Genomic DNA, 115,343 nt, shown 5'->3' with positions numbered 1-115,343 from the left:
GGTCCACGACCCGCCATCTGCCGCTGACCGTCAGCGGACTGAGGGCGAGCCTCACCGGGCCGTCCCTCGACGTCGGCGGGCTGCCGGACGAGGTGACGCTGGAACCGGGCGCGTCCCGGACCTTCGAGGTGCGGCTCCGCGGACGGCTGACGGCGAGCGCCCTGCCGTACCGGCGGACCGAGCACCGCGATGCGACGCTGCACCTGAGGGGCCGGGTCGGTTCGTCCTGGGAGCGGCCCCTTGCTCCGGACGTCGAGCTGGACGTACCGGGTGCGATGCGGGTCGGGCAGAAGGCGGTGCCGCTGCGGGCCACGGTGGGGTCGGCGGTCCTCCTGCCCGCGCTGGTGACCGCGGTCCTGCTGCTGGGGCTGGTCGCCTGGCTGTGGTGGCGGCGGATCAACCGGCCGCTGCTGCGCGGTGAGTTGCTGCTCGCGGCGGCCTTCGGCGAGGAGCAGCCGGACCGCGTCGGGCTGGACGGGCGCCGGGTGGCGCTCCGGCCGTCGTCGGTGGGCGGACGCGGGCGGGTGCAGGGCAGGCTCCGGTCCACCGAGCAGGGGCCGCGGATCGACCTGCGCATCCGCTACACGCCCGACGGTTCCACCGCCCGGGAGAGCCGGGCCACCTGCCGTCCCGGAGGCAGTGTCGTGGTCGGCGGAGTGTCCTTCACCCACCTGCCGGAGCCGGCGCCCGCCCCGGCCGAAGGACTGCCGCGATGACCGGCACCGTCCTGAACGTGGCGGCCACCAGGGTCGGCACCGAGGCGCTCGGACCCGGCGTGCGGTCCGCGCTGTGGGTCCAGGGCTGCCCCTTCCGCTGCGCCGGGTGCATGGCGACGGACTGGATCCCCTTCCGGCCCGCCCGCCGGGCCGGGCCCCGGGAGCTGGCCGAGGAACTGCTGGCCGATCCCGGGGTGGGCGGACTGACCTTCTCGGGCGGCGAGCCGATGGCGCAGGCCGCCGGGCTCGCCGAAGTGGCCCGGCTGGCCCGGGAGATGCGGGACGTGTCCGTGATCTGCTTCACCGGCTACCGGCTGGAGCGGCTGCGGACCCGGCCGCCCTCCCCGGGCGTCGCCGGACTCCTCGGCGAGATCGACGTGTTGATCGACGGGCCGTACGTGGCCGCGCTGGACGACGGGCGCGGGCTGCGCGGCAGCTCCAACCAGCGGGTCCATCACCTCACCGGACGGCACGCGGACGGCGACTACGACTTCGCGGACCGGCCGCGAACCGCCGAGATCGCCGTCACCGGCCCGGAGGCACTGCTCATCGGGGTGCCTCCGAAAGGGCTGCTCGCCGCCTTCGACAGCGCGGTCGACACCGTCCGCGCCCGCGTGGACGCACCCGTCTTCCCCATCAGCGAGGCCGTACGCACGGCCACCGGAGAACAGGAACACGATGAGCGGTAGGAAGCGCATCCAGGTCGACGAGTCCGAGTGGTCCCGCCTCCAGCGCCAGGCCCGGCAGCTGAGGAAGGTGCAGCGCGAGATCCCGCAGTTGATCGACGCCGTGCGCCGGCAGACGAGCGCCGACCTCGACCGGACCTTCGCCCGGGTCGAGCGGAGGCAGGCACAGCACGAGGCGCTGGTCGGCCGGCTCAGCGATCGGACACGGCAGCTGGAGGCCGACACCACGCGGCGGCTGAAGCAGCAGGCCGCCGAGCTGCGCGGGGAACTGGCCGCCTGCGCCGGGCAGATCCGGGAGGAGACCCGGCAGCGGCTGGCCGAGCAGCAGGATCGGGTGCGCCGGGAGATCGCGTCCGAACGCGCCGAGCGCCGGGCCGAGACGGACCGACTGTCCGCACGGATCGATGTCATCGACCAGGACCGGGCCCAGGCCGGGCGGCTGGTGCAGACCTGGCTGTCCGATGCCAGGGCGATGACGGAGGCGATCACCGGGGCCGGACTGCACGAGCGGTACGCGCCCGGCGAGCTGGACCGGCTGACGGCCCGGCTGGCCACGGCGGAGCAGAGCGCGACGCAGGGCAGGTTCGACGCGGCGCTCGCGGTGGCGCAGGAGACGTACCACTCGCTGAGCGAACTGCGGGCGGAGACCGAGCAGCGGGAACTGGAGCGCTGCACGGCCCGGATGGCGGCGATCGACGCCCTGGCCACCGTGGAGAAGGAGATCGAGGGCAGCCTGAGCCGGCCGGTGCTCGATCCTGACGGAGTGCCGGTGGAAGGCTGCGCGGTGGACGTCGACTACTGGTCCGAGGGCGGACTCGGCCGGCTGCGGGAGGAGACCGCGAACGGGCTGGCCCGCGCGCGTGACGACCGGACCGGCACCGACGAGCTGCGCCTGCTCCTGGCGCAGGAGGCACCCCGGCTGGAGGACGCGCTCGGCGACACCGTGGAGCGGGCGTGCCTGCGGCAGCTGGCCTCGCAGACCCGGGTGAACCTGGCGGACGCCGTGGTGCAGGCTCTGGGCCGGAACGCCTACTACGAATTCGTCGACGGCGAGTACCAGGGGGCGGACCCCCGCGGCACCTACTACGCCAAGCTCGTCCACGAGAACGGCAACGAGATCGTGCTGGACATCTCGCAGACCGGGCCCGACTCCGGCCGGCACGTGGTGCGGGTGCTGTCGTACGACCACGACATCACCGCGGAGGCGCAGCTCCAGGAACGGGCCGAGGCGATCGGCCGGGCCCTGGCGGACGAGGGCCACCCGGTGTCGGGGGCGCCCGCGTCCGAGCCGGGGGCACCGGACCGGAAGCTGCTCGACATCCAGGGCCAGCGGAGGGGTTCGGCGCTTCCCGCGGAGGGCGGCTCATGAAGGAGGAGCCGCCCGGTGCTCCCGGGCCGTCGGTGGAACGGTTCGACGGAGCGGTCCTGCACGGCGGCGAGCCGTTCACCATCCTCTACGGCCCGGGAGTGAGCGACGTCTTCGTCGACACCGCCTACCAGGTGTGCACGCTGGAACAGGTGCTGTGGCGGCTGCTCCGCGCCGAGGGCTACGAGCGCATCGTGTTCGCCTCGACCGACCATCCGGTGTACTTCCGGGACTCCGCCTCGCGCGACCTGGGCCGCAGGGGCGCCACCGTGCGGCAGAGCTCACCGACGGGCCCCCGCACCATGCGCACCCCGGGCATGAGCGGGCCGATGGGCAATCTCCTGGTGACGAGGACGCGCGCACCCGCCGAGGAGCGGGGCCCGGCGGGTGCGCCACCGCCGGCGTCGGGGGTGAGCGACCCCTTCGCGGTGATGACCCTGACCGGCTATCTCCAGCAGCACGGGCCCCGGACCGCCGTCGTCGTCCCCCATGCCGAGAACTATCTGCGCTACAACCAGGCACCCAGGGCCCTGGCCGGCGCGATGGCCAACCGGGCCAGGCACCACGACAACGGCAATCTGTGGGTGCTGGTCTTCGGGCAGGACACCCTGGAGGACACGGCGCAGTACGTGGAGGGGTGCCGCGGCTACCCGCCCCTGGAGACGTTCGTACGCGAGCAGGCCGGGCGGTCCGGCCCCGGGCGGTCCGGTGCCGTCAGGATCGACTATCCGCATGCGGCCGAGACGGAGCGCCTGATCCATACGGTGCGGCTCGGCTCGGGGCTGCGGATCGGCGACTGGCGGGAACTGGACACGATCGTCAGAGCGATGGCGACACATCCCGACAAGGCCCGTTCCTGGAAGGCGTGGCTGGAGCGGTTGGCGATGGCTCCGGGCGGCGCGCTGACGGTGGCGGCGGTGCGCGAGAAGGGCGCGAGCGTCTCCGCGGCGGACCACCGCAGCCCCTGGGAGCGGCTGGCGGCCATGCCCGGTCTCGACGCCGTCCGGGCGCACTTCGGGCAGCTGCGGGATTCGGTCGAGACGATGGACGCGCTACGGGCCGAAGGCCGCGCGACGGCGGTCGAACCGCCGTCCCTGCACCTGATGTTCAGCGGCAATCCGGGCACCGGGAAGACCACCGTGGCCCGGCTGGTCGGCGAGCTCTACCGCGACCTGGGGATGCTGAGACGGGGCCATGTCGTCGAGACGAGGACATCGGACCTGGTGGCCGGCTACGTCGGCCAGACGGCGGAGTTGACCAATGCGACCATCGACCGGGCGCTGGAAGGCGTGCTGTTCATCGACGAGGCCTACGGGCTGAGCGACCAGCGCGAGGGATTCGGCGGCGAGGCCATTCAGACACTGGTCGCCCGCATGGAGAACGACCGCGGCCGACTGGTCGTGATCCTCGCCGGGTACCCGGACAAGATGGAGCAGTTCCTGGAGGCCAACGACGGCCTGCGGAGCAGGCTCACCGTTCTCGGCTTCCCCGACTACCCGCCGGACACCCTGCATGCCATCGCACTGCGCCGGCTGGTCGAACGCGGCGCGAAGCCCTCGGCCGAGACCGAGGGCCAGTTGCGGGAGATCGTCCTCGGGATGCACCGCACCCGGGACGAGTCCTTCGGCAATGCCCGCGACATGCGCACCCTCGCCGACAGCGTCTTCGAGCGGTGGGCCGGCCGGGTGCGCGGCCGGCTGACGGAACCGGTCGGCCCCGCGGACGTACCCGAGCACTACCGCGACTTCCTGCCGCGGCCCGCGCCGGATCCCGCGGAACTGCTGGCGGAACTCGACAGGTACGTGGGGCTCGGGCCGGTCCGGGAGACGCTGACGGACCTGGTCAAACGGCTGCGGCTGCGGCAGGCCAGGGGCCAGGCCGGGTTCGCCCCGCCGCATCTGCTGTTCACCGGGCCGCCCGGGACCGGCAAGACCACGGTGGCCCGGCTGGTCGGGAGGATTTTCCGCGATCTGGGCCTGCTGCGCAAAGGGCATGTGGTGGAGGCCGGACGCGCCACCCTGGTCGGCGAGTACCAGGGACACACCGCACCGCTGGTGCGCAAGGCCGTCCAGGAGGCGCTGGACGGTGTGCTGTTCATCGACGAGGCCTACAGCCTCGTCAGCGATGCCCGGTACGGGGGGTTCGGGAAGGAGGCGATCGACACCCTGGTCCCGGAGATGGAGAACCGGCGGGGCCGCCTGGTGGTGATCGCCGCCAGCTACCCGCGGGAGATGGACACCTTCCTCGCCGCCAACCCGGGACTGGGCTCCCGCTTCACCACCCGCGTCCCCTTCCCCCACTACGACACGGACGACCTGGTGGAGATCCTGCGCCGGATGGCGGCCGAGGAGAACTGCACCCTGGCCGAGGGGGTACGGGAGCGGGCCGGGGCCTGGCTCGAAGGGACCCGGCTGACCCACCCCGCCGAGTTCGGCAACGCCCGCACCGTCCGCAAACTGCTGGAACTCATGGAGGCGCGGATGGCGGACCGCTATGCCCGTGGGAGCACCGGGGACGCGGCACCCTCGGAGTACGTGCCCGAGGACGTGCCCGCCCCGCCCGTCGCCTGACGGTCACGTCACCGCGACCAGGGGACCGGGAACCGCCCCTGCACGTCCTGCGCTTCGCGTTCGGCGACCACCCGGCGGAGCACCTCGTCGGCGGCGCGCAGGCGGCGCTCCATGTCGACGGTCGCGGCCTCCACGTCGGCGAGCGAGAGGTGCTGCTGCGGGGTGGCGGTGCCGCCGGGAGCGCCCTGGGGCTCACCGAGCGCGTGTGCCAGATCCCGGTCGGCCGCCGCGTATCTCCGCAGCGAGGCGAGCTGCGCGCCGTGAGCCTCCTGGATCTGCGCCCACCGCGTTTCGTACGCGGCGAGTGCGGCGGCCCCCTCGCTGTGCTCGCGCTCCGCGGCGGCCAGTTCGCCCTGCGCGGCGGCGGCCCGTTCGAGGATCTGTCGCGTCCGCGGGGCCAGTACGGCGAGCTGGTCCTCGGAGAGGCGTACCAGATCGTCGCCGCCGGTACGCAGCGCCTCCTCGACCCCGGTGTCCCGGCCGCGCAGCGCGGCCAGCCGGCCCGTGATGATCTCCTGCTGCTCCTGGAGAGCGTCCAGGTTGAGCACCAGCTGCTCCTGGTGGCGCAGTTCGTCGACCTGGCGACGCAGCGACTCATGCTCGGCGAGCCGGTTGCGCAGTGCCTCTTCGGAGGCGCGCAGTTTCTCCAGGGCGGCACGTTCCTCCGCGACCCGTTCGGTCAGCTCGGCGAACTGTCGCACCAGGTCCTCGGCGTCGCCGGCCACCCGGTCCCCGGGCGCCGCCGCGGCGAGCAGTCCGGGGAGCAGTCCGGCGAGCGGGCGGCTCTCCTCCAGCGCGTCGTCCAGGGCGAACAGCGCACCGAGCGCGTGGGCGCCGCCCGCGCCGTCGTCCACCTGCTCCAGCGCCGCCACGGCCCGACAGAAGGCCTGGCCGAGCTCCAGGAGCGCGGATTCGGCGTCCGGCCCCTCGCGTCGGGCATCGTTCACGACGATCTCCGTCCTCCCCGGGTGGGCCGACTCGGCGGAGCCGACGTGGAGCCGCCCCGCCGGACCATCTTCGCATCCCCGGGTCCACGCCGACCGGTTGTTCCGGCCTTTGCGATCAGACGGCCGGACGGCACCGGTGACGGCTCAACCCCCCTGACGTCAGGGTGACTTCGCGCCAGGGGCGCTGCCCTTCCCGGGCCCGGAGGGCAGCTGCCCGCACGTCGGGGCGGCCGGTCGCCCGCCGGGGCCGGAACAGATTCCTCGGCGCCGCGCCCGCCGCGTCACTCCCCGTCGCGCAGCCGGTTCGCCAGGGAGGCCAGCGGCTCGGCCTCCTCGGTGTGGCCCAGGGCGGTCAGGCGGGAGACCGCCGCGTCGAGCCGATTGAGGGCGGGGGCGGGACGTTCCAGGTAGATGCCCTCCACGGCACCGGCGAGACGGACGCACTCGGCCCACTCGCCGGCGTGCTCCTCCTCCGGTCCCGGCTCGCCGAGCAGGGCAAGGGCCTTCTCCAGGGCGGCCAGGGCGGCATCGGGCTCACCGGCGTAGGCATTGACCCGCCCGTGTTCGTAGGCCAGGGCGGTCTCCAGGGAACGGCCGCGGGCCCGGTACTCGGCGGCGCGGGCCTCGTCGGCGATCCGGCCGGCGGCGGCGAGGTGGGCGAGGGCGTCGGCCAGTCCGTCGGAGCCCTGCTGCTGGGCCTGGAGGCGGGCGAGTTCGCGCAGGCAGTTGCTGAGCTGCTCGTAGCGCGGGGCCCGCGCATGGGCGGCGAGTGCCTGGTCCACGACCTCGCGGGCCCGGTCGAACTCGCCGGACTCACCGAGGAGTACGGCCGTCTCCGCGGCGATCATGGCGTGGCTCCCCGGGTCGTCGTCCCAGCCCGCCGACTCGGCCGCGAGGGCGACGAACTCCGTCGCGGCGGCCTTCAGGTCCTCCCCCGCGTGCAGCGCGCGGGCGCGGGTCAGGCGCAGCTGAGCGAGGAGCCGGTCGTCCAGCTCTCCGGCGGCGACGTCCGGTTCGGCCAGGAGGGAGTCGAGCAGGGCGATGCAGTCCTCGACGCGGCCCAGGTCGAGGCAGAGCTGGGCCGCGTTGCTGTACGTGCAGAACGCGCCCGTCCGGCTGCCGCCGCGCAGGTCCAGCTCCGCCGAGCGCGTCAGGTGCCGCAGCGCCTCGTCGGGGCGGCCGAGGTGCATGCAGGCCTCGGCCAGATCACCGTGGAGACGGGCGGCGTCGACCACGCCGGCCGGCCAGTCGGCGGCCAGTCGCAGGCCCTCGGCCAGGTCCGCGTGCGCGGCCTGCGCGTCCTGGAGTCCGATCTGGAGCCGGCCGCGCAGTCCGAGCGTACGGGGCAGGTGCCAGGCGGGACCGTGCTCCTTCAGCCGGCCGAGGAGGCCGTCGATCCCGGTGACCGCGGCGGGCAGGTCGCCGGAGAGGGCGTACGTGCCGGCCCGCAGCAGCAGGGCGCCGGAGATCTGCCCGACGAGGTCGTGCCGGGTGGCGAACGCGTGCAGCAGGTCCACCTCGGCGAAGACCGGCGCGACGTGCTCCTCGCTCCCCGACGTCTGCAGGCGCATGCCGAGCGCGGTCGCCCGCAGCCGCAACAGGCGGGCCTCCTGGTACGGGGCGAGGCCGGACGTCTCCTCGTGCAGGCGGACCACGGACGCGTGGGCGGCGGTCAGCGCGGCGGCCTTCGCCTCGGCCCCGTCGGCACCCTCGCCCTCCGCGGGGATCTCGGCGGTGGCGAACAGGGCGCAGGCGCGGGCGATCACCGCGTCACCCGGCACTCCGGCGTCGTCGTACAGACCCGCGGCCTCCTCGTGGAGAGCGGCGGCATCGGCGAACTCGTCCTTCTCTCCCGCCCGGGTCGCCTCGTCGGTCAGCAGATCCGCGCGCAGCCGCACGAGCGGGCCCACGGCCGGGTCGTCGGGGTGGGTGTAGTCGCGGGCGGTGACGAGCGTGCGCAGCCGCGCCCAGCAGGCCTGTGCGCCCGGGTGCCCCTGCTCGTCCAACTCCCGGGCATGGCTGATGAGTTCGGGCAGCGACTCCGGGACGGCGGCGGCCGCACGGGCGGCGGGCGCGGCAACCGGGGCGGCCGGGGTCACGTCGTCGAGGCCGCGGGTGCGCAGGGTCAGTTCCAGCGCGTCCAGGAGCGGGGCACGGTCGAGGCGTGCCCTGCGGCGGTCGGTGTGGGCCGTGGTTCCGTTGCGGGCGTCGAAGCGGGCGGCGAGGTCGTCGGCGCGACTGCGCACCTCGGCGCGCAGTCCGGCCACCGTCCAGGTGCGGCCCGCGTATCCGGCGGCGGGCAGTTCGCCGTGGCCGAGGTGGTCGACGCGCTGGAGGAGGACCTCCACGCCGGTGAGGAAGTCGGACAGGTCCAGCGGCGAATCCACCTCGTCGAACAGGCTCCGGTTCTCGGCGAGCAGTTCCAGGCCACGTGCCTCGTTGCCGGTCAGCGCGCAGAACTCCAGGTGCCGGCCGACCTCCCGGGACATCGAGGGGTTGCGGCGGCAGCCGCGGTAGCCGGCGAGGTGCAGCTCGCGGGCCCGGTCGATACGGCCGGTGCGCAGCAGGGGCAGCAGCGCGTGCGAGACGGAGCGGGCCGGCTCCTCCTGGCAGGACTCCTTCCCGGCCAGGACGGGCTCCCAGGCGCCCAGCGCCCGCTCGTCGTCGCCCGCCGCGAGGTGGTGCAGGGCGAGCTCGCCGATCTCGCAGGCCTCGCAGTCGCTGAGCCGGGTCCGGGGGCGGGCCGCCCACAGCTCGTAGGCGAGGGTGGTGTCCTCGCCGACGTGGACGGCGAGCTGGAACGCCCGTCCGTAGTACGGCTGGAGGCCCAGGCCGGCCTTCTCGTACCGGTCGCGCATCTCCGTCAGCCACTGGCGCAGGCTGGCCAGCGGTATCTCGGGCAGCTCGCACAGGGCGCCGGCCACCCACTTGAACCGCCAGAACAAGGTGTGGCGCCGCCGCTCGTCGAAGACGTCGGGCTGCTCGTCGAACAGGGTGAGCAGACGGGCGAAGACGACGGGCGACTTCCGGGGTTCGGAGCCGTAGGTGTACGCCTCGTGGAGCTCGAAGAGCGCGTCGACGAGCGGAGCGGGCTCCGCGAACTGCTCGGCCGCGTCCACGAGTTCCTCGGCGGTGACGGTGCGGGGGCGGCCGTAGGGACGCCGGTCGTTCTCCTGGAGCGCCTGGTACAGCTCGTCGGTGGTCTGGGGTGCGGTCGGCATCGTCAGCTGTCCTTGCGGAGGGCGTGGGCGAGAAGGTCGAGGAAGGAGCGGTTGATGAGGCTCGACTCGGAGGGCCTGAGCGGGCGCCGGGACAGCATCGCGGCCTGCCCGTAGAGGGCTTCGGCGCTGGTACGGGCCAGCTCGGGCTCGTCGATGGCGACGGCGGCGCGGACCAGCGGGTTGAGCTGGTTGAGGATCAGCTGGGCGCGCGGGGCCTCCTGGTGCAGAGCGCCGAGGATGTCGCCCCACAGACCGCCCTCCTGCTCACGGGCGAGCTGGGAGCGGGTGCGCTCGTGCCGGGCCTCGCGGCTGTCGACGAGGAGGGCGGGGGCGGAGGCGGGCTGGAAGGTACGCAGCGCGACATCGCAGTCGAAGACGGCGAGGGCGTCGCGGGCCAGGGCGAGGTAGGCCATGGCGGCCAGTTCCGTCTCCCGGTCGACGGGGTCGAGATGGGCGGTGAGGGTCGCCGGGTCGAGGTCGGCGACGCTGACCTCGGGCCTGATCTCGGGGAGCCGGTGGACCAGTTCACGGTCGTATGTGTAGCCGCCGTTGACGACGCCGAGCCCGGCGGCCGAGGCTATCGCCGCGACCTGCCGGAACTCCTCCACGCTCGACGTCACGAGCACGGTGCGGTGGGTGCGCGCGAACTCGTCGAGGGTGGCGTGCCCGTCGGTGGTCTCGAACGGCAGCCAGGGCAGCAGCATCCGCAGGATCTCGTCGTCGTGCACCGCCAGCGACTTCACGGCCAGGTGGTGGGCCTGGAGGAAGCGGGCGAGCAGGTCCGGATCGCTGGCGGCGGCTCGGGCGATCCACGCACGCAGCCGCTCGGCGAGGGCCTCGCGAACGGCGGCGAGCGTGTCGTCCTCGTACAGGGACTCGCGGGACGCCGTCGGGCGCAGGCTCTCGGCGTCGACGACGCAGCGGACGAAGAACGCCCACTCGGGCAGGATCTCCTCGGCCTGTTCGGACAGCAGCATGCCCTTGACGTGCACGCGATGGCCGTGGCGGCGCCCGGTCGGCACCGCCTCGGGCAGCACGCACGCGATGCCCTTCAGGCCCACGGCCGGCAGGTCCAGCTCGATGGTGTCCAGCGGTGTGAACCCGAAGACCTCCTCGCCGTACGCGGCCAGCGCACGGGAACGGGCTCCCGGGGTGGGGTACGTACGTGCCCAGGGCGCGGGCTCGGGGTTGACGGATGCGCCCGGACCACCCGTGCCGTCGTCGAAGGTCACCGGGTGGCGCAGCAGGGAGCCGAAGTGCCGGGCCAGCGCGTGCACCCGCGCCGGCCGGGTCCACTCGCCCGTGTCGGCGCGCGGCGTCAGCGTGACGGTGGTACCGGGCCGGGGGCGGGCGGATGCGGGCAGGGTGCGGACGGCGTAGCTGCCGTCGCCGCGCCCCCGCCACTCCACGGCGGGTGCGTCGGGGGTGCGGGCGGAGCGGCTCAGGACGTGGATCTCGTCCGCGACCAGGAAGCAGGAGAGCAGGCCGATTCCGAACTGGCCGATGAAGTCGCCGCGTTGCTCGGCGATCCTTTCGGCGCGCTTGCTGCTGCGGCCGATCGTGGCGAGGAAGGTGTGCACGTCGGCCTCGGTGAGACCGACGCCGTCGTCCTCGACGCGTACCACCGCACCGTCGGCGTACAGGCGGATACCGAAGGCGTCGGCAGGGGCGTCCGGTTCGAGGCCGTGCCGGGCGGTCAGCGCGTCCACCGCGTTCTGCAGAAGTTCGCGCAGGTAGACGCGGGGGCTGGAGTAGAGGTGGTGGGAGAGGAGATCGACGAGGCCGCGCAGATCCACCTGGAAGGTGCGATCGGCGCCGGCCGGGGTCGCTGCGGTGTCGGGCAGAGTCATCGGCAGTCCGGAGTGGGAGGGGCGACGGGTGGCTGGAGGGACCGGGACCGGCGTGGCTCAGACGCGGCGGTGCCGGCGGGCGAACTGCTTCTCGGGCTCCGCGAAATAGGCCCAGGGCCAGCTGGTGTAGGCGCCGTCGAGCGCCTGGAAGACGCGCCGGACCGTGTGGCGCTCGTCGGCCAGCGACAGGGCCATGGCGAAGATGTTGAAGTCGTGCTGCCAGCCCGGCCGCCGCGCGTAGGCGGGGTGGAGGATGCTGTGGTCGGCCGCGCTGCGCAACTCGGCCTGGATCTCGGGAGTTCTGAGGCAGTTCGCCCGGTCCGACTCGACCCACTCCTCGATGTGCGCCATGGCGATCACGCAGCCGATCCGGTGCCCCTGCGGGGCGCGGACGAACGCGTCGCGGGCGAACGCCAGGGACTGCCCCGGCTCGCCGCCCCACCGGGGCTGCAACTGCGACAGCCATTCGATGTGGGTGTCCAGGTCCAGCGGTTCTCGGCGCAGGGCGGCGTCGAGCCGGGTCTCGTTGACGGTGGGGCCCAGCGACATGCCACGGCCGGAGGCGAGGAGATGGCGCCACGGCGTGACCCATTCCGGCCGCAGCTCGGCGGCCTCCAACAACTGCTCCTCGGCGATCCGGAGCCGCTCGTGGAAGACCCGCCACTGCTCCTGCGTGACGTTCGCGGCACGCTCGGCGGTGCGCGCCTCCCAGCCCCAGCTGACGTGGCGCGTTCCGGATATCAGCAGGGCCGTCGCCCGGTGCTCCTCGTCCTCCTCGGCGGCGCGGCCGATCCAGTCCTGCACACCGTCCAAGGTGGCCAGCTCACCGAGGACTTGGTGGTCACGACCGAGGTCGAAGGGGACCAGCGCCGCCTTGACCGCCTCCCAGTCGCCCGCGTCGGCCGCCTCCACCAGCGCGAGCACCCGCGCGTCCCCGAGCGCGCGCAGCGTGTACATCCCGTTCTTCCGCCTGCGCGGGACGGGAAGGGCGTGCGGATCCGCCGCCGGTCTCTCCTCGCCCCTGCCGAACAGCTTGCCGAACATGCCGCGCCCTCCCCTGGTCCCGGGTGATCGTGGGGTGCAGCATAAGCGGGCCCACCGACATCACTTCCACAGGGTATTCACGGGTGCTTCACGATTCCGGCCACCCGAATTCCCGCCCACGCCCGAGCTGCCACGAGCCCTGGCGGCCCGGCCCCGTGGACGAGCGGACCGCGGACGAGTGGACTGAGAACGAGTGGACCGCGGACGAGCGGGCCGCGGACGACACCACAGCCCTGCGGATGAAAACGTCGACCGACGATCGATTCCGGACCTGCGCATGGCGATGCGCGGATCACGCGTGACCGATTGCCCCGGAGCCCAAGGTCACCACAACAAAGAACCCCAGGTCACGGCGAGTGAGTCCTGGGGTTCCTTGGAGCCGCCTTCGGGATTCGAACCCGAGACCTACGCATTACGAGTGCGTTGCTCTGGCCAACTGAGCTAAGGCGGCATGCCCTGTCGCACTATGGTGCGATCAGCAGCGTCGCCAAGTCTACACAGTTTCCAGGGGTGCTCCGTACCAGCCTCACTTCGGGCCGTTTCCGCAGGTCAGCGGCGAGACGGGGTGGTCAGGAGCACATCTTGCCCTTGGCCGGCGGGGTGCCTTCCAGGAGGTAGGTGTTGATCGCCGTGTCGATGCAGTCGCTGCCGCGGCCGTACGCCGTGTGGCCGTCGCCCCGGTAGGTGAGAAGGGTGCCGGAGGAGAGCTGGCCGGCCAGGGACCGGGCCCACTTGTACGGGGTGGCCGGGTCGCGGGTCGTGCCGACCACGACGATCGGGTCCGCGCCCTTCGCCTCGATGCGGTGGGGGGTACCGGTGGCCGGGACCGGCCAGTAGGCGCAGTTCAGGGCGGTCCAGGCAAAGGCCCTGCCGAAGACCGGGGACGCCTTCTCGAAGGCGGGGACGGCCCGGGTGACGGCCTTGGCGTCGGCGAAGGCGGGCGGCTGGTCCAGGCAGTTCACGGCGGCGTTGGCGAACATGAGATTGGCGTACGTGCCGTTCGGCCGGCGTTCGTAGTAGCTGTCCGACAGGGCGAGCAGGCCGGAGCCGTCGCCCTTCTGGGCGGCGGCGAGGGCCTCGCGGAGCTGCGGCCAGGCCGACTCGTCGTACATGGCGGCGATGACCCCCGTGGTGCCCAGGGACTCGGTGAGCCTGCGGGAGTCACCGGTGGCGATCGGCCGGGCGTCGAGGTCGGCGAAGAGCCGCTTCAGCCGGGTGGCGGCATCGGCGGTCGAAGTGGTGCCGAGCGGGCAGTCCTTCTTCTTCACGCAGTCGGCGGCGAAGGCCTGGAACGCGGTCTCGAAGCCCGCGGTCTGCTCGCGGTTCAGGTCGACGGCGTCGAGCGACGGGTCCATCGCGCCGTCGAGGACCAGCCGGCCGACCCGGGCGGGGAAGAGTCCGGCGTACGTCGCACCGAGGTAGGTGCCGTACGACGCCCCGACGTAGTGCAGCTTCTCGTCGCCGAGCAGGGATCGCAGGATGTCCATGTCCCGGGCGGTCTCGACGGTGGAGACATGGGGCAGGATCTCGCCGGAGCGCTTCTCGCAGCCGCCCGCGAACTGCTTGAACGCGCCGCTCAGCCCGGTGACCTCGCCGGCGTCGTCCGGGGTCTGGTCGACCTGGGTGTAGGAGTCCATCTGCGGACCGGTGAGGCATACGACGGGCTCGCTGCGGGCCACCCCGCGCGGGTCGACGGCGACCATGTCGTAGCGGGCCCGGACCTGGGCCGGGTAGCCGACGGCCGCGTAGCCCTGGAGGAACTCGATGGCCGAGCCGCCGGGGCCGCCCGGGTTCACCAGGAGGGAGCCGATCCGCTTGCCGGGTCCGGTGGCCTTCTTGCGGGAGACGGCCAGTTCGATTTCGCCGCTGTCCGGTTTCTTGTAGTCCAGTGGTGCCTTCATCGTTGTGCACTGGAACCCCTCGACGCCGCAGTCCCGCCACTTCAGTTGCTGCGCGTAGTACGACGTGAGCTCGGCGGGGACGGACGGCGCGGGCGAAGCGGATGATGCGGACGGCGAGCTGCTCGTCGAACTGCCGCTGGTGCAGCCGGAGATGAGAAGGCCGGCCGTGCCGAGCGCGGTGGCGAGAATGCGGAGCGAGCGCCTGGTGTCCATCCCCGGAGCGTAGTGGCCTGGTGACGGTTCGCCCGATTCGCTCCTCGTACGGGTGAATGAGCGATCGTGAATGAGCGATCGTGAACGGGCCGGGGGCGGATAAGCGGGTGCGGGTGGCCGGCCGGAAACGGGTGGTGTCAGCCCGCTCGCAGCGCCATCGTCATCGCCTCCACCGCGAGCAGCGGCGCGACATTGCGGTCCAGCGCCCGGCGGCAGGCGGTCACCGCCTCTATCCGGCGCAGGGTGCGCTCGGGCGTGGAGGAGCGGGCGATGCGGTCGAGGGCGTCCTGGACGTCCCCGTTGGCGATGGCGATCCGCGAGCCCAGCTGGATGGCCAGTACGTCACGGTAGAAGCCGGTCAGGTCGGTGAGCGCGAGATCGAGGCTGTCGCGCTGCGTACGCGTCTTGCGGCGCTTCTGCCTGTCCTCCAACTCCTTCATCACCCCTGCGGTACCGCGCGGCAGCCGTCCCCCGGCGGCGGCGCCGAGTGCGGCCTTCATCTCTTCCGTCTCCTTGACGTCGACCTCCTCGGAGACCTGCTTGGCGTCATCGGTGGCGGTGTCGATCAGCTCCTGGGCGGCCTTGAGGCAGCCCCCGATGTCCTCGACCCGCAACGGGAGTTTGAGCACGGCGGCGCGGCGCGAGCGGGCCCGCTCGTCGGTCGCGAGGCGGCGGGCCCTGCCGATGTGGCCCTGAGTGGCTCGGGCGGCGGACGCGGCCCGCTCCGGGTCGATGCCGTCCCGCCTGATCAGGACGTCGGCGACCGCGTCGACCGGGGGCGTGCGCAGCGTGAGGTGGCGGCACCGGGAGCGGATGGTGGGCAGCACGTCTTCGAGGGAGGGCGCGCAGAGCAGCCACACCGTCCGGGGCGCGGGCTCCTCGACCGCCTTCAGCAGTACGTTCCCCGCGCCTTCGGTGAGCCGGTCGGCGTCCTCCAGGACGATGACCTGCCAGCGGCCGACGGCCGGGGAGAGCTGGGCGCGGCGGACCAGCTCGCGGGTCTCCTTCACACCGATGGAGAGCAGATCGGTCCGGACCACTTCCACGTCGGCGTGTGTGCCGATGAGGCTGGTGTGGCAGCCGTCGCAGAAGCCGCAGCCGGGTGCGCCACCCAGGGCGCGGTCGGGGCTGGTGCACTGGAGGGCGGCGGCGAAGGCACGGGCGGCGGTGGAGCGGCCGGAGCCCGGCGGTCCCGTGAACAGCCAGGCGTGGGTCATCTTCGACCCCGGCGGGACCGACTCTCCCGCGGAGTGGGCGGTGACCAGCGCATCGGCGTCCCGGGCGGCGGCGCCGAGCTGCTCCTGCACCCGGTCCTGGCCGACCAGGTCGTCCCATACGGTCATGGGTCACCGCCCTTCCGGTGGTGTGCGCGCTGCGCGGCCCTCGTGCGGTGCCGCCGCGCAGCTCTGATGTCGCTGCTTGTCGATCCGGCTTCCCCGATCCGACACCCATTGTGGGGGACGGGTCTGACAATCCCGGCAACAAGGCGGTCCGGCGGCTGCCGGGCGGGCGGTCCCGGCCCGGCAGCCGTCACGGATCAGCGACGCGGGCGACGTCCCCGGCCCGAGCGGCCCGAGTCCCCGTCGTCGTGCTGGTCGCGGTGATCGCCCAGCAGCTCGTCCGCCAGCGTCGGCAGATCGTCCAGCGGGGTCTCCTCGGCCCAGTCGGGACGAGGACGGCGGGCGGGGCGCTCCTGACGCTCCTGGACCGGCCGCGAGGCACCCGCGTGCGGATCGTCGATCTGCGGAAGCTCACGGGTGCGCTCGTTCTCGCTCTCCGGCACGGAGCCCGACGGGCGCTCGTCGCGGAAGATGCCACGCGGAATCCGGTCCGCCGGATTCGTCGCACGAACGTCCCGGACACCCCGGGCGTCCCGCACCGGCGGAAGAACCGCCGTCTCGTCCGCCGCACCGGGCCGTTCCGACCGGTCCTGGATCTTGGGGATCATCGCCGTCTCGGCCTCGTCGCAGGACGTGGGCGAACTGTCCGGCGCGGGCACCTGCTGCGTCACGTCGTTCGGATCGACGATCGGCGTCGGCACCGTGATCTCGTTCTCCGGTACGGACGCGGCGGCGGCGGCCTCCGCACGGGCCTTCTCCGCCGCGGCGGCGGCCTCGGCCTCCGCCCGCCTGCGGGCCTCCTCGGCCCGCAGCAGCGCCTCTTCGGCCTTGCGCTGCTTCTCCAGCCGCAGGGCCTCGGCCTCCCTGCGCAGCCGCGCCTCCTCCTCGGCCTGCCTGCGCAGCCTGGCCTGCTCGGCCTCACGGGCCGCTTCCTCGGCCTCGCGCCGGACCCGCTCCTCCTCGGCCACCCGGCGGGCTTCCTCGGCCCGCCTGCGGGCCTCCTCCGCCTGGCGTTCGGCCTCGCGCCGGCGTGCTTCCTCCAGCTCGCGGGCCTTGCGCTCCTCCTCCTCGGCACGGAGCTTGGCGAGCTGTTCCTGCCGCTCACGCTCCAGCCGCTCCTCCTCGGCCTTGCGGGCCGCCTCTTCCTCGGCCTTGCGCCTGGCCTCCTCCTCGGCGGCCTTGCGCGCCTCCTCCTGGGCCTTGATCTCGGCCTCGGAGAGCGGAAGGAGCTGGTCGAGCCGGTGACGTACGACCGTGGTGATCGACTCCGGGTCCTGGCCCGCGTCCACGACCAGGTAGCGGGTCGGGTCGGCCGCGGCCAGCGTCAGGAAGCCGGACCGCACCCGGGCGTGGAACTCCGGCGGCTCGGACTCCAGCCGGTCGGGGGCCTCGGTGAACCGTTCCCGCGCGGTCTGCGGATCGACGTCCAGCAACACCGTCAGATGCGGTACGAGCCCGCTCGTCGCCCAGCGCGAGATCCGGGCGATCTCGGTCGGGGAGAGGTCGCGGCCCGCGCCCTGGTAGGCGACGGACGAGTCGATGTAGCGGTCGGAGATGACGATCGCACCGCGCTCCAGCGCCGGGCGGACGACCGAGTCGACGTGCTCGGCGCGGTCGGCGGCGTACAGCAGCGCCTCGGCCCGGTTGGACAGGCCGGCCGACGAGACGTCGAGCAGGATCGAGCGCAGCCGCTTGCCGACCGGCGTCGCGCCCGGCTCGCGGGTGACGACGACCTCGTGGCCCTTGGCGCGGATCCACTCGGCGAGCGCCTCGACCTGGGTGGACTTGCCCGCGCCGTCGCCACCCTCCAGGGCGATGAAGAAACCGGTCGCGGCGGGGGCGACGGCCGGGTCGCCGCCGCGCAGCGCCTCCCGCAGATCTCGGCGCAGCGGCACTCCGGAGCGGTCGTCCGTCTTGGCGAGGACGATCACGGCGACCGGCAGCAGCAGCGCGCCGATCAGCATCAGGGCGAAGGCCGCTCCACCGTGCGCGAAGACGAAGTCGCCCGAGACCAGCCGGTGGGCGCCGATCGCGGCGGCCAGCAGCGGGCCGGCGAGCGCGCCGAGCGCGATGAGGACCCGTACGACGGCCTGGAGGTGCTCGGTGGTCCTGGCCCGGCGGAACTCCTCGGTCTCCTGGTCGACCAGGACATGACCGGTGTGGGCGGCGACGCCCGCGGCGTATCCGGCGAGCACCGCGATCATCAGCACGGTCGCCGTGTCCGGCACGAGACCCATGGCGAGCAGCGCGATGCCGGTGACGGCGGTGGCCAGGGCGAGCAGCCGGCGCCGCGACAGGGTGGGCAGCACCTTCTCCGCGGTCCGGATGCCGACGCCCGTGCCACCGGTCAGGGCGAGGATCAGCAGCGCGAACGTGGCGGGTCCGCCGCCCAGGTCGGCGGCGTGCAGCACCGAGGCCGCGGCGGCTGCGGCGATGGCCCCGGCGACCGCGGCCGATGCGCCGACGATCAGCGGGACGGCCCCGGTGCGGCCCCGGTCGGGTCCGCTGCCGGTCGACGGCCGCCGCAGACCCTCCAGCGGCGAGCGCGGGCGGGGGGTCTGCGTACCGGGCAGTTCCAGGAAGTACAGGGTGGAGATCGACGCCGAGAAGAGTCCGGCCGCGACGTACGAGCCGAGGGCCGCCTGGTGGATCGAGAACCACTCCAGGCCCGAGCCCAGCACGTTGCCGACGAGGGTGGCGATCAGCAGGACGACCGCCGCGGCCGGGATCGCGGCGAAGTCGGTACGGAGGGAGAGCCGGCGCAGTGCGTCGAGGTGGTCGGGCAGCGGGCGTACCGCGGCGCCCTCGGGGGGCGGGGCGGGCAGCAGCGCGGGGGCGGCGCCGTCCTTGGCGACCGTCCACAGGCGTTCGGCCGCGCCGACGACGAAGACGGTGATGAGGATCATCATGAGTGCCTTGTCGGGCATCCAGTCGATCCACAGCGGTGCGACGACCAGCAGCGCGAGCCGCAGCCCGTCCGTCCCGATCATCAGCCACCGCCGGTCCAGCGGTCCGCCGGGCGCGGTGAGCGTCGTCAGCGGCCCGAGGAGTACGGCTCCGAAGAGCAGGGTGGCAAGGATCCGGGCACCGAACACCGCGGCGACGGCAAAGGCCGCCCCTCGGTACCCGGCTCCGAATGAGCCCTCGAGGACCGCCGCTTGCAGCGACATCAGCACCAGCACGAGAAGGGCGAGTGCATCGCCGGTACTGCCGACGAGCTGCGCGCTCCACAACCGCTTCAGCGGGGGAACACGCAACAGGGCTCGTACGGCGCGCTCGCGTGAGTCTGCGGCAAGTGTGTCGGAGGTGGGGCTCACGACCGTTGGCTGCTCGGCTCGCGTCATCCGCCCAGCCTATCCGGAGCGATGGGGTCCCCGGAGGCCCCGTCCGAACATATGGGCGCCGGAGCCGTTCCGGCCCTTCCGGCCCCACCCGGCGTCCCCGGCATTTCCAGCCCCTCCGGCGGAACAGCCGGACCCTCCGGCGCTTGAGGAGCGGGGTCCGGGGCGGAGCCCGGTCACGGGGGAAGGGGCGGGTGGGGGAACAGGCCCGCCGCAGGCGCCCACCGCCGCACCGGTCCACCTTCCCGGCACTCCTCGGCCCTCCCCCGCACGCCCCGGCCCGCCGGGCCACGCAAACGCCGGAGGGGGCTGGAACAGCCAGCCCCCTCCGGCGTGCTCGACGCGTACCGCTCAGTCCTCCACGGACGCCGCAGCCGTCTTCTTCGCGGCAGTCTTCTTGGCGGCAGTCTTCTTCGCGGCCGTCGTCTTCTTCGCCGCGGTCTTCTTGGCCGTCGCCGCCGTCGTCTTCTTGGCAGCGGTCTTCTTCGTGGTCGCCGCGCTCTTCTTGGCCGGGGCCTTCTTCGCCGTCTTCTTCTTGGCGGGCCCCTTGGCGCGCTTCTCGGCGAGCAGCTCGTAGCCGCGCTCCGGCGTGATGTCCTCGACGCTGTCGCCGGTGCGCAGCGTCGCGTTCGTCTCGCCGTCGGTGACGTACGCGCCGAAGCGACCGTCCTTGACCACGACCGGAGCCCCGCTCACCGGGTCCGTGCCCAGCTCCTTCAGCGGCGGCTTGGCAGCCGCCCGGCCGCGCTGCTTGGGCTGGGCGTAGATCGCGAGGGCCTCTTCGAGCGTGATGTCGAACAGCTGGTCCTCGGAGGTGAGCGAACGCGAGTCCGTGCCCTTCTTCAGGTACGGGCCGTAGCGGCCGTTCTGCGCGGTGATCTCGACGCCCTCGGCGTCCTCACCGACGACGCGCGGCAGCGACATCAGCTTGAGCGCGTCGGCCAGCGTCACCGTGTCCAGGGCCATGGACTTGAAGAGCGAGGCGGTCCGCGGCTTCACCGCGTTCTTGCCGGTCTTCGGGGTGCCCTCGGGCAGCACCTCGGTGACGTACGGGCCGTAGCGCCCGTCCTTGGCGATGATCTGGTGGCCGGTGATCGGGTCCGCGCCGAGCTCGAAGTCGCCGCTCGGCTTGGCGAGCAGCTCCTCCGCGTACTCCACGGACAGCTCGTCGGGCGCCAGGTCCTCCGGCACGTCCGCGCGCTGGTGGCCCTCGGCGTCCTTCTCACCGCGCTCGATGTACGGGCCGTAGCGGCCGACCCGGAGCTTGATGTCGTTGCCGACGGGGAAGGAGGAGATCTCCCGCGCGTCGATCGCACCGAGGTCGGTGACGAGTTCCTTCAGACCGCCGAGGTGGTCGCCGTCGCCGTTGCCCGCGTCGGAGGCCGCCCCCGCGCCGGCCGTGTCGCCGGCGCCCGCACCGAAGTAGAAGCGCTTCAGCCACGGCACGGACTGGGCCTCACCGCGCGCGATGCGGTCGAGGTCGTCCTCCATCTTCGCGGTGAAGTCGTAGTCGACGAGCCGGCCGAAGTGCTTCTCCAGCAGGTTGACCACGGCGAAGGAGAGGAACGACGGGACGAGCGCCGTGCCCTTCTTGAAGACGTAGCCGCGGTCCAGGATCGTGCCGATGATCGACGCGTACGTCGACGGGCGGCCGATCTCGCGCTCTTCGAGCTCCTTGACCAGCGAGGCCTCGGTGTAGCGGGCCGGCGGCTTGGTGGCGTGGCCGTCGACCGAGATCTCCTCGGCGGACAGCGCGTCGCCCTCGGCGACCTGCGGGAGGCGCCGCTCGCGGTCGTCGAGCTCGGCGTTCGGGTCGTCGGCGCCCTCGACGTACGCCTTCATGAAGCCGTGGAAGGTGATGGTCTTGCCGGACGCGGAGAACTCGGCGTCCCGGCCGTCGCTCGCCCGGCCACCGATCTTGACGGTGACGGAGTTGCCGACCGCGTCCTTCATCTGGGAGGCGACGGTCCGCTTCCAGATCAGCTCGTAGAGCCGGAACTGGTCGCCGCTCAGGCCGGTCTCGGCGGGGGTGCGGAAGCGGTCGCCGGAGGGGCGGATCGCCTCGTGCGCCTCCTGCGCGTTCTTGACCTTCCCGGCGTACGTGCGCGGCTTGTCCGGCAGGTAGTCGGCGCCGTAGAGCTGGGTGACCTGCGCACGGGCCGCGGCGACCGCGGTGTCCGAGAGGGTCGTGGAGTCGGTACGCATATAGGTGATGAAGCCGTTCTCGTACAGCTTCTGCGCGACCTGCATGGTGGCCTTGGCCCCGAAGCCCAGCTTCCGGCTCGCCTCCTGCTGGAGGGTCGTCGTACGGAACGGGGCGTACGGGGAGCGGCGGTACGGCTTCGACTCGACGGACCGTACGGCGAACGTGGCGTCGGCGAGCGCGGCGGCCAGGGCGCGGGCGTTCGTCTCGTCCAGGTGCAGCACCTGGCCGGAGCCGGACTTCAGCTGCCCGTCCGGACCGAAGTCGCGGCCCTGGGCGATGCGGCGGCCGTCGACCGCGCTCAGCCGGGCGGCGAGGGTCGACGGGTCGGAGGCGTCACCGGGACGGCCGGTGGCGAAGGTGCCGGTGAGGTCCCAGTACTCGGCGGAGCGGAAGGCGATGCGCTCGCGCTCCCGCTCGACGACGAGACGGGTCGCCACGGACTGGACACGGCCGGCCGACAGGCGCGGCATGACCTTCTTCCACAGGACCGGCGAGACCTCGTAGCCGTAGAGGCGGTCGAGGATGCGGCGGGTCTCCTGGGCGTCGACCATGCGCTGGTTGAGCTCGCGCGGGTTGGCGACGGCGGCCCGGATCGCGTCCTTGGTGATCTCGTGGAACACCATCCGGTGGACCGGGACCTTGGGCTTCAGGACTTCCTGCAGGTGCCACGCGATGGCTTCGCCCTCGCGGTCCTCATCGGTGGCGAGGAAGAGTTCGTCGGACTCGGCCAGCAGCTGCTTGAGCTTCCTGACCTGCGCCTTCTTGTCCGCGTTGACGACATAGACGGGCTGGAAGTCATGCTCGACGTCGACGCCGAGCCGACGGACCTCGCCGGTGTACTCGTCCGGAACCTCTGCGGCGCCGTTCGGCAGGTCGCGGATGTGCCCGACGCTCGCCTCGACGACGTATCCGGGGCCGAGGTAGCCCTTGATCGTCTTCGCCTTGGCAGGCGACTCGACGATGACGAGTCGGCGGCCGCCCTGTGCGGTCTCGCTGGTCGGGGACAACTTCGCTCTTCTCTCCGGTCGACGCTCGGTGGGCATCCGGGCAGCGCGATGACGCTGCCGACGGTGCTGTCGCTGCGGAGTGTGACGGTACAACCCGCCCCCGTGTCAAACGGCAAAAGCCCGCAACGGCCACTCGAACGGTAACCCGACTTCCGCCATTCCTGCCGCCCGGACCGTCCGGTCCGCCCTGTGCGCGGTCGCTGCCTGCGGGTTTTCCGGGTGCTGTTGCGGCACTGCGGGCGTCGGCGGCGGGGCGCGTACGGTCCGGGCGTGTTCCCCGCCACTGCCCGCCGTGCCCTGCGGGTTCCCGGCCGGGGCCGGTGAGGAGTGGACCGGACCGGTGGGAAGTGGATCAGATACGGGTGAAGCACCACACACCGAGGACGAGAAAAAGTACGCCGAACACAGTGGCGAGAGTGGCGGAGGCGACGGGGCTCACACCGTGCGCCACCGGCGCGCGGTGCAGCACACGCGCCCCCGTCCACAGCAGCAGCGCGGCGCCGAACAGCGCGAAGGCCGCTCCGGCGAAGACCGCAGGTCCGCTCTCCATGCCCGTACGCCTCCCTGTCGCCGCCCGGCCGGGGCGTGCGCCCCCTCCGGTCAAAAGGAGGCTGCCACCCCAGGGCGTCGACGATGCGAACCCCGGGTGAATGGCCGGAATCACCCGCTTCCGCCCCGCGGACGCGGGAGCACCATCCGGAATCCGCGCCCGAGCACCATCCGGAATCCGCGGACGCCGTGACGCACCGGCGGCGGCAAGCCCGAAGCCGCTGATGGCGAGGCCCTTCCTCACGTACGGCGGTGAGCGCCCGAACAGGAACGGAGCCCGGGAAGCCCGGCCCCGCCACCGGACCAACCGGGCCGGGACGAGGCGGGCGGGGGCGCGACTCGGCGGGACGGCGACGGGACGCAGTGGGCGGCAGCGGGACGCAGTGGGCGGAGCGGGGCGGGGCGATCAGCCCGCCGGATGAACCGGATCCAGGAAGCCCTCCTCGACCAGCAGCCGGATCGCCTGCGGGGTCCGGTCACGCAGCAGCACCGGGTCCTCGTTCATCAACTGGGCGATCGCGTCGAGGATCCGGCCCGCGGGCAGCGTCCCGTCGCACACGCCCGCGAAGCCGGCGCCGACGGCGTCGACCTTCGTCGCGCGCCGCATGCCCCGGTTCTGACGGAGCACCACGTGCTCCGGGTCCTCCGCGCCCGGCAGGCCGACCTGCTCCTGCACGACCTCGGCGGCCAGGGTGAAATGCCCGGCCAGAAGCGCCGCGTCGTCCTGCTCGCGGAGGTAGTCCTGACGGGCGAAGTGGGCCTCGACGGCCGGTCCGAGCGGCTGCTCCACCGCGTGCGGCCACTCCTCGATGACGACGGACGGATTGCCGGCGGCGGCTGCGGCGGACTTGCGCAGGGTGATCCAGCCGAAGCCGACGCCCTTGGTCTTGCGGGCCTCGAACTCGTCCAGCCAGGCGTCGTACCGCGCGGCGTACTCGGCGGGGTCCGTACGGTGGTCGCCGCTGTCGCGCAGCCACAGCTCCGCGTACTGCGTGACGTCCTGGACCTCGCGCTGCACGATCCAGGCGTCGCAGCCGTGCGGGACCCAGGAACTCAGCCGGTTCTGCCACTCCTCGCCCTCGACGTGCTGCCAGTTGGCGAGGAAGTGGGCGTATCCGCCCTCGTTCAGCCGGTCGCCCGTCTGCTGCACCAGGGTCCGGCACAGGTCGTCGCCGCCCATGCCGCCGTCGCGGTAGGTGAGGCGGGCGCCGGGGGAGATGACGAACGGGGGGTTGGAGACGATCAGGTCGTACGTCTCGGCGCCGACCGGTTCGTACAGCGAGCCCTGGTGCAGCTCGGCCGGGGCCGCGCCGGACAGCGCGAGCGTCAGCCGGGTGAAGTCCAGCGCGCGCGGGTTGAGGTCGGTGGCCGTGACCCGGGTGGCGTGCTGCGAGGCGTGCAGCGCCTGGATGCCGGAGCCCGTGCCGATGTCGAGCGCGGAGGCGACAGGCGTACGGACGGTGATCCCGGCGAGCGTGGTGGACGCCCCGCCGACGCCCAGGACCACGCCCTCCTCGCGCGAACCGATGCCGCCCGCGCCACCGACCGCACAGCCCAGGTCGGAGACGATGCACCAGTCCTGCCCCTCGGGCCCGCTGTACGGCCGGACGTCGACCGTGGCCCGCACCTCGTCGCCGACGTGGGTCACCCAGCCGTCCTCGACGCACTCGGCCAGCGGGAGCGCGGCACGGGCCCGCTCGTACGGAACGGGGTGCTGGAGCAGGAAGAGCCGCACCAGCGTGTCGAGCGGGGAGTCGCCCCGGGTGGCGCGCAGCGCCGGGACCGTCTCGCTGCGGGCGAGCGCGGCGTAGGCGGGCGCGCCGAGCAGGTCGAGGAGCCCGTCGGCGGTGAAGGCGGCGGCAAGCAGGGCTTCGCGGAGCCGGGGCGAACGGTCGGGCACGGGGAGACTGGTCGTACTCACCCACCCATTGTGGCCGCTCCCACTGACAACGGCAGCGGCCCGGCGCCCATCGGGGCAGCCGGGCCGTCCCCGCAACCCGTCATCGGCGCGGCAGATCATCGGGGCGACCGGTCATCGGCACAGCAGGCCACCGGTGTGGCAGGTCATCGGCGCGACCGTGCCTCCGGCGCGACCGACCGCGCGTCACGACAACCGCTGCTGCCGCCCGGTCACGCCTTCTTGCTGGGCGAGGCGGCCGGCGACGTGGCCCCGGACGGCGCCGTGTCGGCCTTCGGCGGCACCGAGGCCGTCGGCTTCTGGCAGCCCTTCTGCTTCGCCATCGCGGTGCCGACCTCGCCGGACTGAAGCTTCTTCAGCGCCTCGTCACCACTGGTGCTGATCTTGTTCAGCTCGTCCGCGATGCCCTTGAGCCCATCGGCGAACTTCGCCTGGTCCTTCGTCTCCAGGGCGTCGACCTTCTTCTGCAGGTTCGCGTACGCCGCGGAGGACGCGTCGAGCTCCTTCACGGCCTCCTTCTGCGTGGTCTCGCCGCTGTCGACCGGCGGCGGCCCGGCGGAGTCGACTGCCGCGCCCAGTGCCTTGTACGCCTGCGAGATCTGCTGGAAGGCGGCCGAGTCTGTCTTCTGGACGTCGGCGGGCTTGCTGTTGTCCGCGGTCTGCTGCTGGATGGCGGCGTTGGCGTTCGCGATCTTCTGGAGCTGGGGCTGGACCTGGTCGCAGACCTTCTTGGCCCAGCCGTTCACCTTGTCGCTGTTGTCGTCGCTGCTGCAGCCCGACAGCGTAAGTACCAGTACCGCGCCGCCGGACAGCGTGGCCGCAAGCTTCTTGTTCACCGGATCGGTCCCTTCCAAGGCTCTCGGCCCCGGAACTTACACGGCGGGCGCCCTCCGTCCGGGTGCCGGGCGTCCGATGAGTGGCCTTTTGTAGCCATTTGCACCAAGGGAAATGAGGGAGATACAACTCACCCACACAGCCCTCGAAGCTCAGGAACACACGCACGAACAAGCACACGAACGGCTTACAGATCAGGCATACAGATCAGGTGTACGGATCGGGCACACAGATCAGTGACAGGCCGACGACGGACCGGCATGGCGGCCGAGATGCGACCGGGCGGACGGAGCATCAGAATGCCCCGCCCGCCCGCTCATTGAGCCGGGGTCGGTCATGTCTCACCGATCCACCCCGGCCGCGGGCTCACGAAACGGCTGCCTGGCCGGACGACTTGGCCGGCCTGTCGCCTCCTCCGTCCCCGTCCCCGTCCCCGTCACCGGGATCCTCTCCGTCACCCACGGCGATCCCACGCCGCTTGGAGACATAGACCGCGCCGACGATGACCGCGACGGCGAGCACCGCCACCACCGCGCGCACGCCGGCGCTCGCGTCCTGCCCGTAGCTGAACTGCACCACCGCCGGGGCGATGAGCAGGGCGACCAGGTTCATCACCTTGAGCAGGGGGTTGATCGCCGGCCCTGCCGTGTCCTTGAACGGGTCTCCGACCGTGTCGCCGATGACGGTCGCGGCATGGGCCTCGCTGCCCTTGCCACCGTAGTGACCGTCCTCGACGAGCTTCTTGGCGTTGTCCCACGCACCACCGGAGTTGGCGAGGAAGACCGCCATCAGGGTGCCGGTTCCGATGGCGCCCGCGAGATAGGAACCGAGTGCTCCGACACCGAGCGTGAAGCCGACGGCGATGGGCGCCAGGACGGCCAGCAGGCCGGGCGTGGCGAGCTCGCGCAGGGCGTCCTTGGTGCAGATGTCGACGACGCGACCGTACTCCGGCTTCTCGCTGTAATCCATGATCCCGGGGTGCTCGCGGAACTGCCGCCGCACCTCGTAGACCACGGCCCCGGCCGACCGCGACACCGCGTTGATCGCAAGACCGGAGAAGAGGAAGACGACCGCGGCGCCGAGGATCAGGCCCACCAGGTTGTTGGGCTGCGAGATGTCCAGACTGAGCGTCATCTCCCCGGCCCTGGCCCCCACGCCGTCGACCGCCGTGGCAATCGCGTCGCGGTACGAACCGAAGAGCGCCGACGCCGCCAGGACGGCGGTGGCGATGGCGATGCCCTTGGTGATGGCCTTGGTGGTGTTGCCGACGGCGTCCAGGTCGGTGAGGACCTGCGCGCCGGCGCCCGTGACGTCACCGGACATCTCGGCGATGCCCTGGGCGTTGTCCGAGACCGGGCCGAAGGTGTCCATGGCGACGATGACACCGACGGTGGTGAGCAGCCCGGTCCCCGCCAGGGCCACCGCGAAGAGCGCCAGCATGATCGACGTACCGCCGAGCAGGAACGCCCCGTAGACGCCCAGGCCGATCAGCAGCGCCGTGTAGGCGGCGGACTCCAGACCGATGGAGATACCGGCGAGTACGACAGTGGCCGGGCCGGTCAGCGAGGACTTGCCGATGTCCTTGACGGGGCGCCGGCTGGTCTCGGTGAAGTAGCCGGTCAGCTGCTGGATCAGAGCGGCCAGCACGATGCCGATGGCGACGGCGACCAGGGCGAAGATCCGCGGGTCGCCGCCGTGCGAGGTGATGGCGCTGTCGGTGACACCGTCCAGATCGGCGTACGAGGACGGCAGGTAGACGAAGACGCCCACGGCCACCAGCACCAGCGAGATGACCGCGGAGATGAAGAATCCGCGGTTGATGGCGGTCATTCCGCTGCGGTCTGCGCGCCGCGGGGCGACCGCGAAGATGCCGATCATCGCGGTGACCACGCCGATCGCCGGAACGATCAGCGGGAAGGCCAGTCCGGAGTCACCGAAGGCTGCCTTGCCGAGGATGAGCGCGGCGACGAGCGTCACGGCGTACGACTCGAAGAGGTCGGCCGCCATTCCGGCGCAGTCACCGACGTTGTCGCCCACGTTGTCGGCGATGGTGGCCGCGTTGCGCGGATCGTCCTCCGGGATGCCCTGTTCGACCTTGCCGACGAGGTCGGCGCCGACGTCCGCCGCCTTGGTGAAGATGCCACCGCCGACCCTCATGAACATGGCGATCAGTGCGGCACCGAGGCCGAAGCCCTCCAGCACCTTCGGGGCATCGGCGGCATAGACGAGCACGACACAGGACGCGCCGAGCAGGCCGAGGCCCACGGTGATCATGCCGACCACGCCGCCGGTACGAAATGCGATCTTCATCGCCTTGTGCGAAACGGCGGTGAGATCCTTTTCCGGCTCGCCTTCCGCGGGAGTCGCCTCACGCGCAGCAGCGGCCACACGGACATTACTGCGTACCGCAAGCCGCATCCCGATGTATCCGGTGGCCGCCGAGAAAAGCGCACCCACCAGGAAGAACAACGAACGGCCCGCGCGCTGTGACCAGTTGTCGGCCGGTAGCAGCAGAAGCAGGAAGAAGACCACGACGGCGAAGATGCCGACGGTGCGCAGCTGCCGGGCCAGATAGGCATTCGCGCCTTCCTGGACGGCGGCCGCGATCTCCTTCATGCGGTCGGTGCCCTCGCCGGCCGCCAGCACCTGGCGCACCAGCAGTCTGGCGACGACCAGGGCGGCGACTGCGACGACCGCGACGACGATCACGATGACGCGATTGTCATCGGTGAGAACCGCGGCCGCCAGAGAAGTGGATCGGCCGGAAGGTGCGGAAAATGCGGAATCTTGCGCCGGTCCTGCCAGTGGGGTGTTGAAGAACTCCGCCATACGTCCTCCTTGACGCTCAGCGCTCAAGACGTGGACGGATTGTAGGGAGCGGGAGCTGATCAAAACAGTGCGCCGTAAATGTAATTGACCTTCACCAGCCGATCGGTAAATGATCGCACTCCCGGACAGACCCGAATGCAGTAATGGGGCAGGCACATTTTCCGTAGATCATTGATCACGCATAAATGATCACGCACAAATGAAAAAGGCCCCGCTGAGCAGGGCCTCAAAAGACGGATCAAGAAATGGATCGGGGAAGGGATTCGGCCGGACCGGGGCAGGCCGGCCGCCCATGGCGCCTGTGGCGCCTCAGGGGAGCAGGGGCGGCATCGTCAGGGCTGCACCGTCATGGGCGTCTTCGGCCAGCTCATGCGGATCACTCCGCCGTTGGCTCCCGATCTGACTTCCACATCATCGACAAGGCCACTGATGACCGCGAGACCCATCTCGTCCTCGCCACCGGCGTCACTCTCGTGATCCGGTTCATCGAGCCCCGCGCCGGGCGTGGCGCCGCGTGTCGCGGAGGCTCCGACGGGTCCGCCGAGAGCGGGATCGTCCCCCGGTCCGGGCACCTCGTCGCCGACCTCGACGGAGAAGGACTTCTCCTCCTCGTTCAGGACGACGGAGACGGGGGCGGTGATGCCATGGCTGCGATGCAGCCCGACTGCGCGACTGCAGGCCTCACCGACAGCGAGTCTGACCTCGTCGAGCACGGCTTCGTCGACCCCTGCCCGGCGCGCCACGGCGGCTGCCACGAGGCGGGCCGTCCTGACGTGTTCGGGCTGGGCGCTGAAGCGGAGTTCAACGGTGGTCATGCGATCCCCCTCAGACGTACGGGCGTGCATCCCAGGGTCCCGGGCGCGCTGCCCGCTGTCCCTGCTCTTCTTCTTTTGTTCTGGTCTCTTCCGGTCTTCTTCCGGAACCGACGGCTTTTCTGCCCGAACCGATGGCTTCGTCGGCCCCGACTGTTCGTTGGTCGTGTCGTCGGCCACCGGACATCCGACCGGAGCCGACGTACGGCCGACCGACGCACAGCCGGCCGAGACAGAGCCGCCGACCTGCCGACAGGCCTCCGTCCGGCAGCCGGGCCACTCACGAGCGGCCGATCACCGGACGCCCGGCCGACGGAAGACCGAACGACGGACGACCGAACGACGGATCACCGGCCGACTGGCCCGCATCCCGTCGAACACCGTCCGGTCCGATCGAACACCGTTCGGTCGGATTGTCCGGCCGTTCGGGGCGCCGGTCACCCGGCTACCCGATCCTCCGGTCGCCCGGCCGGTCGACTGTCCGACCGGCCGATCGGTCCGCCTCATGGCAATCCGCCATGAGGCACGCCCACGTCGCACCGGCCGCCTGGCGGGCAGCTGGTGCGCCGGCTGGGTGCCGAACCGGCCTTCGGCCGATCCGCATGGCGGACCGACCCGGGCCGACTGTCAGTCGGTGGCCGCAACGGCCTCGTCGACCGTGGTGTGAATCGGGAACACCTTGGTCAGACCAGTGATCCGGAAGATCTTGAGAATGCGCTCCTGGTTGCAGACCAGACGCAGCGAGCCCTCATGGGCCCGGACACGCTTCAGGCCACCCACGAGCACGCCGAGGCCGGTGGAGTCGAGGAAGTCGACGCCTTCCATGTCGACAACCAGGTGGTAGCTGCCGTCATTCACCAACTCGACCAACTGCTCGCGCAGCTTGGGCGCGGTATACACATCAATCTCGCCACCGACCTCGACGACCGTACGGTCGCCACCAGGGCCGGACACATTGCGAGTCGACAAGGACAGGTCCACGGATCCTCCAGCACCTTGCTATCGAGCGGTCGCCCCTCGGTCTCCCCGGCGGAGCCAGGGAACGGATCGCCAGCCGCGATGGCATTCAATCACTTACCAGCAGCCATGCACGACGCCTTGGGACCATTGTCCGTCACGCCAGTGACACACTCGGTCCCGATGGCCAAGAATCACCGCCCCAGTCGACCACCCGGGAACAGCGACCCCAGACCCTCTCCCGCCATGGTCCTCGACCGGCTCGCCGCAGTGGCGGGCCGGTCCGCGCGCATCACTCATACGGAGCACTTGCCCCCGCGTGCGGGAACCCATGCCATCTGGCCCGATCGCATCCGGCCGGAAGTCGTCGCTGCGATCCACCAGGCCGGAATCGATCACCCGTGGGCGCACCAGGCGGCCGCCGCCGAGCACGCCCTGGACGGCGAATCCGTGGTCATCGCCACCGGCACGGCGTCCGGAAAGTCGCTCGCCTACCTCGCCCCGGTCCTCAGCGCCCTGCTCGACGGCTCCGAGGCCCCGAACGGCCGGGGCGCCACCGCCCTGTACCTGGCCCCCACCAAGGCCCTGGCCGCCGATCAGAGGCGTGCCGTGAAGCAGCTCGCGGCACCGCTCGGCAACGCCATCAGGCCCGCGGTCTACGACGGCGACACTCCGGTCGAGGAACGCGAATGGGTGCGTCAGTACGCCAACTATGTCCTGACCAACCCCGACATGCTGCACCGCGGAATACTCCCGTCCCACCCCCGCTGGTCCTCCTTCCTGCGCGCCCTGCGCTTCGTCGTCATCGACGAGTGCCACACCTACCGCGGTGTCTTCGGCTCCCACGTCGCCCAGGTGATACGCCGTCTACGGCGCCTGTGCGCCCGTTACGGCGCCTATCCGGTCTTCCTCCTCGCCTCCGCCACCGCGGCGGACCCCTCGGTCGCGGCCGGCCGCCTCACCGGCCTCCCGGTCAAGGAGGTCGCCGACGACGCCTCGCCCCGCGGCGAGCTGGTCTTCGCGCTGTGGGAGCCGCCCCTGACCGACCTGCACGGCGAGAAGGGCGCCCCTGTCCGACGCACCGCCACCGCCGAGACCGCCGACCTCCTCACCGATCTCACCGTCCAGGGCGTCCGCTCGGTCGCCTTCGTACGCTCCCGGCGCGGCGCCGAGCTGATCTCCGTCATCGCGAAGGAGCGCCTCGCCGAGGTGGACCGCTCGCTGCCGGCCCGGGTCGCCGCCTACCGCGGGGGCTACCTCCCCGAGGAACGCCGCGCCCTGGAGCGCGCCCTGCACTCCGGGCAACTGCTCGGACTGGCCGCCACCACGGCCCTCGAACTCGGCATCGACGTCTCCGGCCTCGATGCCGTCGTCATCGCCGGCTACCCCGGCACCAGGGCGTCGCTGTGGCAGCAGGCGGGCCGCGCCGGGCGCTCCGGGGAGGGCGCCCTGGCCATCCTGGTGGCCCGCGACGACCCGCTGGACACCTTCCTCGTCCACCATCCCGAGGCGCTGTTCCAGCAGCCTGTGGAGTCGACCGTCCTCGACCCTGACAATCCGTACGTCCTCGCCCCCCATCTGTGCGCCGCCGCGGCGGAGCTCCCCCTCACCGAGCCGGACCTGGAGCTCTTCGGCCCGGCCGTGGCCGAACTGCTGCCGCAGCTGGAGGCCGCGAAACTGCTCCGCAAACGGGCATCGGGCTGGCACTGGACCCGCCGCGAGCGCGCCGCCGACCTCACCGACATCCGCGGCGAGGGCGGCCGCCCCGTCCAGATCGTCGAGGAGGGCACCGGCCGGCTGCTGGGCACCGTCGACGAATCGGCCGCGCACACCGCCGTCCACGAGGGCGCCGTCCACCTCCACCAGGGCCGCACCTACCTGGTCCGGAAGCTGGACCTGGAGGATTCGGTGGCCCTGGTCGAGGAGGCCGGCCCGCCGTACTCGACCACCGCACGCGACACCACCTCCATCGCCGTCCTGGAGACCGACACCGAGATCCCGTGGGGTGACGGGCGGCTCTGTTACGGCTCCGTGGAGGTCACCAGCCAGGTCGTCTCCTTCCTGCGTCGCAAACTGATCACCGGCGAGGTCCTCGGCGAGACCAAACTGGACCTGCCGCCCCGCACGCTGCGCACCCGCGCCGTCTGGTGGACGGTCACCGAGGACCAGCTCGACGCCGCCCGCATCAACCCGGAGATCCTGGGCGGCGCCCTGCACGCAGCGGAGCACGCGTCGATCGGGATGCTGCCGCTCTTCGCCACCTGCGACCGGTGGGACATCGGCGGCGTCTCCGTGCCCCTGCACCCGGACACCCTGCTGCCCACGGTCTTCGTGTACGACGGCCACCCGGGCGGTGCCGGATTCGCCGAGCGGGCCTTCCACACCGCCCGTACGTGGCTGACCGCGACCCGCCAGGCGATCGCGTCCTGCGAATGCGATGCGGGCTGCCCGTCCTGCGTCCAGTCCCCCAAGTGCGGCAACGGCAACGAGCCACTGCACAAACGCGGTGCCGTACGCCTCCTCACCGAACTCCTGCGATCCGCACCTCCGGACCCGGGGAAGCCAGTCGCTGCGGAGCCACCGGAGGCGGAGACGAGCCCTGCGGAGCCGTTGGAGGCGGAGGTGGCGCGGCCGGAGCCGAGCCCTGCGGAGCCGATGGTGCCGGAGGAGGCTGGGTCGGAGGCGGCGGCCCGGGAGAGCCGGGAGCAGCCGCCGGAGGGCCGGCCCTCGACCTGACCGCCGGTGCGTACGGCCCGAAACTCACCCGGGCCGTCACATCGGCGATCTCCCCGCGCACCGCACACCGGACCACCACGGCTCCCTGTGCCGCGGCCACCTTCCCGGCGGCCCCACACGCCGCCCCAGGGCCTTGCAGGGCCCGGTCGGCCGCGGCCAGGGCCGCCAGGTCCGCCGCACCGCCCGCCCGGTGCCGGACGGCCACCACCTGCCCGAGGGCCAGCACGACCGCGAACACCGCGCACAGCGTGACCGTGGTCATCGCCACCCACACCGTGGCCAGGCCCCTGTCCCCGTCCGCCGACTCCCTGCTCCTGCGCAGCCGCACAAGGGCAACACCACGCAGCCGTGCAAGGACAGCGGCACGCAGCCGCGCATGGGCAGTGGCACGCAGCCATGCGAGGGCGGCTGCACGTCCCGTCTCGACCGTCCGGACCGTCCGGGTCATTGCGTCCCCCCTACCGTGTCCTCGGCCAGTGCCGCCGCCTCCGCGTGAAGCGTCAGTGCCAGCGGGCCCGGCCCCGGCATCGACGCCGCCACCCGTACCCGCCACAGCTCCCCGGCCCGCTCCATCGCGATTTCGGCCCCGTCGGGTGCCGCCGAACGGGCGGCCTCCAGCACCTGCGCCTCCGGCTCCGAACGGGCCGCCGCCCTCGCCCCGGCCCTCGCCGCGTCCACGCACCGGATCTGGGCGGAGGCGGCCATCAGCGCCCAGACCAACGCCAGGGCGAACACCACCAGCGCCGGAATCGCCATGGCCGCTTCCGCAGTCACCGCGCCCCGATCCCTTCGGGCCCCGGCTCGCCCGCCCCCGATACGCGAACGCCCTCCGGCGAGCGCCCCGGGGCCGCTCTCAGAACTTCGCATCGAGCGCGTCCTTCAACAGCGACTGCAGTGCGGACATGACCGGCTGGCTGGTGACCACCTTGTAGAGCACCGCCGCGAACGCACAGGCGGCGATCGTCCCCACCGCATATTCGGATGTCGTCATTCCGCTGTCCGACCGGACTCGGCATGCCATGCCGCGCACCCAGTTCTTGATTCGCCGCACCATTTCAACCCCCGTGGAATTCTTAATTCATACTGAATGGATTTTTACTCATACTTTTCGGTCATCCGGTGTGAAGCAGCCCGGTCGCCAGACCGATCACCACCGGCGCCACCCCGACCGCCAGGAAAGCGGGCAGAAAGCAGAGTCCGACGGGGGCGGTCATCGCCACGCCTGCCCGCTGGGCGCGCGCCACGGCCGCACTCGCACGCTCGGCCCGCATAGCCTCGGCCAGCCGAGCCACCGGCTCCGCCGCCGGAGCTCCGGTCGACCCCGCCCGGTCCAGACAGCGGGCCAGCGCACCTGCACCCGGTATCTCCCCGAACCGCCCCCAGGCCTCCCCAGGTTCACCACCGAGACGGATCTCCGCGGCCGTCCGCGCCAGGCGCACGCCGACCGGCCCGCCGAGCGACTCCCCCACCGCCTCGGCAGCCTCCCGGGGCCCGGCCCCGGCGGAGATGCAGGCCGCCAACAGGTCGGCCGCCAGCGGGAGCTGGCGTGCGGCCTCCGCCATCTGCGCGGGCCCTGCCCCCAATTCGCGTCCGCCTCGGGCCCGTTGCCACCGCCAGGCGCCGTACGCTCCCACGAGCCCCGCCACGCACCCAGGCAGGCCGCCGATCAGGACCCAGCCCGCCGCCACAGCGCCCAGTGGCGCGATCCACTCCTTCGTCCGGGCGCCGAATGCCGCGTGCCCCCGCCCGCGCCGACCCTTCGGCGAGCCGACCGCCAGCAGCACCGCGCCCCGGCGGCGCACTGTCCGCCTCCGTCGCAGTCCTGCCAGCACAAGGGCCGGACAAGCGACCGCGCTCAGCACCGCGCACACCGCCGCCACCCGGTGGACGGCTTCGCCGGTGACCGCGCTCATGCCGCCTCCCCCGCCCGTACGATCCGGCCGGCCCAGTAGAGCCCGGCCGCCTCAAGCACTCCGCCCGTCGCCAGACAGACGAGCCCGGCCGGAGTGTGCAACAGCACCCTCAGCGGATCGGCCCCGAGCGCCGCCCCCAGCCCCAGACCCAGCACCGGAAGCAGTGCCAGCACGGCCACCGTCGACCAGGCGCCCGCCAGTTGGGCCCGTAATTCCTCCCGTCTGCGCAGCTCGGCCCGCAACGCGCCCTCCAGGCGGTCCAGCCCCGCCGCGAGCCCGGCCCCACCGTCGGCCGCCACCCGCCAGCAGGCCGCCACCCCGGCGAGACCGTCCAGACCCGGCTCCCGTGCCGCCTGCCCGAGCGCCCCCGGCACATCACCACCGAATCGCGCCGCGGCAGACACACCGGCCTCCGCCGCCCCCATCACCCCGGTGCCGCGGACGGCGACGAGCAACGCCTGACCCGGTTCGTGTCCGGCCCGCAGCTCACCCACGACCGCGCCGCACAGCGCCACCACCCCGGCCGCCCGGCGCTCCCGCTCCTTGCCCCGGGCCCGCCTCCGCAGCCACCGCCGTACCAGCGGCACCGCCACAGCACCGGCCAGCAGCGGCAACACCGACTCCCCCAGCACTGCGACGACCAACGCCACCGGAAGGCAGAGCCACTCCCGCCGCTCTCCCGACCACTCCCGTGCCCGCGCCCCGGTCCGCTCCCAGCACGCACGCAGCGGCGACCGAACCGCCCCGTCGGCGAAGAGCACCCGGGCCCTCCGCCGCCCGTGGTCCTGCGCCGCCATCAGCCAGGCCGCCGCCCCGACGCACAGGACCACCGCACAGCCCGCGCCCGCCGACAGCCCCGTCGGCGCACCTCCGGTCACGGCGCACCCCCGATCAGCGACCGCAGCCGCCCCCAGCCCCGCTCCCGCCCGAACCCATCGGTGCCCCAGCGCAGCGCGGGCACGGTCACCACGAGCCCCGCCGCGTCCCGCTCCAGAACCTGCACCTCGGCGATCCGCCGCTGTCCGGCCCGGTCCCGCACGAGATGGACCACCACCGACAGCGCGGCCGCCAGCTGGCTGTGCAGCGCCGTCCGGTCCAGTCCCGCCGCCGTCCCCAGTGCCTCCAGACGGGCCGGTACGTGCTCGGCCGCATTGGCGTGAACCGTCCCGCAGCCGCCTTCGTGGCCGGTGTTCAGAGCGGCCAGGAGTTCGGTGACCTCGGCACCTCGCACCTCCCCGACCACCAGCCGGTCGGGCCGCATCCGCAGCGCCTGCCGCACCAGGTCCCGGAGCGTCACCCGGCCCGCCCCCTCCTGGTTGGCGGGGCGCGACTCCAGGCGCACCACATGGGGATGGTCCGGCCGCAGCTCCGCCGAGTCCTCCGCGAGCACGATTCGCTCCCGCTCCCCGACCGCGCCCAGCAGACTCGACAGAAGAGTCGTCTTCCCGGCCCCCGTCCCTCCACTGATCAGATACGAGACCCGGGCCTCCACCAGGGCCCGCAGCACCCGGTCACCGCCCGGCGGCACCGTCCCGGCCGCGACCAGCTCCGTCAGCGAGAAGGCCCTGGGCCGCACCACCCGCAGCGACAGGCACGTCGAGCCGACGGACACCGGCGGCAACACGGCATGCATACGGGTGCCGTCCGGCAGCCTCGCGTCCACCCAGGGGCGGGCGTCGTCCAGCCGTCGCCCCGCCACGGCGGCCAGCCGCTGCGCCAGCCTGCGCACCGCGGCGGCATCCGTGAAGGTCACCCCGGTGAGTTCTAGCCCGCCGCCCCGGTCCACCCACACCCGGTCCGGCGCGGAGACCAGCACGTCCGTCACCGCCGGGTCGGCCAGCAGCGGCTCCAGCACCCCGGTCCCGACCAGCTCGCCGCGCAACTCATCGGCCGCACCGAGCACTTCGGCGTCCCCGAGCAGCCGCCCCTGGGCCCGCAGCGCGGCCGCGACCCCGGCCGGCGTCGGGGCCGTGCCGTTCTGGGCCAGCCGCTGTCGTACGGCATCGAGCAGCGCCTCCGTCATGACGCACCTCCGGCGGCGCGTCCCCCCGCGCCCTCCGGAGCGAGCGCCCGCTCCCAGAACGCCGCGCAGAACCTGGCCAGCGGACCGCGCACGCTGCCGCCCGGCGGCGTACCACCGTCCTGAGCGGCCGACAGCCCTGCGTCGAGCGGGAGTTCACCGGCGAGTGGCAGCCCCAGCGCCTGCGCCACCCACCGTTCGTCGAGGCCCGCCGCGTACGGCCCGCGAGACACCACCCGCAGGTCGTCCAGGACCATCCCGGCCATGGACGCCACACGCTTCGCCGCCGCTACCGCGCGAAGCTCCCCCGGGACCACCAACAGCCCGAGGTCCAACTGCGCGAGCGCCTCGGCCACCGACTCGTCGACCCGGCGCGGCAGATCGACGACCACCACCCCGCCGAGCCGGCGTGCGGCTGCCAGCACGGCCCGTATGGCCTGCGGCGGGATGACCACCCAGTCGTCGCGGCCCCAGCTGAGGACGCGCAGCCCATGCAGCGCCGGCAGCGATTCCTCCAGCGCTCCCCCGCCGACCCGCCCTTTGGAGTGGGCGAAATCCGGCCATCGCATCCCCTCGGCCCGTTCGCCACCGAGCAGCACATCGATGCCGCCGCCGAGCGGGTCACCGTCGATCAGCATGGTCCGCCGCCCGGCCCTCGCCGCGGTCACCGCGAGGGCGCAGGCCAGTGTGGACGCACCGGAGCCACCCCGTCCGCCGATCACTCCCACGGTGAGCGCCGGCCGGCCCACGCCTTCCGCCGCATTGGCGATCTGGTCGACGAGCCAGCTCTCCGAATCGGGCAGCCTCAGCACATATTCGGCCCCGATCTCCACGGCGCGGCGCCAGACGTCCGGGGCGTCCTGATCCCGGCCGACGAGCATCACACCCCGCCTGCGCACCGCCCCTCGGCATCGCTGGGCGGCATCGTCGCCCACGAGAACCATCGGAGCCTGCTCCCAACTGCCTCTGTTCTCGGGCAGCGAGTGATGAACTTCCGGTTCCGCTCCAGCGGCCGCACACAGCCGCAGCAGATCATCGAGCAGTTCCACATCCTCGGTCACGATCAGCGGTCCGCCCCGCCGCGCTCCGGCGGCCGGCAGACGATCCCGTGCGATGGACTCGGCCACGATCTCCGCCCCCTTCCCACTGCACCTTCATCGCGGTTCGCGGTGATCTCGGAGCGTTCCGGGATCGGCGATTCCACAACCCGCGGACTTCGCGGTGGAATCACCGTGCAGCGCTTCGGAAAATCTTGTGGATCTTGCTCGAAAACTGTGGACAACTCCACCGTTGTGAATATCTCCGTCGCCCATACCGGCGACTTCCGGAGCGCAGCACTTCCGCTACGCACCGTGACGAGTCATGGTGATGGGGGACGGAACGAGAAGCGGGCCGTCGCGGCCGAAATGGAGGCGGAATGCTTGATTCCGAACGGCAGAAACGCGTCCGGACATGCGACGACCCCCGCCGGGGGGGAGAGCGGGGGTCGTCCCCACGGCCGACTCGGGGGGGGAGGAGCCGGACCGGGTTAGCACGGTCGCGAACGATCCGTGACTTCCATGGTGTACCCGAGAGCCTTCTCAGGCAAACCCACGCGCCAGAGTTTACGCCGAATGATGTCCCCCTATGCTCTGCCTTGTGGAAAACCGCTTCTTGCCGCGCACAGCCGCCTTCTTTGACCTGGACAAGACGGTCATTGCGAAGTCTTCGACACTGACCTTCAGCAAGTCCTTCTACCAAGGCGGACTGATCAACCGCCGCGCTGTACTGCGCACTGCGTACGCACAGTTCGTGTTCCTTGCCGGGGGTGCGGATCACGACCAGATGGAGCGGATGCGGGAATATCTCTCGGCGCTCTGCAAGGGCTGGAACGTCCAGCAGGTGAAGGAAATCGTCGCCGAGACCCTGCACGATCTGATCGACCCCATCATCTACGACGAAGCGGCGACGCTCATCGAGGAGCACCACACCGCCGGACGCGATGTGGTGATCGTTTCGACCTCGGGCGCCGAGGTCGTCGAACCGATCGGCGAGCTGCTCGGCGCCGACCGGGTCGTCGCCACCCGAATGGTCGTCGGCGACGACGGCTGCTTCACCGGCGAAGTCGAGTACTACGCGTACGGGCCGACCAAGGCCGAGGCGATCAGGGCCCTCGCGGTGTCGGAGGGGTATGACCTCTCACGCTGTTACGCCTACAGCGACTCCGCCACGGATGTACCGATGCTGGAGTCGGTCGGCCATCCGCACGCGGTCAATCCGGACCGTGCGCTGCGGCGCGAAGCAACCCTGCGCGAGTGGCCGATTCTCGTCTTCGACCGACCGGTCCGGCTCAAGCAGCGGCTGCCCACGTTCTCGCTGCCGCCACGTCCGGCATTGGTCGCGGCGGCAGCGGTGGGCGCAGCCGCCGTCACGGCAGGGCTGGTCTGGTACACCTCCCGCCGCCGCGCCACCACGGGCTCCGCCTGACGTACGACGGCTCCGCCCGACGCACGCTCCGGACAGCGGTACGGCGTACGCCGACCAGGCCGGCGTCGAATTATCCAACTCGCCCGTAATTGAACCGAAAAGTAAAGAAGTAGGGCCAGCACTACCGCTCACCCCGGCTCTGGAGTACAAATGACTCAACGGCCCGCGAGACCAAGGACATCCGAGAGGATTACCTGTAACGCAGAGACGGCCCCACGGACCGAGCATGAAAACCGAGCACCCACGCGACGTCGACCCGTCGATTACGGGCCAGCCGCACCAGGGAACGGGCAAAGCATCCCGACCTGATGGGCATATATCGAGGACGCATGGTAACTGGGTAGACATGCCAGCGGCGGTACCGAGGACGGTACCGCCGCAACCCTTTTGTCGGGCCCCGAAGTCGACGCGGTGAAGACAATTCGGTGGAGTTACCGCGATGGAGTTACTTCGGTGGCTTTATCGCGAAACACACCGCGACGCACACACGATGTCGAGCTCACCACAGCACTCCGGCCGCTCCGGCTGCTCCCCTCTTGCGCGGCTCCACTGATACCCGGGCTCCACTGTTACGCGGCTCCGCGTTGCAGCGCCTCGCAGACCGCCGTCGACTCCCTGACGCCCAGCTCCACGGCGCGTCCGCAGTGCGTGATCCAGGCCGCCATCCCGTCCGGCGTTCCCGACAGATAACCCTCGAACGCCGCGACGTACGCCGCCCGCCCCAGTTCGGCATGGCCCACCTCGGCGGGGCAGATCGATTTGGGGTCGAGACCGCTCCCGATCAGCACGATCCGCTCAGCGGTCCGCGCCACGAGGCCGTTGTACGAGCCGAAGGGGCGCAGTGCCAGCAGTTCACCGTGCACGACCGCCGACATCACGAGCGCGGGCGCCGAAGTACCCGAAAGAATCAGCCCGGACAGTCCCTCCAGCCGTCCGGCCACCTCGTCGGCATCCGGAAGCGGCGCCTCGACCAGCGGCTCGTTCACAAGCTCGCCCGCCAGCCTCGGCCGGCCGACAGCATCGTCCGGTGCCGCCCCGCCGGCCGCGACCAGATGCAGCCGTGCCAGCACCCGCAGCGGTGACTGCCGCCAGATGGAGAGCAGTTGACCCGCTTCGGCAGTCAGCCTCAGGGCCGCCCCGACCACATGCGCCTCACCATCACCGCTGAAGTCGGTACGCCGGCGCACCTCCTCCAGATTCCAGTCGGCTCCCGACAACGCCGCCGAGCCACGGGCGCCGCGCAGCGCAGCTTCCGCGGTGACCTCATTGCTGCGGCGCCGCATGACGCGGTGACCGTAGACCCGGTCGACGGCCTTGCGTACGGAGTCCACCGCATCAGCGACGCCCGGCAGGGTGCCGAGGGCGGCGAGCGGATCAGAGGCAGTCGTACTCATAGGTAACGAGGCTACGCGCCCGCTGCGCCGATACCGCCCGGGAGTGGCCTTCTTCACGAAGTGCGACAGCAGACCGCAATCATCCCGCTACCCTAGGTGAACATGAAGATCGCTTTCGTGGGGAAGGGCGGCAGCGGCAAGACGACGCTGTCCTCGCTCTTCATCCGCCACCTCGCCGCCAATGAAGCCCATGTCGTCGCGGTGGACGCCGACATCAACCAGCACCTCGGGGCCGCGCTCGGCCTCGACGACCAGGAGGCCGCCGCGCTGCCCGCCATGGGAGCGCACCTGCCTCTGATCAAGGAGTATCTGCGCGGCAGCAACCCCCGTATCGCCTCCAGCGAGACGATGATCAAGACGACTCCGCCCGGTGAGGGCTCCCGGCTGCTGCGGGTCCGCGAGAACAACCCGATCTATGACGCGTGCGCCCGTGCGGTCCGGCTCGACGACGGGGAGATCCGGCTGATGGCCACCGGGCCGTTCACCGAGTCGGATCTGGGCGTGGCCTGCTACCACTCCAAGGTCGGCGCGGTCGAGCTCTGCCTCAACCATCTCGTCGACGGTCCCGACGACTATGTCGTCGTTGACATGACAGCGGGTTCGGACTCCTTCGCCTCGGGGATGTTCACCCGCTTCGACATGACGTTCCTGGTCGCGGAACCGACCCGTAAGGGCGTCTCGGTCTATCGCCAGTACAAGGAGTACGCGCGGGACTTCGGGGTCGCGCTGAAGGTCATCGGCAACAAGGTGCAGGGCGAGGACGATCTGGAGTTCCTGCGCGCCGAGGTGGGCGACGACCTGCTGGTCAGCGTCGGGCACTCCGACTGGGTACGGGCGATGGAGAAAGGTCGCCCCGCTCGCTTCGAGCTGCTGGAAGCGGACAACCGGATGGCTCTGCAGGCGCTGCAGAATGCCGCGGAGGACTCGTACGAGCAGCGGGACTGGGGGCGCTACACGCGGCAGATGGTGCATTTCCATCTGAAGAACGCGGAGAGCTGGGGCAACGAGAAGACGGGCGCCGACCTGGCCGCCCAGGTCGACCCCGCCTTCGTTCTCGACGAGCGGTACGCGCAGGACGGCGCCGCTCAGCCCGCCTGAGCTCTCGGTACCCCCGCCGGAAGGGTTCGTGTCTCCCCGCCGGGAGCCGTTGCATCCTCGGGCGCCGGACGGGATCGGCTCTCCGACCCGTCCGGTACCCGACGCGCGGCCCTGCTGCCCGGCCCGTCCGGCGCACGACGCGCCGGCCGCAGCCGAAGGCCGCTCAGCTCAGCGGCCGCGCTCGCCGGTTCCCTGGTCACGCTTGGCGGCCCCCGCCGCCCGGCCCCGGAAGTCTCCGCTCCGTCGAGGAACGCGGTCCATCCCTTCTCGGGTGACTGGCCGACGTCGAGCGTGCCGAGCTTCGCCAGCGTCGCCGGGTCCTGCGCGTCCAGCCAGTCGGCCAGCTGCCGGAAGGACACGCAGCGCACACCCTCCTTGGTGCAGACCCTCGCGATGGTCTGCTCGACGGCGCGCATGTAGGTGCCGCCGTTCCAGGACTCGAAGTGGTTGCCGATGATCAGCGGGGCGCGGTTCCCGTCGTACGAGCGGTCGAAGGCCTGGAGCAGACCGTCGCGCATCTGGTTGCCCCAGTACTTGTGCTGGTCCGGGTCGCCCTGCGTCGTACCGGACTGGTTGAACATGAAGTTGTAGTCCATCGAAAGGGTCTCGAAGGCCCGGCCCGGCACGGGGACGAGCTGCATCGAGAGGTCCCAGATGCCGCCCCTCTTCTTGGGCCAGACCTGGTTGTTGACCCCGCTGGAGTCGTAACGGAAGCCCATCGTCCGCGCCGCGGCCACCATGTTCTTCTGCCCCTCCAGGCAGGGGGTGCGGCCGCCGACGAGCTCCTTGTCGTAGTCGAAGGGGAGCGGCTTCTCCCTTTCGAGGCCGGGGTCGTTGGTCTTCCAGTTCTTCACGAAGGACTTGGCCTGGCTGATCTCGCTCTTCCACTGATCGACGGACCAGTCGCCGCCGCCCTCGGGACCGCAGAAGTGCCCGTTGAAGTGGGTGCCGATCTCGTCACCGTCCTCCCAGGCCCCGCGCACCTGGGTGATGGTGTTCCGGATTCCCTCGGTGTCGTTGAAGCCGATGTCCGAGCTGCCGACGTCGTGCTTCGGCGGGTCGTAGAGCTCCCGCTTGCCCTCCGGCAGCATGTAGACGCCGCTGAGGAAGTACGTCATGTTCGCGTGGTACTTCTTCCCGACCTCGCGGAAGTGCGAGAACAGCTTCTGGCTGTCCTCGCCTGCGCCGTCCCACGAGAACACCACGAACTGCGGGGGCTTCTGACCGGGCGCCAGACGCTTGGGCACGGGCTGCTTCGGCTGACTGCCGGTGAAGGCGGTGGAACCGTCACCGATCAGCCGGAAAACGCTCTTGGGCGCGGCTTCAGGGGCATTCTTCTTCGCCCCGGCGGCCTGTTTCGCCGCCTCCGGTCCGGCGGCTCCGCGGCCGGCATCGGAGGAGCACCCGGCCACTCCCGCAGTCAGCGCGACAGCCACGACGCCCAGGGCGGCCCGCCCGGCGGCAGCCTTCCTCGCGGCACCTCGCCTCGTCACGACTCTCTTCGCGGCGACTCTCGTCGTGGCGGCCACCATCCGCCCACCCTCTTCCTTGCAGGTCATTCGCGTCGAAGTGCCGACACGGCGCGGTCAAGTTCGCACACGGCTCCGTCGGATCAGCACGACAGGCCGAATGGAAAGATGCCTATTCACTTGAATGGGTGGTCAAACGGTCCATTTGACCTCAAGCGTGGACACAGATCTTTACTCTCCATTACGATCTGTTTACTGAGAGTTGAGAAATCCCGCCGCTGCACGCCGTGACCCATGGCCGCGACCCCACATTCCGCGACCGCGCTGCCCCGGAGGAGACGGGAACATGTCTGCTTGCGTCCCCACTCGTCACAACCGCACATCCCGCAGTTCGCGCCCACCGCGCGCCTCGGGAGTCAAACGACCACACAGTCCGCCACCATCGCGCGGTGGACGATTCCGCATCGCGGGCGCCGATCTGTCCGCATCGATCACGGTTTTCCTGCTCGCCGTCCCCATGTCGCTCGGTCTCGCCGTCGCCATGGACGCCCCGCTGGAGGCCGGCCTCATCTCCGCCGCGATCGGCGGCATCGTCGCCGGACTGCTCGGCGGCACCCCTCTCCAGGTCAGCGGCCCGTCCGCCGGACTGACCGTGGTCACAGCCGAGTTGATCCAGATCTATGGCTGGCGCACCACCTGCGCGATCACCATCGGCGCCGGGCTTCTGCAGATCCTGCTGGGCTCATTGCGGGCGGCCCGCAGCGCCCTCGCCGTCAGCCCCGCCATCGTCCATGGCACCCTCGCCGGCATCGGCGTGGCCATCGCACTCGCCCAGCTGCACATCGTGCTCGGCGGCTCGCCGCAGAGTTCAGCCGTCGCCAACGCCCTGGCGCTCCCCGACCAGTTGGGCCGGGTGGGCCCGGCCGCCCCGCTCATCGGCATGCTGACCATCACCGTCCTGGTCCTGTGGCCGCGGATTCCGGGCCACATCGGGCGTGCTGTACGACGGATTCCGGCCGCTCTCGCCGCGGTGGTGACCGCTACGGCTGTGGCTGCGATCGTCGCCCCCGGAATCGCCCGGGTCGATCTGCCGTCCTGGCGCTCGCATGCCCTGCCGGAGATGCCGCACGGCCCCGTACTCGCCCTGGCCACAGCCGTGTTCACGGTGATGCTGGTGGCCAGCCTGGAGTCGCTGCTCGCCGCGGTGGCCGTGGACAAGCTGTCGGCCGCGCCCTCGCCCTCGGCTCCGGCCACATCGCCCGACTCACCCGCCTCGCCCACACCGCCCACACCGCCAGCCAGACGCTCCGATCTCGACCGTGAGCTGCGCGCCCAAGGCATCGCCAACACCCTGTCCGGGCTGGTGGGCGGGCTGGCCGTGTCCGGCGGAGCGGTGCGCAGCTCGGCGAACGTACGCGCCGGGGCGACCGGGCGCGCCTCCACCGTGCTCCACGGCGTCTGGGTGCTGCTCGCCACCGGACTGCTGGTCACCGTGCTGGAGTGGATCCCGCTGGCCGCGCTCGCCGCACTGGTGATGATGGTCGGTATCCAGATGGTGAGTTTCGCCCACATCCGCAACGTCCATAAGCACCGCGAATTCCTGGTGTACGGGGCGACGATCACCGGCGTGGTCCTCTTCGGCGTACTGAAGGGTGTGGCGATCGGCATCGCGGTGGCGGTGGCGGTGGCCCTGCACCGGCTGGCCCGGACCCGGATCACGGTTACCGATCAGGACGGACAGCATCTGGTCGTCGTACGAGGACAGTTGACGTTCCTCGCGGTTCCCCGGCTCAGCCGTACGCTGGGCCAGCTGCCCCAGGGCGGGGATGCCGTCGTCGAACTGGACGGCTTCTTCATGGACCATGCGGCGTACGAGGCGATCCAGGACTGGAGCACTGCCCAGACCGCCCACGGCGGCAGGGTCGTGTTCACCGGCAGGTCCGGTGGCCGGATCGCCGAGCCCGCCTCGGCGGCGCACTCCTGCTGCCGCCCCTGGACACCATGGCGCAACCATCACTGCCACGACGGGCCCGGCCCCGCACCCGAAGCCGACCACGGCCTCGACACCCCCTTCAACAGCGCCCACCTCGGCACATCCCACGACACGACCCACAGCACTTCCACTTCCACGCCCACACCCACATTCACGCCTGACCACGCCCTCTCCCCTACCCCCACCTCCGGTCCCCGCCCCGAGTCCACTCCTGGCCCGGCCCCCGCAGCCCACCACCTCCCCGGCCGAACGGCCGACTCGCACTCCGGCACTGCCCGCCGGGTCGGCGGCAATCGGCTGATCAACGGCCTGAGTTCGTTCCAGCGCAACACCGCTCCGCTGGTGCGCGAGGAGCTGGCCCGGCTGGCCGTCGAGGGTCAGCGCCCGTCCCAGCTCTTCATCACCTGCGCGGACTCCCGCCTGGTCACCAGCATGATCACGGCGAGCGGCCCGGGTGACCTGTTCACCGTGCGGAACGTCGGCAATCTGGTGCCCCTGCCGAACGCCGAGTCGGGTGACGACTCGGTGGGCGCAGCGATCGAGTACGCGGTGGACGTACTGAAGGTGGAGTCCATCACCGTCTGCGGGCACTCCGGCTGCGGCGCGATGCAGGCACTGCTCGGCACCGGGCCGGACCCGGAGACTCCGCCCACGTCCCTGTGGCGGTGGCTGAGACATGGGCTGCCGAGCCTGGAGCGGATGGCATCCCGGCACCACGCCTGGGCCCGGATCTCCGGACGGCTGCCGACCGATGCGCTGGAGCAGCTCTGCCTCACCAATGTGGTCCAGCAGCTGGACCATCTGCGGGCTCACGAATCGGTGTCGCGGCGGCTCGCCGAAGGTACGCTCCGGCTGCACGGCATGTACTTCCATGTGGGCGAGGCACAGGCCTATCTGCTGACCGAGGGGGCGAGCAGCGGGCTGGAGCTCGACGAGGTCTTCGATCGCGTGGGCCCCGGCGATCCCGCCGGTTCCGGCGAGTTGGAACGGACCGGCGTCTGAACCACCTTCACCCCGGGTCCGTGAGACCTTGTGGTCCTGTCTCCGCACCGCGCCGCACCTCGCCGGCATCGCATGCGGGCGCGGGACCGTGTCTCCATACACGAGACACAGGTCTAAACCAATTCCGGGCAGACACTTGTCACCCGGCCTTTGGCCTGATGAGCTATGCCCCGGGACACAACGGACACCCTGGGAATGGGAGATGTCGTGAGCAACGAAAGCTTGGCCAATCTGCTTCGTGAGGAGCGGCGGTTCGCACCGCCTGCCGATCTGGCCGCGAACGCCAACGTCAAGGCGGAGGCGTACGAGCAGGCCGAGGCGGACCGGCTGGGCTTCTGGGCCGAGCAGGCCCGTCGCCTGACCTGGGCCACGGAGCCGACCGAGACGCTCGACTGGAGCAACCCGCCCTTCGCGAAGTGGTTCGCGGACGGCAAGCTCAACGTCGCGTACAACTGCGTGGACCGCCACGTCGAGGCCGGCAACGGCGACCGGGTCGCCATCCACTTCGAGGGCGAGCCCGGCGACAGCCGCGCCATCACCTACGCACAGCTCAAGGACGAGGTCTCCCGGGCCGCCAACGCGCTCATCGAGCTCGGTGTCGGCAAGGGCGACCGGGTCGCCGTCTATCTGCCGATGATCCCCGAGGCCGCCATCGCGATGCTGGCCTGCGCCCGCATCGGCGCCGCGCACTCGGTGGTCTTCGGCGGCTTCTCCGCCGACGCCATCGCGGCCCGCATCCAGGACGCGGACGCCAAGGTCGTCATCACCGCCGACGGCGGCTACCGCCGCGGCAAGCCGTCCGCGCTCAAGCCCGCCGTGGACGACGCCGTCTCCCGTATCGACAGCGTCGAGCACGTCCTCGTGGTGCAGCGCACCGGCCAGGACACCGCGTGGACCGAGGGCCGCGACGTCTGGTGGCACGAGATCACCGGCCGGCAGTCCGCCGAGCACACCCCCGAGGCCTTCGAGGCGGAGCAGCCGCTCTTCATCCTCTACACCTCCGGCACGACGGGTAAGCCGAAGGGCATCCTGCACACCTCCGGCGGCTACCTGACGCAGGCGGCGTACACCCACAACGCGGTCTTCGACCTCAAGCCGGAGACCGACGTCTTCTGGTGCACCGCCGACATCGGCTGGGTGACCGGCCACTCGTACATCGTCTACGGCCCGCTGGCCAACGGCGCGACACAGGTCATGTACGAGGGCACGCCCGACTCCCCGCACCAGGGGCGTTTCTGGGAGATCGTGCAGAAGTACGGCGTCACGATCCTCTACACCGCACCGACCGCGATCCGCACGTTCATGAAGTGGGGTGACGACATCCCCGCCAAGTTCGATCTGAGCAGTCTCCGGATCCTCGGTTCGGTCGGTGAGCCGATCAACCCCGAGGCGTGGATGTGGTACCGCAAGCACATCGGCGCCGACAAGTGCCCGATCGTGGACACCTGGTGGCAGACCGAGACCGGCGCGATGATGATCTCGCCGCTGCCGGGCGTGACGGAGACCAAGCCGGGCAGCGCCCAGCGCGCCCTGCCCGGTATCTCGGCCACGGTCGTCGACGACGAGGCCAACGAGGTTCCGAACGGCGGGGGCGGCTACCTCGTGCTCACCGAGCCGTGGCCGTCGATGCTCCGCACCATCTGGGGCGACGACCAGCGCTTCATCGACACCTACTGGTCGCGCTTCGAGGGCAAGTACTTCGCGGGCGACGGCGCCAAGAAGGACGAGGACGGCGACATCTGGCTGCTCGGCCGGGTCGACGACGTGATGCTCGTGTCCGGGCACAACATCTCGACCACCGAGGTCGAGTCGGCGCTCGTGTCGCACTCCTCGGTCGCCGAGGCAGCCGTGGTCGGTGCCGCCGACGAGACGACCGGCCAGTCCATCGTCGCCTTCGTGATCCTGCGCGGTACGGCCGACGCCTCTGACGAGCTCGTCGCCGAGCTGCGCAACCACGTCGGTGCCACGCTCGGCCCGATCGCCAAGCCGAAGCGGATCCTGCCGGTCGCCGAGCTGCCGAAGACCCGCTCGGGCAAGATCATGCGGCGTCTGCTGCGCGACGTCGCCGAGAACCGCGAGCTGGGCGATGTCACGACGCTCACCGACTCCTCGGTGATGGACCTCATCCAGACCCAGCTGCCGTCGTCCTCCTCCGAGGACTGACCACAGCCTCCGAGGACCGACCACAGCGAGCAGCAGTACGTCCCCGTGGGGCATCCGGCAACGCGCCGGATGCCCCACGGGCATTTAAGGTGAAGATCACCGGATACAGGCCCGCACACCCCGGGTACAGTGGCAGCTGCGTCAATGAAGTAATAAAAAAACTCCACAGGGGTGCCGGGAAGTCTGGTCGGCAAGTGCATCAGCCATGCCATCGCTGCCGTACCGACCCGGAGGTCTCCACTCGTGGCCGCGCCCACTCCTGCACCCCCGTCTCCGTCCCGTCGCACCTTTCTCGCGCGGCTGTCCCTCCCCGAGCGGAACTACCTCGCGGACGCCCTGCGCACCGAGACCGTCGGCGGCGTCATCCTGCTGGTCGCGGCGATAGCCGCCCTGGTGTGGGCGAACACCTTCGGCTCCAGTTACGCGTCCGTCAGCGGCTTCCACTTCGGGCCGGAGTCGCTGGGCCTCAACCTCTCCGTGGCGCACTGGGCGGCGGACGGGCTGCTCGCGATCTTCTTCTTCGTCGCGGGCGTCGAGCTCAAACGGGAACTGGTCGCGGGCGAACTGCGCGACCCCAAGGCCGCCGTCCTCCCGGTCGTCGCCGCGCTGTGCGGAATGGCGGTTCCGGCCGTCGTCTACACCCTGGTCAACGTGGTCGGCGGAGGTTCGACGGACGGCTGGGCCGTCCCCACCGCCACCGACATCGCCTTCGCGCTCGCCGTACTCGCGGTCATCGGCACCTCGCTGCCGAACGCGCTGCGCGCCTTCCTGCTGACCCTCGCCGTCGTCGACGACCTCTTCGCGATCCTGATCATCGCGGTCTTCTTCACCGAGAAGATCGACTTCATGGCGCTGATCGGCGCCTTCGTCGGGCTGGCCGTCTTCTACCTGCTGCTGCGCAGGAACGTGCGCGGCTGGTACATCTACGTACCGCTCGCCCTGGTCATCTGGGGCCTGATGTACAACAGCGGCATCCACGCCACGATCGCCGGTGTCGCCATGGGCCTGATGCTCCGCTGCACCCGGCGGGACGGCGAGACCCACTCGCCCGGCGAGCACATCGAGCATCTGATGCGCCCGCTGTCGGCCGGTCTCGCCGTGCCGCTGTTCGCCCTCTTCTCGGCCGGTGTCTCCCTCTCCGGTGGCGCGCTGGCAGATGTCTTCACCCGGCCCGAGACGCTCGGTGTCGTCCTGGGCCTCGTCGTCGGCAAGACCGTGGGCATCTTCGGCGGTACGTGGCTGGCCACCCGCTTCACCAAGGCGGAGCTGAACAAGGACCTGGCCTGGGCAGATGTCTTCGCGGTCGCCACGCTCGCCGGGATCGGCTTCACCGTCTCGCTGCTCATCGGTGAGCTGGCCTTCGCCGGCGACGAGGACATGATCAACGAGATCAAGGCTGCCGTGCTGCTCGGTTCCCTGACAGCCGCCGTACTCTCCGGTGTACTGCTCAAACTCCGGGTACGCAGATACCGGGCACTGCACGAGGCGGAGGAGCTCGACGAGGACGAGGACGGGGTGCCGGACATCTACGAGCAGGACGACCCGGAGTACCACCTGCGGATGGCCGCGATCCACGAGAAGAAGGCGGCCGAACACCGCCGCCTTGCCGAACTGGCGGGGGCAGCGAGCAGCAAGCCGGACAGTCCGGCATGATCTGACACCAGATGTGTTGAGCAGCAGAACAGGAGAGGGAGTCAGGGATGAGCGACCCCGGCAACACCGCGGGCAGCGCCGACCGCAGTCTCGGGCAGCTGGTCGCCGCGGCGACAGCCGAGATGTCCGCACTGGTGCACGACGAGATCGCCCTGGCCAAGGCCGAGGTGCGGCAGGACGTCAAGCGCGGGGTGATCGGCAGTGTGGCGTTGATCGTCGCGGCCGTACTGCTTCTGTTCATGATGCCGATGCTGAGCTTCGCCGCCGCCTACGGGATCCACCATCTGGGCCTGGGCCTGGCGTGGTCGTTCCTGATCGTGGCCGGCGGGTTCTTCCTCCTGGCCGTCCTGCTGGGGCTGATCGGCTGGCTCAAGTTCAAGAAGGTCAAGCCGCCGGAGAAGTCCATCGCTTCGGCGAAGCAGACGGCGGCCGTGCTGCAGGGCGTCAAGCCGCACCCGCGTCCCGCCGTCACGGCGGGGACGAGCCGCCCGGCCGTCTCGGGCAGCACACTGGCGGGCAAGGCCATGGAGAAGGCTCCGGTCCAGGACAAGGCCTCCGCTGTGGCACGCTCGTCCACATGACGGTCCCCGATTCCAGCGCATTCGGCCCAGTAGACCCCGTAGGCCCGAAAGGCCCCACAGGCCAGGAAGGTCCGGCAGTTCCTGCGGGCCGGACCGGCTCGAACGACCGGGCAGGCGACTCGAACGACCGGGCAGGCCAGACGGGATCGGACGACTCGGCCGTCCCGGGCGGCTCGACGGGCCCGGTCGGCTCCGGCGGGCCCGTGCGGATCGACGGGCCGTGGACCCACCGGGACGTGGCGGCCAACGGCGCCCGCTTCCACATCGCCGAGCTCGGCGATGGTCCGCTGGTGCTGCTGCTGCACGGCTTCCCGCAGTTCTGGTGGACCTGGCGCCACCAGCTCACCGCGCTGGCCGACGCCGGTTTCCGGGCCGTCGCGATGGACCTGCGCGGAGTGGGCGGCAGCGACCGTACGCCCCGGGGTTACGACCCCGCCAACCTGGCGCTCGACATCACCGGCGTGATCCGCTCGCTCGGCGAACCGGACGCGGCCCTGGTCGGCCACGACATGGGCGGCTACCTCGCCTGGACGGCCGCGGTGATGCGTCCGAAGCTGGTGCGCCGCCTCGTGGTCTCCTCGATGCCGCATCCGCGCCGCTGGCGTTCCTCGATGCTCTCCGACTTCGCGCAGTCCCGGGCCGGCTCGTACATCTGGGGCTTCCAGCGCCCGTGGGTGCCCGAGCGTCAGCTCGTCGCCGACGACGCGGCGTTGGTCGGCCGGCTGATCCACGAATGGGCAGGCCCCCGGACCCCGGACTTCCCCGACGACGCGACGGTGGACGTCTACCGGCGCGCGATGTGCATCCCGTCGACGGCGCACTGCTCGATCGAGCCGTACCGCTGGATGGTGCGTTCCCTCGCCCGCCCGGACGGAATCCAGTTCAACCGGCGGATGAAACTGCCGGTGCGGGTACCGACGCTGCATCTGCACGGTTCACTCGATCCGGCGATCCGCACGCGAAGCGCGGCGGGTTCCGGCGAGTACGTCGAAGCGCCGTACCGTTGGCGACTTTTCGACGGTCTGGGGCACTTCCCCCACGAGGAGGATCCGGCCGGATTCTCGGCCGAACTCATCAGCTGGCTCAAGGATCCCGAGCCCGATCGGTAGCCGTACGGGCACAGTTGTCCGACGAACAGCCAATTGCCCGGCGCATAGGCCAATTGGCTGACGGATGGGCGGTTACCGACCATGAGGCACGGGCAGACGTCCCGGTATGGGCTGGACGCACGACTTCGGTGACACAGCACGCAACCGTCGCTCGACCGCCACGGCGGGTCTGAGCACTCATGAGGGGGGCGGCCCCCAGGGCCGGGTGCACGAGATGCATGTTCTGCATGATCCCCAGCTCGGTATCCCGCGCATTCTGCGCCGTCGGGCCCGCTGGGTCTCGGCGCGGCTGCGCCATCCACGCGGATGATCTCCGCCCCGGTCGGCCGGTGAACGCTCACCGGCCGGGCGGGACTTCACCACGACTCCCCCGGCCTCGGCGCGCCGCGCTGCGCCCGGGTACTGCCGGACCGGCGCTCAGAGCGCGCACGCCTGGCTGTCGACCTGCTGGTTGGCGGATCGGCCGCGCTTGATGTCCTGGCGGATCTCGTCGGCCGTCAGCGCGTAGCCGGTGTCGGGGTCGTCGAGCGACTTCGCGAAGACGACGCCGTACACCTCGCCGCCGGGGGTCAGCAGCGGTCCGCCGGAGTTGCCCTGCCGGACCGTCGCGTAGAGCGAGTACACATCGCGGCGGACGGTGCCCCGGTGGTAGATGTCCGGGCCCTTGGCGCCGATACGGCCCCGGACGCGCGCGGCCCGTACGTCGTACGAGCCGTTCTCCGGGAAGCCCGCGACGATGGCGCTGTTCCCCGTCCGGGCGTCGTGGTCGGTGTCGGCGAACTTCAGCGGCTTCGCGTCGAGGTTCGGTACGTCGAGCACGGCGATGTCGCGCCGCCAGTCGTACAGGACGACCTTCGCGTCGTACAGCCGGCCCTGGCCGCCGATCTGGACGGTGGGTTCGTCGACGCCGCCGACGACATGCGCGTTGGTCATCACCCGGCGGTCGGAGAAGACGAAGCCGGTGCCTTCGAGGACCTTGCCGCAGCCCGGGGCCGTGCCGACGACCTTGACGATGGACTTCCTGGCGCGGGCCGCGACGGGGCTGCCCACCAGCGCCGGGTCCGGGGCCTGGACCTCGGTGATCGGCTCGTTGGCGAACGGGCTGAAGACCTGCGGGAAGCCGTTCTGCGCGAGGACCGAGGAAAAGTCCGTGAACCAGGTGGAGGCCTGCGCGGGCATCACCCGGGAAATGCCGAGCAGGACCGAGGAGCTGCGGACCTCCTTGCCCAGCGTCGGCAGCGAGGTGCCGGCCAGCGCGGAGCCGATCAGCCAGGCGACCAGCAGCATCGCGACGACGTTGACCAAGGCGCCGCCGGTGGCGTCGAGGGCGCGCGCGGGCGACCACGTGATGTACCGGCGGAGCTTGTTGCCGAGGTGGGTGGTGAATGCCTGGCCCACCGAGGCGCAGACGATCACGACGACGACGGCCACGACGGCGGCCGTCGACGAGACCTCGGAGCCGTTCGTCAGCTGATCCCACAGGATCGGCAGCAGATAGACGGCGACGAGACCGCCGCCCAGGAACCCGATCACCGACAGGATGCCGACGACGAACCCCTGTCGGTAGCCGATGACCGCGAACCACACGGCGCCGGCCAGCAGCAGGATGTCCAGCACGTTCACCGTCTATAGCCTCGCAGATTCGTCACCGGGCCCGTTCCTTCGGCTGGGTCCGGGCGGGGCCGGACAGCGCAGCACGGGAGTCAGCCTGTCATGCGCGCCAGTCGAGCGGCACCTGCTTGGCGGTGTCCCAGGAGCGCTCCCAGCCCGCGAAGTGCAGAATGCGGTCGATCACTCCGGCCGTGAAACCCCACACCAGGGCGGATTCGACCAGAAATGCCGGGCCCCGGTGGCCGCTCGGATGGACCGCGGTCGCGCGGTTGGCCGGATCCGTGAGATCCGCCACGGGAACGGTGAAGACGCGGGCCGTCTCACCCGGATCGACGACAGCGACCGGACTCGGCGAGCGCCACCAGCCGAGGACCGGCGTCACCACGAAGCCGCTCACGGGGATGTAGAGCCGGGGCAGCACGCCGAAGATCTGGACGCCGCGCGGATCCAGGCCGGTCTCTTCCCGGGCCTCCCGCAGAGCGGCCCTGAGCGGCCCTGTCGTCGCCTGGTCGCCGTCCTCCGGGTCCAGGGAGCCACCGGGGAAGGATGGCTGCCCGGCATGGGAACGCAGGCTTCCGGATCGTTCCATGAGGAGCAGCTCGGGACCGCGCTCGCCCTCGCCGAACAGTACGAGTACGGCGGACTGCCGCCCGGCACCGCTCTCCGGCGGCAGGAAGCGGCTGAGCTGGTCGGGCTCGATCGTCCGCGCGGCGCGGGCCACGGGGTCGAGCCACGCGGGCAGGCCCTCGGCCGTGACGGTGATCGCCGCGTCCTCACCGGCGCCTGCCGCGGCGGCCGCGGCCGCCACCGCCGCGGCGGGACTGACCGCCGCCGGGTTTCCCGCAGCGGGCGCCGCGGGTGCGGCTGCCGCTTCCGTGCTCTGTTCGTGCGTCTTCATAGGCACCCCTCGTCTCACAACGCCTGTCGTCACGCATTTCGTTCCGGCCGCTCCGGAGCCGGCGCCATACCTCGGCCCCGGATTCGGCGCCCTGCGTCAGCCTGCCCCGAGGGGCGGCGCGGGCTTGCCCGGGTAGTCCGCCGGCGGGCTCAGCCGCTGGCCCGGCCGGCCGCCCATCTCGTACTTCAGCAGCTTCCTGGCCTTCTCCGGGTCCGTCTCGCCCTCGCCGTACGCGGGGCAGAGCGGAGCGATCGGGCAGGCGCCGCAGGCGGGCCTACGGGCATGGCAGATGCGGCGGCCGTGGAAGACGACCCGGTGCGAGAGCATCATCCACTCGCTCTTGGGGAAGATCGTGGCGATCTCGGCCTCGACCTTCTCCGGATCCTCCTGCTCCGTCCACTTCCAACGGCGGACCAGGCGGCCGAAATGGGTGTCGACGGTGATCCCGGGGACACCGAAGGCATTGCCCAGAACGACATTGGCGGTCTTGCGGCCGACCCCCGGGAGCGTGACGAGATCGGCGAGCCGGCCCGGCACCTCGCCGCCGAAATTGTCCCTGAGCGCCACGGAGAGGCCTATCAGCGACTTGGTCTTGGCCCGGAAGAAACCGGTCGGCCGGATGAGCTCCTCCATCTCCTCCGGGACGGCCGCGGCCATGTCCTCGGGGGTGGGGTAGGCGGCGAAGAGCGCGGGGGTGGTCTGGTTGACCCTCAGATCGGTGGTCTGGGCGGAGAGGACCGTGGCGACCAGGAGCTCGAAGGGGTTCCTGAAGTCCAGCTCGGGGTGGGCGTAGGGATAGAGCTCGGCGAGCTCGCGGTTGATCCTGCGGGCGCGGCGCACCATCGCCAGACGCGATTCCGGCTTCCATCCCGCTCCCGCCGCTCCTGCGGGCTTCGCCTTCACAGGGCGTTTCACCGGCTCCCCCACGGGGCGTTTTGTCGCTTTTTCCGGGCGAATCGCACCCTGTTCGCCCACAGCGGAATCACGGCCTTCCGACACCCCATCAGCCCCCTTGGCCTGCGCTCTCACCGGCGATTTGGACACCCGGCCAGCCTAGAGCCACGCACTGACATCTGCCCCTGTCACCGTGTATCCACCCCCAATCGGCCCCCTGCCGCACGGTTGGGCACGCCCGTGCGTCAAACTGGTTTGTGATTGATCGCACTGTTTTACCGTCCGGCATGATGGGGACCACGGTTCCCTGAACAGGCCGACAAGGAGAGAACTCGTGGACGACGTTCTGCGGCGCGCCCCGCTTTTCGCGGCGCTCGATGATGAGCAGGCCGCGGAGCTCCGCGCCTCGATGAGTGAGGTGACCCTCGCACGCGGCGACGCGCTCTTCCACGAGGGCGACCCGGGCGACCGCCTCTACGTGGTCACCGAGGGCAAGGTGAAGCTCCACCGCACCTCCCCCGACGGACGCGAGAACATGCTGGCGGTCCTCGGCCCCGGCGAGCTGATCGGTGAGCTGTCGCTCTTCGACCCGGGCCCCCGCACCGCCACCGCGACGGCGCTGACCGAGGTCAAGCTCCTCGGCCTGGGCCACGGCGACCTGCAGCCCTGGCTGAACGCCCGTCCCGAGGTGGCCACGGCCCTGCTGCGCGCCGTCGCCCGCCGCCTGCGCAAGACCAACGACCAGATGTCCGACCTGGTCTTCTCCGACGTACCGGGCCGTGTCGCCCGCGCCCTCCTCGACCTGTCGCGCCGCTTCGGCGTCCAGTCGGAGGAAGGCATCCACGTCGTCCACGACCTGACCCAGGAAGAGCTGGCCCAGCTGGTCGGCGCCTCCCGCGAGACGGTCAACAAGGCACTCGCCGACTTCGCCGGACGCGGCTGGCTGCGCCTGGAGGCGCGCGCCGTGATCCTGCTGGACGTGGAGCGCCTGGCGAAGCGGTCCCGCTAGCCGGACCGGGGACGCCACCTCCGCACCCGCACGCAAGGCCCCGCCGCCCGGCGGGGCCTTGCCGCGTTTCCGCCGCAGGCCGAAGCCGGCGCCGGTGCCGGTGAAGCCGGTCAGACCAAATCCGACCAGGTCAGACCAGGCCAGGTCAGATGAGCCCGTGCTCGCCCAGATACTCCAGCTGAGCCAGCACCGAGAGCTCCGCGGCGGGCCACAGGGACCGGTCCACGTCCGCGTACACCTGCGCCACCACCTCCGACGCCGTCCGGTGCCCGGCCTCGACCGCCGTCTCCACCTGGGCCAGCCGGTGCGCGCGATGCGCGAGGTAGAACTCGACCGCGCCCTGCGCGTCGTCCAGCACCGGACCGTGCCCCGGCAGCACCGTGTGCACGCCGTCGTCGACGGTCAGCGAGCGCAGTCTCCGCAGCGAGTCGAGGTAGTCGCCGAGCCGCCCGTCCGGATGCGCGACGACCGTGGTGCCGCGCCCGAGAATCGTGTCTCCCGTCAGCACCGCCCGGTCGGCGGGCAGATGGAAGGAGAGCGAGTCCGCGGTGTGCCCGGGGGTCGGTACGACCCGGAGCTCCAGGCCACCGGTGGTGATCACATCGCCCGTGGTCAGCCCCTCGTCGCCCAGCCGCAGCGCCGGGTCCAGGGCACGCACCTTCGTACGGGTCAGCTCGGCGAACCGCGCCGCGCCCTCCGCGTGGTCGGGGTGCCCGTGGGTGAGCAGGGTGAGCGCGATCCGGCGGCCGGCCCGCTCGGCGGTGTCGATGACGGCCCGCAGATGCGTGTCGTCCAGCGGGCCCGGGTCGATGACGACCGCGAGGTCGGAGCCGGGCTCGGCGACGATCCAGGTGTTGGTGCCGTCCAGCGTCATCGGCGAGGCGTTGGGGGCGAGGACATTGACGGCACGACTGGTGGCGGGGCCGGACAGGACCCCGCCGCGCGGCTGCCCCGGAAGGGCCGCGGCCTCGCTCATACGGCCTCACCGCCCGCGCCGCCGCTCGGGATGTGCTTGGTGAACTCATCGTGTCCCGGCCAGCTCAGCACCAACTCGTCGCCCTCCAGCCGCGCCTGTGCCAGTACGGGCGCGAGGTCCTGGGAATCCGCCGCCTTCAGGGCCTCGGCGGCCGTCCCGTACGGCCTCAGCGCCCGCAGCGTCGACACAGTCGGCGGCATCATCAGCAGCTCGCCCCTGTCGTATCCGTCGGCCGCCTCGCCGGGCTCGATCCACACCGTGCGGTCGGCCTCCGTGGAGGCGTTGCGGGTGCGCTGGCCCTCGGGGAGCGCGGCGACGAAGAACCAGGTGTCGTAGCGGCGGGGCTCGAACTCGGGGGTGATCCAGCGCGCCCAGGCGCCCAGCAGATCCGAGCGCAGCACCAGACCGCGCCGGTCCAGGAACTCGGCGAACGACAGCTCGCGGGCGACCAGTGCCTCCCGGTCGGCCTCCCAGTCGGCACCGGTGGTGTCGCTGACCACCGTGTCGGCGCCCGGACCCGCGAGGAGGACGCCCGCCTCCTCGTACGTCTCACGGACCGCCGCGCAGACGATGGCCTGGGCCTCGGCCGGAGTCCCGACGCCGAGCCGCTCGGCCCAGGTCTCCAGCGGGGGTCCGGCCCAGCCGACGAGCCGGTCGTCGTCGCGCGGGTCGACCCCGCCACCCGGATAGGCGTACGCCCCGCCGGCAAAAGCCATGGAGGCGCGGCGGCGCAGCATGTGGACGGTGGGACCGCCCTCGGTGTCAGCGGCGGAATCCCGGAGCAGCATCACGGTGGCGGCCCGCTTCGGGGTCGCGGCCGTCAGCTCACCTGCGGCGAGTGCCCGGATCCGGTCGGGCCATTCCGGTGGGTACCACTGACCATTGGACATGGCCGGAGGCTATCCGGAACCGCGCCGATGTTCGAGGGGTCCATTGATCCGTACATGCCCCGTACACAGATGATCCCGCCCGGTCATGACGACCGGACGGGATCGGAGAACGCGGTGAAAAGACCCTAGGCCCCGACCAGCTCGACCTGGACCTCGACCTCCACCGGCGCGTCCAGCGGCAGCACCGCGACGCCCACCGCGCTGCGCGCGTGCACGCCCTTGTCGCCGAGCACCGCGCCCAGCAGCTCGCTGGCGCCGTTGATCACGGCGGGCTGCCCGGTGAAGTCGGACGCCGAGGCGACGAAGCCCACGACCTTCACCACCCGCGCGATCCGGTCCAGGTCGCCCGCGATCGACTTCACGGCGGCCAGCGCGTTGAGCGCGCAGGTCTTCGCCAGTTCCTTGGCCTCGTCGGGCGTGACTTCCGCACCGACCTTGCCGGTGACCGCGAGCTTGCCGTCCACCATCGGCAGCTGGCCCGAGGTGTACACGTACACCCCCGACTGCACGGCCGGCTGGTACGAGGCCAGCGGCGGCACGACGTCCGGCAGCGTCAGCCCGAGCTCGGCGAGCTTCGCCTCGACGGCGCCCGCCACTACGCCTTCTCCCGCTTCAGGTAGGCCACGAGCTGCTCGGGGTTGTTCGGGCCGGGAACGACCTGGACCAGCTCCCAGCCGTCCTCGCCCCAGGTGTCCAGAATCTGCTTGGTCGCGTGCACGAGAAGGGGCACGGTCGCGTATTCCCACTTGGTCATGGCCCGACTGTAATACCTGGCACGCACAGCCTCGTGCGTAGCCTGCGGTGCGACTGGTTAGGCTCGAATACGTGAGCAGGTTCCAGGTCGTCAGCGGCAAGGGCGGTACCGGTAAGACCACGGTCGCCGCCGCCCTCGCGCTCGCCCTCGCGACCGAGGGCAAACGCACCCTTCTCGTGGAGGTCGAGGGCAGGCAGGGCATCGCCCAGCTCTTCGAGACGGAGTCCCTCCCGTACGAGGAGCGCAAGATCGCCGTCGCGCCGGGCGGCGGCGAGGTCCACGCCCTCGCGATCGACGCCGAGCGCGCCCTTCTCGACTACCTCCAGATGTTCTACAAGCTGGGCAGCGCGGGCCGGGCGCTCAAGAAACTCGGCGCGATCGACTTCGCCACCACGATCGCGCCCGGCGTGCGGGACGTGCTGCTGACCGGCAAGGCCTGCGAAGCCGTACGCCGCAAGGACAAGCAGAACCGGTACGTCTACGACTACGTGATCATGGACGCTCCGCCCACCGGGCGCATCACCCGCTTCCTCAATGTGAACGACGAGGTGGCGGGGCTGGCCAGGATCGGCCCGATACACAATCAGGCACAGGCCGTCATGCGGGTGCTGAAGTCCCCCGAGACCGCCGTCCATCTGGTGACACTGCTGGAGGAGATGCCGGTCCAGGAGACCGCGGACGGCATCGCCGAACTGCGGGCCGCCGAACTGCCGGTGGGCCGGGTCATCGTGAACATGGTGCGGCCCCATCTGCTGGACGAGGACACCCTGCGCACCGCCGCGGGCGGCCGCCGCAAGGAGATCGCCAAGGCGCTGACCCGGGCCGGAGTGACCGGCTCCGCGGGGCTCGTACGCCCCCTGGTCGAGCAGGCGGCCGAGCATGCCCAGCGGGTCGAGCTGGAGCGTGAACAGCGCGCCGTGCTCGCGGACCTGGAGCTGCCGGGGTACGAACTCCCGCTGATCGGCGAGGGGATGGACCCGGCCGGTCTCTACGACCTGGCGACCGAGCTCCGCAAGCAGGGCGTGGGCGAAGGGGCGGGACAAGGGGTGGGTACATGACGCAGGGCACGGACGCGGCCACGGCCACGGCCACGACGACGGATGCGACCGCGTCGACGGACACGGTCACATCCGGCACGACCGGGAGGGACACGGCCGCGTCGGATGTGGCCGTCTCACCCGCTCCCGCGCTGGACACCGACGCGCTGCTCGACGATCCGGACATCCGGATCGTCGTGTGCTGCGGTTCGGGCGGCGTCGGCAAGACCACGACCGCGGCGGCTCTGGGCGTACGGGCGGCCGAGCGCGGCCGCAAGGTCGTCGTGCTCACCATCGACCCGGCCCGCAGGCTCGCCCAGTCCATGGGCATCGACTCGCTGGACAACATCCCGCGCCGGGTGCCGGGCATCGAGGGCGGGGAGGCCGGGGAACTGCACGCCATGATGCTCGACATGAAGCGGACCTTCGACGAGATCGTCGAGGCGCACGCGGACGGCGAGCGGGCCCACGCGATCCTGGAGAACCCCTTCTACCAGTCCCTGTCGGCCGGTTTCGCGGGCACGCAGGAGTACATGGCGATGGAGAAGCTCGGGCAGTTGCGGGCGCGCGACGAGTGGGACCTGATCATCGTCGACACCCCTCCGTCGCGCTCCGCGCTGGACTTCCTGGACGCGCCGAAGCGGCTCGGTTCGTTCCTGGACGGAAAGTTCATCAAGCTGCTGATGGCCCCGGCGAAGATGGGCGGCCGGGCCGGGATGAAGTTCCTGAACGTCGGCATGTCGATGATGACCGGAACGCTGGGCAAGCTGCTCGGCGGTCAGTTCCTGCGCGACGTGCAGACCTTCGTCGCGGCGATGGACACCATGTTCGGCGGATTCCGTACCCGGGCCGACGCCACGTACAAACTGCTCCAGGCCCCCGGCACGGCGTTCCTCGTCGTCGCGACGCCAGAGCCGGACGCGCTGCGCGAGGCGGCGTACTTCGTGGAACGGCTGGCCGCGGAGGAGATGCCGCTGGCCGGGCTGGTGCTCAACCGGGTCCATGGCAGCGATGCCGCCCGGCTCTCCGCCGAGCACGCCCTGGCCGCCGCAGAAAATCTTGACGGGGTCGGCATTGTGGATCAGACGGCCGGGAAGGCTGGACTTCGTGACCGGACCGACCAGTCGGCCGCCTCTCCCGAAGCCGCTGTCACACCCGCTGTCACGCCCAGTGCCGCACCGGATACCGCCCCCGACGCCACGCCCGACGATTCCGAGCACGAGCACAAGGACGCCGAAGACCACGAGCCGACGCCGGGACACATTCCCGATACACCCGGGACCGCTTCCGTCGAGGAGCTGACCGCAGGTCTGTTGCGGCTGCATGCCGAACGGATGCAGGTGGTCGCGCGCGAACAGCGCACACGCGACCGCTTCACCGCGCTGCACCCCGAGGTCGCCGTGACCCAAGTGGCCGCGCTGCCCGGTGACGTACACGACCTCGAAGGACTCCGGGCCGTAGGGGACCGGCTCGCGACCGGTTCTGCCCCGGCCGGAGCTGCGTAGCCACCCGTCAGCCCTATCCCACCGCGGCGTACCTCTCGTGCAGTTCGTCGTCGTCCAGTCCGATCGCCACGGGCAGGATGCCCGTCGACTGCTCGTACTCGCTGCGCGCGGTCTCCAGCAGCCGGCGCCAGGACGTGACGGTGGGCCGCCTGCGCAGCAGTGCGCGGCGCTCCCGCTCGGTCATTCCGCCCCACACGCCGAATTCGACGCGATTGTCCAGCGCATCGGCCAGGCACTCGGTCCGCACCGGACATCCGGTGCACACCGCCTTGGCTCTGTTCTGCGCTGCCCCTTGTACGAACAGTTCATCCGGATCGGTAGTGCGGCAGGCTGCCTGCGCACTCCAGTCGGTTACCCAGCCCATCACGGCGCCGTCCTCTCCCGAATCGAGGCTCCCCCACGGCGGTAGCGGCATATTCACCGCTGCCAGTTGAGGACGTTACGGAAGGTGGCGACAGCACAACACCCCCTTCGGGCCCAATCTTGAATGGCCCGAACGGACTATGCGTATGCGGCAGATCACCCAGGGGAGTGAGGCGAGGGCATACGCGACTATCCCGGCAGAATCGGGACAGTTCACCTGGATCACAACGGACGTTCAATGACACACGAGGCGAATTCGGGAGCGCCTGAGCTCGTGGCCGGGTCATGCATGGGGGTTGATACGGAACCGGACTGCTGTGACAGTTGAGAGCAGCTTAGGCCAAGGCATATACGTGTGTCCGGCGAATGAGAACGTAGGCTGCCCCCATGCCAAAGAAGCGCTCGGGCGGGGGTCTCTCGACGACCCAGCAGGCCGCCAAGTTCCTCGGTGTCGCCGCACTCTCCGGAGTTGTGCTCGCGGGCATCGCGCTGCCGGCCGCCGGAGCACTGGGTCTCGCCACCAAGGGGACGGTCGAGGGATTCGACGAGATCCCGGCCAACCTCAAGACTCCGCCGCTGAGCCAGCGCACCACGATCCTGGACAGCAAGGGCGGGATGATCGCCTCGGTGTATTCGCGCGACCGCACGGTGGTCCCGCTGAAGAACATCTCGCCGTACATGCAGCAGGCGATCGTCGCGATCGAGGACGCCCGCTTCTACGAGCACGGGGCCGTCGACCTCAAGGGCATCCTGCGCGCGCTGAACCGCAATGTGCAGACGGGCGGAACCGCCGAGGGCGCGTCGACCCTCACCCAGCAGTACGTGAAGAACGTCTTCGTCGAGGAGGCGGGCGACGACCCGGACAAGGTCGCGCAGGCCACCCAGCAGACGATGGGCCGCAAGGTCCAGGAGCTGAAGTACGCGATCCAGGTCGAGGAGGAGCTCGGCAAGAAGAAGATCCTGGAGAACTACCTCAACATCACCTTCTTCGGGCAGCAGGCATACGGCGTCGAGGCCGCCGCCCAGCGCTACTTCTCCAAGCCGGCGAAGGACCTGACGCTGGCGGAGTCCGCGCTGCTGGCCGGCGTCGTGCAGTCGCCGAGCCGCTACGACCCGGTCAACGACACGGCCGAGGCGACCAAGCGCCGCAACACCGTGCTCCAGCGCATGGCCGATGTCGGGAACGTCTCGCAGGCCGCGGCCGACAAGGCGAAGGCGACCCCGATCAAGCTGAAGGTCAAGAAGCCGAAGAACGGCTGCATCACCGCCGTCAGCGGCGCCGGCTTCTTCTGTGACTACGTACGCCACGTCTTCCTCACCGACCCGGTCTTCGGCGAGAGTAAGGAGGACCGGGCCAAGATCTGGAACCGGGGCGGCCTGACGATCCGGACGACGCTCGACCCGCAGTCCCAGCAGTCGGTGCAGGGCTCGATCAAGAACCACGTCTACAAGTCGGACAAGGTCGCGACGGCCGTGACGCTGGTCCAGCCGGGCACCGGCAAGATCATGGGCATGGGCCAGTCCAAGCCGTACGGCTTCGGGAACAACGAGACCCAGTACAACTACTCGGTCAACAAGGCCATGGGCGGCTCCAACTACGGCTTCCCGACCGGTTCGACGTTCAAGCCGTTCCTCGCCGCCGCGGCCATAGAGGGTGGCAAGCCGGCCACACAGGTCTATCCGTCCCCGTACGAGATGGACTACCCGGACACGGTGCAGTCCTGCGGGAAGCCGTGGGTCAACGACGGTGTGCCGAAGTATCACCTGGAGAACGAGAGCGAGACCGAGAAGGGCCCGTACGCGCTGAAGGAGGCGATGGAGAAGTCGGTCAACACCTACTTCGTCCAGATGCTCCAGGACATCGGCATGTGCCCGGTCTCCCAGATGACCGACAAGCTCGGCGTGGTGCAGGGCGACGGCTCCAAGCTCCCGCAGAACCCGTCGACCCTGACCCTCGGCTCCAACGGTCTGTCGCCGCTGACGATGGCGAGTGCGTACGCCACCTTCGCCAACCGCGGTACGTACTGCACGCCGATCGCCATAGAGTCGGTCAACAAGGCCGACGGCAGCTCGCTCCCCGTGCCCAAGACCTCCTGCTCGCAGGCGATGTCGCAGACGACGGCCGACACCATCAACACGCTGCTGCGCGGCGTGGTCGACTCCGGTACCGGTCAGGAGGCGGGCCTCCAGAGCCGCGACAACGCGGGCAAGACCGGTACGACCGACGCCCGTAAGAACGCCTGGTTCGTCGGGTACACCCCGAACATGTCCGGCGCCGTCTGGGTCGGCAGCCCCTCCCAGAGCGTCGAGATGGAGCGCATCACGATCGGTGGTGTGTACCAGGACAAGGTGTACGGCGGGCAGGTCCCCGGACCGATCTGGCGTGACGCGATGACGGGCGCCCTCAACGGAGTGGCCGCTCCCCCCTTCAACACCGTCAACATCCCGGACCCGCCGAAGAACGACGACCGGGAAAGGGGCCGGGACCACGGCCGGGACGAGGGAAGGCCCGGCGCCGGGGGCAAGAAGCCCGGTGGCAAGAACCCCTTCCCCGGCATGAGCATCCCGCCGGACCTGATCGGCGGGAACACTGGCGGCGCCCAGCGCGGCCAGACCGACGGCGGCACACAGGGCCCCTGAGCCGCAAGACTCGTCCCCTGACACGAAGGTGGGGTGCCCCGGACCGGGATCGGTCCGGGGCACCCCACCTTCATATGCCTTGACGCATACGTCATACGTACGCCGTGCGGGCTCAGCCCGCGAGGAGCTTCTTCACCGAGGCGGCCACCCGGCCGCCGTCCGCGCGCCCCGCCACCTTCGGGTTCACGATCTTCATGACGGCACCCATCGCGCGCGGCCCCTCGGCCCCGGCGGCCCTGGCCTCCTCGACGGCGGACGCCACGATCGCGCCCAGCTCGTCGTCGCTCAGCTGCTTCGGCAGGTACGCGTCGAGGATCTCGCCCTCCGCCTTCTCGCGCTCGGCCTGCTCGGTCCGGCCGCCCTGGGCGAAGGCTTCGGCCGCCTCGCGGCGCTTCTTCGCCTCCTTGGCGATCACCTTCTGCACCTCGTCGTCGGAGAGCTCGCGGGCCGTCTTGCCGCTGACCTCCTCCTTCGTGATGGCGGTGAGGGTCAGCCGGAGCGTGGACGAGATCAGCTCGTCACGCGCCTTCATGGCCGTGGTGAGGTCTTCCTTGAGCTTGGACTTGAGCGTGGTCATGTGCTGATTGTGGCAGGTACGGGGCGACCGGCGCCCGCCGGTTTTCTGCTGGCCGCACGGTGTCTGCGACGATGGACACATGCGCGCACGCTACGGAGTACCCCTGAAAGTCACGGCAGTCGGCGCGGCGATCGGCGCAGCCGGTATCGCCTACGCCGCCGGATTCGAGGCCCGCTCGTTCCGCCTGCGACGGGTCACCATCCCCGTACTCCCGCACGGGGCACGCCCGTTGCGCGTGCTCCAGGTCTCCGACGTCCACATGGTGAGCGGCCAGCGCAAGAAGCGCGCCTGGCTGCAGTCGCTGGCCGGCCTGCGCCCGGACTTCGTCGTGAACACCGGCGACAACCTCTCCGACCCCGAGGGCGTGCCCGAGCTGCTCGACGCGCTGGGCCCGCTGATGGAGTTCCCGGGGGTGTACGTGTTCGGCTCCAACGACTACTACGGCCCCAAGCTCCGCAACCCCGCCCGCTACCTCTTCGAAAAGGCCCGGGGCAAGCACGGCCTCAACGGGAACGCGCCCGCGGTCGGCGTCGTCCACAACCCGTGGGAACCGATGCGCGACGCCTTCGACGAGGCGGGCTGGCTGGGCCTGTCCAACACCCGGGGCCGCCTCAAGATCGACGGCCTGGAGATCGCCTTCACCGGTCTGGACGACCCGCACATCAAGCGCGACCGCTACGCGGAGGTGGCGGGCGGCCCCGAGACGGGCGCCGACCTCTCCATCGGCGTGGTCCACGCCCCCTACCTGCGCTCCCTGGACGCCTTCACCAAGGACGGCTACCCCCTGATCCTGGCCGGTCACACCCATGGCGGCCAGCTCTGCATCCCCTTCTACGGAGCCCTGGTAACCAACTGCGACCTGGACACGGACCGGGTCAAGGGCCTCTCCACCCACTCCGTCGATGACCACCGCGCCTACCTCCACGTCTCCGCCGGCTGCGGCACCAACCGCTACACCCCGGTCCGCTTCGCCTGCCCGCCCGAAGCGACCCTGCTGACCCTGACGGCCCGGGACTGAGCGCCTCCGGCCCCCTCGCCCTCAGCTGCGCATAAACCGGATTTCGTCTGCGGGCGCGGGTGGGCTAAAGTAATCGATGTCGCCGGGAGACCGGCGGCGATCGGGGTGTAGCGCAGCTTGGCAGCGCGCTTCGTTCGGGACGAAGAGGTCGTGGGTTCAAATCCCGCCACCCCGACAGCTGAAACACCAGGTCAAGGGCCTGATCCGTATCGCGGGTCAGGCCCTTCCTGCATCTCTGGTGATCGTTTGGGAGAAACCTGAGAGAAGATCTTGGTCATAGTCTCCCAGCGGGCACCAACTCTCCTCCCTTACGGTGAGGTGCATAGCAGGGATCGCCGTATGCGCGTTCGTGAATCGGCGACCCCAAGACCGGCGCGGTTGGAACCGAGCCAACCAGGGGGCAAGTGGAGCCGAGAAGTGCAGCAGCAGTGGGAATCGACTTTCCGTACACCGCGCATACCACCTGCTACATCGAGGTTCATGATGACGGCAGAGTCACTCATGGCAACGATCGGGCCGCCTACGATCGCGCCGTCGCCGGAAAGTCGCGGCTGTTCGCCGTCTGGCCCGGCGAGTGGTCGAGCCACCTGTTCATGATCGACGACCTCGACGAGTACGCCAAAGCTCAGGGGATCAAGCATGACCAGAACCGGACCGGGCTGGAGGAACACGTCCACGGCGTGGAGTGGACCGAGGCGACGGGCCGCAACCCCAATCCCCGGAGTCCGTACATCAGCATCCGGCTCACGCTGACATGCGGATGCGAGATCCGTGACTTGGGCACCTTCGCGAGCAAGATGCAGGAGCAGCGGGGTTGGGCCATCGCGACCAGTGTTGGGTGGGGCAGCAGCAGTGGCCCCGAAGGTACGTCCTACTCCCTGCGGGTGCGACGGAAGAGTCTCGGCATCTGAGCGCCTGCAGCAAGGGCAGGGGGCGCGGTGTACTTACGCGTGGTCTCCGGTGTGCGCCGCCCCCTCGGGCTCGTCCGCCGCGGACGGGTGGACGTACCTGCCCTCGTTAAACGGGGTGAACCACGCTTTGAACGCCATCGGTGCCACGCCGAGAGCCTCTCCAACGGCGCTCTCGTCGATGCCGTCCATGGAGTCGTCGTAGAGCCACTCGTGATCCATGTCCTCGTAAACGTTGTCAGCGAACGAGTCGAGTGCGGCCGAGACGCCGTCGTAGAGCAGCCCGAAAGTTTCCAGTGTCACGGTGGTCTCAGTCAGCAATAGCTTCAGCGCGAGTTCCTCAGCAACACAGCTGAGCTGCTGGAAGCTGCCGTCTGTGAACCGCGTGGTCATGGCGATGACCGTTACCAGGAAGCGGCGAGCGAAACGAGCGTCGTACTGGAGGGCGTATCGCTCGGGAAGGTCCTCGAAGTGCCACAGGGGACCGTCGCATTCAGCAGCGGTGGTGTCCTCCTGCGTCAGGGTCTGCACGTCTTGGAACAACTCGTCCACCAAGATGTCCGTCGCGTACACCAAGGCACCAGCAGCGAGTTTGGCGTCCTCCGGCGAGACGGCGAACTCGATGGCGTCTTCTTCCTCCTCGTCGCCTTCGGCGTCCAGGACGCCGAACATCACGGGCGGGAAGGAGCGCAGGTCATCTGCCAGCGCCAGCATCTGACCGCGTACCGCTTCAGCTTTCGCCTCGGCGTCGTAGCCCTCACTGTCGTCCTCGGCCGTGGGGCTCTCGGTATGCCGCGCCTTACGGTCTGCCAGATCATCGGGCGGGGCATCGGGACCGCCGGCAGCGGCGAGACTCTCCTGGGCGAGCTCCGGGTGCAGTTCGACCTCACATCGCTCGATCTGCCAGTCGGCCAACAGCTCCGATCTTTCCAGCAGTTCACCCACGACTGACCGGACAGCCTCCTCCGCGAACTCCAGAGCCGCCGCATCCACGAACGCCTTCAGAAGTGCGCCGCCTGGATAAACGGCCACAACGGTGTCGAGAAGATCGACTTCCATGCCATCGGGCCCCTCAATCGCCTCGACGGAGGCAAAACCATCTTCGATGAGGGCCACCGCGCCAGTGCGTTGAAGTGGGTCCATCTCCGGACTGTTCTTGGGTATGAGGGCGTCCACAGTCACTACGTATGTCACGCCCCCGATCCTGGCAGCAATATGCCGGGTGATGGGGAAGAATCCACTTAAACGCCAGCAGTGCCCCGCAGCAGCGCTGCGGGGCACTGCTGAGTGGCTCAGCGTACGCACAGGAGGTCGTTGAGCACGCGCACGGGGGACGAGGGACGCATCGCGCGTCCGCAACTTCCGTGCCGCTGCCATGCTCCTCCCATGTGCTCTGGCACAGCAGGATCAAGGAAGCAGCGCCGGAGCATCAGGTTGCCAATCAGCCATTGGCTGATTGGCAACCTTTCGCCCACCTGGCTGTCGGGCCACAGGAGCGGAGCCTCGCCATGGCCGCACGGGATACGCGCCGGGGGTACCACGGCATCGCTGCGTACAACCAGAAGAACCTCGTCCAGCTACTCACGGAGTCGGGCGACTGCGCCACCATGGCCTGAATCGCATTCTTGTCCTCGATATCGGGGGTTCCTACCGTCCCTTTGCATGGACTCCACTGCCTTCGACGTGATCAAGCGTCTCGGTGACCTTCTGACCGTGCAGGTGAACTCATCGACCGAACTCAGCGCCGGAGTGGGGAAAGCAGCCAACGCCGTCGACCGCGAGCGGGCGAAAAAGAAGACCTCGAACGAAGGTCATGGTCCCCGCAAGCCGGGCCTGCGCCAACTACCCCGGGCCGAGCGTGGTCCCCTGTGGGTGACTCCATGGGATGTGCTCGCGACATTCGCGCGCGGTACGGCCTTGGCGCGGCAAGGACGAGGCAGGGGACTCGCTGAGCACTGGCAGGGGCTGAAATACTGCCGCGCCTTCGCCGCCGACCGGCACGGAAGTCTGCGCCTAACCGATGAGGGGAAAGCGCCCGAACTGTCCTATCGGGCCATGCAGGCAAGGGAGCTGGGCCGAGCGTTCGGGCTCGCCGTCGCTGAATGGGCGCTTCGCGAAAGGTATCCCGACCACCTGATCAGCATCGTCGACGCGGAAACCGTCCTGCTTCCCGGCTTCGCGCGAACAAAGCCGGCCGGGACTCTGGGCGCGAGGCCGCGGCCGGACTTCCTGCTGGAGGCATGGCGTCCCGGTGAAGGCTCCCGAGTCTTCGTGGTGACCGTGAACGGCAACCACCAGGCCGTGAAGCCGAAGACCTCCGCAAGCTCTCGCACGACATACAGGCAGCTGGCCCGGGGCAGTGAGCGCGTGGAGCGATTCCATTTGGGGCAGCGGAACGCGACTCCCGCGCTCACGACCTCGACCGAGTTCCTGGCCGCCGCCGGTGTGACGGTGCACGTCCTGCACACGGATGGAGGTGTCGAGCTTCCCGTACGACCGGCGGCCGGTGCGGATTCAGCCGACACGGCCATCGGCCGCCGGACCCTGCCGTACGTGGACTCCGTGACCCTCCCCAAGGAGCTGGGGGCGGAACGGCACAACGCATTCTTGATCCCCGAGAAGGAGTTCTCGTGGTTCAGCCGCGTCGTCGCCCGGGCGCACGCCGCCGGGCAGCTCTCTCTGGCCGGCGGCGGTGGGACTGTCGGCCAGTATTTGATCGACGAGCAGGGCCGCAAGCACTTCAGCGAAACCGCCTACGCCGGGACTGCCAGTGTCCACGACGCGAAAGCCTGTTTCGCCGGCGAGCAGTACGTCGGCACTGACCAGGTCTTCCGTGTCAACGGCACGCGGGTCGAGGCGTTTTCAGGCGTGGCCGCAGATCTCTACGCCCTGCTCGCGAAGGGCAAGGTGGAGGAGTATCGCCGACGGGCGTATGAGCGGCGGAATGACTGGCCTGAGCCGGACGACATCGACGACTGGGGTGCGAGTTCCATACGGCCGGACGGCACCGCACTCGCGATAAGGGTGGTGCCGGAGCCGGCATCGCCCGACGACCGTTCCCGAGGCTGATCCGTACGAAGGAGAGTCCCGGAGGAGAAGCCAGCTCTTGCCGGTCCGTGCCGACTCGAGCAGGCCGGGCAGTGGTCGGGCACCTCCCCTCCGGCGCTGGGCGGAGTGGCCGGATGCAGTCCCTCCCGCTCAGCCCCGGCTGTCCCACTCGACGGCCTACGTGCCAAAGTCGCTGGACAGGCCAGCAAGCGCATACGCGAAGGCAAGGAGCGGCACATGCACAACGGGGGATCGCCGTGGACACTCACTGTGCCCACAGGCGGCGACACACTCCGGCAGGAGCGTCTCACCCGGGATCTGCACGACAGTCTTCGGAGGGCAGACGATCTCGTCGTCGGCTTCCATGACGCCGAAGAACCCGCCGAACCGGGCAGTAAGGGCACAGGCGTCGGCGAGGTGGCTCTCTGGGCCGCCACCACCGCGGCAGTCGCCCGTCCGGCGTCCCAGGTCCTGATCACCCTGATCAAGGAGTGGTGCGCTAAGGAGCGGCACCGCAAGGTCGTGGTCACCGTCGGGGACGACTCCATCAAGATCACCGGCCGTCCGGACGCCGCACAGGAGCGCATGGTCCGGGAGTTCCAGGACCGGGTCGCCGGCGACGACGGCACCGCATCGGATGACGACGCGACGTGACCCGCTTCCACAAGCGCCGAGCTCTCCTGATCGGCAACGAGCACTACGACGATGGCCGCTTCTCTTCGCTGGCCTCCGTAAGGGCGGACGTATGGGGACTCACCCAGGTCCTGAAGCACCACAAGATCGGCAACTTCGTCTCCGTACAGACAGAATCCGATCTCGCCGCCGATGACATGCGAGCAGTCATCGGTGAGTTCCTCCAGGAGCGCGACGAGGACGAACTCGCGTTCGTGTACGTCTCCGGGCACGGTGTGCGCACCGTACGTGACGGCGGCGAGTTCCACTTCGTCGCCAAGGACACCGACTACGACCGGGTGGCCGCGACCGGAGTCAGCGCCGGGTTTCTCAACGACGCGCTGGAGGAGTGCGTCGCACCGCAGAAGATCGTGATGATCGACTGCTGCCGCAGCGGCGGGTTCGCTGTGGGTCTACGTACGTCGGACCGGCAAGGTGACGGCTCCGTGGCCAAGTCCGGCGAGCGGCCCCCGCTGACGAGCAGGGGCGTGTACGTCCTGTCGTCCTCGCGGGCCGGGGAGGACTCGTACGCGGACGCGGGCGGCGGCGATGATGTGAAGCCGTCAGCATTCACCGGCGAGGTCATCGAGGCGCTGCGCACAGGGAAGGTCAGCAAGGACAGCGGCAGCGCGGTGACGGTCAGCGACCTGTTCCACTACGTCAACCGGCGTATGCGTGCCCAGGACAGCGGGCGTCAGGTGCCGGTGCAGTCCGCGCTCGGCGTCGACGACCGCATCGTCATCGCGGACAGCCCCTTCGGCCGGGCCCCCATCCTGAATCCTCTGAGTCCTCGGCCCCGGGCAGCCGCGGGAGAAGCTGCACCGCCACACGCCGTGAAGTCCGCTCACGCACAACCCACCTGGACCAACCTGCTGGACTACTACCGCGAGTGCGTCCTGGCCGAGAGTGCCGAGACACCTCTCATGGACGTGAGTCGGCAGGGCACGTCGTACGTGTGTCTGGACGGCGCGGAGAGGTTCATCTCCGGCGACGTCGACGACGACGGCTGCGTCGCGCTCCCCAAGGAAGCGGGCCCGCTGGTGGATTCAGCGGCAGAGGAGGATGCCGAGCTGTGGGCGGGCTATCCGGCCGTGCTACTCACCGGGCCTCGTACCGGGAGCCCCTGGCGGCAGCCGAAGTTCGCGCCCCTGCTGGTACGCCGGGTCGAGATCGTCCAGGACGAGGGCGAAGTGCGGCTGAAGCCGTACGGGCCGGTCCAGCCACACCCTCAGTTGGCCCACGACTGGCTGGGCGAGGACGAGGCCAACCAGCTCATCGACACGTTTCAGCCGTCCTGGCATCGAGGACAGCACGACCGTATGGCGGTCGAGGTGCGCAACCTCCTCACCCAGGAATTCGAGCTGCCGTGCGTACAGGAGCTCCGTCCCGACCAACTCGCCGACCACATCGACGTGCGCACACCCGGCCACGGGGCCCGCAACACCGCGGTCCTGTTCTCGGCACGCCCCCAGACGAACTTCACGAAGGGGCTTCTCAACGACTTCGCCGGCATCGCCAAACAGACGGACCAGATCGGAGAGACCGCCCTCGGGGTGCTCGCGCCCGACCCTGCGCAGCGCATCCGATGCCTCGCCCACGCGGATCCCGAGCCGGCGAGCCTTGTGACCCCGCTGCCCTGCAACGAGGCGCAGAGCTCGGTTCTCCGGTCCGCTATGACGCGTCGCCTCACCGTGGCCACGGGCCCACCCGGCACCGGCAAGAGCCAGCTGGTCGCCAATCTCGTGGCCACGGCGATCGTGGCAGGTCAGACCGTGCTGGTCGCATCCACCAACAACGATGCCGTGGACGAGGTATGGCGCCGGTGCGACGAGCTGGTGCCCGGCAGCGTCGTGCGCACCGGCTCGGCACGGAAGACCGGCAAGAGCAACGCGGAGCACGAGACCGCCGCGCTCCACGCGCTGCGTACCGGCCCAGAGCCGTCCACCACCGTGGCTACGGCATCCATGGCGACCGCGCTGGCCACCGACCGCCTGGCAGAGGTACGGCGGCAGCTGGCCCACATCGCCGAGACCGAGCTGAAGCTACGCCAGGCAGGCGAGGCGCGAGCCCACCACGCGGAACAGCTCGGGATCACCGTCACCGAACTGCAGGAGCTGCTCGGCGGGCCGCCCCTGCCGAAGGAGCTGGAGGACAGCGCACGCCGCCGTTCCCGCGCGCGCTTCCTCGGATCGTGGCGCCGATCCCGATTTCTGCGCAAGGTCGGCCTGGAGGGATACGCCGGTGATCCCGTCACGGGCTGCCTCGCGCTCGCCGACTTCGCCGCGGCCGAGGCGCAGTGGCATGACGGGCGCGAGCGCGCGGCCGCCGTTGACGACACAGCGCTCACGCGGGCCCTCCGCGATGCGGAGAGCGCCGTCCAGGACGCTTCACACACGTTCCTCGCCACCAAGGTCCGAGCTGCCGCCTGGGCCGGACGGCGCCGCATCATGGAGCTGTTGACGGCTCGGGAGGGCAAACGCGGCGACTGGCCGCAGTTGGGCAGGGTCCTCGGGCGCTCGGGAACTTCGATGAACGCGCCCGCGGTGGCCGGATGGGCGGTCACCAGCCTCTCCGCCCGGCGTTTCCCTCCGGACCCGGCCCTGTTCGACCTCGTCGTCATCGACGAGGCCAGCCAGTGCGCCATCCCGCAAGTCCTGCCCCTGCTGTTCCGCGCACGGCGTGCCCTTGTCATCGGCGACCCCATGCAGCTGACGCACATCACGAAGATCAGCCCACACCGCGAGGCTCTCATCCGGCGCGGGAACGGACTTCGGTCCGACTGGCTAGAGAAGCACCACCTCGCCTACCGGCGCCACTCCACCTTCCACGCGGCCGAACAATCCGCGGGTGGCACGCTGCTTCTCGACGAGCACTTCCGCTGTCATCCGCATATCGCCGGGATCTCCAACCAGTTCTTCTACGACGGTGGACTGACCGTTCTCACCGACACCCGTGGCCGTCCAGCTCTGGCAAACCGCTCCGCCGTCATCTGGACGGATGTGGCCGGGCGGGCCGCCCGGCCTCTGTTCGGTGGCTCCTGGGTCAACGAGAACGAGATCAGCAAGGTGCGCGACAGCATCCGCTACCTGCTGGACCAGCTCCCGCCCGAGGCCACCGTCGGTGTCGTCACCCCCTTCACGGCACAGGCCGAAACCCTGCGCAAGCGGCTGCGCCCGTACGACGAGGAGCGGCTGCGCATCGGTACGGTGCACACCTTCCAGGGCGGAGAACGCGACGTCATGGTGTTCTCACTCGTCGTCGGCGAAGGCATGCACCCGGGCTCCGTCGCCTGGGTCGGTGAACAGCTCAACCTGTGGAACGTCGCCATCACCCGGGCCCGCAGTCACCTCATCGTGGTGGGAGACAAGAATCTCTGGCGAAAGCGGGGAGGTGTGGGCGGCGCGCTGCTTGAGGCTGTGGAGCGGGACGGCCTACCCCTGGGAGGCGAAGGCGAGGACGTACTGCTCAAACGCCTGTACCAGACCCTCTCCCTCGCGGAAGAAGCCGCTGTCACGCTGGGCGAGACGGTTCACGGGTATCCCACGGACGCCGTGGTGCGCGGCGTCGACGGAGCTACCCCCAAAGCCGTGCTTCTCGATCGAGGAGTGGAAGAGAATGGCGACGCGGCACGCCACCTCCGGCTCATGTTGCACCGCCGGAATCTGCTGGGCGATGGTGACGGTGAAGCCGAAGCGGCGCGTTGGCCGGCCTGGCGGCTGTACGACACCGACGAGCAGCGGGGGTGACCTTCGGGCGTTCCGACAACCCGACGAAGTGCCGCGTCTGACGTCGTACCCCGCCAGGGGCTACGGGACAGCGCTTGACCAGGAAGCTCTCTGCTTCAACCTCGACCGGGAGCCACTGACCGGCTTCCGGAAGACCTTGAGAGCCGCCGCCTTCCTGGTCTGCGCACAACGACGCGAGTGCCATATACGGCTATGCAGCCATCGAGGACGTGCTGGAATGCGAGTGCAGAATCGAGAGTTTCGGCGCGTTTGCCGCGCGGATGCAAAGACGAGGGGCACGCTGCGGTCACTTCAGCCGGGTGGATCCGCTGCAGCAGACCCGAGGCACCATGGATTCCTCCCGGCCTGCGACGCGGCAAGAGCCTGACTTGCTGAAGTATCCCGCTCAGGATCCACTAGGACGCTGCCTGACAATCAGCGGCGGAATCCACGGCGGGGATCTCGCGCCTGGACGTTCAGGAACGGTTCGAACCAGGCAGCGACACGGAGATCGCCGATGCCCATGTGCTGGTTCGTCTCGCCGTCCGGGTCCTCGATTCCGTCGAAGCGAGAGTTGTAGAGCATCAGCACGTCGGTGTCTTGGAAGAACACTTCGGAGCACATGTCGAAGTCGTAGTCGTCACGGTGGGTGGGTAGCCTCCCGTGGTCACCAGCGTCATCGCCTTCGTCCCCGCGGTCTCCCGCGTCGCGGATGGCGAGGTGAAGGGCAAGTTCCTCGGCCGTGCAGGTGGGCTCCGGCCACTGCCCGCGTTCGAGGTCACCGGCAAGGTCGTCGGCTGCCCGGGCGAACCGGCGGCGCCACTGGAGGTCGGCCGCGAAGGTCAGCTTCGGGAGATAGGCGAACACTCCCCATTGGCCGTCGTGTTCGTCCCGCACCACCGGCCTGTCACCAAGTTCCTCGCTGTCGTCGTACGCCTGATCGGCGAGCACGCACAGTTCCGTGTAGAGGATGTCGGCGGTTCGGGGGGTGAGTTGCCACTGGCACCGCTCGTCTTCGCACTCCGGGTCGTCGCAGTGCAGCGCCTCCGTCGCGAACAGCGCCGCGAAGTCCGGGGTCTTCTTCCTGGTCGACGGCGGCGCCGGCTCACCTCGGCGGACAGCCGCTGTGTACCGCCAGCCCGCGCCGAAGTCGGCGACCACCGCTTCCTCGCTCCAGTCGGCGACCTCATGCCCGTTCTCGGTGCGCAGCCGCAGGCCCTGAGAGGTATCCGTGACCGTGTCCACACCCTCGATCTCGCTGTCGGACTCCCCCAGCCACATGACGGCCCCGACGATGTCCTCAGGGTCGTCGCCCTCGAGGTCGTCGTATGGCGGGGGCTCCCAGCCCGCGCTCCTAGCTGCCTTCAACACGGCCTGCTGGTCATGCACGTGGAACTCTCGGAGTACCTCTACCCGAATGACCGGACCAGCCAGATCAGCGAGCCGTGCGTCGTTCGGGGTGTGCACGGCGCGCGTGACCGCGTCGACGTCATTGCCCTCGTCCACGTCGTCGTCGCCATCGGCGATCTGCTCCCACTTCAGGAAGCTGCCGGCAGGCATGGGCCAGACGTCCGCGAGGGCGTGCCGTGCGGCACTGCGGAGGGAGGAAGCCGGAGCATCCGGCAGCTGGGCGCACAGCCTCTCCAGCGGCTCGGGATTCCAAGCATCGGCGGAAGAACCGATGGCCTGTTGGAGGATGCCCACTGCTTGCTGCGCGAGTTCGGGGTGCCGACAAGTGAGAACGGCCTGCAGTGAGGCAGGGCCCTCTCGATGGTGGACGAGAGCGAGGATGCGACTCTTGCTAGGGGTGTGCTCGCAGTGGAAGCCGCGGAGCGCGGCCATGGTCGGCTGAGCAGGCATGCGGAGGACTCCGAACAGTGGACGCACGAAACCGTGCGCAGAAGCGAGTGGAGTTCCGCTGGTGGGCACGCTGCTGACGCGCCTCCGGACGGCGAAGACTAGTGCGCTCGGCTGGTTCCCCCGGTGCTACCGGGAGTCCGGACCTGGCTTCCCCAGCTTACTCACACTAAGCAGCCGAGAGTGGTGGAACACCTGCCATCCGGCCTGACCGGTTTTCGGTAGGTGACCTACTCCTCACCGCTAACCTGGTTCGACCGTACGACGCTTGGAGGTGGCCTTGAGGCCGCAAGAGGTGATACCACCGCAACGTCTAAGCCACCTCGAACGCGAGTCCAGGGGTTACCCAGTGATCGCAACGGTTGGGCGTGACGCAGAGGGGGCAAACTTCGGAGCGATCGATGAGCGGCGAAAGCTCGTACTGGCCACGTTCGACTGGTGTGCTGTCTGCGGGCTTCCCTTCGGAGACGAAGCACGATGGCAAGTCCTCCCCCACTTCGGCGACACACCCCTCCCCGAAGAAGTTGGGCTCGCAGAGGCACCCGTACACGAGATCTGCGCTGTCTACTCTGCGCAGGTGTGCCCATTCCTGTCGTCGCAAGGCGCACGTCTCGGGGACGACAAGCGCCGCGGTACGCGTCGCGAGGAAACCGTTCAGGTTGTCGGGTACAGCCGCACCAAGTCGGTCGAGGCGTTCCGTTCCTCGCTCCAGGACGATCTCTTCGTCCTGCACTTTCTCCACGACAAGGTGATCGACTCCTTCTCCTACAGTGGCCCCGAGGAGGTCAAGGAGCGGTACGAGGATCTCCTGGCGGCAGAACTGCGCATCGAAATTCCGGCCGCAGAGAAGGTGCTCATCGACCGGTTCAACGCGATGAGCACCCCGGACGAGCCGACCGGTGACCCAGGCGCAGTGGTAGCTGGCGCCGCCGTCATGATCGGCGCCGGCTTCGCGCCCGACATCTTTCGGGTCCAGGGGATGCGGCGCTTCGACGAACGCGACTCGTACGGGCTTATCGCTCGGCAGTTCCTGGAGCGCAGCGGGCTTACTGAAGCCGCAGCGACCTTCCCTGACGCATCCGGCAAAGCAGCAGCACAATGGCTCCTAGACAAGGGCGATGACGTCCCTGCTGTGCTGTCGCTGTGGCGAGACCTCGGGAAGCAGCGGGTGTCCGGGCGCACGATTCCCAAGCAAAGGCCCGTCGGGCCGGGCCGTAGCGTTGGCAAGAACACGCCCTGCCCGTGCGGGTCAGGACGCAAAGCCCGTCGATGCCACCCTGCAGGAGTACCCGAGTCCCTCTAAGCAGCGTGCAAACTCGCCTCTGCGAAGCGGCCGACGGGGGCAGCGCCGCTTCGCGAAGCGGTCACAGCATCAGGACTTGGGAGAATTCCGGGAGATGATCTTCCTCCGCAGGCCGACCGAGCCCTTGCCGCACCAACCCAGAACTTGCCCCTGACCTGCACCGTTAGCAAGGCGACCAGGTGCCGATCTCGCCCGACCCTCATTCGGGACGAAGAGGTCGTGGGTTCAAATCCCGCCACCCCGACGCTGGTCAGAGGCCCATTCGCTTGATTGCGAATGGGCCTCTGTCATGCCCGGGGGGCCAAACAGGGGGCCAAAGGCTTTTGGTCAAGCCTCGCCTTTGGTGCGGCCGGGCTTGTATTCGAAGATCTCATCCATCGCCTCCGCTCCCTGCGTGATCACGGGGCGGAGCTGCTTGCGGTAGACCGCTTCGGTCGTCGCCTGGCTGCTATGCCCCACCAGCATGGCGATGCGTTCCAGCGGGATGCCGTGATCCGAGAGCAGCGACACGAAGCTGTGCCGGAGCTCCCGGGGCGTCCACTCCGGCTCAAGACCGGCCTTCTTCACGATGGCCCGGAAGTCACGGAACTTCCACCACCTGCCTTGGCAGAGCGATCGTCCGGCGGCTCTTCCGTGTCTTAGTGTCCCCGTGCTGTCGGACGGACCGCCATACCGCGACGTGCGGCGGAACCCCGTTCTCAGCCGTGAGGTAGACGTGGTCCCAGGTGAGAGGGCGCGCTTCCTCCGTGCGGACCCCACTCAGGAGAGCCAGCACGAGGTACGGATACAGCCGTGAACCGCGGGCAGCCACCAGGACGGCCTTCGCCTGTTCCAGGTTCAGGGCCTTGCTCGGTCGGCCCGGCTGGCCTTCTGGCACGGTAACGAGGGCGGCACCGTTACGCATAGCCTTGTCCCGTCGCTGCGCGTGCTTCGATCGACCTGCGCAAGACGGCAAGGACGTCCCGGACAGTCCTGGTGGCCAGCACTTCGGACCGGGCCGTCAGTCAGTCAGTCGTCCACGTCGTCGGCGCTGAGATCTTTCAGCTTCGCCCGGCCAATGTACGGAATCAGGTGCTTGGTCGCGAGCGGGCGGTTCTTGCCCACGGTCTGGTCGTCTCGCCCTTTCAGACCCCGCTCAAGCCAGTAGTCGCTGGCCGCGTTAGCCACCGTGTGGCCGCGCCCTTGGAGGTGCGGGACTGCGAGGGCGGACCGGCCGACCGATGGCCGGCAGAGTGCCCCGAGCCCGAGGCTGCACCACCTGCACGCTGGGCGGCAGCCGCCGAACCGCGACGCCCACCATCCAGACCACCGAACGCTCCCGCCCCGCCGTTTCCGGTGCGGGAGCGGCGCCCGAGCAGACCCCGCCGACCAGCGGCCGGAGGACTGGCCTGCTGTGGCACCCCGTCTCCTCTCCGCTTCTGTCGCGATCCAGCATCGCGTGCGTTCATCCTCTTCCAGGGCTTCAGAGAGCAAAAAACGGACCCTTGTGGGCCATGCGTGGGCCAGGAGCCGTGCACAGCGCTCCACAGCCGAGAAACGCGCAGCTCAGGGTCAGATGGCCGCTGCAATCTGATCGGTCTTGAAAGCCGTCGCAGTGCGAGAGCGGTAAGAGGTTCTCTACTTCATCAAAGCTCCCGGCTGCGCTCCGCTCCGCCGGGCGCGCGGGAGACCCGGCCAGCCACCAGCCGCGGGTACAGACGATGCCTCCGGCGGGGGCGCTCCTGCGTCCGGGATGGCGCGAGGTCGGCGCGCGGGTGCCGGTCGAGTGGGGTTGGGGTGGGTGGCTGCCATCCCGTCCACCGTCGCCCCAGGCAGAGCCGAGCGGGCTTGGCCCCTGGGGCGTACGGCTGTGAGGACTTGTACGTGGCTGGGGGCCGCGCCATGCGGAGATGGCGCGGCCCCCTTCCTGCCGCCTGGTGTTCCTGTCATGCGTGCTGTCCGTGGCGGGTCGTCAGCCGTGGTGTGGCTGCTGCTTGCTGGGTGCGCCGTGCCCGGCGTCGTGCTTGCCGGGCCTGTGCTTCTTGTGGTGACTGCCGTGGTGGTGGTGCTTTTCGCAGTGTCCGCCGCGTTTGATGATGGTGGGGTCGGTGGCGGTGGCGGGGTTGCTGCCGCCTCCGGTGACCGTGGCGGTGTTGGTGACCTGCTTCGGCGCCCTGCAGGACACCTTGACCGTGAGCGCGATCGTCGGGTAGCTGCCGCCGGGGGCGAGGGTGTCGCTGCGGGTGCAGGTCAGTGTGGCGCGGGTGCAGGCCCATCCGGTACCGCGGAGCGAAACGGGGGTCAGCCCCGCCGGCAGGGTGTCGGTCACGGTGACGGCGGTGCCGTCGGTCGGGCCGGTGCCGTGGTTGGTGACCGTGATCCTGTAGGTGTTCCTCTTGCCCCGAACGAACGCGCCGCGGTGCGTCTTGGTGACGGTCAGGGAGGGGAACGGCGGCGTGCCGATGGCCACACCGATGGGGCCGTTGGTGACGGGGATGGTGGTGGTGACCGTGTTCGTGGCCGTGTCGATCACCGACACCGTGTCCGAGTTCCGATTGGCGACGTAGGCGTGGTTGCCATCCGGGGTGAAGGCCACACCGACCGGGGTGGTGCCGACGGCGATGGTGGCGGTGACCGTGTTCGTGGCCGTGTCGATCACCGACACCGTGTCCGAGTTCTGATTCGTGACGTAGGCGTGGTTGCCGTCGGGGGTGATGGCCACACCGACCGCGTTGTTGCCGACGGGAATGGTGTCGGTGACCGTGTTCGTGGCCGTGTCGATCACCGACACGTTGTTGGAGTTCTCATTGGCGACGTAGGCGTGGGTGCCGTCGGGGGTGATGGCCACAAAGGCCGGGGTGCTGCCGACGGGAATGGTGTCGGTGACCGTGTTCGTGGCCGTGTCGATCACCGACACCGTGTTCGCGTTCTCATTGGTGACGTAGGCGTGGGTACCGTCGGGGGTGAAGGCCACACCGACCGGGCCGGCGCCGACATTGATGGTGTCGGTGACCGTGTTCGTCGCGGTGTCGATCACCGACACCGTGTTGGACCCGAAATTGGCGACGTAGGCGTGGTTGCCGTCGGGGGTGATGGCCACACCGACCGGGCTGTTGCCGACAGTGATGGTGGTGGTGACCGTGTTCGTGGCCGTGTCGATCACCGACACCGTCGTCGAACCGAAATTGGTGACGTAGGCGTGGGCGCCGTCGGGGGTGACGGCCACAATGAACGGGGCAGCGCCGACGGTGATGGTGTCGGTGACCGTGTTCGTGGCCGTGTCGATCACCGACACCGTGTTCGAATTGAAATTGGTGACGTAGGCGTTCGGTGTGGGGGCGGCCGCCTGCGCCGGGGCCGCAGCCAGGACCGGCAGGGACAGTCCCGCCAGCATGGCCAGCATGGTCAGGGCCCCGATGACCAGCCGCAAGATGCCCAGGCGTGGCCCGAGCCTGCCCCGGTCCGGTACCGGGCCGCCCTGCGGCCCGGACTCCTTGCCCGCATGTGGGATCACGAATGCCTCGCTTCGTCAGGAAGGGCGGCCGCGACCGGACATACCGTGGGAGCCGACAGCACACCGCAGCCACACACGCAATGTGACCGCTCGCCACTCTATGTAGCTCAATGTGAGAGGGTGGGCGGCACTCCGCAACCAAAGTGCGATGACGAGCCGTTGGACGCACACTGCATATGATCCGATCGACTGACCGTCAGACTGGCTCTGAGAACGGTCCCCGGCGGCTGGAGCTGGACTACGGACCACCCGGCGAGCACGAGTCCGAGTCAGTCGCACGGATGGGGGATCGAACTCCTGAAGCGGGTGTCGGCCCTCAGCCCCAACTCGAACGTTCTGCGGGTCTACGGCTGCCGTCCGGGCAGTCCAGCAGTCTCATCCGCGGCCGTTCGCGGCCGTTCAGCTCTCCTGCGAGCAACCCAGTGGCCCGGCCCGCGGACGACCGCGAACCAGGACGAACGGGGCCGTGCAGAGTTGGAAAGCGTGCACCAACCGAACCGGTGATTGGCCGGGCGCGGTGGGCAAAGGGGGCCACCAGCAGCAGCCTCGTCATCACTGTCGACGACGCCGAGACCGCCGCGCAGCTCACCAACCGACTCCTCGCTCACGGCCGCAAAGGCCGTTGACGTGGTGGCCATCGGCACCCGGGCATGCGGGCACATCGCACACGTGCAGGATCGGGCAGCATCAGCCGGCGAATCCCGGGACCACCAGGCCGGACTCGTACGCGATCACCACCGCGTGCGTCCGGTTCTGGGCACCGAGCTTGATCAGTACGTTCCCGACGTGCGTCTTCACCGTCTCCGGGCTCACCGTGAGGGACTCCGCGATCTCCGGGTTGGACAGGCCGGTGGCCATCGACCGCAGCACCTCCTCCTCGCGCCTCGTCAGGGCCGCCCTCGGCAACGCCTCGGCGGAGCCCAGTGGGCGGGGGGCGACCATTCGGCTCAGTGCCGCCGGGAAGAGGATCGCCTCGCCCGCCGCCGCCACCCGCACCGCCTCCGCGATCTGCCGTACCGGGAGCCGCTTGAGCACGAACCCGCTGGCCCCCGCGCTGAGCGCGGCGGTGACGTAGCCGTCGTTCTCGAAGGTGGTGATCACCACGACCCTCGGCGGTTCGGCCGACTCCGCAAGGAGGTCGCGGGTGGCCTCGATCCCGTTGCGACGCGGCATCCGCACGTCCATCAGGACCACGTCCGGCCGCAGCCGCCGCGCCTGCTCGACCGCCTCGACGCCGTCGGCGGCCTCCCCGACCACCGCGATCCCCGGCTGTGCCGCGAGCAATGTGCGCAGACCGCTGCGGGTCACCTCGTCGTCGTCCGCGATCAGGAGGGTGACGGCCGCGCTCGCGTCGGGGCCGGTCATGCCGACGACCGTACCGGCAGCCGGACCGTCAACCGCCAGTGCCGCGGCCCGTCCGGTCCCGCCTCGAACTCGCCGTGCAGCAGCCGCACGCGCTCGGCCAGCCCTGTCAGGCCGTGCCCGGACGTCGGGAAGGCGCCCCGGCCCGCGCCCGTGCCCGCGCCGGTCCGGTTGACCACACCGAGCTCCAGTACGTCCGGGGCGGCCGCCACCCGGACCTCGATCGGACCGCCCGCCCCGTGCCGCAAGGCGTTCGTCAGCCCCTCCTGCAGGATCCGGTACGCCGCCCGGGAGAGCGTTCCCTGCACCTGCGCCGGTTCGCCCGACAGCTCCGGCTCCACCACCGCGCCCGCGTGCCGCAAGCGGTCGAGGAGCTCGGGCAGGTCGGCCAGGGTCCGGGTCGGCGCCGTCCCCGCCTCCTCCTCGCGCAGCACGCCCAGCACGTAGTCCAGATCCTCCAGCGCGGCCCGAGCCGACTCCTCGATGCTGCGCAGGGCTGCCCGCGCCGCCGCCGGGTCGGCGGAGAGCACCTCGCCCGCCACCGCCGCCTGGATCGTGGTCGCCGTCAGCGTGTGCCCGATCGAGTCGTGCAACTCGTGGGCCAGGCGGTTGCGTTCGGCCAACAGCAGCTCCCGCTCGGCCGCCAGCGCGAGCCGCTCGGCCGACGACGGCCCCAGCAGCCTGGGCGCCGACCACCGCAGGGCGTTCGTCACCACCCCGCACACAGCCGCCGCCAGCACCACGCAGCCGAGCGCCACCACCCAGCTCCAGCCACCCGTCACCCGCACCGACCGGCCGAACAGGCTCACCCCCGCATCGGCGCCGAGCGGCAGGGTCAGGCCCGCGAGGAGCAGCACACCGCTCACCAGCGCCCCCGCCCATCCCAGTGCCACGTGCAGCAGCAGCCAGAGTGGAGTCCGCCATCGGTCGGTGCCGGGTGAGCTCGCGAACCGGCGTACGGCCACCGGGACCGGGTCCGGCAACGGCACCCTCAGCAGTCGACGGGCGAACACGATCAGCGCCCGCCGCACGGTGCGACCCGTCCCGACCGCGCCGATCAGCACCGCCCAGACCAGCAGGGTCATAATCATTTTCGCTCCGTAGGGAGCGGCGGGCCACGCCAGCGCGGGCAGCATCGCGAGGGGCAGCAGCGAGAGGCTCGCCACCGCGCCGCAGAAGGCGAGCAGCATGCCCGAATACGTGGAGCCGCTCAGCAGCGGCCGGATTCCCCTGATCATGATGCGGCCAGTATGACCGTGCAGCTCACCGGGGTCCTCCCCCGATCGAGGGAGCGTTTTCTCCCGCCTTTCCGCGATGTGCGTCCGAGACCCCGGAAGCCAGGATCGTGCCCTGAGCGATCGATCCGGAGGACGGCTGATGAACACGCAAGGTCAAGGTATGGAGAGGTCGCCGCATGGCACGGCGCCGGTCGGAGCGGGCCCGGTTCCCTCCGGCATCCGGGGTCCCGGCCACGGCGTGCGGCCCGCGGCCGGCGGGAACGGCCCGGCCGGGGCCGCCGTGGTGCTGGGGGTCATCAGCTTGACGACCTCGATCGTCTTCGTCGGCGGCCCGCTCGGCGTCATCGGCCTGGTCCTGGGCCTCGTCGCCCTGAGGACGGCCAGGCGGACCGGCACCGGGCGGGGCAGGGCCATCACCGGCCTGGTGGCGTCGGCCATCGCGATCGTGGTGTCCGTCCTGGTCGCCGTATGCACCGTCTGGTACGCCAACAAGACGCAGGAGTGCTACCGGCCCGACAGCCTCCGGCAGTACACGCAGTGCGTGCGCCAGCAGCTCTCCGGAGAGTGACCGGCGGCCGGGCACGCGCCCGGCCTCCCCGACCTCCCGCGCCCGCATGGGCGCAAGGACCAGTGCTCCCGGACCAGTCTCCCCAGGAATGGACACGCATCATCGTGCGAAACACACGGACGGCACCTCTGCTGGCCGCCGGCATCGCGGCGACTCTCGTTTCGGCGCTGACACCCGCAACGGCCTTTGCCGCAGCCGAGATGTCCGCGGCGAAGGACCCGCTGCGGCAGTACACGCGGCAGAAGCTCCAGTGGCAGCGCTGCGACGCGGGGAGCCCCGCCGCCTTTCGGTGCGCGACGGTCAAGGTACCGCTCGACTACGGCGATCCCGGCGGCAAGAAGATCGACATCGCGGTGTCCCGGCTGAAGGCGAGCAGCGCCGAGGAACGTCGCGGCGCTCTGCTGTTCAACCCCGGCGGCCCCGGCGCGCCGGGCCTGAACATGCCCATCGACCTGGAAGCGGACCTCCCCGGGAAGGTGAAGGGACAGTACGACCTCATCGGGTTCGACCCGAGGGGCGTCGGGCAGAGCTCCCCCGTCAGCTGCGGTCTGACTGCCGACGAAATGATCACTGATCGCCCCTACCGGAAGGGGACATTCGCGAAGGATGTGAAATGGGCCCGCACGGTGGCCGACAAGTGCCTGGCCAAGGGGGGTGACACCCTGCGGAACCTCACCACCCGCAACACCGCTCGCGACATGGACGTCATCCGTGCCGTGCTCGGAGAGAAGAAGATCTCCTACCTGGGGTACTCCTACGGCACGTACCTCGGCGCTGTCTACGCGCAGATGTTTCCCAGGCGGACCGACCGGTTCGTGCTGGACAGTGCGGCCGATCCCGCGCGATACGGGCGGGGCATGTTCCAGGAGATGGCCGAGGGAACGGAGCCCGCCTTCACGCGATGGAGCCGGTGGACCGCCCGGCGGCACACGGCGTACGAACTGGGCGATACCCCGGCCGAGGTCCGCAGGACCTTCTGGCACCTGGTCGCCCGCGCCGACCGCAGGCCCATCGACTTCGACGGGGAGTCCCTCACCGGTGACGGCATCCGCGCCGAGCGCCACAGGCTCTTCCACGTCCAGGCGGGCGCCGAATGGATCGCCGGGCTGAAGAAGGCCGCCGAGGGAAGAAAGGCGGACGGGGGCGAGCAGGCGGCCCGGGGCAGGAAGGCGGACCCGTCCGGCTTCTCGCCCGAAGGGGCCCCGGGCCCCGCCCCGTCGGGCTTCGTCCGTGACGTTCCCCCGGACAACGGCGACGCGAGTGCCTGGGCCGTCCTGTGCGCCGATACCCGTACCTGGCCGCGCGACCCCGAGCAGTACCGCCGCGACGCGATCCGCGACAAGGCCCGGTATCCGCTGTTCGGCGATTTCGCGTCCACCATCAAGCCCTGTGCCTTCTGGAAGCCGGGCAGCGAGCCCGCGACAACGGTGAACAACAAGGTCGGAGCATTGATCCTGCAGAACGAGTGGGACCCCCAAACACCCCTGGCCGCAGGCCGGGCCATGCACCGGGCCCTGCGCGGCTCCCGGATGGTCACCGTCTCCGGGGGCGAGGGGCACGGCGTCTACCCCTTCAAGTCCTGCGCGGACAGGAGCACCACGGTCTACCTGACCACGGGCAGGCTCCCGGCCAGGGACCTGACCTGCCGGGCGCCGGAGACCGCGCCGGCTGAACACACCGGGGGTTAGCCCTACCCGGAACCGCGGGGTAACGGGATCGCCCCGGGCCGCGTCAGCCGGACATGCTGGGTCCGGCACATACCACCGGTCTCCCCACCATTCCACAGGAGTTGGCGCGTGCGTGAACAGGCATGGCAGAGGTTGCGTTCTTCCAGGCGGCGGGGCGGTCGGCGCAGAGCCGTGCCCGCGTTGGCCGCGGTGGCCGCGGGCATCATGACGATGGGGGTCCTGGCGCCGTCCGCGGCGTTCGCCGCCCCTCGGCCGGACACCGTCCAGCAGGGCCTGAACGCGCTGCTGCGCTCCGACGGCCTGCCCGCCGCCCTGGCCGGCGTCAGGGACGGCGAGGGCCACACCCGTACCTACACCGCAGGGGTCGGCGACGTGGCCACCGGCTCGAAGGTGCCCAGGGACGGTCAGGTGCGGATCGGCAGCAACACCAAGACGTTCACCGCGGTGGTCGTGCTGCAACTGGTCGGCGAAGGGAAGATCCGCCTCGACGCCCGGGTCGACACCTACCTCCCGGGTCTCGTACGCGGCAAGGGCATCGACGGACGCCGCATCACCGTCCGCCACCTCCTCCAGCACACCAGCGGACTCCCCAACTACAGCAACTACCTGGGCGACGACGTCCGTTACTTCGCACCCCGCGAGCTCCTCGGCATCGCTCTCCAGCACAAGGCCGACTTCGCCCCCGGGAAGGGCTGGAAGTACAGCAACACGAACTACGTGCTGGCCGGACTGATCGTCGAGAAGGTCACCGGCCACCCGCTCGCCAAGGAGATGGACCGGCGCATCATCAAGCACATCGGGCTGCGCCACACCTACTTCCCCGCCCCCGGCGACGCGACCATCCGAGAGCCCCATCCCAAGGGCTACTACCGGGATTCGGCCGACGCGCCGCTGCTCGACGTCACGGAGATCGACCCCTCCTGGGGCTGGGCCGCAGGTCAGCTGATCTCCACCGACTCCGACCTCAACCGGTTCTTCACCGCGCTCCTGTCCGGCCGCCTCCTCCCGCCGGCCCAGCTCGCCCAGATGCGCACCGCCACCGTCCCCGCCGAAGAAACCTTCGGCCGCGGTGCCCGCTACGGACTGGGGCTCGTGAGCAAGCCACTGCCGTGCGGCGGCCTCTACTGGGGCCACGGCGGCAGCTTCCCGGGATACGAGACCCGGGGCGGCGCCACCGATGACGGCCGCGCCGCCAACATCGCGGTGACCATGCAGCTGACCGACGAGGCAGCCAGAAAGCGTGTCGACAACGTCGTGGACGCAGCCCTGTGCCGCTGAATCTCGCTTCCTGAGGGCCGGCCGCCGCGTGGGCGTGGAGCCGGAGACGGCGGCCACCAGGCCCCGTCCCACGCCGGGTGTAGGGGTGCGATCCAGGGCACGATCCGGATCCTGCCTCGTAAGGAGTCGCACTCGGCGACCACCATCCAGAATGCACCTTTCGTGCCCGCATGCGAATCTGGTGATGGCCCATAGTCCGAGATCCGCAACAGGAGGCACGATCGTGGGCAAGAAGCAGAGTCGGCAGAACCGGGGTGCCCGCACCGGCGGCCACGAACGCAGCGCTGCTCCGGAGACGAAGGAGCAGACGAGGCCTACGGCTGCTGAGGACACGGTGCACTCGATCTCAGAGCAGGTCTCTCACCGGAAGCAGCGGAGGTTCGGCCACAACTGATCTCGTAGAACCACGACAACCGCCCTCCGCGGCGGCGCCCCCTCGGGGATCGCCACCGCGGAGGGCGGTTTCTGTTGCGCGTGGCGACTGAGGGGATCCGCTGGGGGGCGGGGGGCCGGGGGGCACTGGGGGGCGGGGGGCCGGGGGCACTGGGGGGCGACTCGGGGCACTGGGGGTTGGGGGCACCGGGGGGCTGGGGGCACGGGGGGTGCTGAGCGGATCCGGTCGCCGTTTCCCGTGAGCCCGGAGGCCCGCAAGGCCGCAGGCCCGTAAGCCCTTGAGTCCGCGAGCCGGTGCGCCGGTGCGCCCGTGATGCCGCGCGGCCTTCCGTCGATATACCGCCCATCCGGGGCTCGGCCGGAGGTTTATCTACGCGCGGAGCTATGACGCCCGAACGATCATTCGGGCATATCAGACCAGTTCTTCCTCAGCCATTACCGGCCGGTACCAATAGCTGCTAGAAACGTGGCGCTCAATCAACCCCCCACCCACCCCCCACATTTCGGAGGGCTGACAGCCATGTCAGTACGGAGATTCTGGGCGTCCGCATCCACTCTGGTCCTCGCCGCCGTGGCCGCGCTGGGCGTTGCCCAGCCGGCCTCGGCAAACTCCTCGGCCGCCGCCGGCGGGTACGTCGCCCTCGGCGACTCGTACTCCTCCGGCGTCGGCGCGGGGAGCTATCTGTCCGACAGCGGCGACTGCCGCCGCAGCACCAACGCCTACCCCTACCTCTGGGCGGCTGCGAACTCGCCTTCCTCCTTCGACTTCGTGGCATGTTCGGGCGCCACGACCAGTTCGGTGGCCGGGACCCAGCTGGGGGCGCTGAACTCGTCCACCGGCCTGGTCAGCGTCACCGCGGGCGGCAACGACGTCGGTTTCGCCGATGTCATGCAGGACTGCGTGCTCTCCGGCGAGGCCACCTGCCTCAGCAGCGTGAGCTCGGCCGTCACGCAGATCCAGAACTCGCTTCCGTCCGGCCTGAGTTCGCTCTACGGTTCCATCCGCTCGCGGGCCCCGCAGGCCCATGTGGTGGTGCTGGGCTACCCGCGCTTCTACCAGCTGAGCGGCAGCTGCATCGCCGGGCTCTCGGAGAAGGAACGGGCGGCCATCAACAACGCGTCCGACGTGCTGAACGGGGTCATCGCCAAGCAGGCGGCCGATGCCGGGTTCACGTTCTCCAGCGTGGTCGACGAGTTCACCGGGCACGAGCTGTGCTCCGGTGACGCGTGGCTCCACAGCGTGTCGTTGCCGGTCTACAACTCGTACCACCCCAAGGCCGCCGGTCAGTCCGGTGGTTACCTTCCGGCCTTCCGCTCGGCCGCGTAGGACGCGGACGACGGAGGTGCAGAAGCGCGGCGGGCTGCCGGGAGTTCTCCCGGAGGCCCGCCGCGCTGCTGCCACGGTCAGGCAGATGTCGACGTGGCACCCGGCCGGCGCAGGGTCAGGGCGGCGAACGCGGCGAGTACGGCGGTGGCCGCGGCGGCCCACCAGCTGTGGCGGAACGCGTCGAGCGCCTCGCCCGGCCCGTCCGGCGCACCGAGCAGCGTGACCATCAATGCCACACCCAGCACCGAACCCGTCTGGCGGGCCATCGTGGTGACGGCTGATCCGGTGGCGAATCGGGTGGGCGGGAGAGCCGCGGCGGCCGCGCCGACCAGGGTCGGGAGAGCGAAGCCGACGCCGATGCCGGTGACCATCATGCCGGGGAGGAAACCGCTCGCGTAGTGCGGAGCCGCATCGAGTGCGACGGCCCACCAGGCCAGCCCGGCGGCGAACAGCAGGCAGCCGAGTGCGGCGGTGCGGCCCGCCCCGATCCGGCGGACGACCGGTCCCGAGAGGACGGCGAGCACCGGCACGACCAACGGCCCCGGTGCGATGGCGAGTCCGGTACGGATAGCCGAGTACCCCCACACCTGCTGGCACCAGAGCACCGACGTCAGCAGCATCGCCGCGAACGCGACGGTGAAGAGCAGAGCCGCGAGGGTGGCCGTCGCGAAGACCCGGGCACGCAGCATCGGCAGTTCGACGACCGGGGCCGGATGCCGGGCGGACCGCATCCAGAAGCCCGCGGCGAGAACGGCGGTCGCGAGCAGCGGGACCAGCACGCGCGGCGAACTCCAGCCCCAGGCATCGGCCTTGACCAGGGCGAACGCCAGAGCGCCGATCGCGAGGGTGAGCAGCACCGCCCCGACGAGGTCCGGGAAGGGGCCCTCCCGGTGCGGGCGGGCGTCGGGCAGCAGCCGTACGCCCGCGAGCAGTCCGATCACGCCGACCGGCACATTGACGAGAAAGACCCAGCGCCAGTCCGCCTCCACGAGCACGCCACCGACCACCGGACCGAGACCGGCCGCGATCCCGCCGATCGCCGCCCAGCTCCGGATCGCCCGGGGGCGGCGCTCCGCCGGGGTGTTGACGAGCAGGAGCGCGAGAGACGTCGGCATCAGCGCGGCAGCCCCGACCGCTTGCAGCGCACGGGCGGCCACCAGCCAGCCGACCCCCGGGGCGAAGGCGCAGAGCGCGGAGGCGACGGTGAAGACCGCGAGTCCGAGGAGGAAGCCGCGGCGGTGTCCGTACCGGTCGGCGAGCCTGCCCGCGACGACGAGCAGGGCGGCGAAGACGATCGCGTACGCGTTGAGCACCCAGGACAGCGAGGCGAGCGAGCTTCCGTCGAAGGCGTCGCCGAGTGCCGGGACCGCGACATTGACGATGAACAGGTCGAGATTCACGACGAAGACACCGGCCGAAATGATCCAGGCGGTGGCCCGAGAGGAGGGAGCGGAGGAAGGCGAGGCGGCGGAGGGAGGACGGGAGGGAGCAGCCGCTCGGTCAGCCGCGGAAGCGAGTGAGTTTGATTTTCCAACTGTCATGGCGGCAAGGTAGCGCCAGTGAGTTTGAGATGGCAACCTTGTGGTGATGAGTGCTGCACAGGAAACCCACGCCCGCACCACCCCGACGGTCACGCTGCCCGGCCGGCCCTGCTCGGCCGCCGCCGCGCTGCATGTGGTGGGTGAGAAGTGGGCGCTGCTCGCGGTGCGTGAGATCTTCTTCGGCAACCACCGGTTCGAGGCCATCGCCCGTAACACCGGTGCGCCCCGCGACCGTCTCGCGGCTCGGCTGCGCTCACTGGAGCAGGCAGGAGTGGTCGAGCGGCGGCCCTACAACGAACGCCCGCCGCGCTACGAGTACCACCTGACCGATTCCGGACGGGACCTCGCGCCGGTCATCCGGGCGCTGCTGGACTGGGGCGACCGGTGGGTGCTGGAGGACCGGCCGGTGGTCATGATCCACAAACCGGCCGCGGACCCCGGGAACGAGGATCCGCACAGGGACGGGGACGGGGACGTGGGCGCCGATCCGCACGGACCGGCACGCACGCACCCGCACGCGCACGATCTCGATGCGGCGTGGATCTGCCGCACCTGCGGCGAGGAAGTCGTGATGAACACGCTGGCGGTCGATGTCCGCGCCCCCGGCTGGGACCGTTCGGGGCCCAGGGCGCCAAGCCCGTCCGACGGCTGAGGGCGGCGCCGACGGGAGACCTCGGGGAGGCCGCTACCGCTACTTCCCTCGACCGGTGCCGGTGCTTCCCTGGACCGCTACCGCTGCTTCCCTCGACGAGAGGCGGCGGGGACGTCAGTACCGCTCGACGAGATGCTCCCGGCCCGCCGGGGGCTCGTACGGCTCGGGCCGGAAGTCAGTGATCCCGCTGATCCGCCCCGTCGCGTCGAACACGAAGAAATGGATGGCGTGCAGCTCCTCGGCGCCGACCGTGAAGCGCGTCCGGACGGCGACCTGCTGCCCCTGGCCGTCGGCCACCACCCGCTCGACGCGGACCCGCCAGTGCCCCGGGTACTCCCGGTTGAACCGCAGATACCGCTCCTTCCCGCGAATGCGCTCGCGGGTCTGCGGCAGGTCGTACACCACCTCGTCGGCCAGCGTCGCGGCGAAGGCGTCCCAGTCGCGGGCGTCGGCCGCGCTCCAGTACGTATCCACCACGGCACGCAGATCGGCAGTCGTCGTCATGGTCCGAGTCTGAACCCCACCACTGACAATCGCCCCTTGTTCAGGAATCGGCCGCCCTCGACGCCTTGATGGAGTACATCAGCGGGATGCGCGGCCGGTCGGCGGGGAAGCGATAGAAACCGTCGCTCTGCCGTTCCAGCTCCGAGAAGCGGGCGAAGAGCGAGGCGTCGTGCTCGTGCAGGAACTCGATCCGCAGTCCGGCGGCGGCCAGCGCCGACACCACCTCGCCGATCGGGTGCTGCCATTCGACGCTGCGGTTGTGGACGGTGGGCGCGTCGAAGTCCGCGTACGTGCCGGGCGTCTCGTCCACCCAGGCATCGCGGCTGAAGTAGTCGTGCTCGACCTTCGTCCCGGTGGCGTCGTCGAGGCAGTCCGTCATCGGATGGAACTCCGCGAGATAGAGAAAGCCGCCCGGCGCCACGAGCGATGCGGCGGTCTCGGCCCAGCGGCGGGTGTCGGGCAGCCAGTTCAGCGCGCCGATGCCGGTGTAGACGATGTCGTACGACGAGTCGGGGACTGCCTGCGCGGCGTCGTGGACGTCGGCCGCGACGAACGCCGCCCGGTCCTGGGTGAACCCGAGCTCGCGGGCCAGGGCGCGCGCGGTCTCGACGGCCGGTTCGGAGAAGTCCAGACCGACGACCTGTGCGGCGCCGTGCCGGGCCCAGGAGAGGGTGTCGACGCCGATGTGACACTGCAGATGCAGCAGCGACTTGCCCGTGACGTCCCCGACCTCGGCGAGCTCGAATTCGCGCAGGGCGTCCTTCCCGGCGCGGAAGGAATCGAGGTCGTAGAAGTCGCTCATGGCGTGGATGGGGACCCGCTCGTCCCAGTGCGCGCGGTTTGCCTCGTGCCAGTCGGCAGGCCGGTCGGCAGGGGTCGATGCATGCATGCCGGGAGGTTATCCACAGGCTGCGGACGAAGCGAACGAATTGTCGGCGTTCCGACGCAGAATGGGGGACATGACTGAGATCACTGGCTCGACGACGGCCCCTTCCGCCCAGGCCCCCGCCTCCGCACCGGGCTCCGGCTCCGGCTCCGGCTCCGGCTCCACCCAGGCAGCCGCTTCCGCACCGGTGTGGGAGCAGCGCTTCCGGGCGCCGCGGGTGTCGTTGCCCGACTGGGCGGAGGACGCACCCGACCGCGCGCTGTTCGTCTCCAATGCGACGGGCACGTACGAGCTGTACGCATGGGACCGCGCCACCGGCGAGCAGCGCCAGGTGACGGACCGGCCGAACGGCACGACGGACGGAGTGCTGACACCCGACGGGGAGTCGGTCTGGTGGTTCAGCGACACCGATGGCGACGAGTTCGGGGTGTGGATGCGCCAGCCGTTCAACGACGACAAGGGCGGCGAGCCGGGCGCGGCGGTGGACGAACCGGCGACGCCCGGCCTCGGCCCCTCGTACCCGGCCGGACTCGCGATCGGGCGGGACGGCACGGCGGTGGTCGGCCGCTCGACCGACGAGGACGGGACGACGATCCATGTCGTACGGCCGGGGGCGGCGCCCGTGGAGATCTACCGCCACCGCGAGTCGGCGGGCGTCGGCGATCTCAGCCATGACGGGACGCTGATCGCCCTGGAGCACACCGAGCACGGCGACGCGATGCACTCCGCGCTGCGCGTGGTGCGGCCGGACGGGACGACGGTCGCCGAGCTGGACGACACCGAGGGCGGTACGAAGGAGCTGGGCCTGTCCGTGCTGGGCTTCGCCCCCGTCGCCGGGGACACGCGGCTCCTGGTCGGGCATCAGCGGCGGGGCCGCTGGGAGCCGATGATCTGGGATCCGACGACAGGCGAGGAGACGGACCTCGCGATCGAGCTGCCCGGCGATGTGGTCGCCGAGTGGTATCCGGACGCCTCCGCGCTGCTGATCGTGCACGGCTTCGAGGCCCGCAGCGACCTGTGGCGGTACGAGCCGGAGGCGGGCGGCGCCCCCGTCCGGGTGGAGACCCCCGCGGGTTCGGTGTCGGGTGCCACGGCCCGGCCGGACGGCACGGTGGAGTACCTGTGGTCCTCGGCCGCGCAGCCGCCCGTCATCCGGTCCACCTCGGGTGCGGTGGTGCTCGATCCGCCCGGCTCGAAGGCCCCGGCGTCCGTGCCGGTGGAGGACGTGTGGGTGGACGGACCCGGGGGCCGGGTCCATGCACTCGTGCAGCGGCCCGCCGCCCCGGCCGAGGGGCCGTTCCCGACCGTCTTCGAGATCCACGGCGGCCCGACCTGGCACGACAGCGACGCCTTCGCCTCCGGCCCCGCCGCCTGGGTGGACCACGGCTACGCGGTCGTCCGGGTCAACTACCGCGGCTCCACCGGATACGGCCGCGCCTGGACGGACGCGCTCAAGCACCGGGTCGGCCTGATCGAGCTGGAGGACATCGCGGCGGTGCGGGAGTGGGCGGTGAAGTCCGGCCTCGCGGACCCGGAGAAGCTGGTCCTGGCCGGCGGCTCCTGGGGCGGCTACCTGACCCTGCTCGGCCTCGGTACGCAGCCGGACGACTGGGCCCTCGGCCTGGCGGCGGTCCCGGTCGCCGACTACGTCACGGCGTACCACGACGAGATGGAGGACCTGAAGGCGATGGACCGCACGCTGCTGGGCGGCACGCCGGAGGAGGTTCCCGAGCGCTTCGAGGCATCGTCCCCGCTGACGTACGTCGACGCGGTCCGGGCGCCGGTCTACATCTCGGCGGGCGTCAACGACCCGCGCTGCCCGATCCGCCAGGTCGAGAACTACGTCGACCGGCTGAAGGACCGGGACGCGGTGCACGAGGTGTACCGGTACGACGCGGGACACGGTTCGCTCGTCGTGGAGGAGCGGATCAAGCAGGTCCGCCTGGAACTGGACTTCGCCCGGCGCCACCTGGCCCCGGCGACGGCCCCGTCCGGCGCGTAGCGGGCAGGCGGACGGCGCCCGTTCCTCCCGCACGAAGCCGGCACGATGCCGGCATGGAGCCGGGGACACGGGCGTCAGTCGGCACCCCGCTCCGGGCAACCGGAGCGGGGACCGTACCGTGGAGGGGTGTACCGGTTCCTGCTGACCCCGCGATGGTGGGGGATCAACCTCTTCGTCGTGCTGGCCATCCCGTTCTGCGTGTTCATGGGCACCTGGCAGCTCGGCCGCTTCGAGGACCGCGTGCAGACGCACGACGCCGCCGAGAAGCAGCCCGCTCCGGGCACGAGGGCCGCCAAGCCGATCGACGACCTGCTGCCCGTCGACACGGTGACCTCCGGCCGCCCCGCCACCGCGACCGGCCGGTACGCCGACCAGTTCCTGGTGCCCGGACGGAAGTTGGACGACAGGAGCGGTTTCTACGTCCTGAACATGCTCCGTACGGACAGCGGCAAGGCTCTGCCGGTGGTACGCGGCTGGCTGCCCGGCAAGCCCGGCGGCACCGCCGTGCCCGCCGCGCCGACCGGCGAGGTCACGGTGACCGGTGACCTCCAGGCGTCCGAGAACGCCGGCACCGCGGGTGTCGACGCGGCGGGCGGGCTCCCCGACGGCCAGCTGGGCATGATCAGCGCCGCGTCCCTGGTCAACCTCGTCCCGTACGACGTCTACGACGCATGGGTGACGCTCCAGGACACTGGGGCGGGTGCCGGTGCCCGTGCCGGAACCGGCTCAGGAGACAAGGCGGCCGGCGCACTGCGCCCCGTACCGGCCACCGCGGCGCAGGGCACCGGGCTCGACCTGAAGGCCTTCCAGAACCTCGGCTACACCGGCGAGTGGTTCGTCTTCGCCGGGTTCGTGCTCTTCATGTGGTTCCGGCTGGTCCGCCGCGAGGCCGAAGCGGCGCGCGACCTGCAACTGGGCCTCCTCGCGGAAGCGGAAGCAGAGCCCGATCCTGGGTCCGAGCCCGTGTCAGAACCCGAGCCCGAGCCGGAGTCAGGCAAGGACGCCGTGGGCACCGGAGCCGTCTGAGACACGCGCAGGCGCACAGGCACACAGACGCAGGACACCGCACACATGAGGGGGCCCGCCGGTTCGACGATCGACCGGCGGGCCCCTCATGTCATACGTCGTACGGCCTCAGGACGCGGGAGCCAGCACCCCGGTCCGGTAGATCGTGCCCGAGCAGGCGTTGGCTATCTTCGTCTCCGCGACCGGTGCCCCGGCCTCCGGCGTGTGCATCACGGCGACGCTGCCGTCCTGCGTCCCGCCGCCGTCCTCGCTGCCGAACTGCGTGACCGTCTCCGCCGTCCCGTCGCCGCTTCCCGTCCCGGTACCGGCAGCCGTGGCGCCACTCGCGCCACCCGCGTCGTCGGTCGGCGACGGGCTCGGCGAGCTTCCCACGGTCGGGCAGGTGTCCTTCGGCACCCAGGCGAACTTCACCTCGTACGCCATCGACGGCTTCAGCAGCACCGTCCCCTGCTCCTGCGAAGGGTCGGGCAGCCCGGCCGCCGCGTCGCCCGCGGTGTGCTGGACAACCGCGATCCTGGCCGGGTCGGCCGCACCGATCGCCTGGAAGCCCACGCTGCCGCTGCCGCTCACCGAGCAGTCCGTGCCGGAGACATTGGCGATCCGGAAGGTGCCGTAGACCGTGCCGTCGGCACCGGCCGCACCGGTCTCGGCCGAGGCGACACCGAGCTGCTCCGGGTCGCAGATCGGCATGGAGGCCATCGCGGGGTTGGTCGGGCCGGCGCCCCCGCCCGACAGGTTTCCGTCGGCACCCTGGCCACGGCTGTCGGAGGGGCTGCTCGTGCTCGTGGGCTGGCTCCGGCCACCATCGGCCTGCCCGTCGGCGTTGCCGCCGCTGTTCTTGTCGCCGGGCTGCGAGCCGGTGTCGCTGCCGTTGCCGCCCTGCGCCTGCTCGCCGTGCCCGGCTATCGCGGGGTTGGCGGTGTTCGAACCATCGGAGTTCGCGACATGGACGAAGGCGGGGACCGCGGTGCCGATGAGCAGCGCCGCGGCAGCCAGGCCGACCACGGCCTGCCGCCGCTTGGCGCGCCGGACGGGAACCGCGCGTTGCAGATGGTCGAGCGTGCCGTCGGTGGGCTCGATGTTCCGGACGGCGCCGCGCAGCATGCGGCGCAGCGCGACCTCGTCGAGGTCCGCACCGCCACCGGCCCCCGGGCCACCGTGCGGGCCCGAGTCCGGACCCGGGCCGAAGAGACTGCTCAGGCTGCCGAGCTCAGCGGTCTCGGCCGCCCCGGCAGATTCAGCACCCCCATCAGCCTCATCAGCCACGGCCGGCCCGGCCGGCCCGGCCGCGTCCGCGTCCCGGTTCACCCGTGAGGCATTCTCCGGCCCGTGGTTCACAATTCCGTTTCCAGTCCGGTCAATCCGACGCTCGCGCCGATGCTCACGTTCAAGGCCGTGTTCAGGTTCGGAGCCGTGTTCACGTTCGGGGCCGTTCTCGTACTCGCGGTCGCGCCGGCTCATCCCTGCGCCTCCATCACGACGCGCAGTGCCGCGATCCCGCGGGAGCCGTAGGCCTTGACCGAGCCCAGGGATATCCCCAGCGTCTCGGCCACCTGGACCTCCGTCATGTCCGCGAAGTAACGCAGCACCAGTACCTCCCGCTGGCGCCGTTGCAGCCCCCGCATCGCCTTGATCAGCGCATCCCGCTCCAGCTGGTCGTACGCGCCCTCCTCCGCGCTCGCCATGTCCGGCATGGGCTTGGAGAGCAGCTTCAGCCCGAGGATGCGGCGCCGCAGCGCGGAGCGCGAGAGGTTGACGACGGTCTGGCGCAGATACGCGAGTGTCTTCTCGGGGTCCCGTACCCGGTTGCGCGCCGAGTGCACCCGGATGAACGCCTCCTGCACCACGTCCTCACAGGAGGCCGTGTCGTCCAGGAGCAGGGCTGCGAGACCGAGCAACGACCGGTAGTGGGCGCGATAGGTCTCGGTGAGGTGGTCGACGGTGGTTCCGGCAGCCACGCCCTCCTCAGCGCCCTCGCGCTGCGAGGGCAGCCGTGCGGGACGCGCAGCGGGCATGGGCGCAATCACCGGCATACCGCCGGGTGCGCGGGGCCGTCGGAGCGGACGCACCGAAGCGCCGCGCAAGGGGCCCACCACTGTGATATCGAGAACCTCTGCCACGCCAGTTGGACACGTTTCCCCCCGTCAGGGTTGTACGCGCGCGGCATCGCGTTTGGCGCTGTGCGACATGCCCTCATACGTACCTGCTCTTCCCCGAATACCCCGAATGTGCGCCCCGCCGCGCCAGAGGTGACCGCATAGACGCGCACTCCCCGGCCAGTGGTTGCAGCAGGCCGAAAGTCATCGTCGGATACCGCGACACCCCAGCTCAAGAGGTTGAGGGCTTCAACTTACTCACAGAGTATTCACAGAGAGTACAAAACAGGTTCGATCAGGACCGGGGAAACTCCGCGGCCACCGACTCGGCGATCTGAGCCACGTTCAGCGCCGCCCCCTTGCGAAGGTTGTCGCCGCAGACGAACAGCTCCAGACCCCGGGGATCGTCCAATGACCTGCGCACTCTCCCGACCCAGGTCGGATCCGTGCCGACGACGTCGGACGGTGTCGGGAAGTCCCCCGCCGCCGGACTGTCGTACAGCACCACGCCCGGCGCAGTCGCCAGGATCTCGTGGGCCCGGTCGACCGCGATCTCGTTCTCGAACCGGGCGTGCACGGACATCGAGTGCGTCGCGATGACGGGTACGTACACACAGGTCGCCGCGACCCGCAGGCCCGGCAGGTCCAGGATCTTGCGGCACTCCTCGCGGATCGCCAGTTCCTCCGACGACCAGCCGTCCCCGGCCTCGGTCCCGGCCCAGGGCACCACGTTGAGGGCCACCGGGGCGGCGAAGGGGCTGCCTTCCGTGTCCCCCAGGGCCCTGCGTACGTCCCCGGGCTTCGTGCCCAGTTCCGTACCGGCGACCATCGACAGCTGTTCGCGCAGCGCCGCGACGCCGTCCCGGCCCGCCCCGCTCACCGCCTGGTACGAGGAGACGACCAGTTCCCGCACACCGAATTCGGCGTGCAGCGCACCGACGGCGACGATCAGCGCGAGCGTCGTGCAGTTCGGGCTCGCGACGATGCCGCGCGGTCTGATCCGTACGGCGTGCGGATTGATCTCGGGCACGACCAGCGGAACGTCCGCGTCCAGCCGGAACGCGGCGGAGTCGTCGATGACGACCGTGCCCTTGGCGGCGGCGATCGGCGCCCACTGCGCGGAGACGACGTCGGGCACCAGGAACAGCGCCACGTCCACGTCGTCGAAGACGTCCTCGGTGAGTTCGAGGACCTCGCTCTCCTCGCCGCGCACGACCAGCTTGCGACCGGCCGAACGCGGCGAGGCGATCAGCTTCACCTCGCCCCAGACATCCGCGTGCTGCGAAAGGATCTGGAGCATGACGCCGCCGATCGCCCCGGTCGCTCCGACGACCGCGAGCGAAGGACGGCGCGCAGTCATCGGCCGGTGCCCCCGTAGACGACGGCCTCGTCGGAATCGCTGTCGAGACCGAAGGCGGTGTGCACGGCGCGCACGGCCTCGATGACGTCGTCGGCGCGGGTGACCACCGAGATGCGGATCTCGGACGTCGAGATCAGCTCGATGTTCACGCCGGCGTCCGACAACGCCTCGAAGAAGCCCGCCGTGACTCCCGGGTTGGTCTTCATACCGGCGCCGACCAGGGAGATCTTCGCGATCTGGTCGTCGTAGCGCAGCGACTCGAAGCCGATGCTGCCGCGGTTGCGCTCCAGGGCGTCGATGGCCTTGCGGCCCTCGGCCTTCGGCAGCGTGAACGAGATGTCGGTCAGACCGGTCGACGCGGCGGACACGTTCTGCACCACCATGTCGATGTTGATCTCCGCGTTCGCGATGGTGCGGAAGATCGCGGCGGCCTCGCCCGGCTTGTCGGGCACGCCGACGACGGTGATCTTGGCCTCGGAGACGTCATGGGCGACTCCGGAGATGATCGCGTGCTCCACCTTCTGGTCCCCTTGCGGCTCGTTGCTGACCCAGGTTCCGCGCAGTCCCGAGAAGGACGAGCGGACGTGGATCGGAATGTTGTAGCGGCGTGCGTACTCCACGCACCGGTGCAGCAGCACCTTGGAGCCGGACGCGGCCAGCTCCAGCATGTCCTCGAAGGAGATCCAGTCGATCTTCCGGGCCTTCTTCACGACCCGCGGGTCGGCGGTGAAGACACCGTCCACATCGGTGTAGATCTCACAGACCTCGGCGTCCAGCGCTGCCGCGAGCGCGACGGCGGTGGTGTCGGACCCGCCTCGGCCGAGGGTGGTGATGTCCTTCTTGTCCTGGGACACACCCTGGAACCCCGCGACGATCGCGATGTTCCCCTCGTCCAGCGCCGTACGGATACGGCCCGGCGTCACATCGATGATGCGCGCTTTGTTGTGGACCGAGTCGGTGATGACGCCCGCCTGGCTACCGGTGAACGACTGGGCCTCATGGCCCAGGTTCTTGATCGCCATCGCCAGCAGGGCCATGGAGATCCGCTCTCCGGCGGTCAGCAGCATGTCGAACTCACGCCCGGCAGGGATCGGGGATACCTGCTCGGCGAGATCGATCAACTCGTCCGTCGTGTCGCCCATCGCTGACACCACGACAACCACCTGGTTGCCGTTCTTCTTGGCATCGACGATTCGCTTGGCGACGCGCTTGATGCCCTCGGCATCGGCTACGGAGGAGCCTCCGTACTTCTGCACGACAAGGCCCACGTGCGCTCCTCGCTCAGTCCATTACTGCGGTCGACTCAGTTTAACGAGCAGTCCGGAAACGCCCCGCTGATACCACATGGTGAGATGTCCCGCTCAGCACGTGATCATCGGCGTGTCGCCCCGGACCGCTCGTACAGGTCTGTTGCCCGCCGGACAGGCCCGCACTCCCGTATGTGGCTCAGCCCACACGCCTGGCGGCCCGGTTTCACGATTCACCGGCCCTCCGCCTCCAGCGTGGACCGGAACCAGACCATCCGCCCTTCGGAGGTCCCGCCCTGCACAAGCCGCCGCGCGGCGCCGCCCCTGCTGCTCGCCCTCGCCACGCTCCCCCTGACCGCGTCCCCCGCCCACGCGGGCGGCACCTGCTTCGCCACCCATGCCGACGCCCCGATCCACGCGGGCGCGGACGAACTGTGACGCGTGTCCCGCGCGGACAACGGCACCCGGCCGGGCTTCATGCGCGACGGTGACCTGCGGTGCGACGGGGGTGAGCGGACCGCCGGCCGTGCCTACTGCACCGGTCGCAGCCCCAGTGGTCCCGCGATCTCCTCGGCCATCACGCGGCCGGCCTCCTCGGCGAGCTCGTCGTCGACGGTCTCCGAGTCGGTGTCCAGGCCGTCCAGTTCCTGGAGGGGCTGGTTGAGGCGGATGTGGGCGATCAGGGACTGGAGGGCGCGCAGGGTGGCGGAGGCGGTGGAGCCCCAGTTGGAGAAGTAGGAGAACTGCCACCACCACAGGGCCTCGGTGGTGCGGTCCTCCTCGTAGTGGGCCAGGCCGTGGCGCAGGTCGGTGACCAGGTCGGCCAGGTCGTCCGAGATCCGGGCCGGGACCGGGGCCTTGCGGGGCTCGTACGGGTCGAAGACCTCGGAGTAGACGTCGATCGGCTCCAGCAGGGCGGCGAACCGCTCGCGCAGGCCGTCGGCGTCCGGCTCCGCGCCCAGGTCCGGCTCGTAGCGCTCGTCGGGGACGATGTCCTCGTACGCGCCGAGCCGGCCGCCCGCCAGCAGGAGCTGGGAGATCTGGAGCAGCAGGACGGGGACGGCCTCCTCGGGCTCCTCGACCTTGGACACCTCGGTGACCGCGACGATGAACGTCTTGATCTGGTCGGCGATCTGGACGGCGAAGTCGTCCGGGTCCTGCGTGACGGAGTTCAGCGTGGCGTCAGACATCGAGGGGACCTCCCGTGGGCACGGTCGCGAACGGTGAGTAGAACATAGCGTCGCTGAACGTAAAGCCGCCGTGAGTCGCGGGAACGGTCCTGGAAACGGTCACCGGAAGAACATCGGGAGACGTGGAGGCGTCAGACATCGAGCAGGCGCCTCCCCTCGAAGGCGCGGCCCAGGGTGACCTCGTCCGCGTACTCCAGGTCGCCGCCCACCGGCAGGCCGCTGGCCAGCCTGGTGACCCGCAGGCCCATCGGCTTGACCATCCGCGCCAGGTACGTCGCGGTGGCCTCGCCCTCCAGGTTCGGGTCGGTCGCCAGGATCAGCTCCGTGATCGAACCGTCGGCGAGGCGGGCGAGCAGTTCGCGGATGCGCAGATCGTCCGGGCCGACGCCCTCGATCGGGCTGATCGCGCCACCGAGCACGTGGTACCGGCCCCGGAACTCACGGGTCCGCTCGATCGCGACGACGTCCTTCGGCTCCTCGACCACGCAGATCACCGACGGGTCCCGGCGCGCGTCCCGGCAGATGTTGCACTGCTCCTGCTGGGCGACATTGCCGCAGACCGAACAGAACCGGACCTTGTCCTTGACCTCCAGGAGGGCATGGGCGAGGCGGCGCACATCGGTCGGCTCGGCCTGCAGGATGTGGAAGGCGATCCGCTGCGCGCTCTTGGGACCGACGCCGGGCAGCCTGCCCAGCTCGTCGATGAGGTCCTGAACCACGCCTTCGTACAACGGGAACGCCTTCCTTTCCTGTCCTGTCCTGGGTGAGCCGCGCCGGAGGATCCAGCGGGGTCAGAAGGGAAGGCCGGGCATGCCGCCCAGGCCCTGGGCCAGCGGGCCCAGCTTCTGCTGCTGGAGCTGCTGCGCGTTCTCGTTGGCCGCCTGGACCGCGGCGACGACGAGGTCGGCGAGCGTCTCGGTGTCCTCCGGGTCGACGGCCTTCGGGTCGATCACCAGATTGCGGAGCTCGCCGGAGCCGGTCACGGTCGCCTTCACGAGACCGCCTCCCGCCTGACCCTCGACCTCGGTCCTGGCCAGTTCCTCCTGGGCCGCGGCGAGGTCCTGCTGCATCTTCTGGGCCTGCTGCAGCAGTTGCTGCATATTGGGCTGACCACCACCGGGAATCACGGTCACTCCTGGCAATTCGACGACAAAATGTTTCGGTACGCCGAGCCTACGTGGTCGCCGGGCAGCGCGCCCCACTCACTGGCGGGCAACTCTTTCGGGTGAGTTTCAGGCAGTCCTTGCCGGGCTCCTATACCTGATCACAGGCCCGGCGCACCCGGGAATACCGCGTTTTCTACCCCATGGCCCACCATTCGGCGGTAGGAAGAGCATGCGCATCAGGTCACACAGGCACACCGACCGTCACGCAAGGTTACCCACGCGGGACTGTCGGCCACGCCGGAGAGCAGTGAGCACCCCGCCGTCTCGAAACACATCGCCACATCAGGCGTCGCTACGCAGAATGCAGAGGAGTTCCCGGTGAGTCAGCCGGAGATGCAGCCCGAAGGGCCGCCCCGCAACGAGCCCGGTTCGGCCGGCTCGGCCGGTACCTCCGGTTCGGACTCCCGCACACGGGGCCGGGATCTGACCGGTGCGCCGTTCCCGCTCGGCGACTGGGGCGAACCCGCCGACCGCCTCGACGAGCTGTACCGCTGGGTCGAGGCCGACGCGCTGCGCACCGCCGACTGGTACCTGAGCGACCGGGTGTGGAAGCGCCGGGCGGCCAGGGCGCTGCGGATCAGCACCGCGGCCGGGGCGGTCGCGGGCGCCGCGCTGCCGTTGCTCGATCTGACCGGGGCGCTGCACGGGGCGGCGGGCTGGGGCTATCTGTCGCTGCTGCTGGGTGCCGCGAGCATGGCGTGGGACCGGTACTTCGGCCTCACCTCCGGCTGGATAAGGAATCTCGCCACCGCCCAGGCCGTGCAACGGCGCCTTCAGGTGCTCCAGTTCGACTGGGCGTCGGAGTGCGTGCGGGAGGTGCTCGGCCCGACCGAGGGGACGGCCAGCGAGGCGGCCGAGCGGTGCCTGGGGGTGCTGCGGCGGTTCTCGGAGGACGTCACGGAGCTCGTGCGCACCGAGACCGCGGACTGGATGGTGGAGTTCCGGGCCGGACCGGCGCCGATGGGGATGCAGGCGCTGTCCTCGGGCGGCGGGAGCGGCGGGCGTTCGGACCACGGGGTGCTGTCGGGACGCTTCCCGCTCCAGACCATGACCCGGCCGAACATGCCGCGCCAGCGCCCCCCGGAGTCCCCGCGGTGACCCCGGGGGCGCCCGGCCGCCCAGGAAGCGCCGAAGCCGCTCGGAGCTGAGGGCAGTCCCGTGATCCCCGATCCACCAGGGACTACGGGACGGCCCTCAGCTGAAGATGATCATTGAGCCCTGGGCGAGGCTGCGGGTGGCCGCCGCGTGCAGGCCCAGCCAGACGTGCCGCTCCCGGGCGAACGGGCTGTTGTCGTACGGGATCGGGGCCGCCGGTTCCTCCACGGAGGTCGGTGCGGCGGGCGGCAGCGGGGCGGCCGGCGGGTTCGCCGGGTCGATGCCGATGGACGGGGCGACGTACTCCAGCTCCCGCAGCAGTCCGTGCGAGGAGCCGAGCGGGCCGCCGCCCTCCAGCAGGTCGTCGTTGGAGAGCGGGACGGTGAAGTCCAGCGGGACGTACGCCCCGGCGTGGTCGTAGTGCCAGACCAGGTGGGACTGCTGGGCCGTCGCCTCGAACATCTCCAGCAACTGCTCGTAGTCCCCGCCCAGTTCGCCGACCGGTGTGACGGCGAGGCCGCTGATCTGGAGCAGGAAGGCGCGGCGCAGGAAGTGCAGGGCGTCGTAGTCGAAGCCCGCGATCGGGGCGACGTCGCCCGTCAGGCCCGGCATGTAGGCGTACACGGGGACGGGCGGCAGTCCGACCTCGCCCAACGCCTTGTCGTAGACGGCTATCTCTTCGGCGAACGGATTGTCGGGGCTGTGGCACAGCACATCGACGAGGGGAACCAGCCACAGGTCACAGGCCACGAAGTCTCGCTCTCCCACGGGTGCGCATCGGAACGTTCAAGATGGTCGGGACAGCGTAATGCGGTGGGCGCGTTGCGCACAGTGGCCGTCGGCGGCGAGGGGCGGGACGGGGTTACGACTGCGGTGCCCCGGGGTCCGGGGCCTGCCCGCCGCGCCGCGGATGTTCGAGCTCACCGGCCGCGAGCCGGTCCGCCCAGTTCAGCGCGTGGGTGTTGTAGTCGTCCATCACCGCGCGCACCGCGTCGTGTTCGCCGAGTGTGATCGCCGCGACGAGATCCTGATGACCGTGCCAGAGCCAGTCCCGGGCGGCCTCGTCGTGGCGCAGGTACGGCACCGCGAACACCCAGGCCTGGACGCGCAGTCGGTGCAGGAAGTCGTTGATGTACGCGTTGCCCACGAGCGCGCCCAACTCGCGCCAGAACCGCAGGTCGTAGCCGATGAGGATGTCGAGGTCGCCGCCCCGCGCCGCCCGCGCGGCCTCCTGGGCCCTGCGGCGCACGGAGACCAGGCAGTCCCGGAACGCCGTCGGCTGCGCGGTCGAGAGCCCGGCGCCGAGGAACACGCCGCGGACGACTCCCTCGATGACCAGGCTGCGGGCCTCGACCAGGGACCGGTAGTCGGCGACGGTGAACTCCCGTACCCGGAAGCCCCGGTGCTGATCCGATTCCAGCAGCCCCTGCGCGGAGAGGTCGAAGAGCGCCTCGCGCACCGGTGTCGCCGAGACGCCGTACTGCTCGGCGATCTGCTTGACCGTGAACTCCCGCCCCGGTTGCAGACGCCCGGCGAGCACCTCGTCACGCAGCGCGTCCGCGATCTGCTGCCGCAGCGTACTGCGGGTCACAGCTCCGCTCGCGCACATGGCGCCCCTCCCCATTTTTTCGCCTGCGGTCACCTTAAGCCAGGGCCGCTGTGCCCGGATCCGGGCAGGGGAGGGGCGCACACCACCGGTCCGCGCCATCAGGCCGCGCGGACCCGGGTCACGCTGTGTGCTCGTCCGCGACCGACAGCGCCGCGTCGAGGGCCGCGAGGCCCTCCTTGGCCTCGGCCTCGGTGACGTTGCAGGCCGGAACGGCGTGGGTGCGGTTCATGTTGATGAAGGGCCACAGGCCGTTCTTCTTGGCCGCGGCGCCGAAGGCCGCCATCGGCGCGTTGGCCTCGCCCGCCGCGTTGTACGGGACCAGCGGCTCGCGGGTCTCCTTGTTGCGGACCAGGTCCAGCGCCCAGAACGCGCCGAGGCCGCGGACCTCGCCGACCGACGGGTGGCGTTCGGCGAGTTCGCGGAGGCCGGGGCCGAGAACCGTCTCGCCGATGTGCGCGGCGTTCTCGATGACCTTCTCGTCCTCCATCACGTGAATGGTGGCGACGGCGGCCGCGCAGGCCAGCGGGTGACCGGAGTAGGTCAGTCCGCCCGGGTAGGCGCGGGTCTCGAAGGTCGCGGCGATCTCGGCGCAGATCGCGACACCGCCGAGCGGTACGTAACCGGAGTTGACGCCCTTGGCGAAGGTCATCAGGTCCGGCACCACGTCGAAGTGGTCGGCGGCGAACCACTTGCCGGTGCGGCCGAAACCGGCCATGACCTCGTCGAGGATGAAGACGATGCCGTACCGGTCGCAGATCTCGCGGACGCCCGCGAGATAGCCGGGCGGCGGCGTCATGATGCCCGCGGTGCCGGGGATCGTCTCCAGGATGATCGCGGCGATGCTGCCGGGGCCCTCGAAGGCGAGGGTGTCCTCCAGGTGCTGGAGCGCGCGGGCGCACTCCTCGGCCTCGGTCCCGGCGTGGAACGGCGAGCGGTAGAGGAACGGTGCCCAGAAGCGGACGACGCCCGCCGAACCGTTGTCGGACGGCCAGCGGCGCGGGTCGCCGGTCAGGTTGATCGCGGTGGAGGTGGCGCCGTGGTACGAGCGGTAGGCGGAGAGCACCTTCGTACGGCCGGTGTGCAGCCGGGCCATCCGGACGGCGTTCTCGACGGCCTCGGCGCCGCCGTTGGTGAAGAAGATCTTGTCCAGGTCACCGGGGGTGCGCTCGGCGATGAGGCGTGCGGCCTCGGAGCGCGCCTCGATCGCGAACGCGGGGGCGAAGGTGGCGAGCTTGCCCGCCTGCTCCTGGATCGCGGCGACGACGGTGGGGTGCTGGTAGCCGATGTTGGTGTAGACGAGGCCGCTGGTGAAGTCCAGATAGCGGTTGCCGTCGTAGTCCCAGAAGTACGCCCCCTCGGCGCCGGCGACGGCGAGCGGGTCGATCAGACCCTGGGCGGACCAGGAGTGGAACACGTGCGCGCGGTCGGCGGCCTTCACGGCCGCACCGGCGGCGGGGTCGACATGAGGGGCATGAGGGGTCATGCGGCGAGCGTAGGACGCGCCGGGAGCGGCCCGACATGGCCACCTTGTATGGCGTGGCGCGCTCTGGTGGGCAGGGTGTCGGGTTGTCTGCACACGGGGCCGGGACCCGCGCCCCGCCGACGAGCCCCCTCGGTCCGCCTCCGACGTGCCCCGGACGCCCGGAACCCACGAAGACCCCCGAACCCGCAACCGGCCCGGCCGCGCGCTGCGTGGATCCCTATGATCGAGCGAGCCACGCCAGGAACCGCTCAGTTCACTCCCGGGGGAAGGACGTTCAGCGCCATGCAGAGCCTGACGCCACAGGATCCGCGTGCCATCGGCGCGTACCGGCTGCTGGGCCGCCTCGGCGCGGGCGGCATGGGCCAGGTCTATCTGGCCCGGTCCGACCGCGGCCGTACCGTCGCGATCAAGCTGGTACGCGGCGAACTCGCCGAACAGCAGGAGTTCCGCGACCGGTTCCGCCACGAGGTACGGGCCGCCCGCCAGGTCGGCTCCGCCTGGACCGCCCCCGTGCTGGACGCGGACACCGAGGCCGCCGTGCCCTGGGTCGCCACCGGATACGTCGCCGGGCCCTCGCTGCACGCCACCGTCACCGGCCGCTCGCGCACCCCCGAGGGCGCGGCCTCCGGTGCGTACGGCCCCCTGCCCGAGCGTTCGGTCCACATCCTGGGGGCCGGTCTCGCCCACGCCCTCCAGGCCATCCATGCCGCCGGGCTCATCCACCGCGATCTCAAGCCCTCCAACATCCTGCTGACGATCGACGGACCGCGCGTCATCGACTTCGGTATAGCCCGCGCACTCGACACCGTCACCGACGGCGGTGTGACCCGCACCGGGGCCCTGGTCGGATCGCCCGGTTTCATGGCGCCCGAGCAGGTACGGGGCGAGCGGGTGACCCCGGCGTGCGACGTGTTCTGTCTCGGCTCGGTACTGGCGTACGCCTCGACCGGCCGGTTCCCGTTCGGGGCGTCCGACAGCGGCGCGCACGCGCAGATGTTCCGGATCGCGCAGGAGGACCCGGACCTGACCGGCGTCCCCGTGGGCCTCGTCGAACTGGTCAGGGACTGCCTGCGGAAGGACCCGGCCGCCCGCCCGACGACGGAGGCGATCCTGGCGCGCCTGGCCGGCGCAGACATGGCGGAACCCTGGCTCCCGGGTGCACTGATCGCCCAACTCGGCCGCCACGCCGTGGAGTTGCTGGACTCCGAGGACCCGGAGGAGGCGGCGGAGGAGACGGCGACGGCCGCACAGGCCCCCGTACCGGACGAGAGACCCCCGGTGCCCACGCCTCCCGCGGCCCCCTCGGACCGCCCCGTGCCCACGCAGCTCGCGGACCCTCCGCCCCCGTCCCCCGCGCCCGCCCCACCGCACGGGGCCCCCGCCTACGGCTACCCGCCGCTGCCCGCCCAGCCGCACCCCGGCCAGGGCTTCGGTCCCCAGCAGAACCACGCCGGGTACGGATATCCACCACAGCAGCAACAGCCGTACCAACAGCCGCAGCCTCAGTCCGGATTCGGCGCCACGCCCCCGTACGGCCCCGCCTACCCCGCCGCCCCGCAGCCCGAGCCCGAGCCCGCCCGCCGCGGCAGGGGCTCGTCCATCGCGCTCGTCGCCGTCGCCGTGCTCGTGGCCATAGGCGCGGGCGGATCCGTCTACGCGCTCATGAACGGCAAGACGCCGGGTCCCACGTCGTCCGCCACCGACTCCCCGACCCACCCGGACACCTCGTCGGGCTCCCGGGCGAACGACGACCCGTCATCGCCGGACTCCTCCCCCACCGACGGCCGGAAGAACGGCGACGGCCCCATCCCGTCCGGCTACCTCGGCACCTGGTCGGGCTCCATCGACAACGCGGCCGGCCACTCCACCCGGAAGCTCGTCATCCAGCAGGGCGCGGTCGGCCGGAGCGTCCTCACCCTCACCGCGGACGGTCCGCTCGACACCGGTGGCTCCTACCACTGCGTCTTCCGGGCAACCCTGATCGCCGAGCCGTCCCCGGGCGGTCCCGTCGAGGTCGGCCCCTCCACGGTCAGTGTGGGCGAACCCATGACGTCCTGCACGGCGGGCGGGGCCACCACGCTCACCCTGCTCCCGGACGGCACCCTGCGCCGCGAGAACAACGACAGCGGCGAGCAGCTCACGTACACGAAGGACGACTGAGCGGACCGGACGGGCCGGTCGGATCAGGCCGCGCACCGTGAGACCGATCCCCACCGGAGATCGCGGCCTGCCCCCACGCCATCCACGTCCGGGACTCCAAGGTGCCCGAGGGCCCCACTTTCGCGGTCGCTCCCGGCGCCTGGTCGACCCTCCTCACCTGGGCGAACTGACGATTTGCGGGGTCGGGAGCGTCCCGGCCCCGCAAATGTGTACGACTTGTGGACGCCATGACATACCCTGCGTTCCTGGGCCGCACCCCTCTCTCGTCTCTGGGTGCCATGCGGCCCTCTCTTACCGTGGGGGTAAATCATTTTGCGTACGCGCAGAATCTCGACCGCGACCTCGCTCGCGGTCCTCTTCAGCTCAGTGGTTCTGGTCGGCGGGGCGGCGAATCCGGCCGCTGCCGACTCCAGCAAGATCCTTCCCGCCGCTTCCGTCGGCGATGTCGTCGCGGACGGCGTGCACAAGCGGGTCTTCATCAGTGACCCGACCGGTGGCAAGGTCCTCGCCACCGACTACAGCGGCAACGTCGTCGGTACGATCCCGTCGCTGCCGGGCGTGACCGGTCTCGAACTGTCCGCCGATTCCGGCACGTTGTACGCGGGTGTGCGCGGCGCCGACGCCATCGCGGCGATCGACACCTCCGCCCTGGTGGAGTCCGCCCGATACGCGACCGGTACGAACACCAAGCCCGCCTACCCGGCGCTGGCGGGCGGCAAGCTCTGGTTCGGCTACGGGGCGGCGGCCGAGGGCAACATCGGGTCGCTCGACCTCACCGGTGCCGAGCCGGTCATCACCCTGGACCAGGAGCCGAACCGCACCTGGTACGCGGCGCCGACCCTGGCGTCCGCGCCGGGTGCGCCGGGCACGCTGGCCGCCGGCATCGAGGGCCAGAGCCCCACCCAGCTGGCCGTGTACGACGTCGCCTCGGGGACGGCGACGCGGACCGCGCAGATCTCCACCGACGGGGGCAACCTGCGTGACCTGGCGCTGAGCCCGGACGGCAAGCAGGTCGTGGTGGCCAGCGGCTACCCGTACCACCACCAGGCCTACCGGACCTCGGACCTCACGCCCGGGACCACGTACCCGTCCGACGCGTACCCGAACGCCGTGGACATCGCGCCGAACGGCACGGTCGCCGCGGGCATCGACGGCTCCTACGAGCCGGACGTGTACATCTACAAGCAGGACACCACCAAGCCGATCCGGACGTACGACTTCCCCAACACCGGTACCAGCAGCGGATCGGACCTCCTGGTTCCGGCCGGGCTGGCCTGGGCGCCGGACACCAGCCGGCTCTTCGCGGTCACCGAGAACAGCGCGGGCGTCCGTTCGCTGCGGGTGCTCACCGACGCCGTGAAGTCCGCGACCACCGTCACGGTCAACGCCCCGGAGAAGTCGGCGCTCAACAAGAAGCTGACCGTCACCGGCCGGGTCAAGTCCGCGGGCTCGTTCCCGGCGGGCTCGAAGGCCACGGTCACGCGCACCGACATCGAGTCGCCCAAGGGCAAGGCGCTGCCCCCGGTGACGCTCAAGTCGGACGGCAGCTTCTCCTTCACCGACACCCCGACCGCGGGCGGCCAGGTCACGTACAAGGTGTCGTTCGCGGGCGACACGTCCCACTCCGCGGCGTCCGGCTCCGACAAGGTCGCCGTGCCCCGGACGGCCAGCTCGCTGACCCTGAACCACAACAAGGCGCTGTACTCCTACGGCGCCGATGTGTCGTTCACCGCGCACCTCGGCAAGACGTACAAGAACCGCACCGTCGAGCTGTGGGTGGACCCGTTCGGGCCGGACAAGCCGAACAAGCTGGTGAAGACCGGCAAGGTCGACTCCAAGGGCAACCTGTCGACCACGGTCGACATGACCCGGGACACCACCGTCACCGCGATCTTCAAGGGCGACGGCCGGTACACCTCGAAGAAGGTCACGTCGACCGCGTTCGCCAAGGTGAAGGTCTCGACCTCCGTCGCCAAGCAGTACAAGACGGCGAAGATCGGCAAGACGCCGTACCGGTACTTCCACAAGAAGACCAACCCGGTCTTCACGACGACGATGACGTACTACAAGAACCGCTCGCACAAGCTGTCCCTGGAGATCTACTACCAGGGCAAGTGGTACGACGCGGGCTCGCAGTACTTCAAGCTCGGCACCAGCGGGAAGTCCATCGTGACGCTGACCGGCACCCATGACACGGGCTACCGGATGCGCGTCCGCGCCTCGTACGTCAAGGGCACCTCGGGCGACACGGTGAACTCGACCACGCACGGCGCCTGGCAGTACTTCATCTTCACGAAGTAGCCGGGCAGCGGGCCGGCCCACGAGCGGACGGCAGGCGTGCGGGGCCGGGCGGATCGCCCGGCCCCGCACCCGTACCCGCCGTCCTCCGCCCGCGCCGGTCAGCCCAGCAGCTCACGCAGCCGGCCTGCCTGTCCCTCAGCCGTACCGGGCGGGTTCCTGCGGTGCGCGGGATCTTCGAACGAGAGGATGAACAACCAGGTCAGCGCGAGCAGACGACGGCACTCCCGCAGACGGCTGCGCTCCTCGGCGGTCAGATCGAAACAGTCGAGGAAGGCCGTGGCGTCGAAACCTCCGTCGACCCAGCCGGAGACATGCTCGGTGATCTCCGCAAGTTCGAAGGCGCGGTCGCTGCGGCCGGAGTCCTCGAAGTCGACCACCCGTACCCGGGAAGCGTGCTCGTCCCAGAGGTAGTTGGCGAGGTTCCCGTCACCGGGGCCGAAGACCGGTGCACCGGGGACGTCCGGTCCGGCGGCGAGGCCCGACCGGTCCAGCCAGGCCATGCCCTCGCGCAGCGCCGCCCGGACCACCGCTGCGGCAGCCGGTCCCGGTCCCCGACCGTGCCAGGTGCGCAGCCGGGCGATCAGCCCGGCCTGGTGGTCCGGACGCATCGGCACCCGGGCAAGACGGTCGTACGGAACCGCCGCGTACAACGCGTCGAGCGTCTCGGCCATCGCCGCCGTCCGCTCCGCGTCCACCGGAGATCCCCGCAGCGGAACCCCCGGCACCCGTGACATCACCACCGTCGGCGGAACGGCGTCGCGATCGACGGCGATCGGTGCGGGGGCGAGGCCCGGCGCATGAGCATCCAGCAGGGTCAGGGCCCGCCACTCACGGTCGAGCAGAGCACGGACGTCGCCCTTCCGGTACCGCTTCGTCACCTCGTCACCGCGGATCTCGACCACATGGGTGCTCCACCGCTCAGAGTTCATGACGTCGATCCTGCCAAGCGGGGCGCGTGCGGCCCACTTCTCAGGGGCTGCCGTCCCGGAAGGACCGGCCCCACCCCTCAGACCAGCGGCTTGGCCGACATCAGCAGGTGCTGGTGGGCGGGGCGGGAGCTCTCCGCGTCCGCCCCGGGCGTCCGGCCGGTGACCATCGCCCGCTGGCCGGGACCCATCAGCTCGAACCTGATCACGGGGGTGCCGAACGAGCCCAGGGCATCCATCAGATACGCGGGGTTGAACGCGACCGTCAACTCGTCGGCGCCCTCCAGGACGGCGGGCAGTCGCTGGGAGGCGACGTCGTCCTCGTAGCCCGCCTGGAGCAGCACCGAGCCGTCGGAGAAGGCGAGGTGGAGCGGGCTGCCGCCCTCCGCGACCACGGCGACCCGCTTGGCGGCCTCGACCAGGGGCGCCCGGTCCGTCTCCGCCGTGACCGCGCCGGTCATCGCGAACAGCTTGTCGTGACGCGGCAGTCGGCCGTCGAGCAGACGCACCGTCGTACGCATCCCGGCCAGCTCGAAACCGGCCGAGCCGCCGTCCAGCGCGAGCCGGACCATGCCGCCCCGGCCGAAGGAGCGGGCGATCTCGGTGAGCCTGCGGGCGGAGACCACGACATCGGCCGAGACTTCGGCCGGGACACCGTCCGCGCCACCGGCCGCGCCGGGCTTCCAGGCAAGGGTGCGCACCGCGAACCGGTAGCGGTCCGTGGCGGCGAGCGTCATCGTGTCGCCGTCCAGGGACAGCCGGATGCCGGTCAGGGTCGGCAGCGTGTCGTCCCGGCCCGCTGCCACCGCCACATGGGCGACGGCCGCCGCGAACTCGTCCGCGTCCACCTCACCGAGCACCTTTGGCAGCGACGGCAGTGCCGGGTAGTCGTCGAACGGAAGCACCGAGAGGCCGAACCGGGCACCGTCGCTCGCCAGCGAGAACCGTGAACCCTCGACCGCGCACTCCACCACCCTCTCGGGCAGCACCCGGCAGACATCGAGCAGCCGGCGGCCCATGACCAGCACCTTCCCGGCCCGTACGGTCTCCGCCTCCACCTCGATACAGGCGGACGCCTCGTAATCCAGCCCCGAGATGCGCAGCCGGCCGTCGGCCGCCTCCAGCAGCAGCCCGCCCAGCACCGGAACGGGTGAGCGTGTGGGCAGCACCCGGGCGGCCCAGGCCACGGCATCGGTCAGTGCGCTGCGCTCAATGCGGAACTCCATGGCGGCGGCCTCTCCCGGTCGACTCCGATCACGGTCGTGATCGCGAGCCGACACTAGGGGCCGCCACTGACAACGGAAGAAGAAGAACGGTTGCGGCCGACGCGACAGCGGCCACCCCCGTGAGCCGCTGCTGTCGCCCCCTACCCCTCCCCCGAGGGTGCCGCAACCGTGTTCGGACTCTAGGTCCTCGGGTAGGTACCCGGAAGCTTCAATTCGCACTGTGTGGGCCGTGGCAGGTATCAGTCCGCACAATCAAACCGGTAGCCTGCATTCCGGTTTTTGGGCAGGAGTGGAGGATCTGTGCACGCGCGGGAACGGGCCGATGACGTACTGCGGATGTACCGGCTGGCCCGGTCGGGCGGATCCCGGGAGCTTCTGCACTGGGTGTCCGGCCGGGCGGCGGGCTGGGCCGGGCTGCTCGCCGGGGACGGCACCGTGCTGCACGGCGTGACCCGCAGCGCGGACGGTACGGGCGTCGAGTCGGCCGCGATGGCGGGCGAGTACGCAAAGGGCCTGTCGGGGCTCGACGCGCGTTCCTTCGCCTTCGACCGGGGCCCGCACACCGCGCTGCTGTTCCCGCTGGACGGCCCGCCGGACGCCGCCGCCCCGATCCTCGCCGTGGTCGCACCGCGCCCGCTGCCGGACGGGCTCGCCATCCTGCTCTCCGACGTGGCGATGCCGCTCGCCATGTGCTGGGCCGCGGAGGCCGTGGAACGCAAGCGGCGCCGCGTCGACCTCGCGGAGTCCCGCAGCAGGGAAGCGGTGCTGCATCTGCTCATGACGGGTCAGCTGTCCATCGCGCACCAGGTGGCGGGCGCCCTGAAGCCCACGCTGCCCGACCCCGTCCGGTTGTATGTCGTGGAGTGCCCGAGCGGCCGCCGGGACGAGGTGGCGCGGATCTGCGCGGAGCTCTCCGGCGGCCGGTCCTGGATCGTCCGGTGCCCGGTCTACGCGCGCCATCTGATCCTCGTCGTGCCGGCGGACGCGGACGCGGCCGAACAGCGACTCGGCCTCCGGGTCGCCGAAGTGGTGACCGAGTGCGTCGTGGGCGTGAGCGAGGACGTACCGCTGCCCGACACCGCGACCGGCTACCGGCAGGCGTTCCACGCACTGGCCGTGGCCCGTGGGCTGCCGGACCGGCATGCCCGCTTCGGCTCGGCGCCGGATCCGGCCGTGGCCGCAGGGGCGGACGGCGCACGGTGGGCGGACGAGCTGCTGCACCCGCTGCTCACCTATCTGCCGCGGCGCGGCCAGGACCCGGGCAGCCAGGAGCTCGCGGCGACGCTCGCCTCCTGGCTCGCGTTCTCCTCGCACGCGACCCTGCATCTGAAGATCCACCGCAACACCCTGGCCGCCCGGCTCCGGCTGATCGGCGAACTGCTCGGCCTCGACCTGAACCGGGTCGGCGACCAGGCCGCCCTCGACCTGGCCCTGCGCATCCGCGCCACCCCCACCGGGACCGCGAGGGCCCGCCGGGACGAGAAAATGGCTCGGCCGCCCCTCGGCCTGGACGACATCCTGCGCACCCCGGCCGTACGGGAATGGGCGGCCCAGCAACTGCGCCCGCTCACCGAGCCCGACACTCCCAGGAGCGCCACGGACCCGCGGGACACCCTCCGCGCCTGGCTCCACTGCGAGGCCCAACTCACCCCGACAGCTGAAGTGTTGGGCATTTCGGTGCCGGGGGTACGCAAACGTCTCACCCGGCTCGAATCGGTGCTCGGCCGCTCACTGCTCCAGGCGCCCAGCGCCCGTTACGACCTGTGGCTCGCCTTCCGGTCCCTGGACGTCACGGGAGCGGACACCGCCCGGTGAACCGGAGAGGGGGGGGGGGTGGGCGGGGCGGCGGGGGGCCCGCCTGGGGGGGGGTGTCACCCTTAGGTGTTGGTGCGTTTTGGTAGCGCGCCCAGTCTGGGATCCGGTTTGGTTTCGACGTT

The 115,343-nt window shown here is 70.6% G+C and carries 89 protein-coding genes, 2 tRNA genes and 1 pseudogene (1 of these 92 running past the window's edge); 37 read left to right on the top strand and 55 right to left on the bottom strand.

What is annotated here, in order from left to right; all coding sequences use genetic code 11:
• The 4 genes in view from ACFV8T_RS09665 to ACFV8T_RS09650 are tightly spaced (each overlapping or abutting the next) and all read left to right on the top strand, a layout consistent with a single transcriptional unit that may run on beyond the window.
• On the top strand, positions 1-716 hold the end of the coding sequence (locus ACFV8T_RS09665; protein ID WP_385326080.1) for a VWA domain-containing protein. Its footprint begins 853 nt before the window's first position; the window shows 716 of its 1,569 coding nt (coding positions 854-1,569); the start codon falls outside the window, past its left edge; its stop codon occupies positions 714-716.
• Complete coding sequence (locus ACFV8T_RS09660) at positions 713-1,405, top strand: 4Fe-4S single cluster domain-containing protein (protein ID WP_385326078.1); 693 nt, start codon at positions 713-715, stop codon at positions 1,403-1,405. Before ACFV8T_RS09665 ends, ACFV8T_RS09660 begins: the two co-directional genes overlap by 4 nt.
• Positions 1,395-2,771 carry a hypothetical protein gene (locus ACFV8T_RS09655; protein WP_385326076.1) on the top strand — a complete coding sequence of 459 codons (1,377 nt, stop codon included), beginning with the start codon at positions 1,395-1,397 and terminating at the stop codon, positions 2,769-2,771. The genes ACFV8T_RS09660 and ACFV8T_RS09655 overlap by 11 nt, the downstream gene beginning before the upstream one ends.
• The gene (locus tag ACFV8T_RS09650; protein ID WP_385326075.1) at positions 2,768-5,338 is read left to right on the top strand and encodes an AAA family ATPase; all 2,571 of its coding nucleotides are present in this window, start codon (positions 2,768-2,770) and stop codon (positions 5,336-5,338) included. The genes ACFV8T_RS09655 and ACFV8T_RS09650 overlap by 4 nt, the downstream gene beginning before the upstream one ends.
• Positions 5,339-5,346: 8 nt before the next feature.
• On the opposite strand, the gene ACFV8T_RS09645 is transcribed toward ACFV8T_RS09650, so the two are convergent.
• The 15 genes from ACFV8T_RS09645 to ACFV8T_RS09575 all read right to left on the bottom strand — a co-directional run bounded on the left by ACFV8T_RS09645 (position 5,347) and on the right by ACFV8T_RS09575 (position 30,331).
• Positions 5,347-6,285, bottom strand: a complete 939-nt coding sequence (locus ACFV8T_RS09645; RefSeq protein WP_385326074.1) for a hypothetical protein — start codon at positions 6,283-6,285, stop codon at positions 5,347-5,349.
• Between the two features lie 281 nt (positions 6,286-6,566).
• The gene (locus ACFV8T_RS09640; RefSeq protein WP_385326072.1) at positions 6,567-9,506 is read right to left on the bottom strand and encodes a hypothetical protein; all 2,940 of its coding nucleotides are present in this window, start codon (positions 9,504-9,506) and stop codon (positions 6,567-6,569) included.
• 2 nt (positions 9,507-9,508) lie between these two features.
• Complete coding sequence (locus tag ACFV8T_RS09635) at positions 9,509-11,356, bottom strand: HSP90 family protein (RefSeq protein ID WP_385326071.1); 1,848 nt, start codon at positions 11,354-11,356, stop codon at positions 9,509-9,511.
• Between the two features lie 57 nt (positions 11,357-11,413).
• Positions 11,414-12,400: a hypothetical protein gene (locus tag ACFV8T_RS09630; RefSeq protein WP_385326069.1), complete on the bottom strand. Its 987-nt coding sequence runs from the start codon at positions 12,398-12,400 to the stop codon at positions 11,414-11,416.
• Between the two features lie 374 nt (positions 12,401-12,774).
• Positions 12,775-12,851, bottom strand: a tRNA-Thr gene (locus ACFV8T_RS09625).
• 118 nt (positions 12,852-12,969) lie between these two features.
• Entirely contained in the window at positions 12,970-14,514 is a 1,545-nt protein-coding gene (locus ACFV8T_RS09620; RefSeq protein ID WP_385326067.1) for an alpha/beta hydrolase, read from the bottom strand.
• A gap of 137 nt (positions 14,515-14,651) precedes the next feature.
• Complete coding sequence (locus ACFV8T_RS09615) at positions 14,652-15,857, bottom strand: DNA polymerase III subunit delta' (protein WP_266417535.1); 1,206 nt, start codon at positions 15,855-15,857, stop codon at positions 14,652-14,654.
• Between the two features lie 194 nt (positions 15,858-16,051).
• Complete coding sequence (gene tmk / locus ACFV8T_RS09610) at positions 16,052-19,198, bottom strand: dTMP kinase (RefSeq protein ID WP_385326065.1); 3,147 nt, start codon at positions 19,196-19,198, stop codon at positions 16,052-16,054.
• 348 nt (positions 19,199-19,546) lie between these two features.
• A complete protein-coding gene (gene topA / locus ACFV8T_RS09605) occupies positions 19,547-22,408 on the bottom strand; it encodes a type I DNA topoisomerase (protein WP_385326064.1) in 2,862 nt (953 codons plus the stop codon).
• 352 nt (positions 22,409-22,760) lie between these two features.
• Positions 22,761-22,958 carry a hypothetical protein gene (locus ACFV8T_RS09600; protein ID WP_385326062.1) on the bottom strand — a complete coding sequence of 66 codons (198 nt, stop codon included), beginning with the start codon at positions 22,956-22,958 and terminating at the stop codon, positions 22,761-22,763.
• A gap of 405 nt (positions 22,959-23,363) precedes the next feature.
• Positions 23,364-24,878, bottom strand: coding sequence for a methyltransferase (locus ACFV8T_RS09595; protein WP_385326061.1), 1,515 nt, complete (start codon positions 24,876-24,878; stop codon positions 23,364-23,366).
• Between the two features lie 209 nt (positions 24,879-25,087).
• Positions 25,088-25,711 carry a small secreted protein gene (locus ACFV8T_RS09590; protein WP_385326059.1) on the bottom strand — a complete coding sequence of 208 codons (624 nt, stop codon included), beginning with the start codon at positions 25,709-25,711 and terminating at the stop codon, positions 25,088-25,090.
• A gap of 364 nt (positions 25,712-26,075) precedes the next feature.
• Positions 26,076-28,538 (bottom strand): sodium-translocating pyrophosphatase, encoded by a 2,463-nt coding sequence (locus tag ACFV8T_RS09585; RefSeq protein ID WP_385326058.1) that lies wholly within the window; start codon positions 28,536-28,538, stop codon positions 26,076-26,078.
• Between the two features lie 332 nt (positions 28,539-28,870).
• On the bottom strand, positions 28,871-29,353 hold the full coding sequence (locus ACFV8T_RS09580; protein ID WP_266417516.1) for an ATP-binding protein: 483 nt from the start codon (positions 29,351-29,353) through the stop codon (positions 28,871-28,873).
• 624 nt (positions 29,354-29,977) lie between these two features.
• Positions 29,978-30,331, bottom strand: a complete 354-nt coding sequence (locus ACFV8T_RS09575; protein ID WP_003967428.1) for an STAS domain-containing protein — start codon at positions 30,329-30,331, stop codon at positions 29,978-29,980.
• A gap of 78 nt (positions 30,332-30,409) precedes the next feature.
• On the opposite strand from ACFV8T_RS09575, the gene ACFV8T_RS09570 reads away from it, so the two are divergent.
• Positions 30,410-33,043, top strand: a complete 2,634-nt coding sequence (locus ACFV8T_RS09570) for a DEAD/DEAH box helicase (RefSeq protein ID WP_385326056.1) — start codon at positions 30,410-30,412, stop codon at positions 33,041-33,043.
• A 43-nt stretch (positions 33,044-33,086) separates the two neighbouring features.
• Here ACFV8T_RS09570 and ACFV8T_RS09565 read toward each other — a convergent pair.
• The 7 genes and pseudogenes from ACFV8T_RS09565 to ssd form a co-directional block, all read right to left on the bottom strand.
• Positions 33,087-33,491: pseudogene (locus tag ACFV8T_RS09565) on the bottom strand (Rv3654c family TadE-like protein); the annotation flags it as partial.
• A complete protein-coding gene (locus ACFV8T_RS09560; protein ID WP_385326054.1) occupies positions 33,488-33,910 on the bottom strand; it encodes a TadE family type IV pilus minor pilin in 423 nt (140 codons plus the stop codon). The gene ACFV8T_RS09560 and the pseudogene ACFV8T_RS09565, both read right to left, overlap by 4 nt.
• Complete coding sequence (locus tag ACFV8T_RS09555) at positions 33,897-34,097, bottom strand: DUF4244 domain-containing protein (RefSeq protein ID WP_385326052.1); 201 nt, start codon at positions 34,095-34,097, stop codon at positions 33,897-33,899. Before ACFV8T_RS09555 ends, ACFV8T_RS09560 begins: the two co-directional genes overlap by 14 nt.
• Positions 34,098-34,155: 58 nt before the next feature.
• Positions 34,156-34,956 carry a type II secretion system F family protein gene (locus ACFV8T_RS09550; protein WP_385326050.1) on the bottom strand — a complete coding sequence of 267 codons (801 nt, stop codon included), beginning with the start codon at positions 34,954-34,956 and terminating at the stop codon, positions 34,156-34,158.
• On the bottom strand, positions 34,953-35,834 hold the full coding sequence (locus ACFV8T_RS09545) for a type II secretion system F family protein (RefSeq protein ID WP_385326048.1): 882 nt from the start codon (positions 35,832-35,834) through the stop codon (positions 34,953-34,955). The genes ACFV8T_RS09550 and ACFV8T_RS09545 overlap by 4 nt, the downstream gene beginning before the upstream one ends.
• Positions 35,831-36,979 (bottom strand): TadA family conjugal transfer-associated ATPase, encoded by a 1,149-nt coding sequence (locus tag ACFV8T_RS09540; protein ID WP_385326046.1) that lies wholly within the window; start codon positions 36,977-36,979, stop codon positions 35,831-35,833. Before ACFV8T_RS09540 ends, ACFV8T_RS09545 begins: the two co-directional genes overlap by 4 nt.
• Complete coding sequence (ssd, locus tag ACFV8T_RS09535) at positions 36,976-38,037, bottom strand: septum site-determining protein Ssd (RefSeq protein WP_385326252.1); 1,062 nt, start codon at positions 38,035-38,037, stop codon at positions 36,976-36,978. Before ssd ends, ACFV8T_RS09540 begins: the two co-directional genes overlap by 4 nt.
• 565 nt (positions 38,038-38,602) lie before the next feature.
• Here ssd and ACFV8T_RS09530 point away from each other — a divergent pair.
• A complete protein-coding gene (locus ACFV8T_RS09530; RefSeq protein WP_385326044.1) occupies positions 38,603-39,442 on the top strand; it encodes an HAD family hydrolase in 840 nt (279 codons plus the stop codon).
• A 569-nt stretch (positions 39,443-40,011) separates the two neighbouring features.
• Here ACFV8T_RS09530 and ACFV8T_RS09525 read toward each other — a convergent pair.
• Positions 40,012-40,836 (bottom strand): oxidoreductase, encoded by an 825-nt coding sequence (locus ACFV8T_RS09525; protein WP_385326042.1) that lies wholly within the window; start codon positions 40,834-40,836, stop codon positions 40,012-40,014.
• Between the two features lie 102 nt (positions 40,837-40,938).
• Between ACFV8T_RS09525 and ACFV8T_RS09520 the strand changes: the two genes are divergently transcribed.
• Positions 40,939-41,934: an ATP-binding protein gene (locus ACFV8T_RS09520; protein ID WP_385326041.1), complete on the top strand. Its 996-nt coding sequence runs from the start codon at positions 40,939-40,941 to the stop codon at positions 41,932-41,934.
• Here the strand turns inward: ACFV8T_RS09520 and ACFV8T_RS09515 are convergent.
• Positions 41,922-43,466, bottom strand: a complete 1,545-nt coding sequence (locus tag ACFV8T_RS09515; RefSeq protein ID WP_385326251.1) for a hypothetical protein — start codon at positions 43,464-43,466, stop codon at positions 41,922-41,924. The two genes, ACFV8T_RS09520 and ACFV8T_RS09515, sit on opposite strands and share 13 nt — an antisense overlap.
• A 283-nt stretch (positions 43,467-43,749) precedes the next feature.
• Between ACFV8T_RS09515 and ACFV8T_RS09510 the strand changes: the two genes are divergently transcribed.
• From ACFV8T_RS09510 to ACFV8T_RS09485, 6 genes are all read left to right on the top strand, one after another.
• Positions 43,750-46,398 carry a SulP family inorganic anion transporter gene (locus ACFV8T_RS09510; RefSeq protein ID WP_385326039.1) on the top strand — a complete coding sequence of 883 codons (2,649 nt, stop codon included), beginning with the start codon at positions 43,750-43,752 and terminating at the stop codon, positions 46,396-46,398.
• A gap of 165 nt (positions 46,399-46,563) precedes the next feature.
• Positions 46,564-48,561, top strand: coding sequence for an acetate--CoA ligase (acs, locus tag ACFV8T_RS09505; RefSeq protein WP_385326037.1), 1,998 nt, complete (start codon positions 46,564-46,566; stop codon positions 48,559-48,561).
• 243 nt (positions 48,562-48,804) lie between these two features.
• On the top strand, positions 48,805-50,214 hold the full coding sequence (gene nhaA / locus ACFV8T_RS09500; RefSeq protein ID WP_385326035.1) for a Na+/H+ antiporter NhaA: 1,410 nt from the start codon (positions 48,805-48,807) through the stop codon (positions 50,212-50,214).
• A gap of 47 nt (positions 50,215-50,261) precedes the next feature.
• Positions 50,262-50,795, top strand: a complete 534-nt coding sequence (locus ACFV8T_RS09495; RefSeq protein WP_385326033.1) for a phage holin family protein — start codon at positions 50,262-50,264, stop codon at positions 50,793-50,795.
• Positions 50,792-51,904, top strand: a complete 1,113-nt coding sequence (locus ACFV8T_RS09490; RefSeq protein ID WP_385326031.1) for an alpha/beta fold hydrolase — start codon at positions 50,792-50,794, stop codon at positions 51,902-51,904. The genes ACFV8T_RS09495 and ACFV8T_RS09490 overlap by 4 nt, the downstream gene beginning before the upstream one ends.
• Positions 51,905-52,010: 106 nt before the next feature.
• Positions 52,011-52,214 carry a hypothetical protein gene (locus ACFV8T_RS09485; protein WP_266417479.1) on the top strand — a complete coding sequence of 68 codons (204 nt, stop codon included), beginning with the start codon at positions 52,011-52,013 and terminating at the stop codon, positions 52,212-52,214.
• 107 nt (positions 52,215-52,321) lie between these two features.
• On the opposite strand, the gene ACFV8T_RS09480 is transcribed toward ACFV8T_RS09485, so the two are convergent.
• The 3 genes from ACFV8T_RS09480 to nth all read right to left on the bottom strand — a co-directional run bounded on the left by ACFV8T_RS09480 (position 52,322) and on the right by nth (position 55,328).
• Entirely contained in the window at positions 52,322-53,527 is a 1,206-nt protein-coding gene (locus ACFV8T_RS09480; RefSeq protein WP_385326030.1) for a MarP family serine protease, read from the bottom strand.
• Positions 53,528-53,615: 88 nt separating this feature from the next.
• Complete coding sequence (locus tag ACFV8T_RS09475) at positions 53,616-54,413, bottom strand: NUDIX hydrolase (protein ID WP_385326028.1); 798 nt, start codon at positions 54,411-54,413, stop codon at positions 53,616-53,618.
• 96 nt (positions 54,414-54,509) lie between these two features.
• The gene (gene nth / locus ACFV8T_RS09470) at positions 54,510-55,328 is read right to left on the bottom strand and encodes an endonuclease III (protein ID WP_385326027.1); all 819 of its coding nucleotides are present in this window, start codon (positions 55,326-55,328) and stop codon (positions 54,510-54,512) included.
• Positions 55,329-55,641: 313 nt separating this feature from the next.
• Here nth and ACFV8T_RS09465 point away from each other — a divergent pair, with 313 nt between their 5' ends.
• On the top strand, positions 55,642-56,316 hold the full coding sequence (locus ACFV8T_RS09465; protein WP_014046869.1) for a Crp/Fnr family transcriptional regulator: 675 nt from the start codon (positions 55,642-55,644) through the stop codon (positions 56,314-56,316).
• Between the two features lie 145 nt (positions 56,317-56,461).
• On the opposite strand, the gene ACFV8T_RS09460 is transcribed toward ACFV8T_RS09465, so the two are convergent.
• The 4 genes from ACFV8T_RS09460 to ACFV8T_RS09445 all read right to left on the bottom strand — a co-directional run bounded on the left by ACFV8T_RS09460 (position 56,462) and on the right by ACFV8T_RS09445 (position 58,936).
• Positions 56,462-57,292 (bottom strand): MBL fold metallo-hydrolase, encoded by an 831-nt coding sequence (locus ACFV8T_RS09460; protein ID WP_385326026.1) that lies wholly within the window; start codon positions 57,290-57,292, stop codon positions 56,462-56,464.
• The gene (locus tag ACFV8T_RS09455) at positions 57,289-58,182 is read right to left on the bottom strand and encodes an NUDIX hydrolase (RefSeq protein ID WP_266417473.1); all 894 of its coding nucleotides are present in this window, start codon (positions 58,180-58,182) and stop codon (positions 57,289-57,291) included. Before ACFV8T_RS09455 ends, ACFV8T_RS09460 begins: the two co-directional genes overlap by 4 nt.
• 125 nt (positions 58,183-58,307) lie before the next feature.
• Positions 58,308-58,778: a RidA family protein gene (locus tag ACFV8T_RS09450; protein WP_266417472.1), complete on the bottom strand. Its 471-nt coding sequence runs from the start codon at positions 58,776-58,778 to the stop codon at positions 58,308-58,310.
• Positions 58,778-58,936 carry a DUF4177 domain-containing protein gene (locus tag ACFV8T_RS09445; protein WP_003967454.1) on the bottom strand — a complete coding sequence of 53 codons (159 nt, stop codon included), beginning with the start codon at positions 58,934-58,936 and terminating at the stop codon, positions 58,778-58,780. The genes ACFV8T_RS09450 and ACFV8T_RS09445 overlap by 1 nt, the downstream gene beginning before the upstream one ends.
• A gap of 71 nt (positions 58,937-59,007) precedes the next feature.
• On the opposite strand from ACFV8T_RS09445, the gene ACFV8T_RS09440 reads away from it, so the two are divergent.
• Entirely contained in the window at positions 59,008-59,994 is a 987-nt protein-coding gene (locus tag ACFV8T_RS09440; protein WP_385326024.1) for an ArsA family ATPase, read from the top strand.
• The gene (locus ACFV8T_RS09435) at positions 59,991-61,478 is read left to right on the top strand and encodes an ArsA-related P-loop ATPase (RefSeq protein WP_385326022.1); all 1,488 of its coding nucleotides are present in this window, start codon (positions 59,991-59,993) and stop codon (positions 61,476-61,478) included. The genes ACFV8T_RS09440 and ACFV8T_RS09435 overlap by 4 nt, the downstream gene beginning before the upstream one ends.
• A gap of 13 nt (positions 61,479-61,491) precedes the next feature.
• Here ACFV8T_RS09435 and ACFV8T_RS09430 read toward each other — a convergent pair whose 3' ends face one another.
• On the bottom strand, positions 61,492-61,842 hold the full coding sequence (locus tag ACFV8T_RS09430; RefSeq protein WP_176740522.1) for a WhiB family transcriptional regulator: 351 nt from the start codon (positions 61,840-61,842) through the stop codon (positions 61,492-61,494).
• A gap of 386 nt (positions 61,843-62,228) precedes the next feature.
• On the opposite strand from ACFV8T_RS09430, the gene ACFV8T_RS09425 reads away from it, so the two are divergent.
• Positions 62,229-64,481 (top strand): transglycosylase domain-containing protein, encoded by a 2,253-nt coding sequence (locus ACFV8T_RS09425; protein ID WP_385326020.1) that lies wholly within the window; start codon positions 62,229-62,231, stop codon positions 64,479-64,481.
• A 112-nt stretch (positions 64,482-64,593) separates the two neighbouring features.
• Here ACFV8T_RS09425 and ACFV8T_RS09420 read toward each other — a convergent pair whose 3' ends face one another.
• Entirely contained in the window at positions 64,594-65,058 is a 465-nt protein-coding gene (locus ACFV8T_RS09420) for a GatB/YqeY domain-containing protein (RefSeq protein ID WP_385326018.1), read from the bottom strand.
• A gap of 79 nt (positions 65,059-65,137) precedes the next feature.
• On the opposite strand from ACFV8T_RS09420, the gene ACFV8T_RS09415 reads away from it, so the two are divergent.
• From ACFV8T_RS09415 to ACFV8T_RS09405, 3 genes are all read left to right on the top strand, one after another.
• On the top strand, positions 65,138-66,076 hold the full coding sequence (locus ACFV8T_RS09415) for a metallophosphoesterase (RefSeq protein ID WP_385326016.1): 939 nt from the start codon (positions 65,138-65,140) through the stop codon (positions 66,074-66,076).
• Positions 66,077-66,177: 101 nt separating this feature from the next.
• A tRNA-Pro gene (locus tag ACFV8T_RS09410) sits at positions 66,178-66,251 on the top strand.
• Between the two features lie 253 nt (positions 66,252-66,504).
• Positions 66,505-66,987 (top strand): hypothetical protein, encoded by a 483-nt coding sequence (locus ACFV8T_RS09405; RefSeq protein ID WP_385326014.1) that lies wholly within the window; start codon positions 66,505-66,507, stop codon positions 66,985-66,987.
• A 33-nt stretch (positions 66,988-67,020) separates the two neighbouring features.
• Here the strand turns inward: ACFV8T_RS09405 and ACFV8T_RS09400 are convergent, their stop codons facing one another.
• Positions 67,021-68,178, bottom strand: coding sequence for a hypothetical protein (locus ACFV8T_RS09400; RefSeq protein ID WP_385326012.1), 1,158 nt, complete (start codon positions 68,176-68,178; stop codon positions 67,021-67,023).
• A gap of 468 nt (positions 68,179-68,646) precedes the next feature.
• Between ACFV8T_RS09400 and ACFV8T_RS09395 the strand changes: the two genes are divergently transcribed.
• From ACFV8T_RS09395 to ACFV8T_RS09385, 3 genes are all read left to right on the top strand, one after another.
• Positions 68,647-70,053 (top strand): hypothetical protein, encoded by a 1,407-nt coding sequence (locus ACFV8T_RS09395; protein WP_385326010.1) that lies wholly within the window; start codon positions 68,647-68,649, stop codon positions 70,051-70,053.
• A gap of 216 nt (positions 70,054-70,269) precedes the next feature.
• The gene (locus tag ACFV8T_RS09390; RefSeq protein WP_099217477.1) at positions 70,270-70,686 is read left to right on the top strand and encodes a hypothetical protein; all 417 of its coding nucleotides are present in this window, start codon (positions 70,270-70,272) and stop codon (positions 70,684-70,686) included.
• Positions 70,683-74,450: an AAA domain-containing protein gene (locus tag ACFV8T_RS09385; protein WP_385326008.1), complete on the top strand. Its 3,768-nt coding sequence runs from the start codon at positions 70,683-70,685 to the stop codon at positions 74,448-74,450. Before ACFV8T_RS09390 ends, ACFV8T_RS09385 begins: the two co-directional genes overlap by 4 nt.
• Positions 74,451-74,864: 414 nt before the next feature.
• Here the strand turns inward: ACFV8T_RS09385 and ACFV8T_RS09380 are convergent, their stop codons facing one another.
• Positions 74,865-75,989, bottom strand: coding sequence for a hypothetical protein (locus tag ACFV8T_RS09380; protein WP_385326006.1), 1,125 nt, complete (start codon positions 75,987-75,989; stop codon positions 74,865-74,867).
• Between the two features lie 571 nt (positions 75,990-76,560).
• On the opposite strand from ACFV8T_RS09380, the gene ACFV8T_RS09375 reads away from it, so the two are divergent.
• Positions 76,561-77,589, top strand: a complete 1,029-nt coding sequence (locus ACFV8T_RS09375; RefSeq protein WP_385326250.1) for a YecA family protein — start codon at positions 76,561-76,563, stop codon at positions 77,587-77,589.
• Between the two features lie 327 nt (positions 77,590-77,916).
• Here the strand turns inward: ACFV8T_RS09375 and ACFV8T_RS09370 are convergent, their stop codons facing one another.
• The 5 genes from ACFV8T_RS09370 to ACFV8T_RS09350 form a co-directional block, all read right to left on the bottom strand.
• On the bottom strand, positions 77,917-78,156 hold the full coding sequence (locus ACFV8T_RS09370) for a tyrosine-type recombinase/integrase (RefSeq protein WP_385326004.1): 240 nt from the start codon (positions 78,154-78,156) through the stop codon (positions 77,917-77,919).
• Between the two features lie 441 nt (positions 78,157-78,597).
• Positions 78,598-78,756: a hypothetical protein gene (locus tag ACFV8T_RS09365; protein WP_385326002.1), complete on the bottom strand. Its 159-nt coding sequence runs from the start codon at positions 78,754-78,756 to the stop codon at positions 78,598-78,600.
• Positions 78,757-79,540: 784 nt separating this feature from the next.
• On the bottom strand, positions 79,541-81,082 hold the full coding sequence (locus ACFV8T_RS09360; RefSeq protein WP_385326000.1) for a beta-propeller fold lactonase family protein: 1,542 nt from the start codon (positions 81,080-81,082) through the stop codon (positions 79,541-79,543).
• 687 nt (positions 81,083-81,769) lie between these two features.
• On the bottom strand, positions 81,770-82,447 hold the full coding sequence (locus ACFV8T_RS09355; RefSeq protein ID WP_385325998.1) for a response regulator: 678 nt from the start codon (positions 82,445-82,447) through the stop codon (positions 81,770-81,772).
• Positions 82,444-83,682, bottom strand: a complete 1,239-nt coding sequence (locus ACFV8T_RS09350) for a sensor histidine kinase (RefSeq protein ID WP_385325997.1) — start codon at positions 83,680-83,682, stop codon at positions 82,444-82,446. Before ACFV8T_RS09350 ends, ACFV8T_RS09355 begins: the two co-directional genes overlap by 4 nt.
• Before the next feature lie 160 nt (positions 83,683-83,842).
• Here ACFV8T_RS09350 and ACFV8T_RS09345 point away from each other — a divergent pair, with 160 nt between their 5' ends.
• From ACFV8T_RS09345 to ACFV8T_RS09330, 4 genes are all read left to right on the top strand, one after another.
• On the top strand, positions 83,843-84,250 hold the full coding sequence (locus tag ACFV8T_RS09345; RefSeq protein ID WP_385325995.1) for a DUF4190 domain-containing protein: 408 nt from the start codon (positions 83,843-83,845) through the stop codon (positions 84,248-84,250).
• 104 nt (positions 84,251-84,354) lie between these two features.
• Positions 84,355-85,938: an alpha/beta hydrolase gene (locus ACFV8T_RS09340; protein WP_385325993.1), complete on the top strand. Its 1,584-nt coding sequence runs from the start codon at positions 84,355-84,357 to the stop codon at positions 85,936-85,938.
• A gap of 108 nt (positions 85,939-86,046) precedes the next feature.
• A complete protein-coding gene (locus ACFV8T_RS09335) occupies positions 86,047-87,216 on the top strand; it encodes a serine hydrolase domain-containing protein (protein WP_385325992.1) in 1,170 nt (389 codons plus the stop codon).
• 913 nt (positions 87,217-88,129) lie between these two features.
• Positions 88,130-88,936 carry an SGNH/GDSL hydrolase family protein gene (locus ACFV8T_RS09330; RefSeq protein WP_385325990.1) on the top strand — a complete coding sequence of 269 codons (807 nt, stop codon included), beginning with the start codon at positions 88,130-88,132 and terminating at the stop codon, positions 88,934-88,936.
• A gap of 77 nt (positions 88,937-89,013) precedes the next feature.
• Here ACFV8T_RS09330 and ACFV8T_RS09325 read toward each other — a convergent pair whose 3' ends face one another.
• Positions 89,014-90,477, bottom strand: coding sequence for a DHA2 family efflux MFS transporter permease subunit (locus tag ACFV8T_RS09325; RefSeq protein ID WP_385325988.1), 1,464 nt, complete (start codon positions 90,475-90,477; stop codon positions 89,014-89,016).
• 46 nt (positions 90,478-90,523) lie between these two features.
• Between ACFV8T_RS09325 and ACFV8T_RS09320 the strand changes: the two genes are divergently transcribed.
• Complete coding sequence (locus ACFV8T_RS09320; RefSeq protein ID WP_385325987.1) at positions 90,524-91,129, top strand: winged helix-turn-helix transcriptional regulator; 606 nt, start codon at positions 90,524-90,526, stop codon at positions 91,127-91,129.
• Between the two features lie 114 nt (positions 91,130-91,243).
• Here ACFV8T_RS09320 and ACFV8T_RS09315 read toward each other — a convergent pair whose 3' ends face one another.
• Both ACFV8T_RS09315 and ACFV8T_RS09310 read right to left on the bottom strand, forming a co-directional pair.
• Positions 91,244-91,633 (bottom strand): nuclear transport factor 2 family protein, encoded by a 390-nt coding sequence (locus tag ACFV8T_RS09315; RefSeq protein ID WP_385325985.1) that lies wholly within the window; start codon positions 91,631-91,633, stop codon positions 91,244-91,246.
• 40 nt (positions 91,634-91,673) lie between these two features.
• A complete protein-coding gene (locus ACFV8T_RS09310; RefSeq protein ID WP_385325984.1) occupies positions 91,674-92,522 on the bottom strand; it encodes a class I SAM-dependent methyltransferase in 849 nt (282 codons plus the stop codon).
• A gap of 70 nt (positions 92,523-92,592) precedes the next feature.
• Between ACFV8T_RS09310 and ACFV8T_RS09305 the strand changes: the two genes are divergently transcribed.
• The gene (locus ACFV8T_RS09305) at positions 92,593-94,521 is read left to right on the top strand and encodes a S9 family peptidase (protein WP_385325982.1); all 1,929 of its coding nucleotides are present in this window, start codon (positions 92,593-92,595) and stop codon (positions 94,519-94,521) included.
• 126 nt (positions 94,522-94,647) lie between these two features.
• A complete protein-coding gene (locus tag ACFV8T_RS09300) occupies positions 94,648-95,547 on the top strand; it encodes an SURF1 family protein (protein ID WP_385325980.1) in 900 nt (299 codons plus the stop codon).
• Between the two features lie 108 nt (positions 95,548-95,655).
• Here the strand turns inward: ACFV8T_RS09300 and ACFV8T_RS09295 are convergent, their stop codons facing one another.
• From ACFV8T_RS09295 to ACFV8T_RS09280, 4 genes are all read right to left on the bottom strand, one after another.
• Positions 95,656-96,885 (bottom strand): hypothetical protein, encoded by a 1,230-nt coding sequence (locus tag ACFV8T_RS09295; protein WP_385325978.1) that lies wholly within the window; start codon positions 96,883-96,885, stop codon positions 95,656-95,658.
• A gap of 119 nt (positions 96,886-97,004) precedes the next feature.
• A complete protein-coding gene (locus ACFV8T_RS09290) occupies positions 97,005-97,580 on the bottom strand; it encodes a SigE family RNA polymerase sigma factor (protein ID WP_266417417.1) in 576 nt (191 codons plus the stop codon).
• 358 nt (positions 97,581-97,938) lie between these two features.
• The gene (locus ACFV8T_RS09285) at positions 97,939-99,003 is read right to left on the bottom strand and encodes an aspartate-semialdehyde dehydrogenase (protein WP_385325976.1); all 1,065 of its coding nucleotides are present in this window, start codon (positions 99,001-99,003) and stop codon (positions 97,939-97,941) included.
• Entirely contained in the window at positions 99,000-100,271 is a 1,272-nt protein-coding gene (locus ACFV8T_RS09280; protein ID WP_072487889.1) for an aspartate kinase, read from the bottom strand. Before ACFV8T_RS09280 ends, ACFV8T_RS09285 begins: the two co-directional genes overlap by 4 nt.
• Positions 100,272-100,505: 234 nt before the next feature.
• Between ACFV8T_RS09280 and ACFV8T_RS09275 the strand changes: the two genes are divergently transcribed.
• Positions 100,506-100,688, top strand: coding sequence for a hypothetical protein (locus ACFV8T_RS09275; RefSeq protein ID WP_385325974.1), 183 nt, complete (start codon positions 100,506-100,508; stop codon positions 100,686-100,688).
• A gap of 92 nt (positions 100,689-100,780) precedes the next feature.
• Here ACFV8T_RS09275 and ACFV8T_RS09270 read toward each other — a convergent pair whose 3' ends face one another.
• From ACFV8T_RS09270 to ACFV8T_RS09260, 3 genes are all read right to left on the bottom strand, one after another.
• Positions 100,781-101,440, bottom strand: a complete 660-nt coding sequence (locus ACFV8T_RS09270; protein WP_114245295.1) for a DUF5063 domain-containing protein — start codon at positions 101,438-101,440, stop codon at positions 100,781-100,783.
• Between the two features lie 131 nt (positions 101,441-101,571).
• Positions 101,572-102,171, bottom strand: coding sequence for a recombination mediator RecR (recR, locus tag ACFV8T_RS09265; protein WP_266417409.1), 600 nt, complete (start codon positions 102,169-102,171; stop codon positions 101,572-101,574).
• A gap of 60 nt (positions 102,172-102,231) precedes the next feature.
• A complete protein-coding gene (locus ACFV8T_RS09260) occupies positions 102,232-102,567 on the bottom strand; it encodes a YbaB/EbfC family nucleoid-associated protein (RefSeq protein WP_072487886.1) in 336 nt (111 codons plus the stop codon).
• A gap of 357 nt (positions 102,568-102,924) precedes the next feature.
• On the opposite strand from ACFV8T_RS09260, the gene ACFV8T_RS09255 reads away from it, so the two are divergent.
• Positions 102,925-103,704: an SLATT domain-containing protein gene (locus ACFV8T_RS09255; protein WP_385325972.1), complete on the top strand. Its 780-nt coding sequence runs from the start codon at positions 102,925-102,927 to the stop codon at positions 103,702-103,704.
• Between the two features lie 96 nt (positions 103,705-103,800).
• Here ACFV8T_RS09255 and ACFV8T_RS09250 read toward each other — a convergent pair whose 3' ends face one another.
• The 3 genes from ACFV8T_RS09250 to ACFV8T_RS09240 all read right to left on the bottom strand — a co-directional run bounded on the left by ACFV8T_RS09250 (position 103,801) and on the right by ACFV8T_RS09240 (position 106,793).
• Positions 103,801-104,451, bottom strand: a complete 651-nt coding sequence (locus ACFV8T_RS09250) for a hypothetical protein (RefSeq protein WP_385326248.1) — start codon at positions 104,449-104,451, stop codon at positions 103,801-103,803.
• Positions 104,452-104,563: 112 nt separating this feature from the next.
• Positions 104,564-105,310, bottom strand: coding sequence for a GntR family transcriptional regulator (locus ACFV8T_RS09245; RefSeq protein WP_385325971.1), 747 nt, complete (start codon positions 105,308-105,310; stop codon positions 104,564-104,566).
• A gap of 118 nt (positions 105,311-105,428) precedes the next feature.
• Positions 105,429-106,793 carry an aspartate aminotransferase family protein gene (locus ACFV8T_RS09240; RefSeq protein ID WP_385325970.1) on the bottom strand — a complete coding sequence of 455 codons (1,365 nt, stop codon included), beginning with the start codon at positions 106,791-106,793 and terminating at the stop codon, positions 105,429-105,431.
• Between the two features lie 282 nt (positions 106,794-107,075).
• On the opposite strand from ACFV8T_RS09240, the gene ACFV8T_RS09235 reads away from it, so the two are divergent.
• The 3 genes from ACFV8T_RS09235 (at position 107,076) to ACFV8T_RS09225 (ending at position 111,254) form a co-directional block, all read left to right on the top strand.
• The gene (locus tag ACFV8T_RS09235; protein ID WP_385325968.1) at positions 107,076-108,953 is read left to right on the top strand and encodes a serine/threonine-protein kinase; all 1,878 of its coding nucleotides are present in this window, start codon (positions 107,076-107,078) and stop codon (positions 108,951-108,953) included.
• A 59-nt stretch (positions 108,954-109,012) separates the two neighbouring features.
• Entirely contained in the window at positions 109,013-109,123 is a 111-nt protein-coding gene (locus ACFV8T_RS09230) for a DUF397 domain-containing protein (protein WP_385326247.1), read from the top strand.
• 142 nt (positions 109,124-109,265) lie between these two features.
• Entirely contained in the window at positions 109,266-111,254 is a 1,989-nt protein-coding gene (locus tag ACFV8T_RS09225) for an Ig-like domain repeat protein (protein WP_385325967.1), read from the top strand.
• A gap of 98 nt (positions 111,255-111,352) precedes the next feature.
• Here the strand turns inward: ACFV8T_RS09225 and ACFV8T_RS09220 are convergent, their stop codons facing one another.
• Complete coding sequence (locus tag ACFV8T_RS09220; RefSeq protein WP_385325965.1) at positions 111,353-112,183, bottom strand: phosphotransferase family protein; 831 nt, start codon at positions 112,181-112,183, stop codon at positions 111,353-111,355.
• Positions 112,184-112,260: 77 nt separating this feature from the next.
• Positions 112,261-113,406: a DNA polymerase III subunit beta gene (dnaN, locus tag ACFV8T_RS09215; protein ID WP_385325963.1), complete on the bottom strand. Its 1,146-nt coding sequence runs from the start codon at positions 113,404-113,406 to the stop codon at positions 112,261-112,263.
• Between the two features lie 336 nt (positions 113,407-113,742).
• Here dnaN and ACFV8T_RS09210 point away from each other — a divergent pair, with 336 nt between their 5' ends.
• Positions 113,743-115,221: a helix-turn-helix domain-containing protein gene (locus ACFV8T_RS09210; RefSeq protein WP_385326245.1), complete on the top strand. Its 1,479-nt coding sequence runs from the start codon at positions 113,743-113,745 to the stop codon at positions 115,219-115,221.
• Positions 115,222-115,343 lie beyond the last annotated feature (122 nt).

Source organism: Streptomyces sp. NPDC059832, from assembly GCF_042731715.1.
Classification (GTDB): domain Bacteria; phylum Actinomycetota; class Actinomycetes; order Streptomycetales; family Streptomycetaceae; genus Streptomyces.
The sequence above is the reverse complement of the archived record's forward strand: the minus strand, read 5'-3'. Positions and strand labels throughout refer to the sequence as shown.

Coding starts and splice junctions, on each gene's coding strand:
- ACFV8T_RS09660 (WP_385326078.1), top strand. CDS start 713: ATGACCGGCACCGTCCTGAACGTGGCGGCCACCAGGGTCGGCACCGAG.
- ACFV8T_RS09655 (WP_385326076.1), top strand. CDS start 1,395: ATGAGCGGTAGGAAGCGCATCCAGGTCGACGAGTCCGAGTGGTCCCGC.
- ACFV8T_RS09650 (WP_385326075.1), top strand. CDS start 2,768: ATGAAGGAGGAGCCGCCCGGTGCTCCCGGGCCGTCGGTGGAACGGTTC.
- ACFV8T_RS09640 (WP_385326072.1), bottom strand. CDS start 9,506: ATGCCGACCGCACCCCAGACCACCGACGAGCTGTACCAGGCGCTCCAG.
- ACFV8T_RS09635 (WP_385326071.1), bottom strand. CDS start 11,356: ATGACTCTGCCCGACACCGCAGCGACCCCGGCCGGCGCCGATCGCACC.
- ACFV8T_RS09630 (WP_385326069.1), bottom strand. CDS start 12,400: ATGTTCGGCAAGCTGTTCGGCAGGGGCGAGGAGAGACCGGCGGCGGAT.
- ACFV8T_RS09620 (WP_385326067.1), bottom strand. CDS start 14,514: ATGGACACCAGGCGCTCGCTCCGCATTCTCGCCACCGCGCTCGGCACG.
- ACFV8T_RS09615 (WP_266417535.1), bottom strand. CDS start 15,857: ATGACCGTATGGGACGACCTGGTCGGCCAGGACCGGGTGCAGGAGCAG.
- tmk (WP_385326065.1), bottom strand. CDS start 19,198: ATGACGCGAGCCGAGCAGCCAACGGTCGTGAGCCCCACCTCCGACACA.
- ACFV8T_RS09600 (WP_385326062.1), bottom strand. CDS start 22,958: ATGGAGAGCGGACCTGCGGTCTTCGCCGGAGCGGCCTTCGCGCTGTTC.
- ACFV8T_RS09585 (WP_385326058.1), bottom strand. CDS start 28,538: ATGGCGGAGTTCTTCAACACCCCACTGGCAGGACCGGCGCAAGATTCC.
- ACFV8T_RS09580 (WP_266417516.1), bottom strand. CDS start 29,353: ATGACCACCGTTGAACTCCGCTTCAGCGCCCAGCCCGAACACGTCAGG.
- ACFV8T_RS09570 (WP_385326056.1), top strand. CDS start 30,410: ATGGCATTCAATCACTTACCAGCAGCCATGCACGACGCCTTGGGACCA.
- ACFV8T_RS09560 (WP_385326054.1), bottom strand. CDS start 33,910: ATGCGAAGTTCTGAGAGCGGCCCCGGGGCGCTCGCCGGAGGGCGTTCG.
- ACFV8T_RS09555 (WP_385326052.1), bottom strand. CDS start 34,097: ATGGTGCGGCGAATCAAGAACTGGGTGCGCGGCATGGCATGCCGAGTC.
- ACFV8T_RS09550 (WP_385326050.1), bottom strand. CDS start 34,956: ATGAGCGCGGTCACCGGCGAAGCCGTCCACCGGGTGGCGGCGGTGTGC.
- ACFV8T_RS09540 (WP_385326046.1), bottom strand. CDS start 36,979: ATGACGGAGGCGCTGCTCGATGCCGTACGACAGCGGCTGGCCCAGAAC.
- ACFV8T_RS09530 (WP_385326044.1), top strand. CDS start 38,603: ATGCTCTGCCTTGTGGAAAACCGCTTCTTGCCGCGCACAGCCGCCTTC.
- ACFV8T_RS09525 (WP_385326042.1), bottom strand. CDS start 40,836: ATGAGTACGACTGCCTCTGATCCGCTCGCCGCCCTCGGCACCCTGCCG.
- ACFV8T_RS09520 (WP_385326041.1), top strand. CDS start 40,939: ATGAAGATCGCTTTCGTGGGGAAGGGCGGCAGCGGCAAGACGACGCTG.
- ACFV8T_RS09515 (WP_385326251.1), bottom strand. CDS start 43,466: ATGGTGGCCGCCACGACGAGAGTCGCCGCGAAGAGAGTCGTGACGAGG.
- ACFV8T_RS09510 (WP_385326039.1), top strand. CDS start 43,750: ATGTCTGCTTGCGTCCCCACTCGTCACAACCGCACATCCCGCAGTTCG.
- acs (WP_385326037.1), top strand. CDS start 46,564: ATGCCCCGGGACACAACGGACACCCTGGGAATGGGAGATGTCGTGAGC.
- ACFV8T_RS09495 (WP_385326033.1), top strand. CDS start 50,262: ATGAGCGACCCCGGCAACACCGCGGGCAGCGCCGACCGCAGTCTCGGG.
- ACFV8T_RS09490 (WP_385326031.1), top strand. CDS start 50,792: ATGACGGTCCCCGATTCCAGCGCATTCGGCCCAGTAGACCCCGTAGGC.
- ACFV8T_RS09485 (WP_266417479.1), top strand. CDS start 52,011: ATGGGCTGGACGCACGACTTCGGTGACACAGCACGCAACCGTCGCTCG.
- ACFV8T_RS09475 (WP_385326028.1), bottom strand. CDS start 54,413: ATGAAGACGCACGAACAGAGCACGGAAGCGGCAGCCGCACCCGCGGCG.
- ACFV8T_RS09460 (WP_385326026.1), bottom strand. CDS start 57,292: ATGAGCGAGGCCGCGGCCCTTCCGGGGCAGCCGCGCGGCGGGGTCCTG.
- ACFV8T_RS09455 (WP_266417473.1), bottom strand. CDS start 58,182: ATGTCCAATGGTCAGTGGTACCCACCGGAATGGCCCGACCGGATCCGG.
- ACFV8T_RS09445 (WP_003967454.1), bottom strand. CDS start 58,936: ATGACCAAGTGGGAATACGCGACCGTGCCCCTTCTCGTGCACGCGACC.
- ACFV8T_RS09435 (WP_385326022.1), top strand. CDS start 59,991: ATGACGCAGGGCACGGACGCGGCCACGGCCACGGCCACGACGACGGAT.
- ACFV8T_RS09430 (WP_176740522.1), bottom strand. CDS start 61,842: ATGGGCTGGGTAACCGACTGGAGTGCGCAGGCAGCCTGCCGCACTACC.
- ACFV8T_RS09425 (WP_385326020.1), top strand. CDS start 62,229: ATGCCAAAGAAGCGCTCGGGCGGGGGTCTCTCGACGACCCAGCAGGCC.
- ACFV8T_RS09420 (WP_385326018.1), bottom strand. CDS start 65,058: ATGACCACGCTCAAGTCCAAGCTCAAGGAAGACCTCACCACGGCCATG.
- ACFV8T_RS09415 (WP_385326016.1), top strand. CDS start 65,138: ATGCGCGCACGCTACGGAGTACCCCTGAAAGTCACGGCAGTCGGCGCG.
- ACFV8T_RS09395 (WP_385326010.1), top strand. CDS start 68,647: ATGGACTCCACTGCCTTCGACGTGATCAAGCGTCTCGGTGACCTTCTG.
- ACFV8T_RS09390 (WP_099217477.1), top strand. CDS start 70,270: ATGCACAACGGGGGATCGCCGTGGACACTCACTGTGCCCACAGGCGGC.
- ACFV8T_RS09380 (WP_385326006.1), bottom strand. CDS start 75,989: ATGCCTGCCGGCAGCTTCCTGAAGTGGGAGCAGATCGCCGATGGCGAC.
- ACFV8T_RS09355 (WP_385325998.1), bottom strand. CDS start 82,447: ATGACCGGCCCCGACGCGAGCGCGGCCGTCACCCTCCTGATCGCGGAC.
- ACFV8T_RS09350 (WP_385325997.1), bottom strand. CDS start 83,682: ATGATCAGGGGAATCCGGCCGCTGCTGAGCGGCTCCACGTATTCGGGC.
- ACFV8T_RS09345 (WP_385325995.1), top strand. CDS start 83,843: ATGGAGAGGTCGCCGCATGGCACGGCGCCGGTCGGAGCGGGCCCGGTT.
- ACFV8T_RS09330 (WP_385325990.1), top strand. CDS start 88,130: ATGTCAGTACGGAGATTCTGGGCGTCCGCATCCACTCTGGTCCTCGCC.
- ACFV8T_RS09325 (WP_385325988.1), bottom strand. CDS start 90,477: ATGACAGTTGGAAAATCAAACTCACTCGCTTCCGCGGCTGACCGAGCG.
- ACFV8T_RS09320 (WP_385325987.1), top strand. CDS start 90,524: ATGAGTGCTGCACAGGAAACCCACGCCCGCACCACCCCGACGGTCACG.
- ACFV8T_RS09315 (WP_385325985.1), bottom strand. CDS start 91,633: ATGACGACGACTGCCGATCTGCGTGCCGTGGTGGATACGTACTGGAGC.
- ACFV8T_RS09310 (WP_385325984.1), bottom strand. CDS start 92,522: ATGCATGCATCGACCCCTGCCGACCGGCCTGCCGACTGGCACGAGGCA.
- ACFV8T_RS09305 (WP_385325982.1), top strand. CDS start 92,593: ATGACTGAGATCACTGGCTCGACGACGGCCCCTTCCGCCCAGGCCCCC.
- ACFV8T_RS09290 (WP_266417417.1), bottom strand. CDS start 97,580: ATGCCGGTGATTGCGCCCATGCCCGCTGCGCGTCCCGCACGGCTGCCC.
- ACFV8T_RS09285 (WP_385325976.1), bottom strand. CDS start 99,003: ATGACTGCGCGCCGTCCTTCGCTCGCGGTCGTCGGAGCGACCGGGGCG.
- ACFV8T_RS09270 (WP_114245295.1), bottom strand. CDS start 101,440: ATGTCTGACGCCACGCTGAACTCCGTCACGCAGGACCCGGACGACTTC.
- ACFV8T_RS09245 (WP_385325971.1), bottom strand. CDS start 105,310: ATGTGCGCGAGCGGAGCTGTGACCCGCAGTACGCTGCGGCAGCAGATC.
- ACFV8T_RS09240 (WP_385325970.1), bottom strand. CDS start 106,793: ATGACCCCTCATGCCCCTCATGTCGACCCCGCCGCCGGTGCGGCCGTG.
- ACFV8T_RS09235 (WP_385325968.1), top strand. CDS start 107,076: ATGCAGAGCCTGACGCCACAGGATCCGCGTGCCATCGGCGCGTACCGG.
- ACFV8T_RS09220 (WP_385325965.1), bottom strand. CDS start 112,183: ATGAACTCTGAGCGGTGGAGCACCCATGTGGTCGAGATCCGCGGTGAC.
- dnaN (WP_385325963.1), bottom strand. CDS start 113,406: ATGGAGTTCCGCATTGAGCGCAGCGCACTGACCGATGCCGTGGCCTGG.
- ACFV8T_RS09210 (WP_385326245.1), top strand. CDS start 113,743: ATGTACCGGCTGGCCCGGTCGGGCGGATCCCGGGAGCTTCTGCACTGG.